The sequence below is a fragment of the Taklimakanibacter deserti genome (assembly GCA_003574785.1).
This window is the reverse complement of the sequence record QORU01000008.1, coordinates 114,269-226,177: the sequence shown is the minus strand read 5'-3', so window position 1 is coordinate 226,177 and position 111,909 is coordinate 114,269. Positions and strand designations below refer to the sequence as shown.

Below are 111,909 nucleotides of genomic sequence, written 5' to 3'. Positions count from 1 at the left end.
CAGACGAAGAGCGGCATCTTGTGCAGCGTCATGCCGGGGGCGCGCATGTTGAAGATCGTGGTGATGAAGTTGATGGCGCCCAGGATCGAGGAAGCACCGGCAATATGCAGCGCGAGGATGGCGAAATCCATGGCCGGTCCCGGCTGGCCGGTCGTCGATAGCGGCGGATAGATCGTCCAGCCGCCGCCCACGCCATGGGCACCCGCCGGACCCTCGACGAACATCGAGATGAGGAGCAGCGCCAGAGCCGGCGGCAGCAGCCAGAAGGAGACGTTGTTCATGCGTGGGAAGGCCATGTCGGGCGCCCCGATCATCAAGGGCACGAACCAGTTGCCATAGCCGCCGATCATCGCCGGCATGACCATGAAGAAGATCATGAGCAGGCCATGCGCGGTCACGAACACGTTGAACATGTGCTTGCCGGCGTCAAGCATGGCGCCGGCTTCGCCGCCATAGACCATGGCCGCGAGGCCGTGGAAGATCTGGATCCCAGGCTCCTGAAGCTCCCAGCGCATCATGATCGAGAGTATGCCGCCGATCACGCCGGAGAAGATCGCGAACCACAGATACATCGTGCCGATGTCCTTGTGGTTGGTCGAATAGACGTAGCGGCGCCATCCGGTCGGATGGCCGTGATCATCATGGGCGGTTGCGGCATATGCCATGTTCGTAAAACCTCTATAAGCCTGTCCCCGTTGCCGGGCTTCTTTATTTCTGCGCGACCTGGCCTTCAGCCTTGAGCCGCGCCATCAGGAAGTTGCGCGCCTCGTCCGCGCCTGCCGTCTTGATCTTCTCGGCCCAGGCGTCGTAGTCGGCCTGCGAGACGACATGGACCTCGATCGGCATGAAAGCATGGTCCTTGCCGCAGAGCTCCGAGCACTGGCCGTAATAGACGCCTTCCCTTGTGGCCTGGAACCAGTCCTCGTTGAGGCGGCCGGGGATGGCGTCGATCTTCATGCCGAAGGCGGGAATGGTCCAGGCATGGATGATGCCTTCGGGATCGGAGGTCACATGCAGGCGCACGATCTTGTTGACCGGGACGACGACCGGCACGTCGGTCGAGAGCAGCCAGGTGTCGCCAGCCTCGAGCTTGTCCTTGGGCTTGAGATAGGCGGTGAAGGAGACCTTGGCCGAGCCGTCCTCATTGGTGCCGAGATCGGGATATTCGTAGGTCCAGTTCCAGGACGGATTGCCGATGACCTTGATGGTCATGTCGCCCTGGGGCACGTCGCGCTGGAGATAGAGAAGCCTGAAGGAGGGAATGGCGATGACGACCAGGATGATGATCGGGATCACCGTCCACAGGACCTCGACCAGCGTGTTGTGGGTGGTCTTGGACGGCACCGGATTGGCTTTGGCGTTGAACCGCACCATCACATAGATGAGGAGGCCCAGCACGAAGAGCGTGATGACGGTGATGATGGGCAGAAGCAGATAGTTGTGGAACTTGTGGATAAATTCGGCGACCGGCGTGACACCCGGCTGCAGACCCATTTGCCAGGGAACGGCATGCCCGTCGACCTCGGCCAGCGCCGAACCGGCGCCCGCTACCCAAGCCAGTGCGGAGCCCGCCCAAAGTTTCGCAAATCTCATTCCCGCCTCTTTCCTATGTCTTATTGCTTCGCCCAACACCAAGCGAAGACCTGCCTTTCAGCGATCCGGAACCAATTGTGAACCACATTCGCCAAGCCGCCGCAACCAAGCCGGGCGCGGCAAAACGTCATTGCGCTCAAGGCCTTTACCGCAACCGGAATTCCGCCTCATTTTTTGCGAACAAACGCGCGCCGGCGGTACTTTCATGATTGTCTAAGAGCCTGGAGAGCGCTAAGAGCCGCCCCGCGAATCGAGACATACGAGGATAGCCCCGTGCCAATCTTTTCCAAACAATCGCTGCGTTGGGCCGCTTTGACGGTGGCCACCCTCCTGGCCGTCACCCCGGCACTGGCCCAGGATGCCCAGGCGCCGCAGAAGAACAATTTCGGCCCGCGCAATCCGCAGGCCCAGAACAAGCAGGGTCAGCAAGGCCAGCCCGGCCCCCGCACGCAGCAGGGACCGGCGCCTGAGGTCATCGCCACCCATGGCGACTGGAAGATCCAGTGCGAGTCGGCACCCGGCAAGGCCAATGCGGAAGGACAGGCGCAGATCGAGAAGCAATGCGCCATGGTGCAGTCGGCGCGCAGCGACAAGAACGCCAAGCTCGGCCTCACCACCGTCTTCGTGCGCGGCAAGCAGAATGGCAAGGACGTCACGATGATGCGCATCCTTGCCCCGATCGGCGTCTATCTGCCTACAGGTGTCGCGCTCGAAGTCGACGGTGGCGCGGTCGGCCGCATCCCCTTCATGCGCTGCCTGCCGCAGATCTGCGTGGCCTTCGGCGAGGCCGGCAACCAGACGCTCGACAAGTTCAGGAAAGGCACGGCCGCGAATTTCATCATCTATGAGGCGCCGGGCCTCGGCATGCCGATCAAGATCTCGCTCAACGGCTTTGCCGCCGCCTTTACGGCCCTCGGCAAGCTCTGAACGAACTCCCCATATGATCTCGCTCCTCGAAAAAGCTCAAGTCTCGCGGAGCGAAGCCGCGCATATCCTCGATTCGGCACTTCAGGGCGCCGATGACGGCGAGCTCTTCGTCGAGCAACGCCTCACCGAGCAGGCGGTGTTCGACGACGGCCGGCTCAAATCGGCGAGCTTCGATGAGGCGCAAGGCTTCGGCCTGCGCGTGGTCAGCGGCGAGACGCAGGGCTATTCGCATTCGACAGAGGTCTCGGCCGCCGCCATGAAGCGGGCGAGCGACATCTGCCGCACCATCATTTCGGGCTCCTCCTCCGGCATCTGGGCGGCACCGTCGCGCACCAACCGCCAGCTCTATGTGGCGCAGAACCCTTCCGACCATTTCGCCTTCGCCGACAAGGTGGCGTTGTTGCAGCGGGTCGACGATTTCGCCCGCAAGCTCGACCCGCGCATCCAGCAAGTGACGATCTCGCTTTCCGGCGACTGGCAGGAGATCGAGATCCTGCGCGCCGGGGCTGAGGCCTATCGCGACAGCCGGCCCCTGGTGCGCTTCTCGGTGACGGTGATGGCATCGGACGGAAGTGAGCGCGCCAGCGGCACCTACGGTTTCGGCGGGCGCGGCCTCTATGGCGATTATCTCAGCGAGCAGAAATGGCAGGACGCCGTCAGGGAGGCGGTGCGCCAGTCGCTGGTCGGTCTCGAAGCAAGGCCGGCACCCGCGGGCGAGATGGATGTGGTGCTCGGCCCCGGCTGGCCCGGCATCCTGCTCCATGAGGCCATCGGCCATGGCCTGGAAGGCGATTTCAACCGCAAGAGGACCAGCGCCTTTTCCGGCTTGATGGGCGAGCGGATCGCCGCACCCGGCATCACCGTCGTCGATGACGGGACGGTGCTCGGCGCGCGCGGGTCGCTGGCGATCGATGATGAAGGAACGCCCTCCTCCTCGACGACGCTGATCGAGGACGGCATCCTCGTCGGCTACATGCAGGACCGGCTCAATGCGAGGCTCATGGGCATGAAGCCTACCGGCAATGGCCGCCGTCAGTCTTTCGCCCATTCCCCCATGCCGCGCATGACGAACACCTACATGCTCAACGGCGACAAGCATCCGGATGAGATCCTGGCCTCGGTGAAACGCGGCCTCTACGCCAAGTCCTTCGGCGGCGGCCAGGTCGACATCACCTCGGGCAAATTCGTGTTCTCCTGCACCGAGGCCTATCTCATCGAGAACGGCCGCCCCACCATGCCGGTCAAGGGTGCGACGATCATCGGCAATGGTGCGGATGCGCTGAAGCGCATCTCCATGGTCGGCAACGATATGGCGCTCGATCCCGGCATCGGCACCTGCGGCAAGCAGGGCCAGGGTGTGCCGGTCTGCGTCGGCCAGCCGAGCCTCAGGCTCGACCAGATCACCGTCGGCGGCACGGCCGCCTGAACTAAACGCTCTTCCTCAGCTTCATACTAAGTTCGACCAGCCGGTCGACCTCCTGCTCGGTGTTGTAATAATGCGGGGAAGCACGGACGATGGCGGACAGACGGCGGTTCTCGGCGTCGATCCGCGTGCTGGCCGGATCGGAGGCGCCAATAGTGATCCCCGCCTCGGCGGCCTTCCTCACCACCTCGCGGGCGTCGATGCCATCGATGGTGAAGCTCACAATGGCAGAGGGGCTGCGCCCGAGATCGAGCACACTTAAGCCATCGATGGCCTCGAGCCCGGCCCGCAAACGGGCCGAGAGCCCTTGGCAGCGCTTTTCGATCTCGCCGAGGCCCAGGGCCAGCGCATAATCGATCGCCGCGCCGAGGCCGAGGCGCGCGGCGTAGTTGTTCTCCCAATTCTCGAAGCGGCGCGCATCGGGGCGAAGCTCATAGCGGTCGCGGGCGACCCATGGTGCCGCATAGTGGTCGATCATCGGCGGCTCGAGCCTCCCGAGCAGGCTCTTGCGCACATAGAGGAAGCCGGTGCCGCGCGGACCGCGCAGGAATTTGCGTCCCGTCCCCGAGAGCATGTCGCAACCGAGCGCTTCGACATCGGCCGGCATCTGGCCGAGCGCCTGGCAGGCATCGAGCAGGTAGAGAATGCCATGCGCCCTGGCGATGCGTCCGATGGCGGCGGCGGGATTGGTGAGGCCGCCATTGGTCGGGACCCAGGTCATCGCGATGAGCTTGACACGGGCGTCGATCATGCGCTCGAGCGCTTCCAGGTCGAGTTCGCCCGTCGCATCGCTCGGCACGACGTCGATCACCACGCCTTTGCGTTTCGCCATTTGCAGGAAAGCCACGTAATTGGCGGCATATTCGGCTTCGGCGGTCAGGATGCGGTCGCCTTGCGCGAAGTCGAGCGAATAGAAGGCCATTTGCCAGGCGACGGTCGCATTCTCGACCAGCGCTATCTCTTCAGGCGCCGCATTGAGGAGGCGCGCTACGGAATCATAGACGGCCTCGCAGCGTGCGCTTTCGCGCCCTGCGGCGGCATAGCCGCCGATTTCCGCCTCGAGGTCGATGTGATCCTTGATCGCCGCGACCACCGGGCGCGGCATCAGCGCCGCCCCGGCATTGTGCAGATAAGCGCGCCGCGCCACGGCGGGTGTATCAGCCCTGATCTTCTTCAGATCCATGATTTGCTTTCTTCCCGGGATTGGAGGCGTTCGAACTAGCGAGCGGCCAATGACTTGTCAAAATGACGGCGTAGGAGCATTCACGGCAGGACCAGAATCAGCTTGGACGGCCGCCAGCATGGCCATTGAAATCGCCATATTCGACCTCGACGACGTCCTCTGCCGCTATGACCTCGGCAAGAGGCTCAGAGTCCTGTCGCGGATTTCCGGCAAGATGCCGCGCGACATCCGCGCCGCGCTGTGGGATTCGGGTTTCGAGGATGCCGCAGACGCCGGACAGTACCCGACGGCCGAGGAATATCTCGCCGAATTCAGCCGGCGTCTCGGCCACCCGATCGACCGCGCGCAATGGATCGAAGCCCGGCGCGCCGCGATCGCCCCCTGGCCCGGCATGCTCGGCCTCATCCGCGAAGTGGCCGCGCATGGACGCGTGGCGCTGTTCACCAACAACGGACCGCTCATGAAAGAAGGACTTGGTGAGGTCTTCCCCGACGCGGCGGCGATATTCGGCGAGGCCTGCTACTTCTCCTACGAGTTCCGGACCAAGAAGCCCGACCCTGAAAGCTACCGGCGACTCATCGCCCGTCTCGGCCTCGAGCCCGCCCAGGCCTGGTTCACCGACGACAAGAAGTCCAATGTCGACGGCGCCCGTATCGCCGGGCTCGAGACTCACCATTTCGTATCGGAAGCGCAACTGCGCCGGGAAATCCTCGAACGGCAACTGATCCCCTCATGAATTCAGCACCAACGCGCGAAGCCCGCTTCGTTGAGGGCTCGACCATGCGTCATGTCGTGGTCATGACCTTCACCGGCGCGATCGGCCTCATGTCGATGTTCCTCGTCGATCTGGCCGACCTCTTCTATCTGAGCCTTCTCGGCAAGACCGAGATCACCGCGGCGATCGGCTATGCCGGCACCATCGTCTTCACCAATCTCTCTTTATGCATCGGCACCGGCATCGCGACCTCGGTCCTCGTCGCCCGCAACCTGGGCGCCAGAAGACCGGAGCGGGCGCGCGAATTCGCCACCAGCTGCTTCATGTATTCGTGCATCCTGTCGGCTATCTATTCGCTCATCATCGCCCTGACCTCGGATTGGCTGTTGCGGCTTCTCGGCGCCCAGGGCGAGGCGCTTCACCTCGCCAAGCAGTTCATCTGGATCGCCTCGCCCGGCTTCGTGCTGCTTGCCGGCGCCGTCGCCTGCTCCTTCGCCTTGCGGGGCTTGGGCGATGCGAGGCGGGCCATGTATGTGACGCTGATCGTCGCCATCATCATCGCCATACTCGATCCCATCTTCATCTTCGGCCTGGGCTGGGGCATCCAGGGCGCCGCCCTGGCGGGCGTGCTTGCCGATCTCGGCTCGCTCGCCATCGGCTTCCACGGCGTCCAGCGCGTGCACGGATTCTTCGCGCCCCCGAGCTGGGCCAGGCTCAGGGCCGACATGCGCGAGATCACCGAGATCGCCGCCCCCGCCATGCTCACTCAGCTCGCCATGCCCTTCGCCAACGCTTATGCGACCCGCGCCGTCGCCCAGTTCGGCAATGAGGTCGTCGCCGCAGCCGCCATCGTCGGGCGCATCGTGCCGGTCGCCTTCGGCATCATCTTCTCGCTGTCGGGCTCGGTCGGCCCGATCATCGGCCAGAATTTCGGCGCCGGCGCCTATGGCCGGGTACGCCGCACGCTGACCGACGGCCTCATCTTCGCCACCCTCTACACACTCATGACGTCGCTTCTCTTGTTCCTTTTTCGCCACGAGATCGCGGCGCTGTTCAGCGCCACCGGCCGCACGACCGATCTCGTCCTGTTCTTCTGCAGCTTCATCGCCGGGAGCTGGGCCTTCGCCGGCGCGCAATTCGTCTCCTCGGCCGCCTTCAACAATCTCGGCCACCCCAATATCTCGACGCTGTTCAACTGGGGCAAGGCCACGCTCGGCACCATCCCCTTCGCCATCTATGGCGCCCATATTGCGGGGCCGGAAGGCGTCATGGCGGGCATGGCGCTGGGCTCGGTCATCTTCGGTGTTGCCTCCGTTGCCTGGGCCTATAGGATCGTGGCCAAAGTCGAACAGCAGGCGGCCTGAGATGGCGGTGATGGACATTCTGCGCAGCGCCCAGAACGGCGAGTTCTTCGCCAATGCCGGGCGCTCGGCGGGCGTCGATGCGGCGACCGCCGAGCGCAGCCTGAGCGTGCTGGCGCCCGCCATCGTGCTGCAGTTGCGCAAGCGCGCCGGGGAGCCGCAAGCCTTCGAAGGCCTTCTCGACCTCATCGAGGACGGTAACGGCGATGCCTTCCTCGACGATGAAAGCCTGATGGACGACCCCGAGCTCGTGAGCGACGGCACGGCGGTGCTCGCAGATATCTATGGATCGGCCGCGGCGGCGCAAAAGGCGCTCGCCATCCGGCCCGACGACACCCCGACGCAGCGGCTCGCCGCCATCGGGGCGAGCGCCGTCCTCGCCGCCCTGGCGCGCAGCTACAACCAGCCTCTCGGCCTCGTCGGGGCGCAACAGGCCGCGGGCGGGGGAGAAGAGCAAGGCGGCATTATTTCGACCATCGTGGAGGCTGTCATAAAGGGTGCGGTGCAAGGTGCTACACGCCAGATCATGCCGAATCGGCGGCGCCGGCGCAGCACTTCCAGCTATTTCGGCACCGGCCGCAAGCGAACGAAAAGACGGCGGAGCACGACACCGTCGCTCGAGCAGATCTTCGGCGAGCTGCTCGGCGTTAGTTGAACAAGGGCGTTAACTGTAAGTGGAGGCACAAGATGGATTACGCGGAACTCGGCCGGCAATTCGGCCTCAATGAAGCACAGACGCGCGCCGCTTTCGAGCAGCTCGCACCCGTCGTCGCCGCCGGCATCCGGCGCAACAACCAGACCGACAACGGGCTCGAGGGCCTGCTCAAGGCGCTCCAGGGCGGCAATCACGGCCGCTATGCCGATGATCCTCGATCGCTCGAGTACGACCAGGTCGCCGATGACGGCAATGCCATATTGGGCCATGTCTTCGGATCGAAGGATGTGAGCCGCGGCGTCGCCAACCAGGCGGCCGACCTTTCGGGGGTAGGCTCGGCGGTTCTGAAGAAGATGCTGCCGGTCATCGCCGCCATCATCATGGGCCAGCTCGCCAAGAAGATGGGCGGCGGCGGAGCGGCGCGCGCCCCGCAAGGCGGGTCGGCCGGCGGTCCGGGCGGTGGCGGCCTCGGCGACATATTGGGCGACATCCTCGGCGGCGGCAAACAGACCGCGCCGCAAAGCGGTCCAGCGGGCGCGCCAACCCCTGGCGGCGGCTCGGGCGGTGGCGGCCTTGGCGACATATTGGGCGACATCCTCGGCGGCGGCAAACAAACTGCTCCCCAAGGCGGCGCGCCGACCCCTGGCGGGGGCTCGGGCGGTGGCGGCCTCGGCGACATATTGGGTGACATACTGGGCGGCGGCCGGCAGGGCCAAGGTGGCCCAGCACCCAGAGGCGGCGGCCAGGGCGGCCTCGAGGACATATTGGGCGACATTCTTGGCGGCGGCCGCGGCTCCGGCGGACAAGCCGGCGGCGGTGCCACCAACGCGCCCCGGCCCCAGCCGGGCTCGGTCAGCCTCGAGGACCTGCTGCGCGAGATGATGGGCGGCGGCCAGGGCGGCGGTGTCAATCGCGATGTCGCCGATCGCAGCCGCCAGCGCATCGACGACGTGCTGGGGGGCGGCACCAGGAGCGGCAACGCGGCCGATGATCTGCTCAATTCGGTCGAGCGGATGACCCGGCGGCGTTGAAGGTCGGAACGTACGATCCGAGAATCAGCGATCTCAGCGCCGGATGCTCCGATAACTGCGCGTCCGGATGGCTTTGATCGCTGCTTCGCGGATTTGTTGGACGAAAGTCCTCGTGAAGGAGCCAAGCGGCTTTGGATCTGCGACACTGACTGAGTTCTGCAGATCTTCTTCTTCGTTCCATTCATCGACAATGATCCAGGAAGGACTGCGCAGCCCTGCTCGGCGCGCTTCCGTTTCCGGAAGGAGCAAAGCCTGTGTACTTGCATGCGGCTCGTGACTCGTGATCGGGAAGAGCAGGACCGCCTCTTTTCCGCTACGACGCAAGACGATTATCTGCACACAGACGGGTCGGTCCTTTCGACCCGACTCTTCGCCGCGGTCGTGTTCTCTGGCCCACAGATAAGAATAGCGGATAACGAGGCCGGTTTTCGCCTCAATCATCTGCGGGATCTTTGACGGGAGCGCTTAGGCCAGCTATGTAATCGTCAGCTTCGTCTTCGGCGAGTTCGTCGACATGGACAACGCGTTGTTTCGGACGCTGCCGTGTTAGCCGGTCATAATCTTCGGCCGTCAGAATCACGAATTTCCGTTTGCCACGGCTCGTGATGTCAACCGGGCCCCGAAATGCAGCCTCCGTCACCTCACCCGATTTGTTGCCAAGGTCCGTTAAAGTGTATTTGCGCATCTAAATTGCCAACCACCTGTTTTAGCTAATTTAGGGGCTTTCGGGAGATAGTCAATAAACTGTGGGGCGCCAACGAAAACAGGCGGCCTTGCGACAGGGGAGGATTCGCAAGGCCGCCTGCCTTGGGCATGATCGGGAAAATGGGGCGGCGGCTACCGTCCGATCACGCGGGAAGCAAATTCAGGTCAATAAGCGCCAGTGCGCTTCAGCGGCGCATGGCGCTGGCGGAGTGTGAGCTTCTCTTCCAGGGCCTCGGTCGCGTCCGTGGTCAAGGGCAGGTGCGACGCCCATTCCACATCGGCCCGGCTGACACCGATATCGGCCAGCATGAAATCGTCAAATCCGGCAAGCTGGGCCACTTCCCGGCGGGCCTTCCAATTGTGGAGAAGCCTGGAAAACAGCGACCGGTTGCCAATTCTGTCGTCGAAAATCGCGCGGCTCAGGACATAGTCTCTCATGACACGATCCTCCATGCCGCAAGAAGACCATTCTCCTTGCGGTGCCCGCCACCCGAAAGCGGATCGAGCTGTCTCTTTGGATGATCAAAATATGCGCCCTCACCATTGATAAATCCAACGAATATGTCTTATATTATCCATCAACAGTCTTGATGGAAGAGCGGCCATGATCCCCAATCTCGATGTCGATCTCTTGAAAACATTCCTGGCGATTGCCGATACCGGCAATTTCACCCGCGCCGCGGACGAGGTGAACAAGACCCAGTCGGCTGTCTCCATGCAGATGAAGCGGCTCGAGGAGCTGGTCGGCCGGCCGCTCTTCGTGCGCGACGGGCGCCAGAGCCGCTTTACTTCGGACGGCGACCGGCTCATCGAATATGCCCGCCGCATCGTGAAGCTCAATGACGAGGCGGTCTCGGCCTTCACCAAGCCCGAGCTCACCGGCACCTTGCGCTTCGGCACGCCCGACGACTATGCCGACCGCTTCCTCCCCGAATTCCTCGCCCGCTTCTCGCGCACCCATCCCCTGGTGACGGTCAATGTCGACTGCGCGCTGAGCCAGCAGTTGGTCGAGCGCGCGCGCCATGGCGAGCTCGACCTCGCCATCGTCACCGCCTGCTCCGAGGTCATCGTCGATGAGATCGTGCGCACCGAGCAGCTCGTCTGGGTCACCTCGATGCGCCACAGCGTGCATCTGCTCGACACGGTGCCGATCGCTATTTCCCACACCGGCTGCGAATGGCGCACGCTTACGATCAATGCGCTCGAGCGCGAAGGCCGCAAATACCGCATCGCCTATTCCTCGCCCAATTCCAACGCGGTGAATGCCGCGGTGCTGGCCGGACTCGCGGTCGGCTCGGTGCCCGAAATCTGCGTGCGTCCCGGCATGCGCATTCTCACCGAGAAGGACGGCTTCCCGAAACTGGGATCGTTCCGGCTCGGCATCGTGCACCGTCCGGGCCGGCGCAGCTCGGCCGCCGAAGCCTTGAGCCGGCATATTTCGGAGAGCATCTCCAACATTCCGCGTCCGCTGATGGCCGCCGAATAAGGCATGGTCTCCCTCGCAAAGTTGCATGACGCTTAGCGCCGGCTTGCGTCCATAATCATGCGTCCTCAATTGCGCGAGATCCTCACATCATGGCCATCACCACGGCGCTGACCCGCCTCCTCGGCATCACCCATCCGATCATCCTCGCCCCTATGGGCGGCGTCGCCGGCGGCAAGCTGGCGGCGGCGGTGAGCCAGGCCGGCGGCTTCGGCATGATCGGCGGCGGCTATGGCGATCCGAAAGCCGGCTATGGCGGCAAGGCCTGGATGGACGACCAGTTCCGCGCCTCAGGCAACGCCCGGATCGGGGTCGGCTACATCACCTGGTCGCTCGAACGCTTCCCCGAGCTTTTCGACCAGGCGCTGGAGCATGCGCCAAAAGTCTTCGGCCTCGCCTTCGGCGATGAGACACGCTTCGCGCCGCGGATCAAGGCGGCGGGCGTCACGCTTCTCTGCCAGGTGCAGGATCTCGACGGCGCCAAGCGCGCCCTCGATGCCGGCGCCGACATCATCGTGGCGCAAGGCACCGAAGCGGGCGGCCATGGCAAATCGGGACGCACGACCCTGACGCTGACACCGGCCATCGTCGACATTGCCGGCAAGGTACCGGTGGTCGCGGCGGGCGGCTTGTCGGACGGCCGCGGCCTCGCGGCGGCGCTGATGCTCGGCGCATCCGGCATTCTCGTCGGCACGCGTTTCTGGGCGACGCCCGAGGCGCTCGGCAGCGACAAGGCGAAACAGCTCCTCACCACCGCGCGTAGCGACGACACGCTGCGCACCCGCGTCTTCGACATCGTGCGCGAGCTCGATTGGCCGGAAGGCTATTCAGGCCGCGCCATCGTCAATGACTTCAGCCGCCAATGGCATGGGCGCGAGTTGGAGCTCGAGCAGAATCTCACCCGCGAAACGGAAGCCTATTGGGCGGCGGCCAAGGCCGGCGACACCAGTAAGACCGTCGTCTTCGCCGGCGAAGGTCTCGACCTCATCCATGACATCAAGCCCGCGGGCGACATCGTGCGCTCGATTGCCGGGGATGCCGAAGCACTGCTTAAAACGCGAGCGGGAGCAGAGATCGGGTAACTATTCGATGAATGTAGCCTTCACCCGCTTCGAGACCAGGAAGTAAGGAATCCAAATCGCCGCGGCGACAATGCTCCGGACAAGCTCCTTGACCATCTCCTGTTGATCCGCAAGCGTCTCTCCGAATTCCTCGAAGGCGAAGACCAGGCTCGTCTCGAAGGCCGTCGCCACGAGGACCAGCACGTAGAAACAGATCATCAGCACCTTGAAGATACGCCGCTTCAGGTAAAGCATGACGAGTGCTGAGCCCGCCAGAGCGAGGATGGCCAGGCCTCCGGCCGTCGAGATGAGCGCCGGGAGCAGCATCCAGCGATAGGTCGGATTGAGGGCGATGTCGATGAAGCTGCCCTTGTTCTGCAGTACGGGCCAAAGATTGATGCCGGTGAATATGATACTGCCAACCAAGTGAATGATCGGCAGGATGAGCCAGCCGCCGATACCCCTCGGACCCTCGGTCGGCCTCGCTTCCGGCGTTTGTTCCGTTCCCTCATCCCGTGCAGCCGCTGTTTCCATGCTGCCCCCGCAAGCCTCAGTAGGCGAAATCGCGGAACACCGGCCTGACGTCGTGGTTCCAGCGCGTGTCATAGAGCTGCAGCAACTCATCGGCGCGGGTGCGACCCGATGCGGCGATGCCGTCGAGCTCATCGAGGAAACGCGTCTCGGTCTTGCCCTTGCAGCCGACGATGCGGCGCTCGCCGAGGCCCTTGCGCGACAAATCCAGCATGTCCTTCGCCACATCCTGCACCAGGCGGCCCTTCACCTTTGCCTGCAGCGCCTCGCGCGGTACCGCCTCACGCAATTTCTGCCGGTCCTCGGCCGACCAGTCCTTGACCAGCTCCCAGGCGCCATCGAGAGAAGCCTGATGATAGAGAATGCCGACCCACAAAGCCGGAAGGGCGCAGAGCGTGCGCCACGGACCGGTATCGGCGCCGCGCATCTCCAGGAACTTCTTGAGCCGCACTTCGGGGAAGATCGTCGTCAGATGATCCGACCAGTCATGCAGCGTCGGCCGCTCGCCCGGCAGTTGCAGCAGCTTGCCTTCGAGAAAAGCGCGGAAGCTCTCGCCCGCAACATTGTGATAATGACCGTCGCGGTAGACGAAATACATCGGCACATCGAGCGCATAGTCGACATAGCGCTCATAGCCCATGCCCTGTTCGAAGGCGAAAGGCAGCATGCCGGAGCGGTCGGGATCGGTGTCGAGCCAGACGGCGGAGCGGAAGCTCTTATAGCCGTTGGGCTTTCCCTCCGTGAACGGAGAATTGGCGAAGAGCGCCGTCGCCACCGGCTGCAGCGCCAGCGACACCTTGAGCTTCTTCACCATGTCGGCTTCGGAGGAGAAGTCGAGATTGACCTGCACCGTCGAGGTGCGGAACATCATGTCGCGGCCATGCTTGCCCTTCTTGTCCATATAGGGCGCCATGATGTTGTAGCGGCCCTTGGGCATGACCGGCGTTTCGGCGCGGGTCCACAAAGGCGAGGCGCCGAGCCCGAGGAATCCGATCCCCAGACTGTCGCCGATCTCGCGCACCTGGGCCAGATGATTGTGAACCTCATCGCAGGTCTCATGCACCGTCGCCAGCGGCGCCCCCGACAATTCGAACTGGCCGCCGGGCTCGAGCGAGATCGAGCCCATGCCATGGGGATCGGTGAGGCCGATGATGTTCGAGCCCTCATAGAGGCCGGTCCAGCCGAAGCGGCCCTTGAGGCCATCGAGAAGCGCCTTGATCGAGCGCGGGCCGTCATAGGGCACCGGCGCCAAACTATCGGTCAGGAACGGGAATTTCTCGTGCTCGGTGCCGATCCGCCATTGGCTCTCGGGCTTCTCGCCCGCGGCGATATAGTCGATCAATTGGCGCTTGCTGGTGATGGGCGCGCGCGCCTCAGGCGTGTCGGGTGTGGGTACGCTCAAGATCAAATACCTTTGTTGCCAGAAGGCGATTTAGGCGGGGGCCTCGCTTACGGCAAGTCAAAGATTGTGATGGAAGCTCATGGCTGCCAGTCGCCCAGCGTGGCCTGGACGAGGGCCAATGCCGCCGTGCCGGCCGTATCCGCCCGCATGATCCGGGGGCCCAAGGAGATCGCTGTCACGAAGGGGAGCCGCCTGAGCGCCGCCCGCTCCTCGGGCGTGAAGCCGCCCTCGGGACCGACCAGCAGGGCGGCCGGCAGCCGCAGTCCTTTCAGGACGGCGAGCGTGTCCTGGCCTTCCGCCCCCTCATCGCAATGGATCAAGGCCCGCCCCTCCTCCCAACCCGTCAGAAGACGGTCGAGCTTCAAGGGTTCCGCCACCTCCGGCACGAAGACGAGATTGCATTGCTCGGCGGCCTCGACCGCATTGGCGCGCATGCGCTCGAGATTGACGCGCCCGACAATGGTGCGCTGCGTGATGACGGGGCGCAGGCGGCGGGCGCCCAGCTCGGTCGCCTTCTGCACCAGATAATCGAGGCGGGCATGCTTCAAGGGCGCGAAGACGAAATCGATGTCGGGCGGCGGCGCGACCTCGGCGAGCTTCTTCTCGATGCGCAAGGTCACCGTCTTGCGTGTTGCCTGGGTCAAGAAGCCGAGCCACTCGCCATCCCCCTCGTTGAAGAGGCGCAAGGGATCGCCCGGCTTGAGCCGCATGACGTCGCGGACATAATGCGCCTGGTCCTGCTCCAGCGCATGCTCGGCGCGCTCGGCAAGCTTTCGGGCGACATAGAGGCGGGGCGTATCGCGCATTTCTTCCTCGTAACCTTCTCCCTGGGGCGCGCGCAATGGCCCCATTTGCCAGTCCTGCCATGTCGGGCTAACAGACGCCCCATGATCGATCATGTCGCCGATGCCCCTGCCGACAATTGGGTCGACCGGTTCATGCCGGAGGCCCTGCGGCCCTATGCAAGGCTCATGCGGCTCGACCGGCCGATCGGCTGGTGGCTCCTGCTCCTGCCCTGCTGGTGGGGCCTGACGCTGGCGCAGATCGCGGGCCAAGGGGGCGTACCCAATCTCTGGTATGGGCTGCTCTTCCTTTTGGGCGCCATCATCATGCGGGGCGCCGGCTGCACCCTCAACGACATTGCCGACCGGGATTTCGACGCCAAGGTGGCGCGCACCCGCTCGCGGCCCATTCCCTCGGGCCAGGTGAGCGTCAGAGGGGCCTTCATCTTCCTCGCTCTGCAATGCCTCATGGGCCTTCTCATCCTGCTCCAGTTCAACTGGACGACGGTCGTCATCGGCGCGGCATCGCTCGTCATCGTCGCCATCTATCCCTTCATGAAGCGCTTCACCTATTGGCCGCAGGTCTTTCTGGGACTTGCCTTCAATTGGGGCGCGCTCGTCAGCTGGAGCGCCATCCATGACGGCCTCGCCTCAACGGCCGTCCTTCTCTATCTCGGCGGCATCTCCTGGACGCTCGCCTATGACACGATCTACGCCCATCAGGACAAGGAAGACGACGTGCTGATCGGGGTCAAATCGACGGCGCTCAAATTCGGCGCGGCCTCGGCGTGGTGGATCGGCGGCTTCTTCGTCCTCGCCCTCCTCCTCATCGAGGCGAGCCTCTGGCTTGCGCAGGCGCGGCTTCTCGCCCATATGGGGGTGGCCGCGGCCGCCCTCCATGCGGCGTGGCAGATTTCACGCCTCGACATCAACGACCCGCAACGCTGCCTCAAGCTGTTCCGGTCCAATCGCGAATTCGGACTCCTGATCCTCCTTGGCCTTCTCCTCGACACACTGACACGCTGATCCCATGACCAAAGACCTCCTCAAACTTGCCGAGACCGCCCTTTCGCGCGCCAAGCACTTCGGCGCCACCGCCGCCGATGCGCTGGTCATCGACGGACATAGTCTCGAGATCGGCGTGCGCGAGGGTTCGATCGAAAATCTCGAGCAATCGGAAGCCTGCGAGATCGGCCTCAGGGTCCTCGTCGGCCAGTCTTCCGCCGCCATCGCGACATCCAAGATCGATGCGGCCGGCATCGAGCGCATCGCCGAGCAGGCGGTCGCCATGGCGAAAGCGGCACCGGCCGATCCCTATGCCGGCATCGCCGCGGCAAACGAGATCGCCAAGGATTGGGCGCCTCTCGACATCGCGGGCGATGCATTGCCCGACGCCACCCGCTTGCGCGACATGGCGCTCACCGCCGAGGCCTCGGCGCTCAAGGTCAAAGGGGTGAGCAAGTCGGGAGGGGCCGGCGCCTCCTCCTCGGACCGCACCATCCTCCTTGCCGCCTCCAACGGCTTTGCCGGCAGCTACCGCCGCACCGGCGTCTCGCTCAGCGCCACGGCGATTGCCGGCGAAGGCACCCTCATGGAGCGCGATTACGATTACTCCTCCGTCATCCACCTGGAAGATCTGCGCAAGGCGGAGGATATCGGGCACGAGGCGGGCTTGCGCGCGGCGCGCCGCCTCGGCGCGCGCAAGGTCAAGTCGCAGGCCGTTCCCGTCATCTATGACAACCGGATTGCCGCGAGCCTCGTCGGCCATTTCCTTTCCGCCATCATGGGATCGGCGATCGCGCGCGGCACCAGCTTCCTGCGCGACAGGCTCGGGTCCCAGCTCTTCGCCAAGGGTATCGAGATCCTCGACGATCCGCGCCGGCCGCGCGGCCTCGCCTCGCGCCCCTTCGATGCGGAGGGCATCGCCACCAGGCCGCTGTCGCTCATCGAGGATGGCGTGCTCAAGAGCTGGATCCTCGATCTGGGCTCGGCCCGCCAGCTCGGCCTCAAGACGACCGGACATGCGGCGCGCGGTCTCGCCGGTCCGCCCGGCCCCTCGTCCTCCAATGTCCATCTGAAGCCGGGTGAAGCCTCGCTTGCCGACATGATGAAGGCGATCGGCGAAGGCTTCTATGTCACCGAGCTCATCGGCCATGGCCCCAATATCGTGACCGGCGATTACAGCCGCGGGGCATCGGGATACTGGATCGAGAATGGCGAGATCGCCTATCCGGTGAGCGAGGTGACGCTGGCCGGCAAGCTCGCCGACATATTCGCGAAGCTCGTGCCGGCGAATGATCTCACTTTCCGCACCGCAATCAATGCGCCCTCCTGCCTGATCGAAGGAATGACCCTTGGCGGACGCTGAGCTTCTCGAGGCGGCCGTGCGTGAAGCGGGCGCTCTCGCCCGCTCGCTGTTTCAACAGTCGGTGAAGGGCTGGACGAAGAGCGACGGCTCGCCCGTGACCGAGGCCGATCTCGCGGTGGACAAGGTACTCAAGGCCCGCCTCCATGAAGCGCGGCCCGATTATGGCTGGCTGTCGGAGGAGACGCCCGACAGCGAAGCGCGTCTCGCCCACCGGCATGTCTGGATCGTCGATCCGATCGACGGCACGCGTGCCTTCACCCATGGAGGCGATGAATGGTGCGTGGTGGCCGCCCTCCTCACCGACGGCCGGCCCGTGCTCGCCGCCATCTACAGGCCGATGACCGATGACCTCTATCAAGCCCGGCGCGGCCATGGCGCGAGCCTCAATGGCAAGCTGCTTCGCCTGACGAATGGCCGCGGACTTGCCGGCGCCCGCATCCTCGGCAATGCCTCGGCCCTCAAGCAGCTTCAGTCCAAGGCGCCGGTCGAGGCCGTAGCCTCCGGCAGCACGCCGCTCGCCATGCGGCTCGCCCGCGTCGCCCAAGGCGAGCTCGATGCGGCGCTGTCGACGGCGCCTAAGCACGACTGGGACCTTGCGGCCGGCGACCTTCTGGTGCACGAAGCGGGCGGCACCGTCACCGGACTGAACGGCAAGATGTTTACCTATAACCGCCGCGAGACGCGGCAGGCGGATTACGTGGCATCGTCGCATGCGCTGCATGCGGCGCTTCTGGAGCAACTCGCAACCTCATGAGCAAGGCACCCAAGAGACAACCGGAGCAGCTCCTCCATCTGGTCTTCGGCGGCGAACTCACCGACCTCGACGGTGTCACCTTCAAGGATGTCGCCAAGCTCGACATCGTCGGCATCTACCCGAATTTCGCGTTGGCTGAGAAGGCCTGGCTCGCCAAAGCGCGCGAGACGATCGACAATGCCCAGATGCGCTATTTCATCGTGCACCTGCACCGTCTGCTCGATCCTTCGACCGATGTGACGAAAAAGAAACGCTGACCTGCAAGAGCGCTTCATGGCCAAGCAATTCGCCCGCATCGAGGACAATCACAAGAGCTTCATCGCGCGGCAGCGCATCTTCTTCACCGCATCGGCGGCGGAAGGCACCCGCGTCAATATCTCGCCGCGCCCGACCGAAGCCTTGCGCCTTGTCGACGACTTGACCGCCATCTATCTCGACAAGACCGGCAGCGGCAATGAGACGGCGGCGCATCTCCTCGTCGATGGCAGGCTCACCCTCATGTTCTGCGCCTTCGAAGGGCCGCCGGTCATTCTCAGACTCTATGGCAATGGCCGCATGATCCGCCGCGGCAGCGCTGAATATCTCGCTTTGCTCGATACGCATTACGGCGGCGAGGAGCCGCTGGGCGCCCGCCAGATCATCCGCCTTGATATCGACCTGGTGCAGACGTCCTGCGGCTATGGCGTGCCGCTCTTCGACTATCAGGGCGAGCGGTGCAATCTCGACCGCTGGGCAGAGGCCAAGGGCGAGGACGGGCTTCGCGCCTATTGGCGGGAGAAGAACCTCACCAGCATGGACGGGCTTCCGACCGGCCTCCTCGATGAGGAAGAACTGGTGTCGTGACCCGGCTCGACTTCAACCGCTCCGGCGAGATCGAGGTCTTCGTCCGGGTCGTTGACCTCGGCGGTTTTTCCGCCGCCGCCCGCGCCTTCAACATGACGCCCTCGGCGGTGAGCAAGCTCGTGGCGCGGCTCGAGAACCGCCTGGGTGCGAGGCTCATCAACCGTTCGACCCGCAAGCTCCAGCTCACCGCCGAAGGGGCTGCCTTCTATGATCGCGGGCTTCGCATCCTGGAAGACATGGCGACGGCCGAGCGCGAAGCGGCGTCGGGTGCGGCACCGCAGGGCAGGCTCAAGGTCAACAGCAATGTTCCTTTCGGCTATCACTACCTCTTGCCGTTGCTGCCGGGCTTCCTCGCCGAATATCCGCAGGTCAAGGTCGATGTCGTCCTCACCGACCGGGTGGTCGACCTCTTCGAGGAGCAGGCCGATGTCGCCATCCGCACCGGCCCGTTGCGCGAATCGCGCCTCGTGGCGCGCAAGCTCGGCGAAAGCCGGCTGATCATCGTCGCCTCGCCCGATTATCTCAAGCAGCATGGCGAGCCCCAAACGCTCGCCGATCTCGAGCGCCACAACCTGCTCGGCTTCTGCTTCGCCCGCCATATCGAGGGCTGGCCTTTCATCGATGAGAACGGCGCCAGCCAGACCCTGGTGCTCGACGGCAATGCGCTGGTGAGCGACGGCGAGGCCTTGCGCCAGGTGGCGCTTGCCGGCCTCGGCCTCGCGCGGCTGTCGAGCTTCCATATTACGCCCGACATCGAGGCCGGACGCCTGGTGCCGGTGCTCGAGAAATACAATCCGCGCGACATCGAGACGATGCATGCGGTGTTCGTCGGACAGGGCGGACATCTGCCGGCGCGCGTGCGCGCCTTCCTCGACTATCTCACCCGGCATGTGAGGTTTCCTTGAAATTACCCTCGCCCCCAACGGGGGAGAGGGGATAAGCCCTACAGCGTTCCCGCCTTCTGTGCCTGGGCCAGCGGGAAAGCGGACAAGGGATCGTGCGTCTCGACCGCCGCCAGACGCTTTTCCGCCTCGGCGCAATCGAGGTTCATCTGCGCCACCAAATCATCGATCGTATCGAAACGCCGGTCGGGACGGATCATATCGATGAACTCGACCAGCATCGTCTTGCCGTAGAGATCGCCCTTGAAGCCCATGAGATAGACTTCGAGAAAGGTCTTCTCGCTGGCGAAAGTGGGCCTGCGCCCGAAATAGCCCGCCCCCCGCCAATGTGGCGCGCCGGGCTTGGCGGCATCGCGCACTCTCACCGCATAGATGCCCTGGAAGGGCTCCGATCCGTCGGGCAGCACGATATTGAGGGTCGGAAAGCCGATGGTGCGGCCACGCTGGTCGCCTTGCACGACCTCGCCCTCGACCGTCCACCAATAGCCCAGCTGTCGGGCGGCCTCGCTCACATGGCCGTGGCGCAGGGAATCGCGAATGGCGCTCGAGGAGAACGGCGCGAAGCCGTTGTCGTCGGTCACCTGGTCGATGACGGTGACGCCGAAGCCCAATTGCCGTCCGAGCTCACGCATCGTTTCGGGCGTGCCCTTGCGGCCGTGGCCGAAATGGAAGTCATAGCCGGTGACGACATGCGATACGCCGAGGCGTTCGCTGAGCTCCTGGCGCACGAAATCCTCAGGCGTCATCGCCGCCAGCCGCGCATCGAAGGCCAAAACGGCGGTGAAGCTGGCGCCGAGAGCGCCGACGAGGCGCGCCTTCAGCGGCAGCGGCGTCAGCCGGAAGGCGGGTTCGGCGGGCCGGAAGAACGTACGCGGATGCGGCTCGAAGGTGACGAGGCCCCAATGGGTGTTGCGGCGCTCTGCCTCGCTCCTGGCCTCGGCCAGCAATTGCTGGTGCCCACGGTGAATGCCGTCGAAATTGCCGATAGCGATAACCGCGCCGCGCAGCGCCGCGGGCAACGGCGCGCCGGCTTCAACAATAATCCTGTCCATGCAGCGTCGGTCTATCCGCGCGAGGGCACGAGGACAAGGGCCTCGCCTTCCAGGACCACCTTGTCGCCGACCGAAACGGAGCAGTCGAGAGCGGCACGGCGCTTGTCGCGATCGAGCGAGGTGATGCGGGCAAGCGCCTTCACCGTGTCGCCGATCTTCACCGGCGCCTTGAAGCGCAAGGTCTGGGAAAGATAGATGCAGCCATAGCCCGGCAGCTTGGTGCCGAGGACCGTCGAGATGAAGCTCGCGGTCAGCATGCCATGGGCGATGCGCGCCTTGAACGGCGACTTGGCGGCAAAATCGGCATCGAGATGCACCGGATTGTTGTCACCCGAAAGCTCGGCAAAGGTCTCGATATCGCTGCCGGTCACCACGCGCTCATGCGCGGCCTCCATGCCGACCACGAGATCCTCGATGCAATAGTGGGCGTTGGGCATCGCCACGCTCCTCAATGATTTTGCGTTTGCTAACTAATCATATTGCGGCGCACAAGGAAAGTTCTTCCAAAGTCGCAGGGCTGTCTTGTCACAGCCAGGACTAAGACCATGATTTTTATGTGAAATCAGGCCCAGTTCAGATCCGGGAGCGTGCGGATGATGCGGGCCCCAGGCACGATTTTACGGATCTCGGCCTCCAGTTCGGCCGGATCTGCGCCCTCCTCCGAGATGCCGCCCGCGGTGATCAGCACCACATCGAGACCATAATCGGCGGCCCCCTTGATGTCGGTCTCGGGCCCATCGCCAATGGCGAGAATGTGCGTGTCGGGCGTCGTCCCGCGCCTCTCTTCGACACGCGCTCGCGCCAGCTCGTAAATCGGCCGGTAGGGCTTGCCGGCCATGGTGACCTCGCCGCCCATGGACGCATAAAGCTCGGCCAGGGCGCCGGCGCAATAAATGAGCTTGTTGCCGCGCCGCACCACCTTGTCCGGATTGGCGCATATCATCGGCAGCCGCCGCCGGGCCATCCGCGCCAGGAGCTCGGCATAGTCCTGAGGCGTCTCGGTGTCGTCATGCACGAGCCCGACGCACAGGATCACTTCGGCCTCGTCGGGCGAGGACTTCACGATCTTGAGGTCATCGAGGACGCCGAGGTCGCGCTCGGGGCCCAGATAATAGATACGATGCCCGTCATAGGGCTTCATCAGCTCATGCGTAACGTCGCCCGAGGTGACGATCAGATCATAATGTTCGTTCGTCACGCCGAGATGGGCGAGATGTCCCGCCACTTTCGCGGCACTGCGCGGCGCATTGGTGAGCAGCACCACGAGGCCGCCATTGCCGCGATGGCGCCGCAAGGCCTCGACCGCCTTTGGAAAATGCGCAACGCCATTGTGGACGACACCCCAGATGTCGCATAGCCAGACCGGATAACGCGCCGACAGGTCCTGCATGGTGATCAGGCAGCCGAACGAATCTGCGTGACGGGGATGGCTTCGCCCTTGACCCGGCGCGGCGGCGCGAAGACCGGCCCGCTGCCGAGCGAGGCCCAGCGGGTCGCGACATAGATCTGCTCTTCATAGAAGAGGCCCTGGACGCCGATGGTGAAGCCGTATTCGCCGGCAAGACGGGCCGTCTCGGCCCAGGCCGGAACAGCGTGGCGGTCGGTCGGCAGCGCCGCGGCGCTGAAGGTGATGAAGCGGAAATGCAGATCACGCAAGGCGGCGAGATCGATGCCCATGCCATGGGCCCTGGCCAGCGCCATGCCGGCGCCGTTGCGGGCGAGCCGCGCCATGCCTTCGATGCCGCGCGGGCTCAAGGCCGCCATGGCGGTATGATCGATCTCGAAGACCAGGCTCATGGCGTTGCGGCCCGCCCGGCCGATCTGCCATTCGATCGCCGCGAGCGCCGCTTGCGAGGCGAGGGTCTCAGGCCCGATGGGCACGAAGATCGCCGTGCCCGGCCGCTTCGCGGTCAGCCTGCTGCCGACGGCCAGCGCCCGGCTCACCGCGTGACCGTCGAGATCGGGGCGCAACCCGTTGGTCGCGGCCTGCTTCGTCAGCTCCTCGAAAGTGACGCGCCGGCCGTTGCCTTCGAGCACCAGGGAGGCACGATAATGCGCGGTCACATCCTCACCCAGCGCCACGATCGGCTCGAGGAAAAATTCAAGCTGATGCTCGACGGCGACAGGCTTCTCCTCGGGCGCCGCAGTCGACCACAGGTCGGGCTCGCGGCGCGGCTCCGGAGGTCCTGATGCCTTGCCATATTCATCGGCAAGCTCTTTGATCGAGCGGCGCAATTCCTCGAATTCACGGCTGAAGTCGGCCGTCTCTGGCTTTGGCGGCGGCGGTGGTTGCGGCGGCGCGGCGCGCTCATCTTCGAGAATGTCGAGCCTGCCGGCGAGTTCCGACAGCTGCTCGGCGAGCTTGCGCGAACGCTTGTGCATTTCGCCGATGCCGGAGAATTTCCGGCGATAATAGAGGTCGCGATAAAGAGAGATCACCAGATGCGAACCGGCAAGGAGGAAGGCGGCAATGGCGAGTGCGATCTCCAGGCGCTGGCCCGAGGCTATCACGCCGGCACCGGCTGCGACACTGATCGCGACGGCCAGGATGGCCGCGACACCCAGGGGCAGCGTTGGCTGCTTCATATGCCCGTCTCGCGAATCACTCTGACCCGAGACTAACACAACCAAGCCAAAGTCGATTGACGGAAAAGCCAAGAACGCCGGACATTCCAACGGAATCGGAATGCCGGCGCTCTTTTTATTTCTAGTATCAGATGGCGGCGAGGACCTTGGGCAGCTTGTCCTCGAAGATCTCCGCGATCTGCTCTTCCTTGATGATCAAGGGCGGCGAGAGGGCGATCGTGTCGCCGGTGATGCGCAGCATGATGCCGTGATCATGGAAGCCCTTCTCCATCGCATCATAGGCGCGCTTGCCGGGTGAACCCGGAATCGGCTCGAGATCGATGCCCGCGACCAGGCCGATGGTGCGGATGTCGGTGACATGCGGCTTGCCCTTGAGCGACATGGCGGCGTCGGCCCACTTGTCCTCGAGCTTGAGCGCGCGCTCGAACAGGCCCTCTTCCTTGTAGGTCTCGAGGGTCGCTACGCCTGCCGCGGCGGCAATGGGATGGCCCGAATAGGTATAGCCATGGAACAGCTCGATCACATGGTCGGGGCCGTTCATGAAGGCATCATAGATATGCTGGCGCGCCATCACGCCGCCCATCGGGATCGCGCCCGAAGTGACGCCCTTGGCGAAAGTGAGCAGGTCGGGGATGACGCCGAAGCGCTCGGCGGCGAAGGGATAGCCCAAGCGGCCGAAGCCGGTGATCACTTCATCGAAAATGAGAAGGATGCCGTATTTGTCGCAGATCTGCCGCAGCTTCTTGAGATAGCCTTGCGGCGGCGCCAGGACACCGGTCGAGCCCGCCATCGGCTCGACGATGACCGCGGCGATGGTCGAGGCATCATGCAGCGCCACCAGCCTTTCGAGCTCATCGGCGAGATGGCCGCCCCATTTCGGCTCGCCACGGCTATATGCCTGCTCGGCGCGGTTATAGGTGTGCGACAGATGGTCGACACCGGCAAGCATGGTACCGAAGAACTTGCGGTTGGCGACCATGCCGCCGACGCTGATGCCGCCGAAATTCACGCCATGATAGCCGCGCTCGCGGCCGATCAGACGGGTGCGCGAGGCTTCGCCCTTGGCGCGGTGATAGGCAAGCGCGATCTTGAGCGCGGTGTCGGCCGCTTCCGATCCCGAATTGCAGAAGAAGGCATAGTTGAGATCGCCGGGCGCCAGATTGGCGAGGCGCGAGGACAGCTCGAACACCTTGGGGTGACCGAACTGGAAGGTCGGGGCGAAATCGAGCTCGGCCGCCTGCTTCTGGATCGCCGCGACGATCGGGTCGCGGCAGTGACCGGCATTGGAGCACCACAGGCCCGCCGTCGCATCGAGCACCGGACGGCCGGTCATGTCATAATAATGCATGTCCTTGGCGCGAGCGATGAGGCGCGGCTTCTTCTTGAACGCGCGGTTCGGCGTGAAACCCATCCAGAAGGGTTCGAGATTGTTCGGCGACGGATCCCACTGGGCGGCGCCCGCGTGCTTGTTCATGAGAGGCTCCTCGGTTACGGTGCGCGGAAACTAGCAGAAAGGCGGGGTTCGAGGAAATGCGCCAGGGCGCGGAATTGGCACATACCAGATGTGCACCCCTGACCGCCGCACTTCATCCCGGAGCACCGCAAAAATGACAGCATTTTCCAGGGTTATCGCCGGCGGGCTGGTCGGCCTCGGCGTGGCTTCGGGCGGCTTTCTCGCCGGCGAATCCCTCGTCAAAAGCCGGCTCGGCTTCCGGACCTCACCGTCAAGGGCCTGTCGGAGCGGGACGTCAAGGCCGATCTCGGCTTCTGGCCGATCCGGTTCGTGGCGACGGGTCCGACGCTCGAAGCGGCCCGCTCGGCGCTCGAAACCAGCGAAAACGCGGTGAAAAGCTTCCTCAAGGGCCGGGGCTTCGCCGATACGGACTATGGGGTGCAGAACATCCAGGTCGAGGACCGCATGGCGGGCTACAATGCGCAAGCGACGCCCGAGACCACCCGCTTCGTCCTGACCGAGGACATCCTGGTGAAGTCGAGCGATGTGCAGAAGCTCGCCGATTCGTCGCGCGCGGTGGGCGATCTCCTTAAATCGGGCGTCGTCTTCTCCTCCGATGCCTACAATGCGGGCCCCTCCTTCGTCTTCACCAAGATCGCCGACCTCAAGGGCGAGATGCTGACGGAAGCGACCAAGCGGGCGCGCGAGGCGGCGGAGAAGTTCGCGCAAGAATCGGGCGCCAAGGTCGGCGACATCCAGTCCGCCAATCAGGGCATCATCGAAGTGAAGGCCGCGGTCGACATCCCCAATGACCGGCCGGAAAAGCAGATCGACAAGAACGTGCGCGTCGTCACGACGATCACCTATTTCCTCGGCAACTGACGGACCGTCGGAAGCTTCATCGCGTTTGACTCATCAAGGTTTGGGCCGGGACATAATCGGTTGTCCCGGCCAATGCTCCGACTTCCATTCGACGGATCACTTCGTGCTCGCCGCTGCCTTCTCGATCAGGTCAGCCACCGCTTTCGGATTCGAGACATAAATGGCGTGGCTGCCGGGAACTTCGATCACTTGCGCATTTGCACGTTCCGCCATCTTGCGCTGCGCTGGCGGCGGGATCATGCGATCATCGGACGCCACGAGATAGAAGCTGGGCTTGCTCTTCCAAGCCGGCTCGCTGACGGCGCCTGCAAGCGCCTCAACTCCCCACGGCACCTGAGAGTCGGCCATCAAAGCGGCCGTTTCGCCATCGACGTCGGCGGCGAAGGACGCGGCGAACTTGCTCTTGTCGAGGAACAAGAAGCCGTCCACCGGCGGCAGGATCGGCGGAACCGGGGCGCCAGCCGGGGGATTGGCGATCAGGGTCGAGACCGACTCGCCTTTGTCCGGCGCAAATGCCGCGATGTAGACGAGGGATCTTACATTCTCGTCGGTACCCGCTTCACTCACGACGACCCCGCCATAGGAATGGCCCACAAGTACGACAGGCCCGCCCAGCTGGGCGATGGCGCGCCTGGTCACCGCGACATCGTCAGCGAGCGAGATGGTCGGGTTCTGTACGATCGCAACATTGTAGCCCTTGTTTTTGAGGATATCGTAGACGCCCTTCCAACCCGAGCCGTCAACGAAGCCGCCATGGACGAGGACGATGTTCTTGGTCATTTGGTAGTTCCTCTCTTTTTGCGATAATCATTATCGCGATATCTAATTTCTACTGCATGTCATGACGCCTGTCCAGAAGTTTTTATCGCAATAATGATTTTTGTGATAAGATACTCCGAGGAATGCAAAAAAGTACAGATATTCCCATGTCGGAAAACCCACCCACGCTCCCGCTTGATAGCCAAGTCTGCTTCTCGATCTATTCGGCGGCCATCGCGATCAATCGCGCCTATAAGCCCATGCTGGATGACCTGGGGGTCACTTATACGCAGTATCTGGCGCTGAGCGCGCTGTGGGAGCAGGATGGCTTGAGCGTATCGGGAATCGCAGAACGCCTTGGCCTCGAACCGAGCACGATCACCCCTGCCGTCCAGCGTTTGGAAAAGGCCGGATTTCTGTCACGGCGGCGAAGCAAGAACGATGAGCGCCTTGTCGAGGTTTTCCTGACCTCGAAGGGAAAGGAGCTTCATGCGAGGACAGGCTGCCTGACCGATACATTGCTCCGCCGCTCCGGTTTTACGATGCCCCAGATGATCGAGCTTAACCAGAAAGTGCAGCTGCTGCGGGATCGGCTGATACAGTCTGCTCAGCACTCAGCGGAAGCGGCAAATCGACAAAAAATCCCGGAAACATGAGCTTCCGGGATGAGTTTGTCTGGGGAAGAACGGCCTGACCTCCGGATCCGGCTTCGCTCAAACCGGGGAGGCCAGGCTGCAGGTCACGCGGTGGGGTAGACCGCGCAGGGGGAGGACGAGAAGCTCAGAAACTTACTTGTGGCGCAGGCCACGGGTCGCAGGCTTGGCCCCGAGCAATTCGGTCAGGGGATCGACGCCCAGTGGGGATCGCTGCACGCGGATCAGCTCGTCGCGCGTCAGGCCGATATCCATGAGGACATGATCGTCGAGTTGCTCGAGCTGGCGCAGCTGCCGGCGCTTGCGCCAATTCGCTACGATCCGGTTCAGGGCGGGAAACGTGAAGGTTCTATCGACGCTTGCAGCCTGGGTCAGGATATAATCGCGCATGGCACACCTCAATCGAACGGGTTTCGGACAGTCAAAAGGATACGACGGGGGTCGACCCGATTGTGTCAGCAGTGTCATTCCTGCTGACAATTGCAGTCACAAGGAATTGTATCCATTGTCTCAATCTGGTAACAATTAACTTGCCAATTGCAATGGTTGTTGTTATACAATGTCCCCATTGTCACCGTCAAATGGAATATTGTCACCATGACAAATTGGATCCCTACTCTCGCCTCCGACAAGCCCCGTTATGTCGCGATCGCCGATGCGATCGCCGCAGATCTGACACTCGGAAAGCTCAAGGCCGGGGATCGATTGCCACCGCAGCGCGAGCTCGCCTGGAAGCTCGGTGTCACCATTGGCACCGTCACCCGCGCCTATCAGGAAGCCTCGAAACGCGGACTGCTTTCCGGCGAAGTCGGCCGCGGCAGCTATCTGCGCGATCCGCGGCCCAATTACGCCGCCGCCCAAAGCATCTCGAGCGGTGTCGAGCCCGGACTCCTCGACATGCAGATGTCAGCACCGCCGCGCGTCGCGCAGTCAGCCGATTTCGAAGCCGCCTTGCGCGACATCGCCCGTGATCCGGGCTGGGCCGATCTCCTCGACTATCCGTCCGCCCAAGGCTTCGCGCCGCATCGCGAGGCGGGCGCCCAATGGCTTAAGAAGTGTGACATCGATGTCACCCCCGACCAGGTGGTGGTGAGCGCCGGCGCCCAGGCTTCGCTCATTTCCATCTTCTCGACGATCACGACGCCCGGCGAGCGGATCCTCATCGAACCCCTGACCTATCCGACCATGCAGCCGATCACGCGGCAATTCGGCCTGCAGATGCGCACTTTGCAGAACGACGCGGAAGGCATCACACCCGATTCGCTCGAGCATTTCGCCAAGCGCGGCGAAGCGCGCCTCGTCTATCTCGTGCCGACGCTGCAGAATCCGACGACGGTCACGCTTTCCGAAGAGCGCCGGCACGCCATCGCCGAGATCGCCCGGCGCTATGACCTCACCATCATCGAAGACGACGTCTTCCGGCTCCTCGCCGATGATCCGCCGGTCACCATCCAGTCGCTGGCGCCGGAGCGCACGTATTACATCACCAGCCTGTCGAAGACGACGGCGCCGGGCCTGCGCATGGCCTTCCTGGCGCCGCCGCCCGGCGCCACCGAGGCGCTCAACCGGCAGCAGATGATCATCGGCGGAAGGCCGAATGGACTTTCGGCCGAGCTCTCGCGCCGCTGGGTCGAGACCGGCGTCGCCGACCGCGCGCTCAATGCCATCCGCAAGGAGCTGGCTCTGCGCCGCCAGGCGGCGCTCGAGCATCTGAAAGGCGTGCCGGTCAGCTGCCAGCCGGGCTCGATGTTCGCCTGGATCACGCTGCCGCGCTACTGGCGGCCGAGCGATTTCGCCGCGGCCGCCCTTTCCGCCGGCATCAAGGTGACGCCGGGCACGGCCTTCGCCATGGACCCTTCGGTGCAGCAGAATGCCATCCGCGCCTGTTTCGGACCGGCGCCGTCGCAAGAGGCGGTGCGCGATGCGTTCGAGAAACTGCGGGTGCTGATCGACAAGTGCCCGGTCGAAGATTGCCACACCATGGCCTGAGGATCCCCCGTCGGGGAGAACAGCGAATATCAGGGATTAACAGGGATTATCAGGGAATTTTCGAAGAAAAATTGCCGGTCCCAGCAATATCAAAGATTTAGCTTTCCAAGAGCGCCCGGAGCAGGGAATTGCCCGCCTTTTCGATGGGCAACCGCGTCCGGTGACGGGCTCACTTTCTCCATTCTGATATTTCCCAACTCTCACGCTTGCGACCACGATGTCAAGACGCGCGACGTCAGGATGTCAACCGCAGCAGTCGTGCTCCTCTACCCGGCTTGGATTTCCCCTAGTTCAGTTCGGTCTTGGCGCGGGAGCAACTGATATCGATCGACGAAGCACCGGCGTTCTTGAGCAAATCAAGAATTTCCCAGAATGCTGCCGGCTCCGCGGTACCGAAATCGATGCTGAGCAGGCCGGGCTCGACGAGAAGCGAGTGCACAATGCGCAATATCTCGGCGCTCTCCTCGTATCGGCTGTCATCGAGATCAAATCAGCGTTCGAACCAGCGCTTCAACTGAGCGTGTGGCAACTCGCCCAGGTCGTGACGAAGAACTACGTCGTCCCATTGTAGGTTGCGAACCCGAAGCGATACAGAACCGTACTTGCCCTCTACCGGATCGAAAGAAAGTTCGTCATCGGGGGCAAGCTCGACCACACGCACCTGATCGTCGTTCATGACGAAGTCCGCACAACAGAGATCTTCAAAAAAGCCGGACGTGCCTCCGATCTCCATTTTCACCTCTGCTGCGCCTCGGTGGCACTTGCTTTGCTGGTTCTTTGCAAAGGCAATAAACTGTCGGACGTAGCTTTCGCGAGCCGTCGTCACAAGAAGCTCGATATCCCCCGGCGCCAAGGTCAATTCTGCAGCCTTCCCAGAACATCCATCAGCTCGGCGATCTTCTTGCGTTGCTCGTCCTTCTTGCCCGACACGATCGCATGCTCGACGCAATGGGCGACGTGATCCTTGAGCACCTCTTCCTCGACCCGCTTGAGCGCTGCGCGAATGGCCGAGATCTGGGTCATCACGTCGATGCAGTAGCGGTCGTCCTCGACCATGCGCGCGACACCGCGCACCTGACCTTCGATCCGTCCCAGCCGCTTCAAACAGGATTGCTTGGTTTCGGTTTTCATGCTTGCCATATACCCTATGGGGGTATATAGAGCAAGCCTGAATATACCCTAGTGGGGTATCTATACCGGAGCCCATCGTGACCAAGAAAGAAGACCACGGCGCCCACACCCATCACGGCCACGCTCATCATGAGCACGCGCAGCATGGGTCAGCGCATTCATGCTGTTCGGGCCACAAAGCGCCGGCAAGCGCGGCGGCCCATACGGTGAAGGACCCGGTCTGCGGGATGAACGTCAATCCGGAGACGGCCAAGCACAAGACGACCCATCACGGCGAAGCCTTCTATTTCTGCTCGGCCGGCTGCAAGACGAAATTCGAAGCTGACCCCGAACGTTATCTGGCGCCACAAAAGGCCGAGGCCCCGGCCGATCCCGCCGCCATCTATACCTGCCCGATGCATCCGGAGATCCGCCAGGTCGGCCCCGGCTCCTGCCCGATCTGCGGCATGGCGCTCGAGCCCGAGATCGCCACCGCCGACAGCGGGCCTAATCCCGAGCTCGCCGACATGAAGCGGCGCTTCTGGATCGGCCTCGTCCTCACCGTTCCGGTCGTCATCCTTGAAATGGGCACGCATTTCTTCCCGGCGCTCATGCATGCCGTCCCGCAGAACCTGTCCAACTGGCTGCAGCTCGCCTTCGCGACACCGGTCGTCCTGTGGGCGGGCCTGCCCTTCTTCGAGCGCGGCTGGCGCTCGCTCGTCACGCGGCAGCTCAATATGTTCACTCTCATCGCCATGGGCACCGGCGTCGCCTGGACCTATAGCGTGATCGCCGCGGCGTTCCCTGCCGTGTTCCCCGAATCTTTGCGCAACCATGACGGCAGCATGCCGGTCTATTTCGAGGCCGCCGCCGTCATCACCGTGCTCGTCCTCTTGGGACAAGTGCTCGAGCTCAAGGCGCGCGACCAAACCTCGGGCGCGATCAAGGCGCTACTCGGCTTGGCACCCAAGACGGCGCGCCGCCTGAGTTCCGATGGCAGCGAAGAGGAAGTGGCGCTCGATCTCGTCCAGGCGGGCGACACCCTGCGCGTGCGGCCGGGTGAGAAGGTGCCGGTCGATGGCGAGGTCATCGACGGACGCTCATCGGTCGATGAATCGATGATCACCGGCGAGTCCATGCCGGTCACAAAGGCGGTCGGCGCCCAGGTGACGGGCGGCACGCTCAACCAGAGCGGCGCTCTCACCATAAGGGCCGTCAAGGTCGGGCGCGAGACGATGCTGGCGCGCATCGTGCAGATGGTGGCGGAGGCGCAGCGCTCGCGCGCACCCATCCAACGGCTCGCCGACCAGGTCTCCGGATGGTTCGTGCCGCTCGTCATCGCCATTGCAGTGATCGCTTTCGCGGCCTGGATGCTGATGGGCCCGGAGCCGCGTTTCTCCTTTGCCCTGCTCGCCGCCGTTTCGGTCCTCATCATCGCCTGCCCCTGCGCGCTCGGCCTCGCGACACCCATGTCGATCATGGTCGGCGTCGGCAAGGGTGCCGAGAACGGCATATTGATCAAGAATGCCGAGGCGCTGGAACGGCTGGAGAAGGCGCAAGTGCTCATCTTCGACAAGACCGGAACGCTCACCGAAGGCAAGCCCAAAGTCACGCGCATCGTGGCGGCGGCGGGCATGAATGAGAGCGAGCTTTTGCGGCTCGCGGCCGGTGTCGAGCGCGCTTCCGAACATCCGCTGGGAGCTGCCATCGTCGCCGCGGCGGAAGAGAAGAAGCTCACGCTGCCGAAGGTTTCGGATTTCGACTCGCCCACCGGCAAGGGCGCCAAGGGCACGGTCGACGGCAAGAAGGTCGTGCTCGGCAATGCCAACTTCCTCACCTCGGAAGGGATCGATGCGGCATCTCTCGCGAATCAAGCCGACGCTCTGCGCCAAGAAGGCGCCACGGTCATCTTCGCGGGCATCGATCGCAAGGCCGCAGGCCTCATCGCCATTGCCGATCCGGTCAAGGCGACGACACCGGAGGCGCTCAAGACCTTGCGGGAGGCCGGCTTGCGCATCGTCATGCTGACCGGCGACAATCGCACCACGGCGCAAGCGGTGGCGCAGAAGCTCGGCATCAGCGAGATCGAGGCCGACATCCTGCCCGACCAAAAGGCAAAGGTCGTCAAGCGCCTGCAAAGCGAAGGCTTGGTCGTCGCCATGGCGGGCGACGGCGTCAATGATGCGCCCGCACTTGCCGCCGCCGATATCGGCATCGCCATGGGCAAGGGCACCGACGTCGCCATCGAAAGCGCCGGCGTCACCTTGCTCAAGGGCGATCTCATGGGCATCGCCCATGCGCGCCAGCTCAGCCAGGCGACGATGCGCAATATCCGCCAGAACCTGCTCTTCGCTTTCATCTACAATGCGGCGGGCGTCCCGGTCGCGGCGGGCGTGCTCTATCCGGCCTTGGGCCTATTGCTGTCACCGGTGATCGCGGCGGCCGCCATGGCGCTGTCGTCGGTGAGTGTGATCGGCAATGCGCTGCGGCTGCGGGTGATGAGGTTGTAAGTATCTATGCGGACTAGCCCTATCCTGATGGACGCTTCGAGGCCCGGCTGCGCCGGGCACCTCAGCGTGAGGGGTGGCTCTAAGCCGCCACGCCCGCCTTGGCGCGGGTCGGGGTGTGCTTCATGAAATCGAGCGTGTGCTCGAAGGATTTGACGCCCGCTTGCGAGCCGAGGCCGGTGGCGTTGAGCGCCGAGGTGGCCTGCGCGAAGCGCACCGTGGTTTCCGGATCGAAGCCTTGGCAGTAAGCGACGGCGAAGCCGGCATTGAAGGCATCGCCGCAGCCGCAGGTGCATTTGACCTCGATGTCGAAGGCCGGCACCTCGAAACGCATGCCCTTGGCGTCGTGGTAATAGGCGCCGTCGGCGCCGCGGGTGAACACGCAAGCGCCGACACCGTGATCGATGAAGTATTTCGCGTTGTCGGCAAGGCCGGTGAAGCCGGTGAGCGCACTCGCTTCCTCGATCGAGGGCATGAAGTAATCGACATGCGGCAGAACTTGCGCCACGGCCGGCAGATCGGCCTTGGAACTCGCGAAGACATCGAGCGTCGTCGTGGCGCCCTGCTGCTTGGCGGCGCGCATCAATTCGGCATTGCGGCCCTTGTCCATCCTCTCGGTGAGGCCTATGCCGCCAATATGCACGACGCGCGCATCGATCACCTGCTTGAGCAACGTATCGTCGACGAAGAAATCGCCGGTCGCGCCCTTCATATGAAGCGCCGGGCGCGTGCCGTCGGCGCGCGTCGTCACGATCGAGGACGAGGTCCGCGACCCTTCGATGCGCTGCATGGCGGAGGTATCGACGGAAAAGCTGTTCAGGCGCTGGAGCACCCAGTCGCCCATGAGATCGGGGCCGACGCCGCCGACCGCCAGGACCTTGAGCCCCATCTTGGCGGCAGCGATCGCGGCCGTGCCGGCGGCGCCCGAGACCGCGAGCGTCAGCTCGTCGATGAAATGCGTGCCGCCGCCTTCCGGCACCGAGGTGAATGGCCAGCCCAGGCAGTCGAACGTGTAGAAGCCGATCGATGAATAGTCGTATCTCATGCTGCTTCCCTGAGGTGTTTAGGCCAGCATAAGTGCCGGCTCCTCGATGAACAACCTGAATGCCGCCAGGAGTTCGGCTCCCAGCGCGCCATCGACGGCGCGGTGATCGCAAGACAGCGTGCAGGTCATTTCTGTCCTCAGCACGATCTCGCCCTTGACGGCGGCCGGCCGCTCGATGCCGGCGCCGGCGGCGAGGATCGTCGCCTGCGGCGGGTTGATGATGGCCGCGAACTCTTCGATGCCAAACATGCCGAGATTGGAGACGGCGGTCGTGCCGCCCTGATAGTCGGCAGGCTGGAGACGGCGGGCGCGCGCCTTGGCCGCCAGGTCCTTCATCTCGATCGATAGAAGCGAGAGCGATTTCTGCTCGGCCGAGCGGATCACCGGCGTGTAGAGACCGCCTTCCACCGCGACGGCAACGCCGACATCCGATGCGCGATGCTTGAGAATGCCCTGCTCCGTCCAGGTGACATTGGCATTGGGCACGCGCTGGAGCGCCAGCGCCAGGGCCTTGATGACGAAATCATTGATCGAGAGCTTCCACAAAGGCTGCTTGTCGGGCCCGACTGGTGCGCGCTCATTGAGCAGCTTTCGGTCTTCGAGAAGCCGGGTCAGATCGCAAGTGAGGGTGAGGTAGAAATGCGGCACCGTCTGCTTCGACTGGACGAGCCTGTCGGCAATGATGCGGCGCATGCCCGACAGAGGCTCGATGTCGTAGCTTCCGGGCTGATAGAGGCCTGCAACGTCGGGCGCCGGCGGTCGCTCGGGTGGCGCTGGCGTGGAATGGAAGTTCCGCACATCTTCGGCCTGGATGCGGCCTCTCGGGCCGCTGCCGGGGATCGCGGGCAGCTGGAGTCCGCGCTCGCGCGCGAGGCGACGCGCCAGAGGCGTGGCGCGCGGCAGACCGGTTCTCTCTTCGACTTGCGGCGCGAGCGGCGGCTGCGCTGTCGGAACCGGCTCCGCCTGTCGGACGGGTGGCGCGGCTGCAGGTTTAACGATAGCAGGCGCCGCAACGGCTTCGCCTTCGCCATAGATGAAAGCGACCGGCGTTCCGACCGGGATGTCGATCCCCTCCGTCGCAGTGATGTTATGGATCACGCCGTCGCCGGGCGATTCCACTTCCATCGCCGCCTTGTCAGTCTCGATCTCGAAGATCGGCGCGCCCTTGGCGACCTTCTCGCCTTCCTTGACATACCACTTGCTGATCTTGCCCGTGGCCATGTCCATATCGACACGCGGCAGGATGACCTCAAGCGGCATGGCCCACCACACATGCCGTCAAAGCCGCATCTCTCCCTCCCACGCGCCGCAAGGCGTGGGGGAGGGTGGCGCAGAGCGCCGGGTGGGGGTCGCTCCGCCGGGAGGTGCTCAACGATTGGATTGCATAGCTTGCAAATGTCTTGCTTGAGAAATCTCCCTTACGGAGAGACCCCACCCGTCGCGCTGACGCGCGACACCCTCCCCACGCTTCGCGTGGCGGAGGGAGAGTTCGCGAAAGGGGTGACGGGCGAAACTCACGCGTGATGTCTCGCATCCGATCAGACCCGGCCGGTCACGAGGTGGCGCACGGCGCTGACAATGCCGTCGGTCTGAGGCACGGCCGCCTTCTCGAGCACCGGATTATAGGGGATCGGCGCCTCGGCGCCGCCCAGACGCAGGATCGGCGCGTCGAGATAGTCGAAGGCCTCGCTCTCGGCGATCATGGCGCTGATCTCGGCGCCGATGCCCAGCGTCTTGACGCCTTCATAGATGCAAGCGAGCCGGCTCGTCTTCTTGACGCTGGCGATGATCGTCTCGGTGTCGAGCGGGCGCAAGGTGCGCAGGTCGATGACTTCCGCCTCGATGCCGTCTTGCGCCAGGGTTTCAGCCGCCTCCAGCGCGCGATGCACCATGATCGCGGTCGCGACCAGCGTGACATGGCGGCCTTCACGCCTGACCGCCGCCTTGCCGATCGGCACGCGATAGGCATCCTCCGGCACATCGCCCTTCATCTTGTAGAGAAGCTTGTGCTCGAACACCATCACCGGATCGGGATCATCGATCGCCGAGAGCAACAGGCCCTTGGCGTCATGCGGCGTCGAAGGCTGCACCACCTTTAGGCCCGGCACATGCGCGAACCAGGCATCGAGCGACTGGCTGTGCTGGGCGGCGGCACCCGTGCCGGACCCCGCCGGGAAGCGCATGACCAGAGGCACCGACACCTTGCCGCCCAGCATGAAGCGGATTTTTGCCGCCTGGTTGACGATCTGCTCCATCGCCAAGGTGGCGAAATCGGAAAACTGGAACTCGAAGACCGGCCGGCAGCCGGCAAGGGCTGCGCCGACGGCGACACCGGCAGCCCCCAGCTCGGCGATCGGCGTGTCCATCACCCGGTCCTCGCCAAAACGATGGACGAGATCGCCCGTCACCTGAAAGGCGCCGCCATAGACGCCGATATCCTCGCCCATGAGGAAGACGCGTTCATCGGCCTCCATCGCCTGGGCGAGCGCCTCGCGGACGGCTTCCGCATAGCTCAATTCGCGCAAAGCCATGATCAGCCCCCGACCGTATAGACGTCGCGGGTGAGCTCGGAAGGCGAAGGATCGGTGCCGCCCTTGGCGAATTCGATGGCCCGGGCGATCTCGGCTTCGGCGCCCGTGCGAATGGCCGTGACCTCATCCTTGCCCAGTATGCCGAAAGCTTCGAGATTGGTCTCGAAATGGCCGATCGGGTCGCGCGCCATCCACTCCTCGATCTCTTCCTTGGTGCGATAGCGGTTGCGGTCGCTCTTGGAATGGCCACGGATGCGATAGGTCTTGGTTTCGATAAGGCTCGGCCCCTCGCCGGCCCGGGCGCGTGCGGTCGCGCGCATGACGGCTTCCGAAACATCCTCGATGCAGTTGCCGTCGACGATCTCGCCCGGCATCTTATAGGCGGAAGCGCGGTCGGCGACATGCTCGACCGCCATGGAGCGCTCGGTCGACACCGACATGCCGTATTTGTTGTTCTCGCAAATGAACAGCACCGGCAATTTCCAGATCGCCGCCATGTTGAGCGCCTCATGGAAGGCGCCTTCGTTCGAGGCGCCGTCGCCGAAGAAGCACAGGGCCACATCGTCGCGCTTCTGCTTCCTGATGGCCAGCGCCGCGCCGACGGCGATCGGCAGCCCGCCGCCGACAATGCCATTGGCGCCGAGATTGCCGCTTTCGACATCGGCAATATGCATGGAGCCGCCGCGGCCGCGGCAATAGCCTTCTTCCTTGCCGAAGAACTCGGCGAACATCAGCTTCGGATCGGCGCCCTTGGCGATGCAATGGCCATGGCCGCGATGGGTCGAGGTGATGTAGTCCGACTTGCGCAGATCCATGCAGGCGCCGACCGCGCTCGCCTCCTGGCCGATCGAGAGATGCATCGTGCCGTGGATGAGGCCGCGCGTGTAAGCGTCCTCCGCACCTTCCTCGAAACGGCGGATCAGATACATGCGCCTGAGCGCCTCGCGCAGAGAAGCGGCATCGAAATGGCGATAGAAGTCGCGCAGGTTGGACGCGGGCGCGGTCTCTCTGACGGCCTTGTTCATGCCGCCCCTCGCACGAGCATGTCGTCCTGGCGGCGGCGCAGCGCCACGATGCGCGATCCCTGATCGACCTTCACATTGTCATGGGTGAGCAAATCGCCCTTGGCGATGGGCCTCGCCACCGTGCCTTGCTCGAGGAGGCCGCAAGGGACGGCCCCCGCCGCCTTGGCGCCGTCATAAGTCATGATCCAGGCGCGGTAGGCATATTCGCCGATGGCGTCGAGCCTGTCGCCAGGCTTCAGGTCCTTCTTGGCCACCGCGCAGACCTCGGCCGAGGGCCGGTCGAGCGGCTGCATGTCGGCGGTGCCATAGAGAACGGCCCTCGCGCAAGAGAGCGGCACTTCGAGGCTGGTCAGATGATAGGGGCGGTAGAAAGTGTAATAAGGCCCCGCGCCCAGCTTCAGGTCATGCATGCGCTCACGCACGCGCGGATGCGCCATCTCGGCAATGACGAAGACGCCAGGCGCCACGCCCTTGCCGATCGAATAATCGACCACGCCCTTGCGCGACAGCACGCCGCCGTCTTGCTTGGGCACCAGCACCTTCTCGAGCTCGGGCAAGGTCGCCTGCGGCCCGTGCATGCCGGGACAATCCGGCACGAGGCCTGTCGCATTGGCGATCGCCGCCATCTCGACCATGGTCTTCGAGCCGTCGACGAACTCGACCAGCATGCGCGGATTCATGTTGCGCCGTTTGGCCTCATCCAGATAGGCGTCGGGAGTCGCTTCGATATTGAGCGGGTTGTTCTTGCCCTTGCCGGCGGCGATGATCGGATAGCCGAGGCTCTGCACGAAATTGATGAGCTCCATGCAGGAGCTCGGCTCATCGCCGGCGCCCAGCGTATAGACGACGCCAAGGCGCTTCGCCTCGCGCTGCAAATAGGCGCCGATGGTGACGTCGGCCTCGACATTCATCATCACCAGATGCTTGCCATGCTCCATGGCGACGAGGCCGATCTCGGCCCCGACCGCGGGACGGCCGGTCGCGTCGATGACGACGTCGATCTCGTCATTGGTGCACAGAGTGAGCGCGTCTTCGGTGATGGCGGTGCGGCCCTGGCGCAGGGCTTCGTCGAACTGGGCCTTGCCGCCCGTGACCGCATAGCTTTCGGCGGGCCTGCCGGCGATGGCGAGGGCGCGCTCCGCGGCGGCGATATTGATCTCGGCAATGGCAGCAACGGTGATGCCCGCCATCTGGTCGCATTGGGTGACGATATCGGTCCCCATCTCGCCCGAGCCGATGAGGCCGATCCGGATCGGACGGCCTTCGGCCGCGAAATGGCGTGCCAGATCCGATGCCAGCGAGCCCGAAAAGCTGACGGACTTTTGACGGGCTGCGACGGCCATTCTGCCTCCCATGGGACTATCGTTTTGCTCTAACAAAATAGATACTTTTATGCTCTCGATTGTCAATATGTAATAGGATTTTGGCCGCCCTGTCTCAGGATTTGAAGGGTTTTCCGCCCTCGGAGTCCAATTTTGTTATCTCAACGAAATGGTACAATTGTCTCTCATATTTGAAAGTGTTGCATTCTCAGCTCGACGCTATAGTGTTTGCGGTCGAGACTTGAGAACAACAAAATGCGGATGGGAGACGCGGGGACAGATGCAAGGGCGCCATGGCTGAAATCAAACTGCGCGGCATATCGAAGTCCTGGGGGAGCTTCGTCGGCGTCGACGACATCGATCTCGATATCAGGGATAAGGAATTCATGGTCTTCCTCGGCCCCTCGGGCTGCGGCAAGACCACGACCATGCGGATGATCGCCGGCCTCGAGGACCCGACGGCAGGCGAGATCACCATCGACGGCGAGGTCGTCAACGAGGTCGACGCCCGCGACCGCGACGTCGCCATGGTGTTCCAGAGCTATGCGCTCTATCCGAACATGTCGATCTACGACAACATCCGCTTTCCCCTGAAGATGCGCGGCATCCCTTCGGCCGACCATGACCGGCTGGTGCGCCAGGCGGCGCAAATGGTGGAGCTCGGCGATTATCTCGACCGCAAGCCCAGGGCCCTGTCCGGCGGACAGCGCCAGCGCGCCGCACTCGCGCGCGCCATCGTGCGCCAGCCGCAAGTCTTCCTCATGGACGAGCCGCTCTCCAATCTCGACGCCAAATTGCGCCTCACCATGCGGGCCCAGCTCAAGCACATCCAGCGGGAGCTCGAGACCACGACCATCTATGTGACACATGACCAGATCGAGGCGATGACGCTCGCCGACCGCATCGCGGTCATGAACAAGGGCAAGATCCAGCAGCTCGGCACGCCGGACGAGGTCTATAACAACCCCAACCATCTCTTCGTCGCGGGCTTCATCGGCTCGCCGCCCATGAACCTCATCCCGGGCGCGCTCGAGAATGGCGATTTCGTCGGTCCCGACACGCGGGTCAAAGGCTGCGGGCAAGGGACGAGGGCCAATGTCGTCCTGGGTGTCAGGCCCGAAGACATGGAGATCGTCCCCGGCCAGGACGGCCATCTCAAATCCAAGCTCTATTCGCTGGAGCCGACCGGCGATGTGACCCTGGTCACGGCCTGGGCCGGCGAGCAGCTCGTCGTCGCCAAGGGTCCGCGCGTCTTCCGGCAAGAGGTCGACACGCCGATCGCCTTCCGCTTCGGCAAGGACCGGGTGTTCCTGTTTGACGGGGAGAGCGGGAGTCGGCTTTAAGTCGTTTCTCCCTCCCCGCTTGCGGGGAGGGCACGCCCGAAGGGCGGGGTGGGGTCTTTGCAGAGCGTCTTTTCTTAAGTAGCGTCCCTTGCGTAGCCGGGGTGCACATGGTCGACAGTATTGCTTTCGCTCGCTCCCTTCGTAAACGCATGACACCTGAAGAAGTGAAGCTTTGGGTGAGGCTCAGAACCTGGCGCAGCACAGGCTATCACTTTAGCCGACAAGCGCCGGTCGATGGTTACGTCCTTGATTTCGTGTGCAAGACACACAAGCTGATTGTGGAAGTCGATGGCGGCCAGCATGGTGAAGACCGCGGATTGGCGCATGATTTAAAGCGAGATGCGCATTTCCGTTCCAAAGGCTACCGGATTGCGCGCGTCTGGAACGCGGACGTCAACCGCGATCCCGACGCTGCTGCCGATACAATCTGGGCATTCCTGCACGGGGAGAATCCCTTCGCATAGTGCGGCGGCGCGACCCCCACCCGGCGCTTCGCGCCACCCTCCCCCACGCCTAGCGGCGCGTGGGAGGGAGATAGCCTCAATACATCGTCTGGATTTCGGCCAGTTCCTTGGCGAGGCCTTGGACGTCGCGATGGGCGACCAGGGTTGAGATCGTCGGGAGGCGGGGCGCGATCAGCGCGCCGACGACGGCGAAGAACTGATCTTCGTCGAGTTCCTCGGTAGGCTTGCCCTGCCCGGCGAAGAGCAAGGCCACGCAGGCAATGGCATAGACGGCGACATTCTGCTCGGCGCTTTTGGCGATGACCGATTGATCGCGCGGCTTGCCGGCCCGCGCAACGGGCGCCACATCGACAAGCGCCACGATGGCATGGGCGAGGAAGTCGGGTTCCGACCCGTTCAGGCCGGCGCCGATCTCGGCCAGCAAGGTGCGGCGCGCCGCATCGACGCGATGCTCGAGGACGAGGAAAGGCGGCGTGCGGTAGCGGCGCAGGATGTGGATGGCGGCGCGGTAGAAATAGGCATTGAACAGCGGATTGACGAGGAAGCTGTCGGCCCGGATGGCCCGCGCCACCTCGCTCATGATGCCATGGGTGAAGGGTGACGGCAGCTTGCGCCATTCAGGCGCAAAAAGCGCGATCGACAGATTGACCGACCAGGTGGTGAGCCGGTCGGCGATGCGGGCGAGCTTCGACACCAGAGCGGCGAGGAGAAAGCCGCCCGGGCGGATATCGGGGGGCACCGGCACCGACCCGCCGGGGGTTTGCCCTAAGGGCTCGAGCGGGCGGCCCCAATATTCGGCGCCCGACAGCATGCGCAGGAAGAATTGCGCCGTGCGCACGCTGTCGCGGGCGCCGGCGGCGGCGCAGACGGCATGCGAGGCGAGGGTATCCTGGTGTCGCGAAGCAGTGGTCATGGGCCTATTTCAGCCTTTCACCGCCCCCATCGTCAAGCCACGCGAAAGATGCTTCTGGATGGCAACGACCAGGAGCAGGACCGGCACAAAGGCGATGAAGGCAACCATGGCAATGGCATTATAGATGACGCCGTCCGAGCCGCCGGTAAAATTCGCGAGAGCCACCGACAGCGTATAGGCGTTCTGCGTGGACGCTATGAGAAGCGTGAACAAAAATTCATTGATGGCGAAGATGACGGCAATGACGCCCGCGGTAATGATGCCGGGCAGGCACATGGGCACGATGATCGACAGCAATATGCGCATGTCGGAGGCGCCGTCTGTCCTTGCGGCATCCTCGATCTCAGGAGGTATGTCGAGCATATAGGAGCGCACGATCCAGGTGACGAGCGACAGGTTCATCGCCGCATAGATGAGCATCAGCGCCCAGATCGAATCCAACAGTCCCATGGTCTTGAACAGGAAGAAGATCGGGATGGCGACGATGGCCGGCGCCATCATGCGGGTCGAGAGGATGTAGAAGCCGATATCCTCGCGGAAACGGTATTTGTAGCGGGCCAGCGAATAGGCGGCGGGTATGGCGAGCAGGAGATCGATGACGACGCTGCCGAAAATGGCGAGCAGCGAATTGCGCAAATAGGCGCCCATCGGCCAGGCCGTCCAGATCATGTTCCAAGCATCGAGGCTCAAGGTCGGTATATAGAGCGGGCGCGGCAGGACGATCTCGGTGCGCGGCCTCAAGCCGATGGTCAGGAACCAGATGATCGGCATGATGCAGAAGAGCGCCCAGGCGATGAGAAGGGCATAGCGCAAGGTGAGCGACGCGGCTTGGCTCTTGCGGCGGGGGGCCCTGGCTTTTTGCTGCCGGATCATGCGCTAGTCCCTCCCCGAGCGGAAGAACCGCTTCACGAAGCTCTGGGCGATGATCACGGTGAGCGCCAGCAGCAGCACGGACGCCGCCGAGGCATAGCCGAAATCGAAGCGCTTGAAGCCGGTGCGGTAGATGAAATAGCTCATCGTCTCGGTGGCACCGCCCGGTGTGCCGCCGGTGATGATGAAGATCGAGGTGAACATGGTCACGATGTCGATCCCACGCAACACTAGTGCGACCGCTATGATGGGCCGGAGCATCGGCAGCGAGACATTCCAGAAGATCTGCGACCAGCGGGCGCCGTCGAGCCGTGCCGCTTCCTCGATCTCGGCATCCTGGCCCTGCAGGGCGGCGACGAAGATGATGAACAGGAACGGCGTCCATTGCCAGACATCGGTGATGATGAGCGAGAGCCGCGCCAGCCAGATGTTCCCTAAGAAATCGAGCGGCCGGTCGATCATGCCGATGCGCATCAGGAGGTCGCTCACCACGCGGCCGTCATTGAAAGCGAGCTTCCAGATGAAGGACACGGCGGACGGCATGAACAGCATCGGCAGGAGGAAGAGAATGCGCCAGCTCTTGATCCAGGGATCGCGGTAAGCGAGGGCGGCAAGCGTCAGCGCGATCACGAATTCGAGGAGGAGTGCTCCCGAGCCCATGATGAAGGTGTTCCACAGGCTCGCCCAGAATTCATGGTCGCTGAGCAGCTTGGTGTAATTGTCGAGCCCGATGAAGGTCCAGCTGTTGAAGCGGACACGGAACAGGCTCTGATAGATGGCATAGAGGCCGGGATAGAAGGTGATGCCTAAGAGATAAATCACCGCCGGCGCAACCAGGAGGTAAGGAAAGGCCTTGCGCTGGAAGGGACTGCGTCGGCGTAAAGGAGAGCGGGCGGCACTTGCCGCCCGTCCCATATTTGTTGCAATAGCTTCGGCCATTCAGACTTCTATCACACCGGCGGCGTCTTGCCCTTGCCGACCCAGGTCGCATCCGCCACGGCGGCGAATTCGATGGGCGGCGTTCCGGAATAGAAGCCGTTCTTGTCCATGATCTCGCGCCAGGCCTTCGCACCGGCATCGAGCGCTTCCTTCGGTGTCGCCTGGCCGACCACCGCCTTGTTGATCTCGTTGCCGAGCGCCTGCTCCATCTCGAACATGCCGGGCAGACGCGGCGCGCACCAGGCATAATCGAGCTCGGTCGCCCAGACTTCGGCAGGCTGCGAGACCTTGCGCAGATTGGGATTGGTCAAGACCGAGCGGTAGCCCGGCGCCACGCCATTGGCGTTGGCCTCGTTCATCGCCATGATCGAGGCGGTGGTGAGGAAGGCGAGCATCAGGAAGGCGCCTTCCGGATTCTTCGACGAGGCGGTGACGACCGAGGTCGAGCCCGCGATATTGGGCGGCGCGAAACGGCCACCCTCGACGCGCGGCTCATAGATGGTGATGACGTCATCGACGATCTTGCTCTGGTCGGGACGCGTCGCCTGGGTGCCCGAATCCTGCCAGGAGATGTTGGTGGCGAGTTGGCCGCCGAGCCAGGCGGCGCGGTTCTCGCCCCAGCCCCAGCCGGCGACACCTTCCGGCGCGTTCTTCTTGAGCGCCAGGATGGTCTCGATCGCTTTCACGCCGGCATCGGAATTGAACACCGGCTCCCATTTGTCGTTGAAGAGATCGACGCCGTACTGGGCGGCGAGATGCTCCCAGGTATAGGTCGACCAGAAGCCGCGCGCCGCCATGAAGCCGACGCCCGCCACACCCTTGTCGGTCTTGTTGAGCTCGGCCGAGAGGCGGATCAGGTCGTCATAGGTCTTGATCGTGCTCTTGGGATCGACATCGCCGCCCGTCACTTCCTTGAAGTATTTCGAGCGGACATGGATCTGCTGGATGTCGCAGTCGAAGGGAATGCCATAAAGCCCCTTGCCGCCCCACATGCCGTAATTGAGGCGGTAGGTATCGTAGAAGTCGTCGATCGGCAGCTTCCACTTGGCGACATAGTCGTCGAGCTTGGCGAGGAAGCCCGGGGCCGCGAAGTCGCCAAGCCAGGGCGAGAAGAACTGCAAGGCATCGAAGCTGGCATTGCCGGAGATGAATTCGGCGACCACCTTGTCATAGAGGGAGTCGTCCGGGATCGGCACCAGCTCGACCGTGATCCCCGACAATTGCTGGAAGGGCTTCAGGCCGTCGGCGGCGGATTCGGCATCGGCGGCACCGATGGCGAATTTCACCGTGGTGCCGGCGAATTCCTTGCGCACCTGCTCCCAATCGACGGTGCGGATCCAATCCTTGGCGGGATCCCACAATTGCTCGTCATCGGCGAGCTTGTAGAGATCGCGATAGTCCTTCTTCACATAATTGCCGACATTGATCTTGGCGAGGACGCTCGCGGGATCCGGAAGCTCGGCGGCGAGGCTCCGGCGCACATTGAACAGGCTGACGCCGCCTGTGCCCACGAGACCCGCGGCGCCGAAAGCGGTCGCCGACTTCAGCAAGGACCGGCGCGACAGGCGCCCGGCAGATTTGTGCAACATCACTTCTTCTCCTCCCTAATCGGCCAGGTCAGGCCGGATATCATGCCGGCCCGTCTCACGAGCCTGGCGCTGAAACATGGTGAAGTCTGGATGAAAGCGGGCGATGGCAGAAAGCGGCAGATCGCACATTCTCCTCCCATTCCCATGCATGACCGGTGATCCGGTGATTTTTGTTCCGTTAGGTTGAACGTACTAAACAACAATTCACAATGCAAATGTTTCGTATTTCGAGAAAGAAGGAAATCATGCTGCTTTGCAGCAATTATCCGGGCACTCCGGGACATGGCTCCGTCGTTTCGGCCGATTACAAATCGTTAAATTGGACAGGTCATAGCTACAATCGTATACTTGAGAAACATTTTGTATCTTCCTGCCGCAGAACATAGGGGCGAGACGACTGCATCATGTTAAGCTATTCCCCTGACCGGTGAACCGCCGGAATCAACGCCAATAGGGCCGGAATGCTCGAAAAGACACCCCCTCGCAGAAGCCGATCGACGCCTGCCGATGTGAGCCCCGGCCGCGTCGCGCGCAACCGGATGCGCATCGCCTGGATGTATTATGTCGAAGGCCTGACGCAGAACGAGATCGCCGACAAGCTCGGCATCGGGCGCGTCACCGTGGTGCGCAACATCAATGAAGCGATCCGCCAGCGGGAAGTGAAGATCTGGATCGAAGGCGACGTCGCCGAATGCCTGGAGCTCGAAGGCCAGCTGAAAGAAGCCTTCGGCTTCAAGGAAGCGGTGGTGGTCCCCGAGCCCTCCAATCCGGCGCTGACCACCAAGGCCATCGGCGTCGCGGCCGGCATGTATATCACCGACAACCTCACCGACGACATGTCGATCGGCGTCGGCTGGGGCGCCACTCTCTATGAATCGCTGCAGACGCTGGCGCCGCGCCAGCTCGAGAATGTGCAAGTGATCTCGCTGCTGGGCGGGATCGTCCAGGCGCGCCGCTACAACCCGTCGGAATTCGCCTGGCAGGTCGCCCGCATGGTCGGCGCCGACTGCTATCTGCTCACCGCACCCGCGGTCGTCGATTCGCCCGAGACGCGCGAGACCCTGATCGAGAAATGCGGCCTCAAGGACGTGCTGCGCCGGGCCGAGCGGCTCGACATGGCGGTTCTGAGCTGCGGCACCATGGCGCCCGATTCCACCGCCTTCCGCTTCGATCTCCTTTCCGACGAGGACCGCACCGCGCTGATCCGGCTCGGCGCCGTCGGCGACATATTGTTCAATTTCTATGACCGCTCGGGCCATCTGGTCGATCACCCGATCAACAAAAGGGTGATGTCGATCCCGATCGAGCAGCTGCGCGACGTGCCGAAACGGATGATCGCGTCGGGCGGGAATGAGAAGGTCGACACGCTCTTGGGCGCCGTCAAGCTCATCGACTGCAATGTGCTGATCACCAATGAGGCGACGGCGCGCGAGATGCTGATCAGAAGGACGTGAAGGCGCCATGCTGACCCCGCTCAAGACGGAAGTCCTGAAGGTCGACGACCTCTCCCACGAGGCGCGGCGCTTCCGCACCATCGTCTGGTCGTTCCAGCGCAATCTCGAGCTGCTGTTCAAGGACACGGGGCTTTCGGCCACGGTCGATCATGCCGCGTTGGCGGAAGCCTTCGCGCGCTGGCGCCAGAAGTTCGACGAATCGAAGCATCTCGCCGATGTGAACCGGCATGATTATGTGATCTATGCGGCGGGCCTCATGCTGCGCGAGCTCATCGTCGCCGCCCCCCTCAAGGCAACCAAGGATGCGGAATTGCCGGCGCTCCCCGGGAACATCGATCACGCTTTGGCCCGCTGGCCCGAAGGCTATGCCTATACGAGCTTCTGCCTGTCGGTCGCGGCGGCCGTGCTCAAGGAAATGGGCGATGAGGAGCCGGCGCCGGCGCGAGTGACCGACGATCCGGGCTTTTGGAACTCGTTCCGCGAGAACACGCTGGAGAATCCCGAAACCGCCGTCGGCTTCTTCGACCTGGTCTGCGGCGAGGAGCCCAACTGGACGGCACCCGGCGTGCTGTGGCTGCGCAAGGCCTTCGCCCAGCACGGCAAGCTCGTCGAAAAAAAGCCGGCCGGTTAACGATCCGTATACCGAATCAGTTAGGCTGTTCCTCCAACCTGCGGAGGAGAGTCATGAAGCGGGTCCTTATTTTCGGCGGTGCCTTGCTGACGCTGCTCGCCGCCTTTGTGCTGGCGCTCCCGTTCATCATCCCGCATGACTTCATCGCCGGCCAGCTCCGCGAAGCCGTCAAGGCCGAGACCGGCCGCACCCTCACCATCGGCGAGGCGCCGAAGCTCGTCTTCTGGCCCGATTTCGCCGTCACGCTGAAAGATGTCCGGCTGTCCAATCCGCCTGGCTTTTTCGAGGGCCAGGTGGCGCAAATGGACGAATTGCGTATCCGCGTCGAGGTCCGCTCCCTCTTCAACCGCGTCCTCGACATCAAGGAACTGCATCTCATCCGCCCGCAGCTCTCGCTCGTCATCGACGGCGAGGGTCGGCCGAATTGGATCATGTCGAGCGATGGCAACCGGCAAGAAGGCCAAGGCGGTCCCGGCCTCGAGACCGGCTCGATCGCCCCCATCACCATCGAGAACGGCGATGTGCGCTTCCTCGATGAGCGCTCGGGCAAGGCCTTCATGGCGGAGAATGTCGACATGACGGTCACCCTGGGCTCGCTCACCGGGCCCGTCGCGGTCAAGGGATCACTGACGACGCTCGGCGACGAGATCGCGCTCGCCTTCAGCGCCAAGACGCCGGGAGACCTCGCGACGACGGGCTCACCGGTCAGCCTCACGGTCAAGAGCAAAAGGCTCGCTTTCGCCTTTTCGGGACAGGCGCTCATGCGCGACGGCCTTGCGCTCGACGGCACGATCAAGGCCGAGACGGGCTCGGTGCGCGATCTCGCGCGCTGGGCGAAGATCGCGGTTCCCGACGGCCCAGGCTTCGGTCCCGCCAAGGTCAATGGCCAACTGGCCTTCACACCCAAGGCTCTCAAGCTCAGCAAAGCCCGCGTGAGCCTCGACGGCCTGGCGGCGCAAGGCGATCTCGGCCTCGCTCTGGCCGAGCGTCCGTCGGTCACCGCCACCCTTCGCTTCGATGTGATCGATGTGAACCGCTATCTGCCGCCGCGCGACGACGCTCCGCCGCCTGAGGCCGGCTGGAGCAACGCGCTCATCTCCTTCGCGGGCCTCGGCGCGGTCGACGGCAAGCTCAGGCTCACCGCTAACCAACTCGTCTATCGCGACCTCAAGACCGGCAAGATCGCCATCGACGCCGCCGTGAAGAACGGCCGGCTCGATGCTTCGCTCAGCCAGATCTCGCTCTATGGCGGCACCGCGCAAGGCCGCCTCATCCTCGACAGCGCGGCCAAGGTGCCGGCGCTGCAGATGACCCTCGACGCCAAGGGTTTTGACGGCTTGCGCCTGCTCAGGGACTATGCCGGGCTCGAGCGCTTCGAGGGCACGGCAGGTGCTGCGCTGAAGCTGTCGGCCAAGGGCCGCTCGCAGCTCGAGCTCGTCTCATCGCTCACTGGCACGGGCACCTTCAGCTTCGCCAATGGCGCGATACGCGGCATCGATATCGAAGCGATGGTGAAGGGCGTGGCCGCCAATATCCTGACCGGCTGGCGCCAAGGACCCGATGCCAGGACGCCCTTCGACGGCTTGAGCGCGAGCTTCACGGTCAATAACGGCATCGCGGCGACGACCAATCTCAATTTCACGAGCCCGGTGATGTCGGTGAAGGGCGGCGGAACCGTCGACCTGCCGCGCCAAGCGCTCAATCTGAAGGTCAGCCCGCAACTCACCCTCGCCGAGGCGCAAGGCCTCGATCTCGCCGGTCTCGCCGTTCCCATCATCGTCAAAGGGCCATGGGCGGCGCCCCAGATCTATCCCGACATCGCCGGCATCCTGCAGAATCCGCAAGCCGCCTATGACACGCTGCGCAAGCTCGTCGGCGAAGGAACGACGGCGAGCCTCAAGGAGAAAAGCGAGGCGATCCAGCAGCAGGTCAAGGACAAGGTCTCCGACCAGATCGGCAAGGCGCTGGGCGATGACGCGGCTGGCCAGGAGGCGGGCAAGATCATCGACGATCAGGGCAAGAAGCTGCTGAAGGACCTGTTCGGCAACAGCGAATAGCCAGACTTTTCCATAGAGGCCCTGTAATCGGCGATGGGCAGCGATCTCATTCCATGCCAACGTCTCCATATTCGGCGCGTGATTGGACGGAAAACCGGTGCCCACTTTTCCTGATCACGCGCCAGTCGAGAGATTCTGACGGATGAGATCCCACGCGCTATCTCCGGGTACGAATCTGCTGACAGTTCCGGCGGTCGCCGTCGACACCGAGACGACGGGGCTCGATCCGCGCAATGCGCGCATCATCGAGCTCGCGGCTGTCAGGATCCACCGCGGCCATATCGTCAAGGACGAGACTTTCTCGTGCCTGGTCAATCCGGGAATCGCCGTGCCGGAGGACTCCCGGCGCATTCACGGGATAGGCACGGAAGATCTCGTCGATGCCCCAGGCTTCGATGAGGCCGGACGGCGCCTGTCGGCGTTCATCGGTCAAAGGCTCATCATCGGCTATGCGCTCGGCTTCGATCTGGCGCTGCTGGAGCGTGAATTCAGCCGCGCCGGGCTTCCCTGGCCGGCACCGCGCGGGCTCGATTTGCGCCAGCTGGTTCGTCTCGCCATGCCCGAATCCGCCGAACATTCCCTTGAGGGGCTTGCAGCCAAGCTCGGCATCGCCGTCACCAATCGCCACCGGGCCCTGCCCGACGCCAAGCTCGCCGCCCGCATCTACCTTCGCCTCGTGCCCCTCTTGCGCAAGCGCCACATCCGCCTCCTGGGCGAGGCCGAGGTGGCCTGCCGCAAGCTCGCACCGCGCGTCGCCGAGGAAGCGGCAGCGGGCTGGCACGCCCTGGCGCCGCCACCGCCATCCGACCCCGCGCTCCTGCGTATCGACAGCTATCCCTACCGGCACATAGCGGCCGATATCATGGCGAGCCCACCCCTCACCGTCACGCCTTCGCAGAGCCTGCGGGAGGTTCTGGCCGCGCTCACCGAAAGCCAGATCAGCTCGGTTTTCGTGCGGCCTGACGTGCCCGGGGCGAGCTGGGGCATCATCACGGAGCGCGATCTCCTGCGGGCGGTCGCGGCCGATCCTCAGGGCGCCTTCGGCCGGCCTGCCGCCGATATCGCGAGCTTCCCACTCAAGACCGTGCAAGTGAGCGACTTTGTCTATCGCGCCATCTCGCGCATGAACCGGTGGCAATTCCGTCATCTGGGCGTCGCCGACGAGGATGGCAATATCGTCGGCGCCTTGTCGGCGCGCGACCTTCTGCGCCAGCGGGCCCAGGACGCGGTGGCACTTGGCGATGCGATCGAAGAGGCGCGAACCGCGCGCGCTTTGGGCGAGGCGTGGTCCAGGCTCACCCTCGTCGCTGAAGCCCTGGTGCGCGAGGAAGTCGATGTCCGCGACATCGCCGCCGTCATATCGGGCGAGTTGCGCGATCTCACCCGCCGCGCCGCGAAAATCGCCGAAGATGAGTTCCGCGCTGCCGGACGGGGCCGGCCGCCCTGCCCCTATTGCTACCTGGTCCTTGGCTCGGGCGGGCGCGGGGAAAGTCTGCTGGCGCTCGATCAGGACAATGCGATCGTCTTTGCCGAGGGCGAGCCCGATGGTGAGGAAGACCGCTGGTTTGCCGCCCTCGCCGAGCGTGTCTCGACCATTCTCGATGCCGCCGGCGTTCCGTTCTGCGCCGGCGGCGTCATGGCCAGCAAGGACGCATGGCGCATGTCGCTCGAGCGCTGGCGCCGCCGGGTCGGCTCGTGGATGGGGCGGCTCGATCCCGAGGACTTGCTCAAGGCCGACATCTTCTTCGATGCAGCGCCGGTCCATGGCGATTTGGCGCTCGGACGCACGCTCCTCGAGGAAAGCCGCCATGCTGCTGGAAAAGCACCGGAACTCATCAAGTTCCTGGCGCTCAGGGCAAGCTCATTCCAATCGCCTTTGGGCTGGTTCGGACGGTTGCGCAGCCATGAGGGCCGCGTCGACCTCAAGCTTGGCGGGCTCATGCCGCTTTTTTCCACCGCGCGGGTCCTGGCGCTTCAGAATGGCTTGAGCGAACGCTCCACCCCCGCCCGTCTCGAGGCGGCACGTGATCGCGGCGCGCTTGAGCCTGAGCTTGCCGCGAGACTCGTCGATGCGCACCGCATTCTGCTCGAGGCGATCCTGGCCCAGCAATTGCGCGATATCCGGCGCGGCGTGCCGTTGTCGAACCGCGTCGCGCCCGGCGAGCTTCAGGGCGAGGAGCGGGATCGCTTGCGCTGGGCGCTGCGGCAAGTGCCGGATGTGGCAAATGCGCTGGGCGATCCCCTGGCGTGAGGCTGGTCGTCTGGCACTCTACTCGAACCTGCTGGTCAGGAGCGGCAGCAGCAAAGCGGCGAGCAGCAGGCACACGGTGACCAGCGCGGTCGAGCGGGCGTACCAGAAATAGGCCTCGCGCAAAGCCGAACCTATGATCTGCTGGGCAATATGCGCCGATGGCCGTTCGGAAGCTTCGAGCATCAGCCATGTCTCGGTGGTCTTATAGGGACGCGTCGGCGCCGAAGTTGCGCGCATCACCAGAATGGCCGTCATGAGCATGGTCAGGAGGCCGCCCGCCCGGGCCGCGAGATTCGGGTCATAGCTCAAACCTACGACGAAGCAGAAGATGGCTAGCGCGCCAAAGGCGCAGGCGCGGCCGACCGAGAGATATGCTGCACGCTCAACGGCATCCATGCCGAAACCTAGCATCTGCGCCTCAGCGACGAAGTTACATTAGCGTGAAAGCTCTCCGGCGATTCAGGCGCCCAGCGCCCGCAGCAGGCCCGGGATGGCGGGCAAAGTCAGCACAAGCACGCCGGCGAGCCAGATATAGCCCGACATGGCCGTGCGCTGGCGCCCGGCGAAACGTTCATAGAGTGCTGCCGGCACGCCGCCGATCATCAGGGTCAAAGTGGCGACGATGAGCGAGCTCAACAGGAACAGGAACGGCAGGATGGCGGGCAGGAAGGAGGGATACCAGATCGGGTGAAGGGCAAAGACGGCGATGAGAGCCGGCGAAAATATGCCGTTCAGGATGGCGAGCCCGACAATGATCGCGAGATGGTGCTGGGTCATGTCAGCCGCCGGAAGGGCCCGAGACATCGGGCAGCAGGCCCAGGCTGCCAAGCAAGGCGATCAACGCCAGACGCAACAGCATGATCCAGAAGACGGAGAAGATGATGACGACGACGGTCGGGAGAGCCGCCGGCGTCAGCAAGCGTACCGCCCCGACGACAGGCTCGGTGATGCGCACGAATGCCCGCCAGATGTAGTTCTGCCAGCCTGCCGGCACGAAGAAGGAGAGCAGCAGCCGGCCGATCAGCGTGTACATCACCGCGGCGAGCACGAAATTCGGCAGGTGGAAATACCAGTATTGAATGACGGGATTCATCCTGCGGCGCAGTCAACCACGGCGGGATAAAAAAGGAAACGGGGCCTGAAAGCCCCGTTTCCGATGATTTACGCAGTTCAGTGGACTTCACGCACCAGATTGCCGCCTTCCATGAGCTCCTTGCCCTTGGGCCGGCGGATCTCGTCGATGAAATCCTGCATCTGCTTCGAAGGCGCTGCGGTCAAGAGGCTCACCACGATCATGGCGATGAAGCCGGCAGGCAGGCCGAACAGGGCGGACGAGATGTTGCGGACGCCGAACCAGTTGGCGATCGTCTGGGCATGCGTGTCGAGCGCTTTCCAGGCCGCCGCCTTGGCTTCGGGTGCTGCACCTTCAAAGGCCGCCTTGAGCTCGTTGTACTTGGTCACGGCGGCCTCCGAGGCGCCCGACAATCCGCTCCACAACTCGTAGAAGCCCGCCGCATAATAGCGGGTGCCGACGAGATAATAGAGACAGACGCCGAAGCCCACGACGATGCCGGCAATGGCGCCCCAGCGGTTGGCGCGCTTCCACCACACGCCGAGGACGAGAGCCGGGAACAGCCCCGCCGCGGCGAGAGAGAAGGCCCAGGAGACCATCGCCAGGATGTCGGCCGGTTTGGTGCTCGCTGTCCAGGCCGCCAGCACCGCCACGCCGAAGAGCAGGACCCGCGCCACGATGAGCCGGCGCGCCGTCGGCGCATGCGTGTCGACCATCTTGTAGTAGATGTCGTGCGACAACGCATTGGCGATGGCGAGCAGGAGGCCGTCGGCCGTCGACAGCGCCGCAGCGAGACCGCCTGCCGCCACGAGGCCGGCGATGACATAGGGCATGCCCGCGATCTCGGGTGTCGAGAGCACGATCACGTCATTGTCGATCGTCAAGCCCGAATGGCCGAGGAGGTTCGTGGTGTTGCCGGCAGCCGTCGCCGCGGCATGGATGGCCGGAGTGAAGATCTCCTGCGCCGTCACCGCCGCATTGGCCCTGACCGCATCGAACACCACCGCCTTGACCGGATCGGCAAGCGCCGACCAGGACGCGAGCTCGGCCGTCAAGCCCTTGGACTGGAGCGACGCCGCGACGCCCGCCATGTCGGCAGCGCCCGCCGCGACGGCGGCCTTCACCGCGCCGATGCTGCTCGCCAGGCCCTGCAGCGTGACGCCATAGATCTTCACCAGACCGAGATTGGAATAGGTGCTGATCCATTGGGGAAGCTGATCGAGGCTCTGGCCGATGACATTGGTGTAGACCTCGAGCTTCGCGAAAGCCGCATAGGACGGCGCCGTGAAGTAGAGGAGGAAGATGAAGAGCAGCGACCAGGCCACCGATTTGCGCGCCTCACGCACTGATGGGGTGGTGAAATAACGCATCAATATGTGCGGCAGCGACGCCGTGCCCACCATCAGGCAGAGGATGAGCGCGAAGTAGTTGAGCGGGTTGTAGTTGAGAAAGGGCTCGATATACGGCTTCAGCGTGCTGCCGACATTGAGTCCCTGGGCGACGATCTCCTGCTCGCGCGCGGTGATATCCTGCAAGGCCTGGCCGTAGGTGAGCTGCGGAATCGGAATGCCGTAGTTCTTGGCCGACAGGATGACGACCGGGGTCAGATAGGCGATGATCAGCACGATATACTGGGCCACCTGGGTCCAGGTCACCGCGCGCATGCCGCCCAGCATCGAGCAGAGAAGGATGCCGGCCAATCCGGCATAGACGGCGATCTGGAAGTCGAGCCCCAGGAAGCGCGAGGCGATGATGCCGGTGCCATAGACCTGCGCCACCACATAGGTGAAGGAGCAAGCCACCAGCACGATGACCCCGAGAAAACGCACAAGATTGCCGTTGTAGCGCGCGGCAAGGAAATCCGGGACCGTGTAGGCGCCGAATTTGCGCAGGAACGGCGCCAGGAGAACCGACACGAGCACAAAACCGCCGGTCCAGCCGAGCACGAAGGCAAGGCCATCATAACCCAAGGCAAAGAGTGTGCCGGCCATGCCGACGAAGGAAGCCGCCGACATCCAGTCGGCGCCGGTCGCCATGCCGTTGTAGAAGGCGGGCACCTTCCGGCCGGCGACATAATATTCGGATACTTGGGCGGTGCGCGACAGCACACCGATGATGGCGTAGACTAGAATGGTGAAACCGACGAACAGATAGCCGAGCACCCGGTCGGGCACGCCCAACTGTTCGAGGATCGCCAGCGCGACCACGAAAACGAGGAAGCCGCCGGCATAGATTCCATAGACCCTGCCGAGATTGGCAAGGAAGTCGCCGCCGGTGATTTTTGAGCCAACTGCCATGTCATCCCCCTCAATCTTCTTCGGCGACGCCGAATTCGCGATCGATCGCATCCTGTCTCCTGGCGAACCAGAAGAGCAGCACGACGAAGGCGATGAGCGAGCCCTGCGCGGCCATGTAGAAGCCGAGCGGGAAGCCCAGTATGACGATGTCGTTCAGCCAAGTGACGAAGAAATGGATCACGAAGGAAAAAAAGGCCCAGATCGCCAGCGCGATCCACATGAGCCTCGATGTCGCTCCCCAGTGACCCTCGGTATCCGGACCAGCCATTGGCGGTTCCTCCCATTTCCGTGGTCGTTGTGCTCGCATTCCCCTTTTGCGAGTCATGGTAGAACTAACACCAATGACGCTGCGGCCTAATTCAACTTTGGACTCATGAGCGCTATTCGACTTTGGACTCATGCGCATGAGGATGACCGGCTTGTGCGAAGGGGCGAGGCGGTGTCATCATGGCGCATGAGCCTGTGGTCCACCGTCAAGAATCTGTTCGCGCCGCAGCCGATCGCAACGCGCGACGAACTCAAGGAATTCCTGATGAGCCGGGCGGCGTTCCTGACTCAGAAATCGATCATGGAATATGTCCAGGCGCGCTCCAACATGATGTTTTCGACACTGCTTTCGGAGCCGGCCTTCCTCGCCGCCTATGAAGAGGCGCGCTGGGGATCCTATCCCGCCGCTTTCTCCATGGTGAGCGAAATGGCGGAGGGACTGATTCGCCCTTCCGCGGCAGGCCCCACCCTCGAGCTTCACGCGGCGCTCGTCGCAATCGGGCGTGACGTCTTTTCGGGCTTCCCGCTGCCCCCCGGCCAGGACCCGCAGTTCTGGCATCAGGCGGCGGAAGCTCTCGATCACGATCTGGGCGTCGCCGGGCTCGGCCCGCCCAAGGAGGTGCATGAAATTCCACTCGCCCGGGCACGCGAGATCTTCGAGCGGCTGCCTCTCGACGAAAGACTGCGTCAGCACGATTTCACCATGTTTCGCAATACTTTACGATTCCATATGGCTGAGATCGGCACGGAATTCGCCGAACGGGGGGACATGAAAGCACTGGCTCGGGCGCTCAGCCATTAAGGCTGGACAGGCTCAAAACCGTCGCCTATAACCCGGCCCGCTTCGTTCAAACGCCTCGTTCCGGGGCGCGGCGCCCAGGTAGCTCAGTTGGTAGAGCAGCGGACTGAAAATCCGCGTGTCGGTGGTTCAATTCCGCCCCTGGGCACCACTTCATTCAAATAATACGTGCTCGCGCCGGCTCGACAAGAGTCAATGCGAGTGACTGCGCGCGACGAACGAGCCCCAGACCCATCCGGGTGAAAGTTGGCACCAGTCATCCTCGCGGCACCCAATCAGGGGGAATCTCTGCCCTTTTCTCAGAATGCCGATCACATTGCCAACTCCGCCTGGGATATCATAGAGATCCACGTCCGAAATTATTGCCGTTGTCCGTTGAGGCGAATCGTTGCTTTCAGCCGCGCCGGCGGAATGTCCGGCAAATCCTTGCAAAGGTCTCGGGACATTCTGTTCAAGAACGCCGGCTTGGCCCGCGTTGAAGTTTCCGGGTGGATCATACTCGCAGGCCCACAGCGTGCCTTCAATTCCATCATCGCCGCCGAGTTTGCATCTGTTCTGCGCACAACCCAGTCTCGTTGTGTTTCGCCAAATGACTTGAGTGAAGTGGCCCGTCACTTTTTTCGGGTTGTTTGCCGGGTTGCACGCGTCCCCAAAAATCGTGCCCCCACCATCTTCTCCAGCCAGCAACGGTGAGGGATCGTCAAAATTGTAAACGTTCACTTCGCAATACCATTGCCGCGCAGCCTCTTGCCCGCCGCGGCTTGGATAGCCAAAGGAAAGATTTTCTCCATAGTTATAGCCTGGATCCGTACCGCATCCATACTGGCTGCTTTGATGACAGAAGAACTCATCGCCGTTGCTGTTTGTCATGGTATGGCAACCTGCGACCCAATTCTTTGCATTGCTTGCAAGATCAGCCGACCAGTTCAAAGCTGGCACGCCGTGTTTCGCTCTCACGGCATTATGCTCGTTGCAGATAGCCAACTCTTCTCCCGCAAGACCCGTGCACCCGCCGGTGGTCGCATCTGGGGGCGGCGCCCCTGCGGACGGCAAAGGTCCGCAAATGAGGCCCAAAGCGTTCACGTGCAGTCCAAATCGCCCCTGAATGCCCGTAGCGGCCTCTCCCGCAGGGCAAATCTGATAGACGGTAGGGAAGAACGGCGCATTTCCAATTTCGATGTTGTGCGTTGCGGTGCCGGTCGTCAATCCGCAGTAGAACGCAATCAAGCGAACCTGCCGGTTTGCCTCGGTGTGCAGAAGCCCCATACCATGGACAATCTCATTGCTTGCGCACGTCTTCGTCAAGGGACTCCCGCCCTCTCCCCCGCGCTTCGGCCCGGGGGGCGGCGGTCCGTATCCAATTGATCCGTCCGGATTTACGGGCGGGCTGCAGAGGATGGCTATCTGGTCCACCCAAGCTCCTGTGCGCGCGCTCGCTCCAGTGAGATAGTGGCCCGTCGGGCAGACATCGCGGAAACCCGCGTCGCCGGACGCGCCAACTGGCGCAAACTCCAGTGCTGCTGCAGGCGGGAAATGTCCGAACGATGAAATTACCAAAGCCGCCAATGCACTGACCTGGCTTTTGCCCAAGAAATGCGCCCGCATGATCATGTCCTTCCCGATAGCCGAATTGGTTCATCGGCGAACTGACGCGGGACTGCCCGCGACACTCGCCGCCATTCACGGGTAGGGAGGCTGGCGGATGCGAGCTTACGTATCGCTTACGTCTGAGAACGGCGCTTTGCCCGGCGGCGGTGCGAGAGTATTTTGAGCTTACCGGAGGCCATCTCGATAAGGTTGTGATCGTCGTCCTATGGGGGTTGCGTCAGAAATGGATTGGAAGACCATGTCGCCCGAGGCGCGCAATCTCGCCTACAACAACGTCGCGCATGTCGGCCCCGATTTCGCCCGACTGAAGAATGAAAGCTGGAGCGCAGCTTCGGCGTTGCTCCGCGCGCAGCATCCGAGACACCTTGATCTGGCCTATGCTCCGGCTGAGCGAACGAAGTGGGATCTCTATCCCGGCGCCGACCCCAAGGCGCCATGTTTCATTCATATCCACGGCGGCTATTGGCAGCGCGGCAGCAAGGAGATATTCGCCTGCCTCGCCGAGGGGGTCTTGGCGAAGGGCTGGTCGGCGGCCATGCCGGGCTACACGCTTGCCCCCGAGGCGAGCCTGACGCAGATCACCAATGAGTTGCGCATGGCGTTCGAATGGCTGGATGCACATGCCGCCGATCACGGCATCGAGGGACCGGCCATCGTCACCGGGTGGTCGGCCGGCGGGCATCTTACGGCATTGATGCTGGAGCATCGAAGAGTGGCCGCCGGCTTGTCGATCTCAGGCGTTTTCGACCTGGCTCACTTGCGCGATTCCCCTCATGTCAATGACAAGGTCCGGCTTACGGAGGTCGAAATCGAAACCCTCTCTCCCTTGCGCCGGCCGGGTGTCGACAAGCCGCTCTCCATCGCCTATGGCACAGGCGAATTGCCGGCAATGATCGCCAGCAGCCGGGACTATCATGCCTACCGGGCGCGCATGCATCTGGCTGGCGACCTGACCCCGATCGCCGACGCCAATCACTTCACGATTCTGGACGGCCTCAGGCGCCCCGACAGCACTCTGACACGCGCGGTCCTGCGCATGGCTGAATAAGAGATCACTTGGCCTGCTGCAGCGGTGACACCGCATAGATCGCGTCCAGTATCTTCACCATCGTCGGCGGTCGAGATGACGCCGCCGGCGGCAAAATAGGCCAACGGGTTTTGCCACGTGTCGTCATTGGGCTTGAGCGTTCCCGCTCTGGCTGCGGCCCGGAGATCCTCCGGATAGCGCGCATCGGCCGGCGCGCCGTGCGCGTAGGGATCGGGGATGGCATTCGATGTGCCGGGCGGCAGCGCCGTATTCTTCATGCCGAGCGGCCCGAACAGACGGTCCCGGAAGACGGCCAGGAGCGGCTTTCCGTCGATCAGCGCCAGGTCCTTCTTGGCATCATTCATCAGCGGTTCATCGGCCTGCGCGTAAACTACCTGCTTGCGTTGCTACATCCTGGGCGGGCCGAACCAGTTGATGGATCTGCCTATGCAGCACAACTCAAACCCGATTATTGCCGTTGCCCTCGTACTGACTTCGTACCTGATGCTCGCCGACGGGCCGCGGCCTGTCTTTGCCGCGGATGAAGTGAAAAAGCCCACCGCTATGCCAAGAATTGTGGGCTGCTCGGACAGCCAGAGGTCGCGGCTGGAAGATGTCTACAAGCGGGCACACGCCTTTGTCTGGCGGACACAAAGGTTTGCCGATGCCCTCAATTCAATAACCCGAACCGAGCGTGAAAGATTGTGGCGGCGCGAGCGCGTCGACAACAACGACAGCGTTTCGCCACATACCTGGTTCGGCTCGTTCGACGGCGAGCGCAGCAACATCATGCGCGAGGGGCTGAAAAAAGCCGAACAACGCTTTCGCGGGGTGGGCAAGGTCAAGATCCGCGAGTTGCGATGTGGCCAACCCATTGCCGCGTCAGCCAACGAACACACCGATGTATGTCCTGCCGTCGGCACGGGGGGCGGGTGGCCAAGCGCCTTCCACGCACCCCCCCGGAATCATCGTGACGTGTCCGTCGTTCTGGAATGCGATGGACAACCCGTTTGAACACCCGGAGGTGCGCAAGGATTATGCGGCCATGACGTTGGTGCACGAGGTGTTCCACTGGCTGAGCATTGACGACTGTCCAAGCCGCCGCATCACCTGCGTCAAGTATGTCACCGACTATCACGGTGATGGTGCGGGTGGCATTCCGGACCAATTCTGGAAGGGGGCCGACCTCGCACGCGAACTTGCCCGCCGCAGCCCGCGCCACGCGACTCGCAACAACGACAACTATGCCAACTTCATTCGCAATGTAGGTACCAGCAAGCCCTATGTGCACGGAGTCTGGAAATTCAAATCGGGTGGATCAGAGGGCGACTACAGTCATGTTCACATGCTGCCCTGGGAGAGTTTCGTGGCGCACTGGGAAGTTCGTGCGCGAGATTACGAGCTGATCGACATTTCAACCTACGTTCATTTCGGCACAAGACTCTATAGTGGACTCTGGCACAGCAATCCCGGCCGCAACGGCGCGCTGTTCTACCTCACCTCTTTTCAGGATTTTGAGAGCAAGTGGCGCGAACTCCAGCCGAGCCAGGAACTGGTTGACATCGAGGTGTTCAAGGATGGTGACCACCTGTCCTATATCGGAGTATGGCGGATTCGGGACGCCGGCGACCGCAATGTCGGCGCGTTTTTCAGCGGACTCAAATGGGACGAGTTCGTCGCACGATGGATGGAGGTGCCGAAGTGGCAGTATCTCGCCGATATCGAGGCCTATCACGACATCGACGGCCAGTTGCGCTTCGCCGGGGTTTGGCGGGCCCGACCCGATACGTCCGACACGGCGCCAAACTCGCTCTTTCGATTTAACGGCCTGCAAGCATTCGCCGACTTCGCTGGACAAAATGCCTCGGGCAATACCCTGATCGATGTCGAGCGATTCTACGACAACGGTCAGGAGGTCTATGTCGGCGCCTGGCGCGGCGGCGGCAACTCCGCGGCGCTGTGGTTCGACCGCGATGCGGACGCGATGTCCGACCACATGCGACAAGAGGACAATACGCAAATCATGACCCGCCTCAATTTCGACCTCGACCTGCCTATGCGGATCAAATGATCCCGGCCCGCTTTGCTCCGCTGAAGCGAAGTCTCGGCTTCGCGAAGGCGAGAGCGGCCCTCGAAGGGTGGCAAGCGGCAAGACCGTGGTCCCTGGATCATGCTTCGAGGCTCCCCCGGCTCAAGCCGGGGTCGCACCTCAGCATGAGGGTGTTTCGGCGGGCCGACTCTTTTTCAAGTCATCACGCTCTGAGCTGCGGCCATGAGTTTCCTGATCATTGCTTGCTCCCTCGCCTGACAGATCGGCAGAGACTACCGCAAACACTCGGCTCTGTCTGTGACCGGAATATCGGCGAGGTTCTCAGCGGAATGAGGCGCGAACCTCATCGACGGTCTGCTTGGAACTCTGGAGGTGAGGATAGTGCCCGATGCCGGCAAGAAGCGAGAGCTCGGCGCCGATCCTGTCGGCGAACTCGATTCCCATATCTTTCTTAATGTAGAGATCCTGTTCGCCCCAAACCACCTTCACGCGGGTCTCGAGCTTCGCCAGTTGCGATTCCAAATGGTCCTGGTCGCGCGTAAAGTGCGCGTAATAGTGGGAGAAAGCGTCCGCCGTCGTCATTGCGCCCTGGTTCCAGCCGCGGGACATGTCGGCCTTGAATTCCGCGGAAATCTCGAAGCGGGCTTCCTTGGGCAAGCCCCTCGTGAAAGCATTTGCCAGGATATCGTCGCGCCGCTGGTTGAACTGGGCGCGGGCCGCTTCCATCGAAGGTCCCGCCTTCAGGCTCTGCAGGGTCTCGTGCATGTAGCCGGGCCTGTCGAATGGGGCGAAATCGCCGACGATGATCGTTCTTGCGATGTCGGGTTTCTCGAGCGCCAGGAGAAGCGCCGGCAGGGCCCCGATATCCGTTGCATAGATCGTGAGCTTGGACGTGTCGATGCCGGCTTTCGCTATGTATTCACCGAGAATATACGCATAGTCTTTGGGCGCGTAGGAGAACCTGTCCGCGGGCGGCCGCGAGGAAAGTCCGTATCCCGGCCAATCGAAAGCGTGGACTTCATAAGTATCGCCGAGGGCGAGTGCCAAATCCTTCCAGGCGTACAGGGTCTCCGGAAATCCATGCAGGAAGAGAACGGTCCCCTTCGGTCTGGCGCTCTGCACCACCATTCTTCTGAGCGTGATGTCCTTGTCGATCTCGAAGAAGCCGATATCGGCTTTCCGAGGAGCATCCTCAGCGTATCCCGATGCGATGGAAGCAGAGAGCATTGCCAGGCCTGCGAATAGGCTGCGCGCTTGGATATTCATGTTCAGCTCCTGTGGTTCACTTGCCCGGTACCAAAAGCGGCTCGTCTTTTTCGGCGATGCCTCTTCACATGAGTCTCCGTTGCGTTGGAACTACTTTGCCGGCCGAAGCGATCGGAAGGCGGTTCGGAGCTCGGCAGCCAGGAGCGCCGGCTGCTCCCAGGCAGCGAAATGTCCGCCCTTCTCGACCTCGTTGAAATAGACGAGGTTCGAGTAGGCCTGTCGGGCCCAGCTCTCCGGCGCCCGATAGACCTCATCCGGAAACACCGAGATCGCGACCGGAAGAGCGATCTCGGAGGTCTTCTGCGCGGCCGAAATTACAACACTTTGACCGGCGGTCTCCCAATAGAGGCGCGCCGCCGAGGTCGCCGTATTGGTCAGCCAGTAGAGCGTGACGTTGTCCAGCACGTCGTCTCTGCCGAGCCGGCGCTCGGGCTCGCCATTGTTGTAATCGAATATCCAGGCCGCGAGCCCGGCCGGGGAATCGGCCAGGGCGTAGCCGATCGTCTGCGGCCTTGTGCCCATGATCGCGCCATAGGCCCGGTATTTCTTGTAGAAGGTGGCGAGCGCGTCGAACGCGGCGCGCTCCTTGTCGGAAAGCTCGGACGGAGCGGGCCTGCCGCCGGCAAGCAGCCCCGCGATATCGGGCGGCACCGTCGCCGGCAGATTGATGTGGATGCCGAGCAATCCGGCCACCGCCTGGCGCGCCATGGCGCTGGATACGGGCGAGCCCCAGTCGCCGCCCTGGGCGACATAGCTTGTGTAGCCGAGGCGCCGCATCAGTTCGGCCCAGGTGCCGGCGATGCGATCGGGGTTCCAGCCCGTCTCCTTCGGCTTGCCGGAGAAGCCGAAGCCCGGCATCGAGGGGATCACCAGATGGAAGGCGTCCGCAGCGCTTGCGCCATGCGCGGTCGGATCGGTGAGAGGGCCGATGATCTTGAGCTGCTCGATCACCGATCCCGGCCATCCATGCGTCACGATGAGCGGCAGGGCATTTTCATGCCGCGAACGGATGTGAATGAAATGGATGTCGACGCCGTCGATCTCGGTCATGAACATGGGCAGCGCATTGAGGCGCCGCTCCACCTTCCGCCAATCATAGTCCGTGCCCCAATAGCGAACGATGTCCTCAAGCGTTGCAAGCTGATTGCCCTGCGAGCGGTCGCTGACCGTTTCCCGATCCGGCCAGCGCGTGGCGGCGATGCGCCGGCGCAGATCGACGAGCTGGGCTTCCGGAATATCGATGCGGAAAGGGCGAATGGCTTCGCCGGCGGGCACCGCCGCCAATTGTGACGGCAGAAGCGGTCCGGCGCCCGCTGCCAGGCCGGCTCCCACGAGACCGAGGAACCGGCGGCGATCCAGCTTGATGATTTCGCCCTTCATGACTCTCTCCCTTGTTTCCAGCCAGCGCCAGGCGCCGAGCTATTGGCCTTGATGCAGGTTGTAGCGAGGGGCGGCGATGGCGCTCGAAACCTTGGCCATCATCGCACGGCGCTGTGCCTCGTAGCGATCCCACTCCGCCTGGTTCGGCAGCGACGGGATGGTGATGGTCTCGCCGAGGTCGAGACCCGCAAGGGCGGCATCGACCAGATCGTCGGCCGACATTACGATCTCCGTCGGAAGCTGGTGAACCGGCTTGCCGGCGACGTCCCAGAACTCGGTGGCCGTGGCGCCCGGCAGGACGGCCTGCACACGCACACCCTTGTCGGCGATCTCGTGGACGAGCGACTGGGTGAGCGCGAGGACAAAGGCTTTCGTGCCGCCATAGACGCCGTTCAGAAGCTCCGGCGCGACCGCGACGGCCGAGGAAATATTGATGATCGTGCCGTTGCCGCGGGCGAGGAATGCCGGCACCACCGCATAGGTCAAGCGCGTCAGCGCCGTGACATTCAGACGGATCATGTCCTCCATCCTGTCGACGTCGGAGGCGACCAGCGGATCGGCGGCGCCGATGCCGGCATTGTTCACCAGTACGGAAATGCCGGCGTTGCTGCGCAGCATGTCCTCGACGCGCCCGAGGTCCGCTGGTGATGTGAGATCGGCTTTGAGGATCTCCACTTTCCGGCCGGTGTCGATGGCGATCCGGCGCGCCAGCGACGCGAGCCGTTCCCCGTTGCGGGCGACAAGGATGAGGTCATGGCCGCGCTTCGCCAGCCTGTCGGCGTAGATTGCGCCGATGCCGGTGGATGCGCCGGTGATGAGGGCGGTGCCTTTGGGCTGGGTCTTCGTCATGTGGGTCTCCTGCGGTTGGTTGTTTCCGTTGCTGAAGCCTGAATAAACCCTTCCATGAATTCTGGATATCCAGCAAAATCGAGACATATCCTTCCAGAAAATGGAAGAGACTCGTATCCTACGCCTTTGTCGTGCCATGGAAGACGCGGATCGTTACGATGACGCCCGCGGTCAGAACGGCGAGACCTCCCATTTCAACGATTGTCGGTAAGCGGCCGTGCACGGCCAGGCCGAATATCGTCCCGAATATGGTTTCCGACACGAGCAGTTGAGCGGAAAGCGCCACCGGAAGTCTTTGCGAAGCAAACGTCCATGCCAGGGCGCCACCAATCGATGCAAAGATCGCCAGTGCAGTGCCCCAAAAATAGAGGGGCGCCGCATTCTCCCAGCCCAGTCCGAGCTGCGGAATATTGAAGACACCCAATGCAAGGCCGATGGGACCAAAGGCCAGCATTTCCAATCCGCCGCCGGCCAGTATCAGGGCGGTCCAGATATGGGCATCGATGCCAGGCCGTGCGGCGAGCGCGCGTTGATTGGCGAGGCCGAACCAAGTCCAAAGCCCGACAGCGGCAATCGCCAACAGGATGCCGATTGCGGGCGATCGAGCCGTCGCCATGCTCGTCACATCGAATATGCTGGCATTGACGAAAGCGAGACCGACCATCGTCAGCAAAACTGAAAATGACAGGGCGCGCCAGGAAACTACTTTCCGGCTCAGATTGCCGGCGATCGCCAGGACGACGGGAACCAAACCGAGAAACGCGGGCGCTATCACGGGCCCTGCAAAAATTGCGGCGCCGGCGACCGTCAGGAAATAGGCGAGATATCCAATGAACCCAAGAAGGAAAGCCGTCAGCCAATCGCTCTTGGTCAGAGCGCGTGTTGCATCCCTCTTGAACAAGAGAAACAGCATCCCGAGCGCCGCTGGAATCACGAAGCGGAACAACGCGAAGTCAAAGATTGAGTAATCACCAATGACAAATGGAACGACGAAGTTGAGGGACCAGGCAAGAGCTCCAAAAAGAGCTGCGAGAACGCCAATCAGGTAAGAATTGTTTGCGAACCGGCCGGCATGGATTGCGCCGATGCCGGCCGATGTGCCGGTGATGACGGCGGTGCCCGTGGACTGGATCTTCGTCATGTCGATCTCCTGTGGCCGGTTGTTTTTCCTTGCTGGATCTCTCGATACCCCCTTCCAAAATCCCTGTGTATCTGGTAAAATCGAGATGTATCCTTCCATAAAATGGAATGAATTATGGATCGGTTCGAGGCCATGTCGATCGTCCTGGCGGTTGCCGAGGCGGGCAGCCTCTCGGCCGCGGCGCGTCGGCAGAAAACGCCCCTGGCAACAGTCAGCCGGAAGGTGTCCGAGCTCGAAGCGCATCTCGAGACCAAGCTGTTCAACCGCTCGAGCCGCGCGCTCGTGCCGACGGACGCGGGGCGCTCCTATATCGCCGCCGCGAAGCGGATTCTCGCCGACATCGCCGAAGCCGAGCGCGCCGCCTCCGGCGAGTACTCGACGCCGCGGGGAGACCTGATCATATCCGCCCCCGTCGCTCTCGGCCGTTTCTACCTGCAACCGGTCCTGACGGAGTTCCTGGCGGCATTTCCGGAAGTCGATGTTCAGCTCAACTTGCAGGATCGGACGGTCAATCTTCTGGAAGAGCACGTCGATGTCGGGCTTCGCCTCGGGACTCTTGCCGACAGCAGCCTGATCGCGGTGAGGATCGGGGAAACCGTCCGTGTGGTCTGCGCCAGCCCCGCCTATTTGAGATCTCGCGGGACGCCCGGATCGCCGGATGATCTCACCGCGCATGATTTGATCAGCTATCCACCGCTTCAGTCGCCGACCCTGTGGAGATTCAAACGAGGCCAGAGCGACTATGCCGTGCCGGTGCGATCGCGGCTCGTCGTGAGCAGTATTGAATCAGCCTGCGACGCAGCACGCGCAGGCATCGGGATCACCGAGGCATTTTCCTACCATGTCGCCGAGCCGATCAAATCCGGAGAGCTCACGCCGCTGCTGCAGGACTTCCAGCCGCCACCGCTTCCGGTCAGCTTTGTGTACTCGCCCAATCGGTTCCTGCCCGCCAAATTGCGCGCGTTCCTGGATTTCATGATGCCGCGTCTGAGGGCACGCCTCATGCCCTGATTCTCTACGTCGTCGCCTGTGCAGTGCGAGTGCGCGGCACGGAGCGGCCGGCGTCGAGCGAGTAAGCCACCAGCATGGGGATGGTGAAGCCGGTCAGGATGATCACCGTGTCGCGGAAGACGCCGCCGCCCCATTCGTAACGCAGGATGGCGCCCGCCGTGGCGAAGAGCGAGCCCGTGCAGAAGACGGGGAGCGAATGGCGCCCCATGACGGTGAGCGGGTTCGATGCCGGAATGCGGCGCAACCATTCGCCGAAGGGCGAGATCATCACCACATAGGAAAGCGCCAATATGTGAAGGATGCGCGGCAAAGCGAGATAGGTCTTGTCGAAATTCCACAGATGCTGCGGGATCAGGGTTTGGGCGGGCTTCCACGCCGAATAGCCGAGCTTGATCCAGGCGCAGGAGAAGACGAGATAGGCGACACTCAGCCAGAAGAGCCGCGGGTCGAAGGCGGGCAAGCGCCCATCGCGCCACCACTGGCCGGCGATGAAGCCCATGACGAAGAGCAGCTGCCACGCAAAGGGATTGAAGAACCAGCCGCCCGGTATCGGATAATTCGGGATGTTGAGGCCATACCAGCCGGCGGCGAGCCAGAGTGCCAGCGACACGGCGAAGAGAAGCTTGAGGCTCACCCGCGCCAGCCACATCATGACCGGCAGCACACCCAGGAAGAACATATACATGGGCAGGATGTTGAAATAGCCGAGCTGATGGCCGAGCAGCACCATGCCGACAAGGCCCGAGGCCGTATCCTTGAAGAGCGGCGTCAGGCCCATATTGTAGATCATGTCGTGGACATAGCCCGGCCGCGCGAAGAAGATGGCCGCGGTGCAGAACAGCGCCAGCGCCATCACCGTCATCAGGATATGGCTCATATAGAGCACCAGCGCGCGCTTCAGCGCGCCCAAGGACGCGTCCCATGTTTCGCCGCGCGAGAAGCGGGTGAAATAGGCGTTGGCCGAAGCGAAGCCCGCGAGCAGGACGAAGATTTCAGCAGCATCCGAGAAGCCGAAATTAGACGTGGTGAAGCTGGCGTAGAGATTGCCCGGAACATGATTGATGAAGATCATGGCGAGCGCCAGGCCGCGCAGGAAGTCGACGCGATGATCGCGCCTCGATATGCGTTCGCTCGGTTTTGACGTCATGACTCTTCCGTTTCGCTTGCGGGTTTTAGAGGGCCCGAACGGAATCATCAAGCGATACGGGCGAGCAAAAGTTCCGTCGCGTCGCCAGCCGGTTAGTCTTTACATCGATCGATCATGGCGCGCGCGGCCTCGTTCGAGGAAGCCATGCCCAGCAGCTTGGGCTCTTCACCGCGAAGATCGATGGCGAAGAGGCGCGAGAAGGACTTGCTCGCATCGGCGCTCTGATAGGATGTGCGGAATATCAGCCCGACCGGACTGGTATTCTCCAGCCTCCACTCGACTCTGTCGCCTTTGCCGACATTGGGGAAATGGCCAGGGGGATTCTCATAGGCTATCGCCTGCTCCAGCGAATGCATCTTTCCCTTGAGCTCGAGCGCATACCATGAGCGGGCATCGTCGGTGACGAGGAACAGCTTCAATCCCGGCGGCGCCTGGCATTCGAAGGCGAACTCGCCTTGGCCCGAGACGATCCTTCGTCCCGCATCGAGAACCGCGACCGGCTTGCATGCCGCTTCGCCGACCGATGTGTAGAGGCTATCCGCGCATCGCGCCGCCAGCGCCGCGCCGCCGACAAGCATCGCATGGGCGGCAAGCAGAGCGCTGCCGGCCAACTTGACCGACTTATGGCGTGAGCGCCACCAGGCGATTCCAGGTAGCCTTTCCGACGATGCCATCTGGGGAAAGACCCTCCCTCCCTTGGAATGCGATCACCGCGCGATGGGTCGCCTGTCCGAATATGCCATCCGGCCCAAGCTGCGCGCCCAGCTTGTTGAGCCGCTTCTGCAGTTCCACAATGTTCTCTCCGCGATCGCCGATCATCATCTTGACCGTCGAAGCCGGCGTGTGGCCAGGCAGGAGCAACCCGTCGTCATGCCACCTCTTTAGCAGCTGCTGGCTGATTTCGAAATGCATCCCGTCTTCGGTCGGGAATGTCGCGCCCCAAAACCACTTGTGACGGTTGAAAATCGGCGCAATCAGGGTAAGGCCGAACTGGACCTTGTTGTTGCCGCGGGCATCGAGCACGCCGCCGATCGTGAGATCGATAGCCGTGCCCCATGAATGATTGCTCACAGAGGACGCCGAGCCCCGCACCAGCCGGCAGCACAGCATTCCGGCGGTGCCCAATGCGGCATGCACATTCGGCTGCTCGGCCTTGATATCGTTCATCACTTTTTTCAACGACTCGACGGCGAGATCGAAGCCCGTGACCTTGAAGGGCCCGACACTGACGCCCGACACGATCCGGGCCTTCAGGCTCGCGTTGGTCATCGGCCGGCAGTCCTGCGCATAGTTCTGGCGCGGATTACCGAGCAGCGACAGCATAAAAGCATTGCGGGTTCCGCTCAGACCTTGATTGACGCCGCTTGGAACCGACACAAGATCCTTCAGCCCTGGCATGCGCATCTCCATCGAAATAGAGCCAGCCCCCTCAGGCTTACCCTAGGCGACGTCGGACACGCAATATGTGACATTACTCACAGCAAACCGCTTTTTCCTTGGGTTAATGTCGCCCCAGACACAGGCGAGGAGACGGCCATGGCTTCGTCAGTACCGAAGAACATGTTCACGGCGGCGGAAATCAGCAAGCATCGCAACACGCTCGACACTTTTACCGACGCCGCGGCCGATTTCCTCGATTGGGTCTATGCCGACCACAAGGCGTTTTTCAAGAAATGGGGCGTTTCCAAGTACTATGGCGACCGCAAGCCCGAGCACCGCACTCACGAGCTGCGCGTCCGGCAGCTCAAGAAGTTCGGTAAGCCGACTTTCCTGGCGGATCAACAGGTTGCCACCGCCTGCATTCTCCTTGCCATGCAATCCATGGAGCGCGGCTTCAATGCCACCGGCATGGCGCCGACCTGGAAGAAGATCGACAATCAACTAAAAATCGACGAGAAGCTCTACGGCACCGATCTTCAGATCATGCTTCAGCAGCTCGGCTGGAAGATCTACTACTGGAATCCCGACCCTTCCAAGAATGCCGAGTGGGATGCGGAGGACCAGGCGTTGACCCCGCTGAAGCCGGGACGCAAATGGATGCCGGTCTGGGGCGGCCACGCGCTGCGCCATGCGAGCGTCAAGAATCAGGGTGTCTACTACGATGCCAAGGTCGACAATTCCACGGCCCTGGTGGGCTTCAAGAAGGTCCAGCCTCCGGCATTCAAGAACGTGCCAATATTCGTCGGCATCGCCCATGCGGGCTACCATGTCTTCCCGGGCCGGAGCGGTGACGTGATCGAAGCCCACTCGATGCGCCAGATGATCGCCGAGGACAATATCGAGGTGGCGCCGTTCAATCCGCTGGCGACGGGCGGCGCACCGCGGTGGACGAAGACCGAGAAATACCGCTCCGGCCTCATCGCCGTGCCGGAGGATTTCTGACAGAGAAAATTTTCGGCCGGTCAGCGCGGGATCCGGCGCTTTGACGTCAGTCCTTTCTTCGCCGGCGGCGCGCGGCGTGAGGTCTGATCCCCTATTTCGATCCAGGCCGGAGCGTGATCGCTCGTCTTTTCCCAACCGCGCACCGCGCGATCGACGCCGCCCGCCGTGAGGCGTCTTGCGAGGGCGCCACTCAACAGGAAATGGTCGATGCGCAGGCCGGCATCGCGGGCAAAGGCGTTCCTGAAATAATCCCAGAATGTGTAGATGCGCTCGGTCGGATGAAGCCGGCGCAGGGCATCCGTCCAGCCCAGCGCCACGAGACGATGGAAGGCGTCGCGCACTTCGGGACGGAAAAGCGCATCGTCCACCCAGCGCTCCGGCTTGTAGACGTCGATATCCGCCGGCATGACATTATAGTCGCCGACCAGGACAGCGGGCAGCTTCGCGGCCTGCAACTCCCCGGCATGGGCGATGAGACGCTCGAACCATTTGAGCTTGTAGTCGAATTTCGGTCCCGGCGCCGGATTGCCGTTCGGCATATAGAGGCAGCCGATCAGGATGCCGTCGATGGCGGCCTCGATATAGCGGCTATGACTGTCGTCAGGATCGCCGGGAAGACCGCGGCGGGTTTCCAAGGGTGCCGCCCCGCGGGCCAGGATCGCGACCCCGTTCCAGCTCTTCTGCCCCTGCCAGATGGCGCCATAGCCCGCCTTCTCGAGCGCTCCTTGCGGAAACTTGTCGTCGGATGCTTTCAATTCCTGCAGACAGACCACATCCGGCTGGGCTTGCGCAAGCCAGCGGAGCAAGACCTGAAGCCGGCCATTGATGCCGTTCACGTTGAAAGTCGCGATTTTCATGCGATCGCCCTCACCCCTGCCCTTCTGCACCGCTCCGAAGCGACATCTTAGCTCAGATTGTGCAAACCGCTTCTGCTCTTCCCATATCTAGGCGAATATTGGCCAAGCGCTGGGAGACGGGCATGACCACTATTCGCCAAGAGAATGCCTTTTGGAGCGATCTCCTCACCAAGATTGCCGAACGCGGCCGGCAGTGGCTCGGCAGGCCGACCGCATCCGATGCGTCATCGCCGGCACGGATGGGCGAGCTCGCCGCCAGCCTCATCTCGACCAAGGGCGAAGCCTCGGGCGTCGCTTTGGCGCAGAGCCTGGTCGAGCAGTGGAAGATCATGGACATGCAAGCCCGCCATGCCTGGTTCGAAATGCTGGCGGAGCGTTTCGGGCCCGACAAGGAGGCGCTTGCCGCAGCCGTCACGGCCTGGCAGGCGGAGCCGACGCCGGAAGCAGCACAGAAACTGCACGAGGCCGCCGAGCCCTTGCGCCAGGAGCTCTTGCGCCGCATCAATCTGGCGCCCGGCGGCACGGCCGCCCTCGTCGACATGCGCGAAACGCTGCTCGGCCTCGTGAAGTCCAACCCCTCGCTCGCCGCGGTCGATGCCGATTTCGTCCATCTCCTCGCCTCGTGGTTCAACCGCGGCTTCCTGCTCCTGCGCCCGATCGACTGGACGTCGCCCGCCGACATCCTCGAAAAGATCATCCATTACGAGGCGGTGCACGAGATCAAGGATTGGGACGACCTGCGCCGGAGGCTCAAGCCCCAAGACCGGCGCTGCTTCGCCTTCTTTCATCCGCAGATGCCGCATGAGCCTTTGATCTTTGTCGAGATCGCTCTCACCTCCGGCATTCCCGGCGATATCGGGCAGCTCTTGAGCGAGGATCGCGCCGCGATCGATCTCAGTTCCGCCGATACGGCCGTTTTCTATTCCATCTCGAACACGCAAGTCGGCTTGAAGGGCGTTTCCTTCGGCAATTTCCTCATCAAGCAGGTGGTGGAGGAATTGCTGCGCGACATGCCTAGGCTCAAGACCTTCGTCACGCTCTCGCCGCTGCCGGGCTTCGCCTCCTGGCTCAAGACCGAGCGGCAGGATGGTGCCACAGCACTCGCCTCCTTGCCGAATCTCGACCGGCTCGCGGCACTCGACGAGAAGGACTGGCACGAGCATCCGGAAACGAGAGCCGAGATCGCGCCCCTCCTCCAGCAGGCCGCGGCCATCTATCTGGTGCAGGCGAAGGCCGCGAACGGAAGGCCTCTCGATCCTGTGGCCAGATTCCATCTCGGCAATGGCGCCAGGCTCGAGCGCATCCATGCTTCGGCGGATCTTTCGCCCCGGGGACTGCGCCAGTCGCATGGCGTCATGGTCAACTATCTCTACGACCTCCCGGCCATCGAAAAGAACCATGAAATCTACGCCGACAGCGGGGACGTCGTGCACTCTTCCGCGGTCAGGAAAATTCTGGCAAGCGACACATCCGCGGCGATAGCCCGCAATGTCCAGAATCTCCTCGGCTCCGAAAAGCCGGGAAAGAAGAGAGCCAACCGCCGATGAACTGGTCCTATGCCGACGATCCGCAGCTGCGCAACCTGCCGGCGCTGGTGCGTCACAAGATGAAGTCCCCCGACAAGATCTTCATCAGGAACGGCGACGGGCGCAACTTCACTTTCCTCGAGATCTGGGCGCTGGCCGGCCAGATGTCGAGCGCGCTCGCCGCGAGCGGTGTGCGGACCGGCGACCGCGTGGCCGTCCAGGTCGAGAAAAGCCCCGAGGCCATCACGCTCTTCCTGGCCTGCGCCAGGCTCGGCGCCATCTATCTGCCGCTCAACACCGCCTATACGCTCGCGGAAGTCGATTACTTCGCCGGCGATGCCGAACCCTCCGCCATGATCGTCATGCCGGAGCGGTTGGAGGCGATGGCAGATCTCGGCAAGCGCCATAAGGTCGGCACCATGCTCTCCCTCGGCATCACGGGCGACGGCACGTTCATGGACAAGTCACGGGCGCAACCCAAGGACTTAACGGATGCCAAGGTCGGTTGGGACGATCTCGCCGCCATTCTCTATACATCAGGCACGACTGGGCGCTCCAAGGGCGCCATGCTCACCCACGGCAATCTCACCAGCAACGCGCTCACCCTCATCGACACCTGGCGCTTCAGCGCAAGCGACGTCCTCATCCATGCCTTGCCGGTCTATCACACTCACGGGCTCTTCACCGCCACGAACACGCTGCTGCTCTCCGGCGGCACGATGCTGTTCCGGCAGAAATTCGACGCCGCCGACGTGATGCGGCTCATGCCCGAGGCCACGACGATGATGGGCGTTCCGACCTTCTACACAAGGCTTCTGCAGCATAAGGGGCTGACCCGCGAAGCAACCGCCCATATGCGCCTCTTCATCTCGGGCTCGGCCCCGCTTCTCGCCGACACGCATCGCGAATTCCGCGAGCGCACCGGTCACGCCATACTCGAGCGTTTCGGCATGACCGAGACCAATATGAACACGTCGAACCCTTACGAGGGCGAGCGCATCGCCGGCACGGTCGGACGGCCGCTCGCCGGCGTCGAGGTGCGCATCAGCGATCCCGAAAGTGGCGAGCCGCTGTCGACCGGCGAGATCGGCATGATCGAGGTGCGCGGTCCCAATGTCTTCAAGGGTTATTGGCGCATGCCGGAAAAGACGGCGTCCGAATTCCGTCGCGACGGCTTCTTTATCACCGGCGATCTCGGCCGCATCGACGAAGAAGGCTATGTGTCGATCGTCGGCCGCGGCAAGGACCTCATCATCACCGGCGGCTTCAACGTCTATCCGAAGGAAGTCGAAAGCGAGATCGACAGCATCGCAGGCGTCGTCGAATCGGCCGTCATCGGCCTGCCGCATCCCGATTTCGGCGAAGGCGTCACGGCCGTCGTGGTGCGCTCGGGCAAGGACGTGCTCGAAAAGGACATCGTCAAGACGCTCGAAAGCCGGCTCGCCAAGTTCAAGCTGCCCAAGCAAGTGATCTTCATCGACGATCTGCCGCGCAACGCCATGGGCAAGGTGCAGAAGAATATCCTGCGCCAGACCTATGCGGATCTCTATCGCTAGAACGTCACCATACTGTTGGCGAAAGCGTCAGCCATAGCGCCGGGCTTCTGTCGTAATTTTAATTACCTCTTTGTAAATACCGCCGGCGCGCTGTTTCGACTACTCTTTCCGATGGGCGGGAGACGGAGATTGATCCGAGAATGTCGATCGCTCCCCAACCACGTCGCGCGCCGCGCCAGGCAAGAGCCTTCGCTGCACCCGACCTGCCCAATCTGATCATCGCAAAATTCTCACCCGTTTACGGCCGCGGAGCAACCGCGGTCGATCATCGTATCGCGTGACATGGAAGAAGCTCGGGACGGCCGAACCCAGCACCGAAAGGCAGTGTGCATGACACGGGTTTTCTTTGGTGGTCCCGACAAGCCGGCCGGCTTCTTGCGCGATCTGCTGGCGCGGCACGTGGACGACGTGCCTCGCGGCGGCGAAATCGTGTGGTCGACATACTATTTCCGCGATCTCGCCTTGGCCGAGGCTCTCATTCGCGCCCGGCACAGAGGTGTGCGCGTCAGGCTCTGCCTCGAAGCGTCCCCCAAGGTGCGCTCCGCCAATGACATGGTCCGCCAAAGACTCGCTTCCCAAGACGGGCTGGGGGAAGGCCTGCGTCCCATACACCATCTGCTTCCGGCACATCTGCATGAGAAGATCTATGTCTTCAGCCATCCGACGCCCTTCGCTTTCGTCGGCTCGTTCAATCCATCGGGAAACATGCCGGAAGACCCGATCGTCATCCGCGAGATCGGCGATCAGGATCGCGGGCATAATTACCTGGCCGCGCTCGACGAGCCGCCGGTCGTCGAGAGCCTGAAGCAGCATGTCCTCTCGCTCTACACCGGCAAGTGGCACATGCTGGAGCACTATACCGGCTCCGCCAAGGAAGACTTGACGGGCGGACAGTTGAGCATTTTCTACTTTCCCCGATCGGACGCGTCCGTCGTCTCGCGGCTGATGAGCGAGCGGCCCTATGAGCGGGTGCGCATCGCCGTGTCGCATTTCCGTGACGGGCATCTGGCGCGCGTCCTTGCCCGCCTGGCGCGAGACGGAACCACCGTCGAGGTGATCGCGCACGATACGCTGCGGCGCGTGCCGCATCGGATCGAAGAGCGCATCACGGCGCAAGGCGCAGGATTCCTTCGCTATGCTCATCCGCTCGGCTTCCCGATGCACAGCAAATTCATCCTGCTCGCGGCGCAGGGCTTTCAGCGCGTGCTCCTCGGCAGCATGAACCTCACGCTGACATCGCGTTTGCTCAATCACGAAATCCTTGTCGTCGCCGACAATGAGCCGGCGGTCTTCGATTTGTTCAATGCCCGCTGGGAGCACATGCTGACGGAGGCCCGGAGCTTCGGCAACGGGCCCGGAGGGCAAGATGGTCGCCCTTCCTAGCCGGCAATCCGCGTGGCGACGGAGCGGTTGGCTGCCCACTCCGTTCAATCGCTGCATCCTCGTCTCGGTGCCGGACCGCTTGGACTATGCCAGGCTCGAACCGCTGCTCGCGTCCATGCGCCGGGAAAGGCTGTCCTTCCTGTTCATTCCCGGCAACAGCGCCGCGCGGCGCGATCTGATCGAGCAGTTCGGCGAGGCGGCCATCGTCGATCCGCCGTGGAACAATCGCCTGAGCAGCCTGATCTTTCTCCTGACCTCGCGCGTCAGGCTCGTCATCGGCATCGATGGCCTCAACCCTCTGCCGCACAGCCTGGTGAAGGAAGCTTACAAGCTCGGCATCGGCATCGCCGTCACCGCGGCAAGCCTGCAGGAAATCGGCGCCGACACATTGAATTTCGTCGATCTTTGGCTGCCGCATGCGGTAGCGGTTGCGCAAGCCCTGCGGGCAAGAGGCATATCGCGCGACAAGATCATCGAGGCTTTGCCTATTCCGGTCCCGCATCCGCTCGCGATCGAGCGCCTCAATTTTCTCATGGGGCGACGGCCGCCCGCCCGCAGCCTGCTCCAGACGCTGATCGCGGAGCGGCTCGACAGCCCGATCGGCCGCACCGCGCTCGGCATGCGGGCCAGACGCGTCGAGACATTGGCGGAGCTCAATGAGCGGCTGGGCCATCCACAAACCATCCTCTGTCTCGGCAATGGCCCGTCATGCGAGGACCCCGCCCTCGCCCGACATGAGTTCGACTGTCTTTTCCGCGTCAATCATCGCTGGCTCGAGCGCGGCCGCCATTGCCGTCCGCAGATGGTGTTCACGGGGCAGAAGCGAACACTGTTCACCGTCCGCAGCAAGCCGATCTTCGCCTTCCAGACCCGGCTCGCGGAGGCGCATCTCGTCACCCATCAGATCTTCAATCCGCTCTGCCGCCCCATGCGCTTCGTGACCCTCGAGCGCCTTGGCGTCCTGGGCGAGCTCGATTGCGACGGTGTCCGTCCGACGAACGGGGCGACCATGCTCGCGACCGCCGTCGCGCTCAATCCGGCCCGCCTCATCATCGCCGGCATCGACCTTTTCGCTGATCCCGCCGGCGCCTATCCGGGCGACGACAAGACCGAGAACGACTATGTCGTCGCCCATGAACGGTCGATCGAAATCGCCTTCATCCTGAAGACCCTCCAGAGCTATGGCGGAGAGCTGATCATCCTGGGCGGGCCATTGGCGACGAAGTGGGCCGCGATGCGGCGCGAGCCGTCGGCGAACTGACTTGGGGGGACGATCCATGGCCCACACCCGCAAGTCCCTGCTTACGCGCCTCGAAACGCTGGTGCAGTTTGCGCTCAATGGTTTTCCGGCGCGCTACTGCCGCAGCAGTACTCTTCAAGATCCGGATTCTCCTGCAGCCTTCATCGCCCAATGTTCCCACAAGGAGTTTCTGAATGGACTGGCGGCCATGCCGGCGGTGCAGCGGGCGATCGTCGTCTTTGTCTGGCCGCCGGCCATGGTCGTGCTCGCCGGCGCTCTCACGCTCGCCAACGGCATCCGCATCGAGCGCCGTTTCAACCGCAGCATCGCCAGGCAATTCGCCGAGCAGATGCGCCTCGCATTCGTCCACGGCGTGTCTCCTGCCCTCTACTATTACTATGAGCTGCATGAACCGGAGAACCGCCTGCGGGTGCACGAATATGTCATGCGGGCACAGCTCAAGCGCGGCGGCAACATTTATAAGCGGCTTTACCTGGAGTGTCCGCAGCGCCGTCAGCGCGCGAGCCTATTGAACAACAAGATCGCCTTCGCGCAATTCTGCCGCGATCGCGATTTGCCGACACCGCGCATCTTCGGCATCGTCGAGAACGGCATCTTCCGACGGGCTGATGCCGAGGACGAGAGCTTGCCGCGGACGAACCTCTTCATCAAGCCGGCGAACGAGAATGGCGGCGACGGCGCCGAGCGCTGGACCTATGGCGACGGCACCTACCGGGGGAAAGATCGCCGCCAGCTCAGCGAGCCGGAGCTCGCCCGTCATCTGGCCCGCGCGTCGCGCTGGGCACCGCTCCTGATCCAGGAGTGCCTGGTTAATCATCCGGAACTGCGCGACCTCACCGCCGGCGCCTTGAGCACTCTCAGGATATACACCTTCCTGAACGAGGCCGGCGAGGTGGAGCATATCTTCTCGATGCTGCGCATGTCGCGGGATTCGAGGCGCATCGTCGACAATGTCTGCCGCGGCGGACTGGCGGCGAAGGTCGATCCGGCTACCGGCACGATCGGCCCCGCCACGGATGGCGGTACGTTGGCGCGCACCGGGTGGCTCGACCGCCATCCCTTCACCGGCGCGCCGCTCTCGGGACGGCCTATCCCGTTCTGGCATGAAGCCTTGGCGCTCGCGATCTCCGCTCACCGTGAAATCGAAGCTCCGTTCATGGTCGGCTGGGACATCGCCATCACCGCGGCCGGACCTGTCATCATCGAAGGCAACAAAGCTCCCGATGTCGATATCGAGCAGCGCCTGAGCGGGCCCTGGGGCAACCAGCGCTTCGGCGAGCTCCTCGCCTATCACCTCAAGAACGCGATGCGCGACATCTCCGTCAGCCTGCCCTGACGCTCAATCGGCCAGCAGCCGGATCAGCCGGTTGGCGCTTTGCAGCCGCGACGAGAGCGCGCGGGCGATCTGGTAGTGGAAGGTCGCGGCCAAGGCCGGCACTTCGCGCTCGATCTCATCCAGCGCGGCGCGGCTCAGCATCCAGGCCTTGATCGGGCTCCTGGCGATGGCCGAGGCCGAACGCCTCTCGCCGCGATAGAACGCCATTTCGCCGAGGATCGTGCCATTGCCGAAAGCCATCAGCTTGACCGGCGGACCGTGGGCGGCCTCCAGGACCACGACTCCCTCGCCTGCCTCGATGAAATAAATGTCGTCGGCGCGCGTGCCCTGTTCGATCAGATAGCTGTCAGGCGCAAATTCGACCTCGGTGAAGTAAGGCCGCATGGCCTTCGCCAGGGTTTCGTCGCCAAGAAAGCTCGCCAGCGATCGGTCGGCGGCGGCAGGTGATGGCAAAGACGGCCCATGCGCATCCAACAGGTGCCGCTCCGCCCATTCGACGGCAGCTTCGAGATCGGGCTCGACTTGGAAGGGCCGTGTCCCGACGTCGAGCCCGCCCTTGAGCAGGCGCGCGGACGTCTCCTCGTTGAGGCCGGCGAAGACCACGACGAAATCGTGGCTGCGCGCCAGCCGCCTCAGCCGGTTGAAGCTCATGATCGCCGAGGAATCGATGCCGGATACGCGGCGAAAATCCAGAATGATGAAGCGCACCGGCACCCCAGTGCCTGCGGCGACACTGTTGGCGATGCGCTGGATGATGCGGTCGCTGGTGCCGAAGAAGACGAAGCCGGAGAGCTTCATGATCACGATCGAGGCGCCGTGATGCTCCATCAAGGCGCGATATTCGTCCGACAGCATGCGGGTCTGATAATCGCGCGCGGTGGCGACGAAGCGCACGCCCTCGACGCGGCTGTACTCGAAGACAAAAAGCAAAAGTGCCGCGAGCAGACCCGTCATGATGCCGGCGGCAAAGCCGGCGGCGACGCCCACCGCAAGGATGATCAGGATGATCGCATGCTCGCTGCGCCGCAAGGTGCGGATCGGGAGGATCACCCAATCGATCAGGCGCGAGACGCCGACCCACATCAGGAGCGCCCCGAAGAGCGGCGCCGGCGCCAGCCCCAGGAGCTGCGGCGCAAAGAGCATCGCGGCGAGCGATACGGCGCCCGTCACAAGGCCCACGGCGCGTTCCGGCGCGCCGAGCCTGACGGCAAGCAGCGTGTTCGAGATGCTGGGAAAACCCGGGACGCCGCCGACGAGGCTCGCCAGCATGTTGCCGATGCCGATGGAGCGGAGCTCGCGGTTGAGATCGACATCGCCTTTGAGCTCGAGCTCGATGCCGCTCACATTCATCATGGCGGCAGCGGCCGTCACCACCACGACGAAGGGCGCGAACAGCAAGCCGGCCCCGACGGCGCGCCAATCCACGGCGGCAAGATCGGCCAAGCCGACCGGCGGCCAGACGACGGCCTGCGTCGGCACGGCCAGGATCCAGCCGAGCTGCTGGAGCTCGGCCTGCGGAGGGCCGAGCGACAGGACCACGATATTGAACAGAACGATGACGATGAGGATGCTGAGCGGCAGCAGCATATTGGACGCGGCACGGGCATAGAGCAGCCGGATGAGCACCACGAAGGCGACGGCGAGACCGACCTTCGCCGCCGCCACAGGCTCGGCCAGCACCGACAATTGCCGGAAGTCCAGGTGATGTCCGAGAGCCGTCTCGAGGCCGCCGATCAGCAAATACCAGCCCGTGATCGCCAGGAACCCGCCGAAGACGGGGAAGGGCACGAAGCGGATGACCCGTCCGAGCCCGCCCTTGCCGAGGAGGAACATCGCAAGGCCGCCGAGCCCCGTGGTGAGGGCAATAGTGACGAGGATGGTGGCGAGGAACGCGGGCCCTTCGCGCACGGATGAAAAGGCAGCCGAGGCCGCGCCGATCACGGTGCCCAGCGCAACGACGGAGATCTCCTGCGGTGAGCTGACCTGTCCGGGAATGCCGCTGATGAAGGTCGTGGCGGCGGACAGCACCGCGGCCGCAAACAGGACGATGCCGACGATGATGGCGATCGAGCTCGCGAGATCGCCGCGGGCCAGCAATGTGGCATTGCCGATCGCCAGCACCACGACCAGGAGGCCGCAGACGAAGCCCGCCGCCGCAATGGCTGCGGCGCGCCTTGCAAGGGAAGGCGAATCCTTTTGCGAAACCGACATAAGCACGAGCCCCCGGCAATTTCCCTCGGACCCACACATGGGTCCGAAGGCGGCTGCCAAGGAACCCGTCCCTCCCCGCGCCTCGGCAGCTCTCGCGGACACTCTACCCTTGGGTCGACAAGGAGGAAATGGATCATTGCTGCGCCAGAGGCCTTGGTCACGGGTGGCCAAAAACCTTCACAAGTTGTAAAAGTTCCCAGACTAAGCTGCTCGTCTTGACCATCACCTTAGGTAAGCAACCCCCTGTCCGTTGAGAGTGAGTAACCGCCATGGCACCCGCAGGCCGTCCCTATTGGAAAGGCTTCATCCGCCTGTCGCTGGTCCAGGTCGGCGTTCAGATCTACAGCGCCGTCGAACCCTCGAGCACCGGCCTCAACCAGATCCACAAGCCTTCCGGCAAAAGGGTCAGCTACACCAAGACCGTGCCCGGCGTCGGCCCGGTGGAGGAGGCCGACATCGTCAAGGGCTATCAAGTCAGCGAAGATGTCTATGTCGTGCTCGAGCCGGATGAGCTCGATGCGGTGCGGCTCGACAGCAAGAAGACGCTCGACCTCCAGGAATTCGTGTCGGTCGAGGACATCGATCCGCGCTATTTCGAGGCGCCCTATTATCTCATTCCCGAAGACGAGTTCCAGACCGAGGGCTATCGCGTCATCCAGGCAGCGCTTGCCTCGAAACGCAAGCTCGGCATCGGCCAGATCACCATGTCGGGCCGGGAATATCTGGCGGCGGTGGGCGCGCTCGATGAGGGCCTTGCACTCTACATATTGCGCTATGCCAATGAGATCCGGGCGGCGGACAAATATTTCGCCGACATCCCGGAAGCCAAGGTCGATCCCGAAATGGTCGATCTCGCCACCAAGCTGATCGCCGACAATACCTCCAAGTTCAATCCCGGCCAGTTCCACAACACCTATGCGGTCAGATTGAACGAGCTCGTCCAGCAGAAGGCCAAAGGCAAGAAGCTCGTCGTCAAGGCCGAGGAAGACCGGCCGAAGGGCTCGAATGTCGTCGACCTCATGGATGCGCTGCGCAAGAGCGTGAAGGGCGACAAGTCGAGCGACAAGCCGGCGCCCGCCAAGAAGGGCGGCGGCGGGCGGAAGAAATAGCGCGCCGCCCAACTTTGCGACGCTGCGCCAATTTGACAAAAGGCCAATTCCCCGCTTTGAGAAGCTGGACAGCCCAAACAATGTCCAGCGAGGTTCATGATGGCCGATGATTTCCGCACCTTGAGCGAGCTCTTCGGGTGCGGTTCTGGTGATGCCCCCGCCATTTCAGCTCCCGGTCGTCCGGCCTTGACCTATGAGGGGTTGCGACGGCTCGCGGCCACAACGACGAAGACCTTGAACGCATTGGGCATCGGCCGCAACGACCGGCTCGCCATCGTGCTGCCCAACGGTCCCGAAATGGCGACGGCGTTCCTCGCGATCGGTGCCGCCGCCACGACGGCGCCGCTCAACCCTGCCTACAAGGTCGAGGAGCTCGATTTCTATCTCAAGGATCTCGCTGCCAAGGCGCTGATCGTCGATGCCGAAGGCCATGCGGCGGCCGAGCAGGCGGCCAGGCAGCTCGGCATTCCGGTGCTGCGCCTCGTCACCGACAAGGCGACGGCCGCCGGCGATTTCCGCCTCGAGGGCCAGAGTCTCGGCAAGGCGAAGCTCGAAGGACCGGCGGAGCCCGACGACATCGCGCTCATCCTTCATACGTCCGGCACGACATCACGTCCGAAGATCGTGCCCTTGAGCCAGGTCAATGTCACGGCCTCGGCGCGGCATATACGTGCATCGCTGGCGCTGACCAACGCCGATCGCTGCCTCAATGTCATGCCGCTCTTCCATATCCACGGCCTCATCGCCGCCGTGCTCTCCTCGCTTTCGGCCGGCGCCTCGATCTTCTGCACGCCGGGCTTCAATGCCCTCAATTTCTTCAGCCTGCTCGATGAGGCGGAACCCTCCTGGTACACGGCCGTGCCGACCATGCATCAGGCCATTCTCTCGCGTGCTTCGCGCAATGCCGACAGCATCGCAAAGGCCAAGCTGCGCTTCGTCCGCTCCTCCTCCTCATCGCTGCCGCCGCAGGTGATGGCCGAGCTCGAAAGCGTCTTCGGCTGTCCGGTGATCGAAGCCTATGGCATGACGGAAGCGGCGCATCAGATGGCCTCGAATCCGTTGCCGCCCTTGAAGCGCATCGCCGGCAGCGTCGGCCTCGCGGCGGGACCCGACGTCGCCATCATGGACAATGCGGGCAAGCTGCTTGAGGCCGGCGAGACCGGCGAGATCGTCATCCGCGGCCCCAATGTCACCAAAGGCTACGAGAACAACCCGAAGGCCAATGCGGAAGCCTTCGCCCATGGCTGGTTCCATACCGGCGATCAGGGCACAATGGATGGTGAGGGCTATGTGCGCATCACCGGCAGGCTCAAGGAGATCATCAATCGCGGCGGCGAAAAGGTGTCGCCGCGCGAAGTGGACGAGGTCCTGATGGATCATCCGGCGGTGCAGCAGGTCGTGACCTTCGCCATGCCGCATGACAAGCTCGGCGAAGAGGTCGCCGCGGCCGTCGTGCTGCGGGAAGGCCAAACGGCGAGCGAGCGCGAGATCAGAGACTTCGCGGCGAGCCGGCTCGCGGGATTCAAGGTGCCGCGCAAGCTCGTCTTCCTCGACGAGATCCCGAAGGGCGCCACTGGAAAATTGCAGCGCATCGGCCTCGCGGCAAAGCTGGGGCTCGGCTGATGCGCATTTGCGTCTTTGGCGCCGGCGCCATTGGCGGGCTCGTCGGCGCGAGGCTCGCCCGGCAAGGCGACGCGGAGGTAAGCCTGATCGCGCGAGGGCCCCATCTCGCCGCCATGCGCGAGAACGGCCTGACGCTCAAGGACGAAAGCGGCGAGACCAGGGTGAAGGTGCAGGCCACCGACAAGCCCCAGGAGCTCGGCCCTCAGGATTACGTGTTCCTGGCGCTGAAAGCGCATTCGCTGCCCGGCATCCTCGACAGCCTCAAGCCATTGCTCGGACCCGACACGGCGGTGGTCACCGCGCAGAACGGTGTCCCCTGGTGGTATTTCTACAAGCATGGCGGCGTCCATGAAGGCTTGCGGGTCGAGGCCGTCGATCCGCAAGGGCGATTGTGGGACGGAATCGGACCCGAGCGGGTGATCGGTTGCGTCGTGCACCCCGCCGCCGAGATCGAAGCGCCCGGCATCATCCGTCATATCGAGGGCGACCGCCTGCCGCTGGGCGAGCCTTCGGGCGAGAAGACAGAGCGCACCGCGAGTTTGGCCAAGGCGCTCATCGCCGCCGGATTCAAGGCGCCCATTCGCCCGCAGATCCGCAATGAGATCTGGGTGAAGCTGTGGGGCAATCTCTCGCTCAACCCGGTGTCGGCACTGACCGGCGGAACGCTCGAGCAGATCTGCCGCGATCCCGGAACCCGCGCCATCATCCGCGCCATGATGGTCGAGGCCGAGGCGATCGGCAAAAAGCTCGGCGCCAGCTTCGGTGTCGATGTCGATCGCCGCATCGCCGGCGCCGAGGCGGTGGGCGCGCACAAGACCTCCATGCTGCAGGATCTTGAGCTCGGCCGGCCGATGGAGGTCGATGCGCTGGTGACGGCGGTGCAGGAGCTTGGCCGTCTCACCCAGACGCCGACACCGACGATCGATATCGTGCAGTCGCTCATCAAGCAGCGCGCCGAACTCGCCGGCTGCCTCTAAGTAATCACCACACAAAAATTTGTTCCCGCGACTCTCGCGAATTTGGGTCGAATTTGCGTGCAATCTGGAACATTCCCTTTGCCGCCTCGTTAGTGTTCCGCCGTTCGTGAACATTGTCTGGAGGAGTTTGGGAATGGATCGAAGAGTGCTTGTAAAGAGTCTGTTTGGCATCGCCGGCGCGGGCGCACTTGCCGTTATGCTGCCGCCCCAGGCCGAGGCATTGGTAGGTCTGCGACCGAATGATCCCGCGCCAGATTCGAATGTCCTTCCCGATCTCGAAGAGCTGAAAGCAGGCCCGGAAGGCAGCGAGGCGTCGGAGGAAGGCGTACAGCTTGCGCAATATTACTATCGGCGCCGTCGCAGACGTCGCCGCCGCCATCGGCGGTATCGCTGGCGCAATTACTGCCGGCGTTATTGGAACGGCTGGCGTTACCGCAGCCGTTGCCGCCGCAGGCGAGTTGGGTTCTGGATCTGGCTCTGATGATGTAGGCGAGGAGCGAACCACTTCGGGGTTCGCTCCTCTTGCACTATTTCACGGGCTCACCAGCCCGAGCAGCACCTGATAGGCATCCTCGATATCGGCACGCACCGCATCGGCGACCTGCTTCTCGTTGCGCGCCTTCAACCCGTCGACCATTACCTGGTGATGGGTGTTCGAGACTTCATAGTTGCCCGAGCCGCGCAGCAGGTTGAAATACGGGCTGATCTGCAGCCAGAGATCCTCGATGATGGTGATGAGCCTCTCGGAGCGCGCGGCGCGATAGATGGCAAAATGGAAAGCGTGGTTGGCCCGGAGGAACGAGCGGACATCGCCCTTGGCATTGGCCAGCCCGAGCTTGCGATAGACGTCCTCGATGCCGAGCAATTCCGCATCGGTGATGTTGCGCGTCGCCCAGGTCGCGGCCAACCCCTCGATCTCGCGGCGGACATTGCGCAGGTCGTTGAGGCTCGCGCGGTTGAGCCGCGGAATGCCGATCGAGCGGCCCGACACCACCGTCAGGGCCTTGGCGGCGGTCAGGCGCTTGAGCGCCTCGCGCACCGGCATGTGGCTGACCTCGCAGGCATCGGCCAGCGACTGGATGGTGACGAGCTGGCCCGGCGCGATCTCGCCGTCGAGAATGAGATCGCAGACCCGGCGATAGACCCGGTCCTGCAAGGTCTCGCGATTGAGAGGGACAACTTTCAGACTGGTCTTGGTGTGGGGAGCGCCTGCCATTTCCCTTGTCCGCCATCAGGCCTGTCGACCTGACATTTCATGAAGATTCGTCTCGAGAGCAAGCATGGCTTGCGCCCGTCTTTCGCGAAAATTTCTACAACCAAAAATAAATCATTGATCTTTGATCAAAACAAGGAAATTATCCTGCCCTCATCCCCGGAAAGATCAAGAGAAACTGGGGAAGACGGCCGTTCAAACTCAAGGGAGGTTACCAAATGAGGATTTCTGCCCGGCTCAAGAAACTTGCTCTATCGACGGTGATGGCCGCTGGCCTCATCACCGCCGCCGGCACCGCCGATGCCGCCGAGAAGCACAAGATCTTTCTCAGCATGAGCTTCATCGGCAATGACTGGCAGGCGGAAGCGGCCAATATGGTCAAGGCGATGGCCGCCCATAAGAGCATGGCCGACAAGGTCGACCTGCAAGTGCAAGTGGCCGGGCCCAATGCGCAGCGCCAGATCCAGCAGATCAATGCCATGGTGCAAGCGGGCGCCGAGGCGATCGTGATCTTCCCGATCTCGCCCACCGCGCTCAATCAGGTGGTCAAGAACGCCTGCGACAAGGGTGTGAAAGTCTTCGCCTATGACGCCGAGATCACCGAGCCCTGCGCCTACAATATCTCGATCGACCAGGAGGAAGCGGGCCGCGTCACCGCCGAATGGCTGGTCAAGAAGCTCGACGGCAAGGGCGACATCGTGCTCATCACCGGCGTGCCCGGCACCTCGGTCGACAATCTGCGCACCAAGGCTGCCAAGGAAGTCTTCGCCAAGAACCCTGGGATCAAGATCGTCGGCGAGTCGGTCGGCATGTGGAGCCAGGCCGTCGCACGAACCGAACTGTCGAAGATCACGGCGACGCGCAACTGGGACCAGATCAGCGGCCTGTGGATGCAGGTCGGATGCTTCACCGCGAATTCCATGCAGCTCGAGGCGGGCAAGAAGCCTGAGCAATTGCTGCCCTGTGCCGGTGAAGGATCGAATGGCGGCCGCGTCCAAATGCTCCCCATCGGCACCGAAGTGGAAGGCGCTGCCTCACCCTATGCGCCGCTCGGCGCGCCGCGCATTTCCTATGCATCGCCGCCCTATTCCGGCGGCCTGGCTTTGAAGCTCGCGGTCCAGGCGCTGGAAGGCAAGGAGGTGCCGAAGAAGGTCACGCTGCCTTTGCCGCTCGTCACCAATGAGACGATCAAATTGTGCAAGGAAGGCACCTGGCAGGAAATGAAGGACGGCTGCAATGCCTTCCTGCCTTCGCTCGTCTCCAATCCGGGCTGGTTCGCCTCGATCTTCTCCGAGGAAACCCCGGAAATCGGCCTCAACGCCGCCCTCGTCGGCCAGCCGGAAAACTGAGACACTGTCTTTTGAGGGGCGGTCGGGACCGCCCCTCTCGGGACATTTTGCCTTTTAGTCGTCGATCATGACCCAGCCCATGAGCAGCGCGAAACCTGCAATCGCCATGAATGGCGTGCGCAAGGCCTTCGGACCGACGGTCGCGGTCGATGACGTGTCCTTCACTATCGAATCCGGCAGCGTGCATGCGCTTCTCGGCGAGAATGGTGCCGGCAAATCGACCGTCGTCAAACTGCTCTCCGGCCTCGTCCAGCCGGATTCGGGCAGCATCGAAATCGCAGGAAACACAGTCAGCCTCGCATCGCCGAGGGCGTCGCACCGCCACGGCATCCAGACGGCCTTCCAGGAAATGACCCTGGTGCCGGACCTCTCCGTGCTCGACAATATGATGCTGCCCTATGCACCGATCGGCATCACCGGAACCATCAAGCGCCGGGCGGCGCGCGCCCAGATCAACAAGCATTTGCAGCGCATCGGATTCAGCATCGATCTCGACGCGCTGGTCGGCGAGCTCGACCTGGCGCTGCAGCAGAAGATCGAGATCGCGCGGGCGACCTATCGCGATCCCAACATCCTTCTGCTCGACGAGCCGACATCGACCTTGTCGGGCGGCGATGTCGACTGGCTCGGCCAATTGATCGCTGAGCTCAAGCAGGCCGGCAAGACCATCGTCTTCATCTCGCACCGCTTGCGCGAAGTGCGCGCCTTTTGCGACAGCCTCACCATCCTGCGCAACGGCCAGCACATCATGACGGGTGCGGCGAGCGACATCTCCGACAAGGACGTGATCGAGAAAATCGTCGGCCGGTCGATCGCCCAGACCTTCCCCGAGCGCCCGACGGATCCCTCCGTCTTCGGCCAGCCTGTGCTGTCCGCCCGCCAATTGAAAGCCGGCGACCGGCTCGAAGAAGCGAGCTTCGACCTGCGCAAGGGCGAGATCCTCGGTATTGCCGGGCTTCAGGGCATGGGTCAGCTCGACCTGTTCCATGCCTGCTTCGGCATGGCGGACATCACCCGGGGCGGCATCGAAGTCGACGGCCGCCCGGTCGCCATCACCTCGCCGGTCGATGCCATGCGGCCCAATATCGCCATCGGCTTCATGCCCGAGGACCGCAAGACCGAAGGCCTGTTCCTCAAGCTCGACGGCAAGGCCAATGCTTCGCTTCCCGTCATCGATCGTTTCGCGCGCAAGGGCCTCATCGATGCCGACGCAGAAAGAGCCGCCGTCGCCCAGGCTTTCGGCACGGTCGACGTGCATGAGCGCGCGCTATGGACCAGGGCCGGCGCCTTCTCGGGCGGCAACCAGCAGAAGATCGCGATCGCCAAATGGCTGGTGGCGCAAAGCCGCATCCTGCTGCTGTTCGATCCGACGCGCGGCATCGATGTCGGCACCAAGCATGAGCTCTATGTCATGATGCGCGATTTCACCAATCAGGGCGGCGCCATTCTGTTCCATTCGACCGAGATCCCCGAGCTCGTCCATCTCTGCGATCGGGTTCTGGTGCTTTATGCCGGCAGGATCGTCGCCGAGATCGACGGCAAAGGCTTAAGCGAGGGCGCCATCATGCGCCCGGCGCTCGGCCATGAGGACGCCAAGAGCCATGAGGCCGCGGCATGAGCATGGCGGTCGCAGCGACCTCTCCCTCCCGCCGCTTCATCTCGACCCATCGCGGCGTCGCCATCGCGGCCGCCGTGTTCCTGGTCCTGATCGCTATCGTCGATTTCATCAGCGCCGGTCCCCTCACCTATTTCGACATCTCGTTCCTGGCGAGCGGCGGGGCGGCTTCGGCGCTCGCCGCCATCGGCCAGACGATCGTCATCCTCTCCGGCGGCTTCGATCTGTCGGCCGGCGCCGTCATCTCGCTCGTCAATGCGGTCATGGCGCGGTCGATGGATCCCATGGATATGGAAGCGAGTGTGCTGCTGTGGACGCTGGTCGGCGTCGGCATCGGCATGGCGACGGGCGCCGTCAACGGCTTCTTCATCGCCGTTCTCCGCCTTCAGCCCATCGTGGTGACGCTCTCGACCATGTTCATCATCCAGGGCGTCACGCTTCTGGTGATGGACAAACCCGGCGGCTTCGTTTCGCCCTCGCTCGGCACCTTCTATCTGGGCGATGCCATCGTCGGATGGCTGCCCATGCCCATCGCCGTGGTGGGCGCGGTGCTGCTCGCCTGGGGCTGGCTCAAGAACACCAGGCTCGGCACGGCGATCTATGCGGTCGGCAGCGATCCCGATGCGGCGGCCGCGGTTGGCGTCTCGACCGTGCTCACCCGCTTCCTCGTCTATGTGATCGCCGGCGGATGCTATGGCCTGGCCGGCGTCTTCATCAGCGCCCAGACCGGCAGCGGCGATCCGCTGGTCGGCAATCCGCTTCTGCTTTCGATGTTCGCCGCGGTCGTCGTCGGCGGCACAAGGCTCGGCGGCGGCAAAGGCGGGCCGCTCGGCAGCGCCATCGGCGCCTATGTGCTGATGATCGTGGTCAATATCCTGCTGGTACTCAATGTATCGGCCTATTATTCGACCATCGCCGAAGCCTTGATCCTTATCCTCGCGGTGCTGGCGGGATCGATCTCGCCGACATCGACCTTGGCGCAGCAGCTTCGCACCTTGCGCACGCGGCTGCAGGCACGCCAGGCCGGACGGCTCGCCTCGCAACTGCCGGCAAGGGACCAGAGGCTCGCCATCGCCAAGCCGAGCAAGGCATCCGTCTCGGTGGCGCAGCCCTCCTTTCTCACCCGCAATGCCGAGATCCTGCGCTACGCCCTTCCGGCCTATGTCTGCTTCGCCATCGTCGTCCTGGTCACCCAGTTCTGGCTCGGCGGCGCCATCCTCAATCCGGGCTATTGGAACTCGCTGATCGTCCTCTCCTCGTTCCTCGCGATCATGGCGCTCGGGCAAGGCACCGTCATCCTGACCGGCGGGCTCGATCTCTCGGTGCCCTGGACCATTGGCCTCTGCGGCATCCTGCTCGCCGGCATGGTCAAGGGCTCGGATGCGGCTCTTCTCTATGCGCTCCCGACCGTGCTGCTGCTCGCTTGCCTGATCGGTCTCGTCAACGGCCTCGGCATCGTGTTCCTCGGCCTCTCGCCGATCGTCATGACGCTCGCCACCAACGGCCTGCTCCAGGGCGCGGCCCTCCTCTATTCCAACGGCACGCCCGACGGCTTCTCCTCGCCGATGCTGCGCTGGTTCATGACCGGCAAGATCTGGATTTTTACGCCCGTCGTCCTCTTCATGGTCGCCTTCGTCATCGGCGCCGTGGCACTGCTTGGCAGGACGCCATTCGGCCGGCGCGTCTATGGCATCGGCAACGGGGTCAGGGCGGCTGAGCTTTCCGGCATCGCCGTCGGGCGCACGCTGGTGCTCGTCTATATGCTGTCGTCGCTCTGCGCCGGCTTGGTCGGCGTGCTGCTCACCGGCTTTTCCGGCCAGGCGAGCCTCGGCATGGGCGATGACTATCTCCTGCCCTCGATCGCCGTCGTGGTCGTGGGCGGCGCCCTCATCACCGGCGGGCGCGGCCATTATCTCGGCATGCTGGGCGGCGTCCTGCTTCTGACCGGCTTGCAGACCTTCCTTGCCGGCACGACACTGCCCTATGCGACGCGCGCGATTCTCTTCGGACTCGTGGTGCTGGGAGCGGTGATCGCGCTGCGCGACAGAAAAACTTAAGGAGACTTTCATGAGCAACAAGGCCCCCGACTCGGCCGCCCAATTCCTTGCCGGGATAGAAGGCCAGCGCGTGCTGATCACCGCCGGCGCTTCCGGCATCGGCTTCGCCATCGCCAGCACGCTCGCCGCCTTGGGGGCGCGGATCGTGATCTGCGACATATCGGATGAGGCGATCGCCGAAGCGAAACGGGCTTTGCCGAAGCTCGTCGCCTGCAAGGCCGATGTCGCCGATGAGGCCGATGTCGACGCGATGTTCAAGCTCGCGGCCCGCGAATTGGGCGGGCTCGATGCGCTGATCAACAATGCCGGCATTGCCGGGCCGACCGGCGCCGTCGATGAGATCACGCCCGCCGACTGGCGGCGCTGCATCGATGTCTGCCTCACCGGCCAGTTCCTTTGCGCGCGCCTCGCCGTGCCGATGCTGAAGGCGGCGGGCGGCGGCTCGATCGTCAATATGTCCTCGGCCGCCGGACGGCATGGCTATGCGTTCCGCTCACCCTATTCCTCGGCAAAATTCGCCGTCGTCGGCTTCACCCAGAGCCTTGCCAAGGAGCTCGGACCATCGCTGATCCGGGTCAATGCCATTCTTCCCGGCATCGTCGAGGGTCCGCGCATCGACAGAGTGATCGCCGCGCGCGCCAAGCAGATCGGCATCAGCCATCAGGAGATGGAAAGGCGCTATCTCGAGCGCGTGTCGCTCAGGCGGATGGTGAGCCCCTACGACGTCGCCAGCATGGTGGCGTTCCTTCTGTCCGATGCCGGCATCAATGTTTCCGGACAATCCCTCGGAGTCGATGGCAATGTCGAAACTCTCTGAAAAACCAGCAACCGCGATCATCGGCTCGGGCTTCATCGGCCGGGCCTGGGCGATCAGCTTCGCCCGCGCGGGGTCGAGCGTCCGGCTGTGGGACCAGCAGGATGGCGCGCCGGAGAAGGCGCTCGACTATATTTCGGGCGTCCTCGACGATCTCGCCCGCAACGATCTCCTGAATGGCCAAACGCCGGACATGGTGCTCGCCCGTATCAAGCCGGCCAAGACACTCGAAGAGGCCGTGGCCGAGGCAAGCCATGTCCAGGAGAACACGCCCGAAGTGCTCGACACCAAGATCAAGGTGTTCCAGAGGCTCGATGCCGCGGCACCGCCCGAAGCGGTGCTGGCGAGCTCGACCTCGGCCCTCTTGCCGTCGCGCTTCACCGAAGGCCTCAAAGGCCGGCATCGCTGCGTCGTCGTCCATCCGATCAATCCGCCCTATCTGATCCCGGCCGCCGAAGTGGTGCCGGCCCCCTGGACATCGGCCGAGACGATGGAGCGCACCAGGCAATTCCTCATCTCAGCGGGCCATGCGCCGCTGGTGATGAAGAAGGAGCTCGACGGCTTCATCATGAATCGCATGCAGGGCGCCCTTCTCGAAGAGGCCTTCCGCCTCGTCGCCGACGGCTATGCCAGCGTCGAGGATGTCGATATCGGCATCCGCGACGGTCTCGCCCTGCGCTGGTCCTTCATGGGTCCCTTCGAGACCATCGACCTCAACGCGCCGGGCGGCGTGCGCGACTATGCCGAGCGCTATCAGGGCATCTACGAGAACCTGTTCCCGCAAATGCAGCGCCGGGTCGACTGGGCGGGCGCGGTCATGGACACGATCGAGCCGGAGCGGCGCAAGCATGTGCCGGCCGACCGGCTTCAGGAGCGCCAGATGTGGCGCGACAAGAGATTGATGGCATTGGCCGCGCACAAGAAGCGCGCCGCAAAGGAGATCGGAAATTGACTGCGACTGACACACATAAGGGCAAAGTCATCATCACTTGCGCGGTGACCGGCGCCATCCATACGCCGACCATGTCGCCCTATCTGCCGATCACGCCGGACGAGATCGCCAGCGAGGCGATCGCGGCGGCGGAAGCGGGTGCTGCCATCCTCCACCTCCATGCGCGCGACCCCGAGACCGGCAAGCCCGATCAGACGCCGGAAGCCTTCCAGCGCTTCCTGCCGCGCATCAAGCAGGCGACCAAGGCGGCGATCAACATCACCACCGGCGGCAGCCCCTATATGAAGGTCGAGGAGAGGGTGAAGCCTGCGGCCCAGTTCAAGCCCGAGGTCGCCTCCCTCAATATGGGCTCGATCAATTTCGGCCTCTATCACCTCGTCGCCAAATACAAGAGCTTCAAATTCGACTGGGAGAAGCCGCATCTCGAAGCGACGCGCGATCTCGTCTTCCGCAACAGCTTCAAGGACATCGAATATATCCTCGAGACCTGCTACGGCAACGGCACGCGCTTCGAGTTCGAATGCTACGACATCGCGCATCTCTATAACCTCGCCCACTTCGCCGATCGCGGCCTCGTCAAGCCGCCGCTCTTCGTGCAGTCGGTCTTCGGGCTCCTGGGCGGCATCGGCAGCCATCCGGAAGACGTCGCCCATATGAAGCGCACCGCCGACCGTCTGTTCGGCGCGAGCTATCGCTGGTCGGTGCTGGGCGCCGGCGCCGCGCAATTGCGCATCGCCGCACAAGCAGCCGCCCTTGGCGGCAATATCCGCGTCGGCCTCGAGGACAGTCTGTGGGCCGGCAAGGGCAAGCTCGCCACTTCCAATGCCGAGCAGGTGGCGCTGGCGCGCAAGATCATCGAGGGCCTCGGCATGCAGGTCGCGACCCCGGACGAAGCCCGCGAGATCCTGGCACTCAAGGGCGGCGACAAGGTTTCCTTCTAGGAGGACGTAGCATGCTGCGCATCGAGATTTTCAGCGAGGACCGCAACGCGCTCGGCGAAGGCCCCTTGTGGGACGTGGCGGAGCAGCGGCTCTACTGGATCGATTCCTACAAGCCTGCCGTCTATTCCGCTGATGTGAAAGGCGGCGACCGCAAGGAATGGCTCCTGCCCGAGCCCATAGGCTCACTCGCCTTGCGCGAGACAGGCGGCGCCATCGTCTCCTTGCGCAGCGGCTTCCATGCCCTCGATTTCAGGAACGGCAAGGTCACGCTGATCGCGGAGACGCAGCCGGGCGAGCTTACCCCCCGCATGAATGATGGCAAGGTCGACCGCCAAGGCCGATTCATCGCCGGCTCGATGGATTTCGAGGAACGGAACGGCGTCGGCAAATTGTTCCGGCTCGATCCCGACCTCAGCGTCCATGAGCTCGACCGCGATATCATCTGCTCCAACGGTCCCTGCTTCAGCCTCGACGGGAGGACGCTCTATTTCGCCGATACCGGCAAGAGGGTGATCTATGCCTATGACTACGACACTGAAACGGGTGGGGTGCGCTCGCGCCGCGTCTTCACCAGCTTCGAGAATTTGCGCGGCCTGCCCGACGGCGCGACGGTCGATTCTGAAGGCTATGTGTGGAGCACGGAGGTCTATTCGGGCCGGCTCATCCGCTTCGACCCGAACGGCGTCGTTGACCGCATCGTCGGCCTGCCGGTGCAGTCGACAACCAGCCTGATCTTCGGCGGGCCCGATCTCGACATCGCCTTCGTCACCTCGATGGCGCGGCCGTTCAACCACCAATACCACCGCGAGCGCGAGGCGGGATGCGTCTTCGCCGTCCACGGCCTCGGCGTGCGCGGTTTGCCCGAACCCCGATTCAAAGGATAATGGGAGGATCTCATGAAGATCGAAGTGCTGGTCGATGTGAAGACAACGCTGGGCGAAGGCCCCTTATGGGATGTCGAGCAGCAACGCCTCTACTGGATAGACGCAGCAGGCATGCGGGTCTTCCGGGCAACCGCACAGGGCACCGAGATCCGCGCCTGGGACGTGCCCTCGCGCGTCGGCTCGATCGCCATCCGCAAGGACGGCAAGGGCGCGATCTGCTCCCTGGCGAAAGGCTTCCATGCGCTCGATTTCACGACGGGGGATTGTCCTCTCATCGCCGAGATCGAGCCGGACACGCCCACCAACTGGATCAATGACGGCAAGGTGGACCGCAAGGGGAGGTTTTTTGCCGGCACGATGGACAGCCAGGAATCGGGACCCAGCGGCGCGCTCTATCGTCTCGATCCCGATCTCACAGTGACGAAAGTCGAAACGGGCATCATCGTGTCGAACGGGCCGTGCTGGAGCCCCGACGGCAACATCTTCTATTTCGCCGATTCCTGGTCGGGCGAGATCTGGGCCTATAACTATGACCAGAAGACGGGCGCGGTCTCAAACCGGCGCACTTTCGCCAAGCTCGACACCTCGACGGGCGGCGCCGCCGACGGCTCGACCGTCGATGCGGAAGGCTGCCTGTGGAACGCCCAGGTCTATGACGGCAAGGTCATCCGCTACACACCGCAGGGCGTGGTCGACCGGGTCATCGACATGCCGGTGAAGAAGGTGACCAGCGTGATGTTCGGCGGACCGAAGCTCGATGTCCTCTATGTGACGTCGATGGCGAAGCCGCCGCTGCCGCGCTTCCCGGGCGACGGCGTCCTGCGCGGCAGCCTCTTCGCCATCACCGGTCTCGGCATCAAGGGCGTTCCGGAGGCAAGGTTCGCCGGCTAAGCGGCGGTTGGCGGCATCACCTGGACCAGCTCGATGGTGAAGCCGTCGGGATCGCGCAGATAGAGCGCCAGCACTTCACCGGCCACGCCGCCCTTGAAGGTGACGGGCTCCGACACGATGGTGACGCCGGCGCGGCTCAAGCGCTCATAATCCTCGCGAATGGACGTGGTCTCGAGCGCCAGATGCGCCGAGCCCGTATCGCAGGTGCGGATGGCGAGACGCAGGCCGCGCGGATGGCGATATTCGATGAGCTCCAGATGATGGCCCGATATGCCGACGGGCGCGCCGGGCAGGCGCAGGAACGCGATGCGCAGATCGGCCTTGGGGAAGCCGACAACCATCTCGATCTCGACGCCCTGGCGCTCGCGCGTGCCGACAAGCTCGAACCCCAGGTGATCGCGATAGAAGGCCACGGAACGGTCGAGATTGTCGACCGTCCAGGACGTATGGAACACACTCTTCAGCATAAGCTTTCCTCAGATTACCAGATAGCCGCCATCGACCGGCAGCGTGACGCCATTGATGAAGCTCGCGGCCGGCGAGACGAGAAACACGACCGGTCCACCGATCTCCTCCGGCCGGCCGAAACGCTTGATCGGGCAGTGCCAATCGAGCCATTGGACATATTCAGGGTCGCCTGGGCCTCCCATCGCCGTCTCGATATAGCCGGGGGCAATGGCATTGACGCGAATGCCATAAGGTGCCAGCTCACGGCACATTTTCTGGGTGAGCGAGCGCACACCACCCTTGGAAGCAACATAGCCCGCATCGGCAAAGCCGCTGGTGAAGGCGACGACGGAAGAGATGTTGACGATCGAGCCCTTGGTCTCCTTCAGCGCGGCCAAGAAAGCGCGGGAGACATTGAAGACCCCGGTGAGATTGACAGCGATCGTATCGTCCCAGACTTTGGGCGCCGCCTGGTCGGCAAGCGGCACGTTCACGCCGATGCCGGCATTGTTCACCAGGATCGAGATCGGCCCCACCTCGCGGGTGATTCGCTCGGCAAGGGCCTCGACGCCGGCCCGATCGGTCACATCGAGCCTTTCGCCGATACAGTCGAGACCCTTCTCGCCAAGGGCCGAGGCGGCAGCGGCGGCCCGCTCCGCATGGATGTCGGCGATGACGATCCTGGCCCCTTCCTTGGCCAATGCCTCGGCAATGGCGAAGCCGATCCCTTGCGCCGCACCCGTCACCAGCGCCAGTTGTCCTTTCAGTATCATCTTCCGCGTCCTTCCCGCCGTCGTCAGTCTTTGCCGCCGACCGTGATCAAATAGACCGCCGAGACGAGCGTCAACAGCATCGATCTCCGTCGGACCCACCGAAACACCACCAGCTCGAGCTCATCGAATATGTGTCGCCGCAAGGCACGACGCTCGACACCAAGACCTGCAATGTCGGGTCGGCCCATCTCGCGCTCGCGACGGACAGCATCCAGGAGACATATGAGCGGCTTTCGCGTCTCGGCGTCTATTTCGTCTCAGCCCCGGTGCGCATGGAGACGGGACCTTCCGCCAACACCTATGCCTGCTATTTGCGCGATCCCGACGGCTTCACCATCGAGCTGGTCCAGCCGCCCTCTCAGACATAGCCCAATATGATGTTCTGAAGCCGGCTCGTCTCCGGGCTGGCACGCCGCGGCCGCGGCAGATCGATCGGCAGGTCGAGCGCCACATGTCCGTCCTTCAGCACGATGACGCGATCCGCCAGCGCAATGGCCTCGCTCACATCATGGGTGATGAGGACCGTGGTGAAGAGATGCTCCGACCAGATGCGCGCCAGCAGATCATGCATCTCGGCACGGGTCAGCGCGTCGAGCGCGCCAAAAGGCTCATCCAGCAGCAGGACGCCCGGCCGGCTCACCAATGCGCGCGCCAGCGCCACACGCTGCTTCTGCCCGCCGGACAGGACGGAGGGCCAGTCGCGAGCGCGATCGGCCAAGCCCACATCATGCAACGCCTGCCGCGCCGTCTCGCGCCAGCCTGGCTCGCGCGCAATGCCGACATTGCCCTCGACCGTCTGCCACATCAGCAGGCGTGGATCCTGGAACAGCAACCGCACCCGGTCCTGCAAGCCACGCACCGGCTCATCTTCGATCTTCAGCACGCCGTGCGATGAGGGATCGAGACCGGTGATCAGACGCAGCAAGGTGGTCTTGCCGCAGCCCGAGCGGCCGACGACGGCGACGAACTCAGAAGCCGCGATGGACAAGGAAATGGATTTCAGAACCGCGCGCTCGCCAAAACTCTTCGAGACGGCGTCGAGCTCGATCGGCAGGCCCAAACCGCCCGATATTACTTTCCGCCGAGGCGGCTCGATCCCGACCGGCTTGAGCTGAAGATTGGAGGCAAGCTTCATGCGCTTAGGCCCGCATTGGCCTGATAGCTCGGATGCCAGGCGAGCGCCCGGCGCTCGAGCGCACGTGTCGCCGTATCGGCAAGCTTGCCGAGCAGCGCATAGACGATAATGCCGAGAAGCACGACGTCGGTCTGCATGAACTCGCGCGCGTTCATCGTCATATAGCCGATTCCGGAAGAGGCCGAGATCGTCTCGGCGACGATGAGGGTCAGCCACATGATGCCGAGCGCATAGCGCAAGCCGACCAATATCGAGGGCAACGCGCCCGGCAGGATGATGCGCCACAGCAAGGAAGCGGGCTTGAGCCCATAGACGCGCCCCATCTCGATCAGGCCGCGATCGACGGTCTTCACGCCGTGATAGGTGTTGAGATAGATCGGGAACAGGACGCCGATCGCGACCAGGAAGATCTTCGCCGCCTCCTCGATGCCGAACCACAGAATGACGAGCGGGATGATCGCCAGATGCGGCACGTTGCGCAGCATCTGCATGCTCGAATCGAAGAGCTTCTCCGCCGGCGGCCACAGGCCGTTCACCATGCCGAAGAGAAAGCCGATCGAGCCGCCGATCAGAAGCCCCTTCACGGCGCGCTCGGTCGAGATGAGCGTGTTGGCCCACAGCGAGCCGTCGCGCAGGCCGGCGATGAAGGCCAAGGCGACGGCGCTCGGCGCCGGCATGAGCCTCGTGCTCAACAGGCCGCTTCGCGCGGCCAATTCCCACAGCACGACCAGGAGCACCGGCAACAGCCAGGTGAGAGCCTTGTCGAGAGCTGTGGCCAGAGCTTTGTCCATCAACCGATCTTCGCCACCGCATCGGCGATGGAGATCGGCTTGGGGATGAGGCCCAGCTTGTGGAAAGCATCGGCGATCTCCTGCTGGCCCTTGACGACCTCGCCGCTCAGCGTCGTGATGCCGAAGGTCTGCCGCGCCAGGGCGATCTTCAGGATCGGCGCCGGGATGCCGACGCTCGCCGCCAATTGATCGGCGACGGCATCGGTATTGCCATTGGCCCATTGATCGAGCTCGGCGATCTGCGCCAGAAGGACGTCGATCGCCTTGCCATGGCCGGAAATGAAGTCGCTTGTGCCGAGATAGAATTGATGGTTGGCCACCAGGCCTTCGCCATTGGCGAGAGTCCGCGCCCCGGTTGCGGCTTCGGCCGCGGCCTGGAACGGATCCCAGATCACCCAGGCATCGACCGAGCCCTGCTCGAAGGCGGCGCGCGCATCGGCCGGGGGCAGGAACTTGGTCTCGATATCGGCATAGGAGACGCCGGCTTTTTCCAGCGCCTTGACCAGCAGGTAATGGACATTCGAGCCCTTGTTGAGCGCCACCTTCTTGCCTTTGAGGTCGGCCACGCTCCGGATGGCGCTGTCCTTGGGAACGAGGATGGCCTCGCCCTTGGGTGCCGGCGGCTCATGCGCCACATAGACGAGGGGGGCGCCCGCGGCCTGCGCGAAGATCGGCGGCGCCTCGCCGGTCGATCCGAAATCGATGGCGCCGACATTCAGCCCTTCGAGGAGCTGCGGGCCCGCCGGAAATTCCGTCCAGGTCACGCCATAGCCCAACGGTTCGAGGGTCTTTTCGAGCGTGCCCTTGCCCTTGAGCAGGATCAGCGTGCCATATTTCTGGAAGCCGATGCGGAGCGTCTTTTGATCGGCGAGCGCCGGTTGCGAGACCTGATAGGAGGCAAGGCCAAGCGCGCCTCCGGCTGCCGCCGACAACAGCCCACGCCGTGAAAACCTCAAGGTCATCTCATCGCTCCATCAATGCCCAATTTGCCGGAGAGGTTACCCAGCGCGACGGGCCGAAGCGGAATCAAATAACCTAAAGTATTCGGTTACATTTCCTGACTGGGTCTCAGCCTTCGCCCGGCAGCCAGAGATAGGGCGGGGCCGTCTGGTTGACCGCATAATCGCCGACGACCCGCTCTTTATATATAGCCGGATTGTGGGAGGAGATGGTGCGGGCATTGCGCCAGTGGCGATCGAGGCTCACCTGCACACTGGTCGCCGAGGCGGCCAGCGCGTTGAAGATGCCGGTGGTCGAGTCCAGGACCAGCTTGGAGACGACGATCTGGCCCTCGGCCGCCTCGAGCTCGGCTGCGAAATTGGCGGCCGTGACCGCCTCCTCATCACCTTCCTTCGCCGTGTCATAAGCGAACTGCAAAGCGCTGGCGACCTTGTGAGTGATGGCGCCCGCGGCATAGGCCGCGGCATGGGCCTGTCCCACCACTTGCAGGACCTGCGGATCCTGACGCGGCACGCGTGACGTCGCATGGGTGAAGGTGCGCGTTCGCTTGGCGACGTGCTCCGCCACCTCGTCTGCCGCGGCTCGCGCGATCCCGGTCAGGGTCGCGAGATGGACGGTCTGGTAGAAGGCGGCCTGATATTTGAACCGGTCATCGCCGGTGAGCACATTCTCGAAAGGAAGCTCGATCTCCTGATAGATCGACGTGCCGCTGCCGGTGAGCTTCTGGCCAAAACCATCCCAATCATCGCGCTGGGTGAGCCCTGCGGCCGAGGTCGGGACGACGGCGACCACGACCTTGTCCTCAGGCCCCGTGCCGACAAGCTCGATCCAGTCGGCGAAGAGCGAGCCGGTCGAATAATACTTCTCGCCATTGACCACCCAGCCCTCGCCCCGGCGCCTGATCGTCGTGGCGAATGTGCCGGCCTTGGCCTTGCCGCGCTCGGTGAAGCCGCCGCCGAAAATGTCGCCCACGGCCAGTTGCTTGAACCAGCGCGCCCGACGCTTCAAATCGCGGCTCGCCAGCACATCCTCGACCGCGCCGAAATGCGATCGCAAGATCTGGGTAAAATTGGAATCGGCCCGCGCCAGCTCGCTCAGGAGCTCGAAGAGCTCGGGCAAGGTCGCGCCATAGCCGCCTTCGGCCTCGGGCACGCGCAGCGCCCCGAAACGCAACTCCTTGAGCCAGCCGATCTCCTTGTAAGGCAGCAAACGTGCGATCTCGCGCGCGATCGTGCCTTCCTCTATGCGCGCGAAAACGGGGCGGAAGATTCCCGCCAACTCCTCATAGCGCGCGGTGGGGCCCCTGCCCCATGCATTGGTCGTCGTCATGAACTCACCTCGATGAAACAGTTCGGTCAATGCCGCGTCGGCCGGACGACCGCGCTCGCATTGCCGCCCAGATAGATGTCCTTGATGTCGTCGCGCGCGACGAGCTCGGCCGCCGGACCCGACGCCACGACACGGCCGGTCTCCAGCACATAGGCGTGATCGGCATAGCGCAGCGCCAGATTGGCATTCTGCTCGGCCAACAGGAAGCTCACACCGCTGTCGCGATTGAGCCCGCGCACGATCTCGAAAATCTCCTCGACGATGAGTGGCGCCAGCCCCATGGACGGCTCGTCCAGGAGGACGAGGGTCGGGCGTGTCATCAGCGCCCGGCCGATCGCCACCATCTGCTGCTCGCCGCCGGAGGTCAGGCCGGCACGCGATTGTCGGCGCGTCTTGAGGCGCGGGAACCAGGCATAGATGCGCTCGAGGCCGCTGGCGATCTCTGCTTTGGATAGCCCGCGCACATAAGCACCGGTGATCAGATTCTGCTCGACGGTGAGCTGCGGGAAGACGTGGCGGCCCTCCAGCACCTGCACCAGGCCATCGGAGACGAGCGCGGATGGATCGCGGTCTGAGATGTCCCGGCCCTGCCAGCGGATCGCGCCCTCGATCACCTTGCCGCGCTCCGAACGGATCAGGTTGGAGATCGCCTTGAGCGTCGTCGACTTGCCGGCGCCATTGGGCCCGAGTAGCGCCACGACGGCCCCCTTGTCGACGGCGAGCGACACGCCGCGCAGAGCGAGGATGACTCCGCCATAGACGGCTTCGACATTCTCGACGGCAAGAAAGGGTTCAGAGTTTGAGGCCATTGGTTTCTCTTGCGAGGGCCGGCTATCCCCGGACGACCGGCCCTCTCTCGCGTCAGTTGCTGACATCCGGGCGCGGCGTGATGCCCTTTTCCTTGGCATAGGCCGCGGCACGCTCATAGATCAACGGCAGCAGCAATTCGCGGTCCGAGCGGACCCAACCATTGCTGACGATGTTCCACTTCTCGCCGTCCCACTGCAGGATCTTGCCGGCGCCGCCGCCCTCATGGTCCTTGATCGACAGCTCGAGCGGCTGGACCAGGCCCAGGGCACCGATCTCCTTCAGCCGCGCATCGTCGAGCTTCAGATTCTCGAGACCCCATTGGGCTTCCTCGCCGGTCACCGGGCGATTGCCGAATTTCGACTGCGCCTTGCGGATCGCCTCGACCGAGACGATCGCCTCGATGACGCCGGAATTATAGTAGACCGAGCCGAAGCTCTTGGGATCCTTGAGGTCGCTCAAGCCCTTGTCGACAACGTGCTGCTTGAGGCGCTTCAAGATGTCGAAGTCGGCACCCGCCGGGAACGGCGTCACCGCCTTGTAGCCCTTGCCCACGGCGCCTGCGGGCCGCACATCCTCTTCCGAGCCCGACCAGATGCCGCCAATGATGTGATCGACCGGGAAGCCGGTCTTGGCCGCGGTCTTGATCGCGACCGGTGTCATGACGCCCCAGCCGCGCAGGAAGACGTAATCGGGCTTCAACTGGCGGATCTTCGCCCATTGCGCCGACTGCTCATTGCCGGGATGCGGCACGGGGATCTGGATGTTCTCGAAACCATAGGTCTTGGCGAGATAGTCCAGCGGGACCTGGGTCTCCTTGCCATAGGGGCTGTCGTGATAGACGGTCGCGATCTTGAGGCCTTTGAGCTTGTCCTTGCCGCCTTCGATCTCGGCGACGTGGTTGATCACCGAGGAGGCTTCCGACCAGAAGCTGAACAGCACCGGGAAGGAATAGGGGAAGACGCGGCCGTCGATCGATTCGGTGCGGCCGTAAGCGATGGTGATCTGGGGAATCTTGTCGGCCACCGTCTTTTCGGTCAGCGCCTTGGAGATGGGATCGCCATGCGGCAGGAAGATCGGCACCGGCGAACCGTCCTTGCCGGCCTTCACGCGCTCATAGCATTCGACACCCTTCTCGACTTCCCATTCGGTCTCGCATTCATCCCAGAACAGCTTGACGCCGTTGATGCCGCCTTCGACCTCGTTGATGTAGCGGAAATAATCGATCTCGCCGGCCCAGACCGGGATGCCGCTCGAGGCATAGGCGCCGACGCGGAAGGTGGCGAGCGGGAAATATTGCTGCTTGGCCTCTTCAGCGCTCGCAGCAAGCGGGATGGCAGTCAATGCAAGGGCCGCGAAAGCGAGCCGTCGCAAGGTCTTCGTCACAGTGTGGGGCATGCATGGTCTCCGTGGTTATGATTTGAACGGCCAGAGCGACAGGCGTCGGCGGAATTTGATGATGAGAGCGGCGAGCCCATTCGGCTCTTTGATCAGGAAATAGACGATGAGCGCGCCGAACAGGATCTTCTGCAGGTTCTCCGACTGGCCGGCATCGATGGCGCCTGAGAGGAAGGTGGCCGAGAGGTTGCTGATCAGGATCGGCACCAGGATGACGAAAGCCGAGCCGATGAAGGCGCCCCAGATCGAACCCATGCCGCCAATGATGATGATGAAGAGCACGGTGAAGGAGCGGTCGAGATCGAAGGAGCGGGCATCGACGGTGCCGAGATAGGCAAAGGCCCAGAGTGCTCCCGCAATGCCGATCACGAAGGAGGAGATGGCGAAGGAGGCGAGCTTGTTGAAGGCGATGGGAATGCCGGCGACGGCCGCCGCGGTGTCCATGTCACGGATCGCCATCCAGTTGCGCCCCACCTGGCTGGTGACGAGGTTCCAGGCGAGCCAGGTCAGGATGACGACGCTGGTCAGGGTCAGGAGATAGCGACCGAGCGGGGTCGAGAGATCGCTTCCCAGAAATTCGAGCTTCGGCGCCGAGATGGAGCCCGAGGTCGTGTAATTGGAGAACCAGCCATATTGGTTGAAGAGCCAGGGCAGGAAGAACTGGGCGGCGAGCGTCGAGGCGGTGAGGTAAAAACCCTTGATCCTGAGGCTCGGCAGGCCGAACACGACGCCGGCGAGACCAGCGAACAGGCCGCCGATGACGAAGCTCACCGGCAGCGGCAAATCGGGGGCGCGCAGTAGCACATTATAGGTGGCAAAGGCGCCGACCGACATGAAGGCGCCGGTGCCGAGCGAGGCCTGCCCGGCATAGCCCGTGAGCAGATTGAGGCCGAGGCCGGCCAGCGCCATGATCAGGAACGGGATCAATATGGCGTTGAACCAGTAGTCGTCGACGACGAAGCCCAGCGCATAGGCCGCAAGCACGAGGCCCAGAGCCGCGATCGGCCCTCCCTTCCACCGGCGCAGCACCTCCAACTTCTCGGCGGCGTCGGTCCGCCCCTCGGCGGCAAGCGCTATCATGATCATACCCTTTCGATGGCGCGTTCGCCGAACAGGCCGGACGGGCGGGCGAGCAGGAAGGCGAGCGCCACCACATAGGCGAACCAGGTCGAGACCGAGCCGCCGAGCAGATCGCCGAGATAGATCTCGGCGAGGCTCTCGCTGGCGCCGATCAGCAATCCGCCGACAATGGCGCCGGCGATCGAGGTGAAGCCGCCGATGATGAGAACGGGTAGCGCCTTCAGCACTACGAGGGTGAGCGAGAACTGCACGCCCTGGCGCGCGCCCCAGAGAAGGCCCGCCACGAGGGCGACGAGGCCGGCGACACCCCAGACGATGCGCCACAGGACCGGCAGGCGGATGCCGATCGACTGGGCCGCCAGCGGATCATCGGCGATGGCGCGCAAGGAAATGCCGATGCGTGTCAGGTTGAAGAACAGCGACAGAGAGACGACCAGCGCGCCCGCGGTCAGCGCCGCCAGGAGATCGAACTGGCTGACGAGGATGGGACCGGTCTCAATCGGCACGTCGTCGATGCCGAGATTGAGCTCATGAACGCTCGCCCCCATCAGGAGCTGGGCCAGGCCCTCGATCACGAAAGAGAGACCCAGCGTCGCCATGAACAGGGTCAGGTCGGACTGGTTGATGAGCGCGCGCAGCACGAAGCGCTCGATCGCGATCGCGCCCAGGACCATGATGACGAGGGTTGCGAGAAGGGCCGGCGCGAAGCCCCACTCCGCCTCGCGCAGCGTCACGAAAGTGAGCGCCGCGAAGAGGACCATGGACCCTTGCGCGAAGTTGAAGATGCCGGAGGCCTTGTAGATCAGGACGAAGCCGATGGCGACCAGCGAATACATGACACCCGCCAGGAGGCCGCCCACGAGTGTCTCAAGGAAGAAGCTCATCCCATTTCCTCAATGCACGGTGCCGAGATAGGCGGCGATGACATCGGGGTTGCCACGCACCTCGGCCGGCGTCCCGTCGCCGATCTTGCGGCCGTAATCGAGCACGATGACATGATCGGAGAGCCCCATGACCACGCCGATATCGTGCTCGATCAGCACGATCGTGGTGTGGAGCTCGCGGTTGACATCGAGGATGAAGCGGCTGATCTCGCGTTTCTCGTCGTGGTTCATGCCGGCCATCGGCTCATCGAGCAGAAGCAGGCGCGGGCGCGAAACCAGCGCGCGGGCAAGCTCGACGCGCTTCTGCAGGCCATAGGGCAACTGCCCGACGATCTCGTCGCGCAAGGCCGCGATCTCGAGGAATGCGATCGTGTCCTCGGCGAGATCGCGGAAACGCCGTGTCTCGCCGGCCGAACGGCCAAGGCGGAATGTGTGCTCGAGAAGGCTCGCCTCGGCCTTGCGGGTAAGGCCCGCCAGCACATTGTCGAGCACCGTCAGGCGCTTGAACAGCGCGTTGTTCTGGAAGGTGCGGCCGATGCCGAGCCGGGCGGCGCGGCGCGGTGATCCGCGCAAGGTCTCGCCGGCAAAGGCGATCTCGCCCGCCTCATTCCGATAGACGCCGTTGATGACATTGAGCAGCGAACTCTTGCCGGCGCCGTTCGGACCGATGAGCGCGCAGATCTCGCCGTCGGCGACATCGAAGGAAATGGCCGTCAGCGCCTTGATGCCCTTGAAGGACAACGAGACGTCGCGGATCGAGAGCAGATCTCCGCTCATCGGGCTGCAGCCGCCGCCACGAGCGGGCGTGGATAGGATTTCTCCGGCGGGGGAGCGACGATGCGCTCCGACGGGAAGCGCTGGCCGACGAGAAAGGTCGCTATGTCGAGTTGGTGGAACAGGGCCGGCGTCCTGCCCGCCCCATGTCCCAGATGGACATCGATATAAGCGAGGCGCCCGAGGCCCAGCCGGTTGCGCAGCCGGTACCGCGTCAGCGAAAACCATGGCGCGCGCCCACCGCGCAACGCACCATCCACGAGCCGCCCCGCAAGGGAATTGCGCTCCGGCAGGCGCTCGCGAATCGCGCGCTCATTGAATTCGAGACGAGCGGGCGAGGCGATCCAGCTCTCCGGCGCAAGCTCGAGCCGGTCGCGGGAGGCCGCGGCCAGGAGTTCGGGCAGGCCGACCGGTTCACCCGAGGCAACCCAGTGATCAAGCAGGATGTCGAGACCATCGAACCAGTCTGTCGACTCCTCGAACCACGTCACCGGCAAGGACCTGCCGCTCGCCGGCACCACCTTGCCGATCGACCATCGGGCCGGTTCGCCGAGTGTCCGGAGATTGGCGAGCGTCACGATGCCGTCGGCGGGCGGCCGGCTGTCGGGAGTCGTGTGATCGAAGACGATCGGGATGCGGCGCCGGTTATGCTCGCTCCAGCGGGCCACCGTGTCGCGGCCCTGGCCGATCACCAGATCGACGGAAGGGTCGTCGAGCACACGGTCGAGCTCCGCCGCCGATGCGCTCAGCGGGACGGAGAGGATCGCGCCTCCGGCGGCGCGAATGGCCGCCGCGACGAGAAAGAGCTGCGCGGTGATCTCGCCATCGACGGCGACCTGCCCGCCTGGAGAGAGACCGAGAGACTTGAGGCCCGCGGCCAGGCGGTCGATCTCATCGAGCACATGACCCCAGCGCCGGACGATCCAGACGCCGCGCTTCTTATGCAGAAGGGCCGGCGCGCCCGGATCGCGGCGCGCGGTGGCGATCAGCCGGTCGGCAAAAAGCTTGTCGTCGGTGTCTGTCAGTCGCCGGTTCATAGCGGGCCTCACGCGGTTTCGCGAATGCGGGAAACGGAGGCGGGCGCCTTCGCCTCGCGGCGTTTCACGGCTTCGATGTCGCGATATTGAGCGGCGGGGTGCGGCGCCTGCAGATAAGGCCCGTCACCGAAGAGCTTGTCGCGCAGCGTGCCTGGCCGATAGGCCTTGGGATAGGCGCCGCGGCGCTGCAGTTCGGGGACGACATAGCCGACGACATCCTCGAAGGTCTCGGGCGTCACCGCATAAGCGAGGTTGAAGCCGTCGACATCGGTGTCGGCGACCCATTCCTGCAAGGTGTCGGCGATACGCGACGGCGAGCCGACGAAGACGGGCCCGAGCCCGCCAATGCCGCCGAACTTCGCCAGCTCCTCGATCGACCAGGCTTTATCCTTGCCGGCAAAGTGCTCGACCATGGAGATGATGGCATTGGTCTCGACCTTCTTGACGAGGTCGGTCGGCGCATATTGGCCGAAGTCGATGCCGCTCCAGCCCGACATGAAGACCAGCGCGCCGTCATAGGAAGCATATTTCCTGTAGTCTTCGAATTTGGCTTGAGCCTTCGCATCGGTCTCGTCGGTGATGATGGTGGCGAGGTTGTAGATATAGAGTTTCCGCGGATCGCGGCCGGCCTTGGCGGCCCTTCCGCGAATATCGCTCACATAGGCCTTGAGGAGGGACTTCGTCGGCGCCGCGACGAAAATGCATTCGGCGTGATTGGCGGCGAATTCCTTGCCGGGACCCGAGGCGCCCGCCTGATAGAGGACCGGAGTCCTCTGCGGCGAAGGCTCGGTGAGCTGATAGCCGGGCACGTCGAAGAATTTTCCCTTATGGCCGATCTCATGGACCTTGTCGGGATGGGTAAAGATGCGCTTCTCGCCGTCGCGCACCACAGCGCCCTCTTCCCAGCTGCCCTCGAGGAGCTTGTAGAGCACTTCCACATATTCGGCTGCGACCTCATAGCGATTGTCGTGCCGCCGCAACCCACCCTCGCCGACATTCTTGGCCCCGCTTTCGAGATAGGAGGTGACGATGTTCCAGCCGACGCGACCCTTGGTGTGGTGATCGGCGGTCGCGATCCGGCGGGCGAAAGTATATGGGTGCTCGAAGGAGGTCGATGCGGTGATGCCGATGCCGAGATGCTCGGTCGCCAGCGCGATGGGAGCGGCAAGCTGCAAGGGGTCGTTGACCGGGATCTGCGCCGCCTGCTCGATCGCGTGGTAGTTCGATCCCTTGTACACGTCATAATAGCCGATCACATCGGCGATGAAGATGCCGTCGAACACGCCTTTCTCGAGCGTGCGGGCGAGATCCTGCCAGTAATCGAGGTCCTTGTACTTCCACGACTTGTCGCGCGGATGCGCCCACAGGCCGGGCGATTGATGGCCGACGCAATTCATGTCGAAGGCGTTGAAACGGATCTGGCGGGTCATGAACAAACTCCTCAAGAGAGCGCATTTGCTAACCTCGCCACGCCTTCACCAGCAATTGAGAATTGCTAAAGAGCTCGGCAAACAAAACTGCCGGGCTCCATCCGCTCCCTGCCAATTGAGAATTGCTAAAGCCCGGCACAAAGAAAACTCGGAGCGACGGCAAGCCCCATGAACTAAATTTCCCGCCTGTCACCATTCATCCATCGAGACGAGAGTCCAGCCTATGACCATTGCCGTGAGGTCGCCCTTGGATTTCACCGATCACGCCCAATCCTTGCGCGATGCGATGCGCCATGTCGCGGGGGGCGTCAGCGTCATCACCGCCGGCGTCGGCCAAGACCGCACCGGGCTTACCGTGACCTCGGCCATATCGCTGTCGCTCGATCCGCCGACCATGATCGTCTGCGTCAATCGCGGCGCCTCGTCCTGGCCGGTGATCCAGAAGCACCGGCATTTCTGCGTCAACATCCTGGGCCACGCCCATCGCGAGGTCGCCGAGCGCTTCGCCGGCCGCGACGGCATCAAAGGTCCCGAGCGCTATGCCGGCGCCTCCTGGACCACGCTCGCCACCCAGGCCTCGGTGCTCGACGGCGCCATCGCGGCAATCGATTGCGCGGTCGAGGAATTCATCGAGCGGCACAGCCATGCGATCGTCATCGGCGAGGTCAAGGCCGTGCGCGTGAACGGGGGCGAGCCCCTCGTCTATGGCCATGGCCGTTACGGCAGCTTCGCCAGCGCGTGATGTGATTTTTCAGGAGAGGCTAATATGACGAGCGAACCGCAGCCGAGCTTCGAGCTCAACCCCAGTGCCCATGTGATCAAGTCGGACGAGGAAGCGATCGCGCTGGCGCGGGCCCTGGCGGCGGAATTCGCCGCCGAGGCGGCCGAGCGCGACCGCACGCGGCGCCTGCCCGTCCAGGAGCTCGACCGCTTCTCGGGCAAGGGCCTGTGGGCCATCACGGTGCCCAGAGCCTATGGCGGCGCCGAAGTCTCTTTCGCGACACTGGCGGAAGTCATCAAGATCATCTCGGCCGCCGATCCCTCGATCGGCCAGATGCCGCAGAACCATCTGGCGGCGCTCGATGCCATTCGCGCCACCGCCTCCGAGGCCCAGAAGAAGTGGTGGTTCAGCCGCGTGCTCAAAGGCTACCGCCTCGGCAATGCCTTTTCCGAAGCCAAGAGCCGCCATGTCGGCGCCTTCGAGACGACGCTCACGCCGGATGGCGACGGTTTTGTCGTCAAGGGCGAGAAATTCTATGCGACCGGCGCGCTCTTCGCCCATTACATCCACATCGGCGCCGTCAGCCCCGAGGGCAAAGTCCATCTCGCCATCGTGCCGCGCGACGCGCCAGGCCTCACCATCATCGACAGCTGGTCGAGCTTCGGCCAGCGCACCACCGCCAGCGGCAATGTCAGGATCGACAATGTCCGCGTCGACCCGCTGGGCGTGATCCCGGCCTATCTCGGCGGCGAGAACCCTTCCTCCAACGGTTCCGTGTCGCAGATCATCCAGGCCGCGGTCGACGCCGGCATCGCGCGGGCCGCGATCGAGGAGACCATCCGCTTTGTGCGCAAGCACACCAGGCCGTGGATCGACTCAGGGCAAGAGCATGGCCATGAGGACGTGTTCAGCATCTCGCAGATCGGCGATCTCGAGATCAAGCTCCACGCCGCCGAGGCCGTGCTCACGCGCGCCGGCAAGGCGATCGACAGCATCATCCGGCACCCGACCGACGATACGGTCGCCGAAGTCTCGGTCAAGGTCGCCGAGGCCAAGGTGCTGACCACCGAGATCGCCATCCTCGCCACGAATAAGCTGCATGAGCTCGGCGGCACGCGCTCGACCCTGGCTGAGCATAATTTCGACCGTCATTGGCGCAATGCCCGCACCCATACGCTGCACGATCCGGTGCGCTGGAAATATTTCCATATCGGCAACTACGCCTTGAACGGCGTCAATCCACCCCGCCATGCCTGGAATTGAGGTTCACGACATGACCGTTCAGCTCGCCACCGCCGCCCGCGATCCAGCACTTGAATTCCGCATACCGGCGCCGCGTCAGCAGGCGGCGCGCATCATCCGCTCGGACGACGAGGCCATCTCCGTCGCGCATGAGGTCGCCGCTCATCTCGCCAAAGGCGCCGCCGAGCGCGACCGTGACAGGCGGCTGCCTTACGAGGAAATGGACCTCCTCTCCGATGCGGGCCTCCTTGCCATCACGGTGCCCAGGGAATTCGGCGGGGCCGAGGTCAAAGCGGGCACCCTCGCCGAGGTCATGGCCATCATCTCGGCCGCCGACGGCTCGATCGGCCAGATCCCGCAGAACCACTTCTTCATGCTGGAGGCCTTGCGGCTCGTCGGCACGCCGGAGCAGAAGCATTTCTTCTACAAGGGCGTGCTTGCGGGCGAGCGGCTGGGCAATGCCCTTTCCGAGCTCGGCACCAAGACGGCGCAGGACCATGCCACGAAGATCAGCAAGGATGGCGAGAGCTTCAGGCTGAACGGCCGAAAATTCTATTCGACCGGCGTGCTCTTTGCCCATTGGATCGCGGTCGTCGCCAATAATGACGAGGGCAAGAGCACGCTTTCCATCATTCCGCGCGACAGCGAAGGCATCACCATCGTCGATGACTGGTCGGGCTTCGGCCAGCGCACCACCGGCTCCGGCACCACGATCCTGGAGAACGTGCCGGTCCATCCCTTCTCCGTCCTGCCCTTCCACCAGCTTTTCGAGACGCCGAGCTCAATGGGACCGCATGCGCAGATCATGCATGCGGCTGTCGACCAGGGCATTGCGCGAGGCGCGCTCGAGGAGACGATCCGCTTCGTGCGGCAATATACGAGGCCGTGGAAGGAAAGCGGGGTCGAGCATGGCTATGAGGACCCGCATATCATCGCCGAAGTGGGCCAGGTGAAGATCGCGGTCGACGCCGCCGATGCGCTGCTGGCGCGCGCCGGCGACTTCGTCGACGAGACGGTCGACAACCCGACCGTCGACACCGTCGCTGCCGCATCCATCGCCGTCGCCGAGGCGAAGGTCGCGGCGACCGATGCCTCGCTTTTGGCCGGCAGCAAGCTCATCGAGCTCGGCGGATCGCGATCCACCCTCGCAGAATTCAACCTCGACCGCTATTGGCGCAATGCCCGCACCCATACGGTGCACGACCCGGTGCGCTGGAAATACCGCGTCATCGGCAATTACTGGCTGAACGGCGTCAACCCGCCGCGGCACGGAGCTGTTTGAGAGACCCATGACACAACAAATCGACCTTCCGCCACCTGCCCCGGCAACGGACGTGCTGTGGTTCCTGCCGACCCATGGCGACGGACGCTATCTCGGCAGCGAGATCGGCGCCCGCCATGTGTCGCTCACCTATCTGGGACAGATCGCGCGCGCCGCCGACGAGCTCGGCTATTATGGCGTCCTCTTGCCCACGGGCCGCTCCTGCGAGGATTCCTGGGTCATCGCCTCGGCCATGGTGCCCTTGACCCAGAGGCTGCGCTATCTCATGGCGGTGAGGCCCGGCCTCAGCGAGCCCGCTTTCGCGGCGCGCATGGCGGCGACCCTAGACCGGCTGTCGAACGGACGCCTTCTCATCAATGTGGTGACGGGCGGCGATCCGCTCGAGCTCAAGGGCGACGGCGTCTTCCTCGACCATGACGAGCGCTATGCCGTGACCGATGAGTTCCTTACCATCTGGCGCCGCCTTCTTACCGGCGAGGAAGTGACCTATGAGGGCAAGCACCTCAAGATCGAGAAGGGCAAGCTGCTCTATCCACCGGTGCAGAAGCCTTATCCGCCACTTTATTTCGGCGGCTCATCGGATGCCGGCAACAAGGTCGCGGCCGACCATGTCGATGTCTATCTGACCTGGGGTGAGCCGCCTCATCTCGTGGCGGAGAAGCTCGCCAAGGCCAAGGCGCTGGCCGCAACCACCGGGCGTAGCTTTTCCTACGGCATCCGGCTCCATGTCATCGTGCGCGAAACCTCAGCCGAGGCCTGGCGCGCCGCCGATGACCTCATCTCCAGGCTCGACGACGACACCATCGCCACGGCGCAGAAGGCTTTCGCCCGCTTCGATTCCGTCGGCCAGCAGCGCATGTCGCAGCTTCATGGCGGCAAGCGCGACAAGCTCGAAGTGAGTCCCAATCTCTGGGCCGGCGTCGGATTGGTCAGGGGTGGGGCCGGGACAGCACTGGTCGGCAATCCGGACGAGGTCGCGGCTCGCATGAAGGAATATATGGCGCTCGGCATCGACCGTTTCATCCTGTCGGGCTATCCGCATCTCGAGGAATGCTACCGCTTCGCCGAGCTGGTCTTCCCCAAGCTGCCGCTCAAGGCGACGACCGGCAATGATCTGGGCCCTGCCCGCAATGCCGGACCCTTCGGCGAGGTGATCGCCAATGTCGTGGCGCCGTCCGAGCGCAAGGCGGTAGCGGCCGGCTGATCCATTCATGCCGAAGCAGATCCGCTTCAACGCCTTCGAGATGAATTGCGTGGCGCATCAATCGCCGGGCCTCTGGCAGCATCCGCGCGACCGCTCGAAGGACTATGCGACGCTCGATTACTGGACCGATCTCGCCCGGCTGCTGGAGCGCGGAAAATTCGACGGCCTGTTCCTCGCCGATGTGCTGGGCGTCTATGACGTCTTCGGTGGCACGCCCGAGGCAGCGCTCAAGCATGCGACGCAAGTGCCGGTCAATGACCCGTTGCTGCTGGTACCGGCCATGGCGCAGGCCACGGAGCATCTGGGCTTCGGCGTGACGGTCACGCTCTCTTATGAGCCGCCCTTCCCTTTCGCGCGGCGCATGACGACGCTCGATCATCTGACCCGTGGCCGCATCGGCTGGAATGTCGTCACCGGCTATCTCGACAGCGCCGCCAAGGCCACGGGCCGCGACAAGCAGAATGCCCATGACGATCGCTACCGGATCGCGGAAGACTATATGGCCGTCGTCTATAAGTTATGGGAAGGGAGCTGGGCCGACGATGCCGTCATCCGCGACCGCAAGTTGGGCGTGTTCACCAGGCCCGAGCGCGTGCGCAAGGTCACCCATCAAGGTCCGC

The 111,909-nt window shown here is 63.4% G+C and carries 111 protein-coding genes and 1 tRNA gene (2 of these 112 only partly in view); 54 read left to right on the top strand and 58 right to left on the bottom strand.

The window, feature by feature from the left end; genetic code table 11:
• A protein-coding gene (gene ctaD, locus DS839_RS18395; RefSeq protein ID WP_119271909.1) for a cytochrome c oxidase subunit I crosses the window boundary here: on the bottom strand, positions 1-665 show its 5' end (the start). 985 nt of this gene lie to the left of the window's left edge; 665 of the gene's 1,650 nt are visible here — the first part of the coding sequence; it begins with the start codon at positions 663-665; its stop codon lies off the left edge, out of view.
• 43 nt (positions 666-708) lie between these two features.
• Positions 709-1,593, bottom strand: coding sequence for a cytochrome c oxidase subunit II (coxB, locus tag DS839_RS18390; protein WP_119271908.1), 885 nt, complete (start codon positions 1,591-1,593; stop codon positions 709-711).
• A gap of 273 nt (positions 1,594-1,866) precedes the next feature.
• Between coxB and DS839_RS18385 the strand changes: the two genes are divergently transcribed.
• Positions 1,867-2,520, top strand: coding sequence for an invasion associated locus B family protein (locus tag DS839_RS18385; RefSeq protein WP_162918645.1), 654 nt, complete (start codon positions 1,867-1,869; stop codon positions 2,518-2,520).
• Positions 2,521-2,533: 13 nt separating this feature from the next.
• On the top strand, positions 2,534-3,946 hold the full coding sequence (tldD, locus tag DS839_RS18380; RefSeq protein ID WP_119271906.1) for a metalloprotease TldD: 1,413 nt from the start codon (positions 2,534-2,536) through the stop codon (positions 3,944-3,946).
• Position 3,947: 1 nt separating this feature from the next.
• On the opposite strand, the gene DS839_RS18375 is transcribed toward tldD, so the two are convergent.
• Entirely contained in the window at positions 3,948-5,126 is a 1,179-nt protein-coding gene (locus DS839_RS18375; protein WP_438816529.1) for an aminotransferase class V-fold PLP-dependent enzyme, read from the bottom strand.
• 118 nt (positions 5,127-5,244) lie between these two features.
• On the opposite strand from DS839_RS18375, the gene DS839_RS18370 reads away from it, so the two are divergent.
• Genes DS839_RS18370 through DS839_RS18355 form a run of 4 tightly spaced genes read left to right on the top strand, consistent with a single transcriptional unit; the run spans position 5,245 to position 8,888 of the window.
• Complete coding sequence (locus DS839_RS18370) at positions 5,245-5,862, top strand: HAD family hydrolase (RefSeq protein WP_162918644.1); 618 nt, start codon at positions 5,245-5,247, stop codon at positions 5,860-5,862.
• On the top strand, positions 5,859-7,205 hold the full coding sequence (locus tag DS839_RS18365; RefSeq protein WP_119271903.1) for an MATE family efflux transporter: 1,347 nt from the start codon (positions 5,859-5,861) through the stop codon (positions 7,203-7,205). The genes DS839_RS18370 and DS839_RS18365 overlap by 4 nt, the downstream gene beginning before the upstream one ends.
• A 1-nt stretch (position 7,206) precedes the next feature.
• A complete protein-coding gene (locus DS839_RS18360; RefSeq protein ID WP_119271902.1) occupies positions 7,207-7,857 on the top strand; it encodes a DUF937 domain-containing protein in 651 nt (216 codons plus the stop codon).
• A 32-nt stretch (positions 7,858-7,889) separates the two neighbouring features.
• Positions 7,890-8,888 (top strand): DUF937 domain-containing protein, encoded by a 999-nt coding sequence (locus DS839_RS18355; RefSeq protein WP_119271901.1) that lies wholly within the window; start codon positions 7,890-7,892, stop codon positions 8,886-8,888.
• A 33-nt stretch (positions 8,889-8,921) separates the two neighbouring features.
• Here the strand turns inward: DS839_RS18355 and DS839_RS18350 are convergent, their stop codons facing one another.
• The 3 genes from DS839_RS18350 to DS839_RS18340 all read right to left on the bottom strand — a co-directional run bounded on the left by DS839_RS18350 (position 8,922) and on the right by DS839_RS18340 (position 10,031).
• Positions 8,922-9,329 (bottom strand): hypothetical protein, encoded by a 408-nt coding sequence (locus tag DS839_RS18350; protein WP_119271900.1) that lies wholly within the window; start codon positions 9,327-9,329, stop codon positions 8,922-8,924.
• Positions 9,322-9,573 carry a type II toxin-antitoxin system prevent-host-death family antitoxin gene (locus tag DS839_RS18345; protein ID WP_119271899.1) on the bottom strand — a complete coding sequence of 84 codons (252 nt, stop codon included), beginning with the start codon at positions 9,571-9,573 and terminating at the stop codon, positions 9,322-9,324. Before DS839_RS18345 ends, DS839_RS18350 begins: the two co-directional genes overlap by 8 nt.
• A 185-nt stretch (positions 9,574-9,758) precedes the next feature.
• A complete protein-coding gene (locus DS839_RS18340) occupies positions 9,759-10,031 on the bottom strand; it encodes a DUF1127 domain-containing protein (RefSeq protein ID WP_162918643.1) in 273 nt (90 codons plus the stop codon).
• 166 nt (positions 10,032-10,197) lie between these two features.
• Between DS839_RS18340 and DS839_RS18335 the strand changes: the two genes are divergently transcribed.
• Both DS839_RS18335 and DS839_RS18330 read left to right on the top strand, forming a co-directional pair.
• Positions 10,198-11,079: a LysR substrate-binding domain-containing protein gene (locus DS839_RS18335; RefSeq protein WP_119271897.1), complete on the top strand. Its 882-nt coding sequence runs from the start codon at positions 10,198-10,200 to the stop codon at positions 11,077-11,079.
• A gap of 89 nt (positions 11,080-11,168) precedes the next feature.
• Positions 11,169-12,158: an NAD(P)H-dependent flavin oxidoreductase gene (locus DS839_RS18330; RefSeq protein WP_119271896.1), complete on the top strand. Its 990-nt coding sequence runs from the start codon at positions 11,169-11,171 to the stop codon at positions 12,156-12,158.
• On the opposite strand, the gene DS839_RS18325 is transcribed toward DS839_RS18330, so the two are convergent.
• The 3 genes from DS839_RS18325 to DS839_RS18315 form a co-directional block, all read right to left on the bottom strand.
• Positions 12,159-12,671 (bottom strand): DUF2569 domain-containing protein, encoded by a 513-nt coding sequence (locus tag DS839_RS18325; RefSeq protein WP_162918642.1) that lies wholly within the window; start codon positions 12,669-12,671, stop codon positions 12,159-12,161. It abuts the gene before it with no gap.
• A 16-nt stretch (positions 12,672-12,687) separates the two neighbouring features.
• On the bottom strand, positions 12,688-14,070 hold the full coding sequence (locus DS839_RS18320) for a glutamate--cysteine ligase (RefSeq protein WP_119272076.1): 1,383 nt from the start codon (positions 14,068-14,070) through the stop codon (positions 12,688-12,690).
• Positions 14,071-14,147: 77 nt separating this feature from the next.
• Positions 14,148-14,876 (bottom strand): 16S rRNA (uracil(1498)-N(3))-methyltransferase, encoded by a 729-nt coding sequence (locus DS839_RS18315; RefSeq protein ID WP_119271894.1) that lies wholly within the window; start codon positions 14,874-14,876, stop codon positions 14,148-14,150.
• A gap of 81 nt (positions 14,877-14,957) precedes the next feature.
• Between DS839_RS18315 and ubiA the strand changes: the two genes are divergently transcribed.
• The 6 genes from ubiA to DS839_RS18285 are packed head-to-tail and all read left to right on the top strand — an operon-like array spanning position 14,958 to position 19,722.
• The gene (gene ubiA / locus DS839_RS18310) at positions 14,958-15,878 is read left to right on the top strand and encodes a 4-hydroxybenzoate octaprenyltransferase (protein WP_119271893.1); all 921 of its coding nucleotides are present in this window, start codon (positions 14,958-14,960) and stop codon (positions 15,876-15,878) included.
• 4 nt (positions 15,879-15,882) lie between these two features.
• Positions 15,883-17,220, top strand: coding sequence for a TldD/PmbA family protein (locus tag DS839_RS18305; protein ID WP_119271892.1), 1,338 nt, complete (start codon positions 15,883-15,885; stop codon positions 17,218-17,220).
• Positions 17,207-17,974, top strand: coding sequence for a 3'(2'),5'-bisphosphate nucleotidase CysQ (locus tag DS839_RS18300; RefSeq protein ID WP_119271891.1), 768 nt, complete (start codon positions 17,207-17,209; stop codon positions 17,972-17,974). Before DS839_RS18305 ends, DS839_RS18300 begins: the two co-directional genes overlap by 14 nt.
• Entirely contained in the window at positions 17,971-18,231 is a 261-nt protein-coding gene (locus DS839_RS18295; protein WP_119271890.1) for a DUF4170 domain-containing protein, read from the top strand. Before DS839_RS18300 ends, DS839_RS18295 begins: the two co-directional genes overlap by 4 nt.
• A gap of 16 nt (positions 18,232-18,247) precedes the next feature.
• Positions 18,248-18,817: a pyridoxamine 5'-phosphate oxidase family protein gene (locus DS839_RS18290; protein WP_119271889.1), complete on the top strand. Its 570-nt coding sequence runs from the start codon at positions 18,248-18,250 to the stop codon at positions 18,815-18,817.
• Positions 18,814-19,722 carry a LysR family transcriptional regulator gene (locus tag DS839_RS18285; protein WP_119271888.1) on the top strand — a complete coding sequence of 303 codons (909 nt, stop codon included), beginning with the start codon at positions 18,814-18,816 and terminating at the stop codon, positions 19,720-19,722. The genes DS839_RS18290 and DS839_RS18285 overlap by 4 nt, the downstream gene beginning before the upstream one ends.
• 38 nt (positions 19,723-19,760) lie before the next feature.
• Here DS839_RS18285 and DS839_RS18280 read toward each other — a convergent pair whose 3' ends face one another.
• The 5 genes from DS839_RS18280 to aptA form a co-directional block, all read right to left on the bottom strand.
• On the bottom strand, positions 19,761-20,771 hold the full coding sequence (locus tag DS839_RS18280; RefSeq protein WP_119271887.1) for a bifunctional riboflavin kinase/FAD synthetase: 1,011 nt from the start codon (positions 20,769-20,771) through the stop codon (positions 19,761-19,763).
• A gap of 11 nt (positions 20,772-20,782) precedes the next feature.
• A complete protein-coding gene (locus DS839_RS18275) occupies positions 20,783-21,208 on the bottom strand; it encodes a MaoC family dehydratase (RefSeq protein ID WP_119271886.1) in 426 nt (141 codons plus the stop codon).
• Between the two features lie 125 nt (positions 21,209-21,333).
• Positions 21,334-22,161, bottom strand: a complete 828-nt coding sequence (locus tag DS839_RS18270) for a TIGR01459 family HAD-type hydrolase (RefSeq protein ID WP_119271885.1) — start codon at positions 22,159-22,161, stop codon at positions 21,334-21,336.
• 5 nt (positions 22,162-22,166) lie between these two features.
• On the bottom strand, positions 22,167-23,357 hold the full coding sequence (locus DS839_RS18265) for an EAL domain-containing protein (protein WP_119271884.1): 1,191 nt from the start codon (positions 23,355-23,357) through the stop codon (positions 22,167-22,169).
• Between the two features lie 127 nt (positions 23,358-23,484).
• On the bottom strand, positions 23,485-24,831 hold the full coding sequence (aptA, locus tag DS839_RS18260) for an omega-aminotransferase AptA (RefSeq protein ID WP_119271883.1): 1,347 nt from the start codon (positions 24,829-24,831) through the stop codon (positions 23,485-23,487).
• A 114-nt stretch (positions 24,832-24,945) separates the two neighbouring features.
• Here aptA and DS839_RS18255 point away from each other — a divergent pair, with 114 nt between their 5' ends.
• Positions 24,946-25,692 carry an SIMPL domain-containing protein gene (locus DS839_RS18255; RefSeq protein ID WP_119271882.1) on the top strand — a complete coding sequence of 249 codons (747 nt, stop codon included), beginning with the start codon at positions 24,946-24,948 and terminating at the stop codon, positions 25,690-25,692.
• 96 nt (positions 25,693-25,788) lie between these two features.
• On the opposite strand, the gene DS839_RS18250 is transcribed toward DS839_RS18255, so the two are convergent.
• Positions 25,789-26,472 carry an alpha/beta fold hydrolase gene (locus DS839_RS18250; protein WP_119271881.1) on the bottom strand — a complete coding sequence of 228 codons (684 nt, stop codon included), beginning with the start codon at positions 26,470-26,472 and terminating at the stop codon, positions 25,789-25,791.
• A gap of 122 nt (positions 26,473-26,594) precedes the next feature.
• Here DS839_RS18250 and DS839_RS18245 point away from each other — a divergent pair, with 122 nt between their 5' ends.
• A complete protein-coding gene (locus DS839_RS18245) occupies positions 26,595-27,107 on the top strand; it encodes a MarR family winged helix-turn-helix transcriptional regulator (RefSeq protein WP_368911716.1) in 513 nt (170 codons plus the stop codon).
• Positions 27,108-27,239: 132 nt separating this feature from the next.
• Here the strand turns inward: DS839_RS18245 and DS839_RS18240 are convergent, their stop codons facing one another.
• Positions 27,240-27,494, bottom strand: a complete 255-nt coding sequence (locus DS839_RS18240) for a DUF1127 domain-containing protein (protein WP_162918641.1) — start codon at positions 27,492-27,494, stop codon at positions 27,240-27,242.
• Positions 27,495-27,701: 207 nt separating this feature from the next.
• On the opposite strand from DS839_RS18240, the gene DS839_RS18235 reads away from it, so the two are divergent.
• The gene (locus DS839_RS18235; RefSeq protein WP_162918640.1) at positions 27,702-29,093 is read left to right on the top strand and encodes an aminotransferase-like domain-containing protein; all 1,392 of its coding nucleotides are present in this window, start codon (positions 27,702-27,704) and stop codon (positions 29,091-29,093) included.
• A 286-nt stretch (positions 29,094-29,379) separates the two neighbouring features.
• On the opposite strand, the gene DS839_RS36565 is transcribed toward DS839_RS18235, so the two are convergent.
• From DS839_RS36565 to DS839_RS18225, 3 genes are read right to left on the bottom strand one after another with little or no spacing between them, the layout of a single operon-like run.
• The gene (locus DS839_RS36565) at positions 29,380-29,541 is read right to left on the bottom strand and encodes a hypothetical protein (RefSeq protein ID WP_162918639.1); all 162 of its coding nucleotides are present in this window, start codon (positions 29,539-29,541) and stop codon (positions 29,380-29,382) included.
• Positions 29,542-29,583: 42 nt separating this feature from the next.
• On the bottom strand, positions 29,584-29,952 hold the full coding sequence (locus tag DS839_RS18230) for a hypothetical protein (RefSeq protein ID WP_119271877.1): 369 nt from the start codon (positions 29,950-29,952) through the stop codon (positions 29,584-29,586).
• Positions 29,949-30,224, bottom strand: coding sequence for a metal-sensitive transcriptional regulator (locus DS839_RS18225; protein ID WP_119271876.1), 276 nt, complete (start codon positions 30,222-30,224; stop codon positions 29,949-29,951). Before DS839_RS18225 ends, DS839_RS18230 begins: the two co-directional genes overlap by 4 nt.
• A gap of 77 nt (positions 30,225-30,301) precedes the next feature.
• On the opposite strand from DS839_RS18225, the gene DS839_RS18220 reads away from it, so the two are divergent.
• Entirely contained in the window at positions 30,302-32,713 is a 2,412-nt protein-coding gene (locus tag DS839_RS18220) for a heavy metal translocating P-type ATPase (RefSeq protein WP_368911715.1), read from the top strand.
• A 79-nt stretch (positions 32,714-32,792) separates the two neighbouring features.
• Here the strand turns inward: DS839_RS18220 and DS839_RS18215 are convergent, their stop codons facing one another.
• The 5 genes from DS839_RS18215 to DS839_RS18195 form a co-directional block, all read right to left on the bottom strand.
• Positions 32,793-33,755: a carbohydrate kinase family protein gene (locus DS839_RS18215; protein ID WP_119271874.1), complete on the bottom strand. Its 963-nt coding sequence runs from the start codon at positions 33,753-33,755 to the stop codon at positions 32,793-32,795.
• 18 nt (positions 33,756-33,773) lie between these two features.
• On the bottom strand, positions 33,774-35,015 hold the full coding sequence (locus DS839_RS18210; protein ID WP_119271873.1) for a dihydrolipoamide acetyltransferase family protein: 1,242 nt from the start codon (positions 35,013-35,015) through the stop codon (positions 33,774-33,776).
• Between the two features lie 278 nt (positions 35,016-35,293).
• Positions 35,294-36,286 (bottom strand): alpha-ketoacid dehydrogenase subunit beta, encoded by a 993-nt coding sequence (locus tag DS839_RS18205; protein ID WP_119271872.1) that lies wholly within the window; start codon positions 36,284-36,286, stop codon positions 35,294-35,296.
• Positions 36,287-36,288: 2 nt separating this feature from the next.
• Positions 36,289-37,311 carry a thiamine pyrophosphate-dependent dehydrogenase E1 component subunit alpha gene (locus tag DS839_RS18200; RefSeq protein WP_119271871.1) on the bottom strand — a complete coding sequence of 341 codons (1,023 nt, stop codon included), beginning with the start codon at positions 37,309-37,311 and terminating at the stop codon, positions 36,289-36,291.
• Positions 37,308-38,654 carry an NAD(P)H-dependent oxidoreductase gene (locus tag DS839_RS18195; RefSeq protein ID WP_119271870.1) on the bottom strand — a complete coding sequence of 449 codons (1,347 nt, stop codon included), beginning with the start codon at positions 38,652-38,654 and terminating at the stop codon, positions 37,308-37,310. The genes DS839_RS18200 and DS839_RS18195 overlap by 4 nt, the downstream gene beginning before the upstream one ends.
• 272 nt (positions 38,655-38,926) lie before the next feature.
• On the opposite strand from DS839_RS18195, the gene DS839_RS18190 reads away from it, so the two are divergent.
• Positions 38,927-39,976, top strand: coding sequence for an ABC transporter ATP-binding protein (locus DS839_RS18190; RefSeq protein WP_119271869.1), 1,050 nt, complete (start codon positions 38,927-38,929; stop codon positions 39,974-39,976).
• Positions 39,977-40,083: 107 nt separating this feature from the next.
• On the top strand, positions 40,084-40,440 hold the full coding sequence (locus DS839_RS18185; protein ID WP_119271868.1) for an endonuclease domain-containing protein: 357 nt from the start codon (positions 40,084-40,086) through the stop codon (positions 40,438-40,440).
• 76 nt (positions 40,441-40,516) lie between these two features.
• Here the strand turns inward: DS839_RS18185 and DS839_RS18180 are convergent, their stop codons facing one another.
• Genes DS839_RS18180 through DS839_RS18165 form a run of 4 tightly spaced genes read right to left on the bottom strand, consistent with a single transcriptional unit; the run spans position 40,517 to position 44,751 of the window.
• The gene (locus DS839_RS18180) at positions 40,517-41,353 is read right to left on the bottom strand and encodes a hypothetical protein (RefSeq protein WP_119271867.1); all 837 of its coding nucleotides are present in this window, start codon (positions 41,351-41,353) and stop codon (positions 40,517-40,519) included.
• Between the two features lie 9 nt (positions 41,354-41,362).
• Complete coding sequence (locus tag DS839_RS18175; protein WP_119271866.1) at positions 41,363-42,226, bottom strand: carbohydrate ABC transporter permease; 864 nt, start codon at positions 42,224-42,226, stop codon at positions 41,363-41,365.
• A gap of 3 nt (positions 42,227-42,229) precedes the next feature.
• The gene (locus DS839_RS18170) at positions 42,230-43,162 is read right to left on the bottom strand and encodes a carbohydrate ABC transporter permease (RefSeq protein ID WP_119271865.1); all 933 of its coding nucleotides are present in this window, start codon (positions 43,160-43,162) and stop codon (positions 42,230-42,232) included.
• A gap of 11 nt (positions 43,163-43,173) precedes the next feature.
• Positions 43,174-44,751, bottom strand: coding sequence for an ABC transporter substrate-binding protein (locus DS839_RS18165; RefSeq protein ID WP_119271864.1), 1,578 nt, complete (start codon positions 44,749-44,751; stop codon positions 43,174-43,176).
• 461 nt (positions 44,752-45,212) lie between these two features.
• Here DS839_RS18165 and DS839_RS18160 point away from each other — a divergent pair, with 461 nt between their 5' ends.
• The 4 genes from DS839_RS18160 to DS839_RS18145 all read left to right on the top strand — a co-directional run bounded on the left by DS839_RS18160 (position 45,213) and on the right by DS839_RS18145 (position 51,144).
• Positions 45,213-46,205, top strand: a complete 993-nt coding sequence (locus DS839_RS18160; RefSeq protein ID WP_119271863.1) for a sugar-binding transcriptional regulator — start codon at positions 45,213-45,215, stop codon at positions 46,203-46,205.
• Between the two features lie 7 nt (positions 46,206-46,212).
• Positions 46,213-46,836 (top strand): hypothetical protein, encoded by a 624-nt coding sequence (locus tag DS839_RS18155; RefSeq protein ID WP_119271862.1) that lies wholly within the window; start codon positions 46,213-46,215, stop codon positions 46,834-46,836.
• 53 nt (positions 46,837-46,889) lie between these two features.
• Positions 46,890-48,893 carry an AsmA family protein gene (locus DS839_RS18150; RefSeq protein ID WP_119271861.1) on the top strand — a complete coding sequence of 668 codons (2,004 nt, stop codon included), beginning with the start codon at positions 46,890-46,892 and terminating at the stop codon, positions 48,891-48,893.
• A gap of 142 nt (positions 48,894-49,035) precedes the next feature.
• A complete protein-coding gene (locus DS839_RS18145; protein ID WP_119271860.1) occupies positions 49,036-51,144 on the top strand; it encodes a DUF294 nucleotidyltransferase-like domain-containing protein in 2,109 nt (702 codons plus the stop codon).
• An 18-nt stretch (positions 51,145-51,162) separates the two neighbouring features.
• On the opposite strand, the gene DS839_RS18140 is transcribed toward DS839_RS18145, so the two are convergent.
• From DS839_RS18140 to DS839_RS18120, 5 genes are all read right to left on the bottom strand, one after another.
• A complete protein-coding gene (locus tag DS839_RS18140; RefSeq protein WP_119271859.1) occupies positions 51,163-51,555 on the bottom strand; it encodes a DUF3613 domain-containing protein in 393 nt (130 codons plus the stop codon).
• 48 nt (positions 51,556-51,603) lie between these two features.
• Positions 51,604-51,921, bottom strand: coding sequence for a hypothetical protein (locus tag DS839_RS18135; RefSeq protein ID WP_119271858.1), 318 nt, complete (start codon positions 51,919-51,921; stop codon positions 51,604-51,606).
• 1 nt (position 51,922) lies between these two features.
• Positions 51,923-52,237, bottom strand: a complete 315-nt coding sequence (locus DS839_RS18130; protein ID WP_119271857.1) for a YggT family protein — start codon at positions 52,235-52,237, stop codon at positions 51,923-51,925.
• A gap of 77 nt (positions 52,238-52,314) precedes the next feature.
• Complete coding sequence (locus DS839_RS18125; RefSeq protein ID WP_162918638.1) at positions 52,315-54,513, bottom strand: sodium:solute symporter family protein; 2,199 nt, start codon at positions 54,511-54,513, stop codon at positions 52,315-52,317.
• Positions 54,514-54,523: 10 nt separating this feature from the next.
• Complete coding sequence (locus DS839_RS18120; protein ID WP_119271855.1) at positions 54,524-54,781, bottom strand: DUF4212 domain-containing protein; 258 nt, start codon at positions 54,779-54,781, stop codon at positions 54,524-54,526.
• Positions 54,782-54,952: 171 nt separating this feature from the next.
• Between DS839_RS18120 and DS839_RS18115 the strand changes: the two genes are divergently transcribed.
• Positions 54,953-55,582: a hypothetical protein gene (locus tag DS839_RS18115; protein ID WP_162918637.1), complete on the top strand. Its 630-nt coding sequence runs from the start codon at positions 54,953-54,955 to the stop codon at positions 55,580-55,582.
• Between the two features lie 72 nt (positions 55,583-55,654).
• Positions 55,655-55,730 (top strand) — tRNA-Phe (locus DS839_RS18110).
• A 41-nt stretch (positions 55,731-55,771) separates the two neighbouring features.
• Here the strand turns inward: DS839_RS18110 and DS839_RS18105 are convergent.
• Entirely contained in the window at positions 55,772-57,184 is a 1,413-nt protein-coding gene (locus DS839_RS18105) for a CAP domain-containing protein (RefSeq protein WP_162918636.1), read from the bottom strand.
• A gap of 226 nt (positions 57,185-57,410) precedes the next feature.
• Here DS839_RS18105 and DS839_RS18100 point away from each other — a divergent pair, with 226 nt between their 5' ends.
• On the top strand, positions 57,411-58,235 hold the full coding sequence (locus tag DS839_RS18100; protein WP_368911714.1) for an alpha/beta hydrolase: 825 nt from the start codon (positions 57,411-57,413) through the stop codon (positions 58,233-58,235).
• Here DS839_RS18100 and DS839_RS18095 read toward each other — a convergent pair.
• On the bottom strand, positions 58,160-58,579 hold the full coding sequence (locus tag DS839_RS18095) for a serine hydrolase (RefSeq protein ID WP_119271851.1): 420 nt from the start codon (positions 58,577-58,579) through the stop codon (positions 58,160-58,162). The genes DS839_RS18100 and DS839_RS18095 overlap by 76 nt on opposite strands.
• Before the next feature lie 82 nt (positions 58,580-58,661).
• Between DS839_RS18095 and DS839_RS18090 the strand changes: the two genes are divergently transcribed.
• Positions 58,662-59,228 carry a M35 family metalloendopeptidase gene (locus DS839_RS18090; protein WP_162918635.1) on the top strand — a complete coding sequence of 189 codons (567 nt, stop codon included), beginning with the start codon at positions 58,662-58,664 and terminating at the stop codon, positions 59,226-59,228.
• A complete protein-coding gene (locus tag DS839_RS18085) occupies positions 59,212-60,285 on the top strand; it encodes a hypothetical protein (protein WP_162918634.1) in 1,074 nt (357 codons plus the stop codon). The genes DS839_RS18090 and DS839_RS18085 overlap by 17 nt, the downstream gene beginning before the upstream one ends.
• Before the next feature lie 300 nt (positions 60,286-60,585).
• On the opposite strand, the gene DS839_RS18080 is transcribed toward DS839_RS18085, so the two are convergent.
• The 4 genes from DS839_RS18080 to DS839_RS18065 all read right to left on the bottom strand — a co-directional run bounded on the left by DS839_RS18080 (position 60,586) and on the right by DS839_RS18065 (position 64,900).
• Positions 60,586-61,491: an alpha/beta fold hydrolase gene (locus tag DS839_RS18080; RefSeq protein WP_119272075.1), complete on the bottom strand. Its 906-nt coding sequence runs from the start codon at positions 61,489-61,491 to the stop codon at positions 60,586-60,588.
• A gap of 129 nt (positions 61,492-61,620) precedes the next feature.
• Entirely contained in the window at positions 61,621-62,910 is a 1,290-nt protein-coding gene (locus DS839_RS18075) for an epoxide hydrolase family protein (protein WP_119271848.1), read from the bottom strand.
• Between the two features lie 39 nt (positions 62,911-62,949).
• The gene (locus DS839_RS18070; RefSeq protein WP_119271847.1) at positions 62,950-63,759 is read right to left on the bottom strand and encodes an SDR family NAD(P)-dependent oxidoreductase; all 810 of its coding nucleotides are present in this window, start codon (positions 63,757-63,759) and stop codon (positions 62,950-62,952) included.
• Between the two features lie 118 nt (positions 63,760-63,877).
• A complete protein-coding gene (locus tag DS839_RS18065) occupies positions 63,878-64,900 on the bottom strand; it encodes a DMT family transporter (RefSeq protein WP_368911713.1) in 1,023 nt (340 codons plus the stop codon).
• A 114-nt stretch (positions 64,901-65,014) separates the two neighbouring features.
• Here DS839_RS18065 and DS839_RS18060 point away from each other — a divergent pair, with 114 nt between their 5' ends.
• Complete coding sequence (locus DS839_RS18060; RefSeq protein ID WP_119271846.1) at positions 65,015-65,911, top strand: LysR family transcriptional regulator; 897 nt, start codon at positions 65,015-65,017, stop codon at positions 65,909-65,911.
• Positions 65,912-65,915: 4 nt separating this feature from the next.
• On the opposite strand, the gene DS839_RS18055 is transcribed toward DS839_RS18060, so the two are convergent.
• From DS839_RS18055 to DS839_RS18045, 3 genes are all read right to left on the bottom strand, one after another.
• The gene (locus DS839_RS18055) at positions 65,916-67,058 is read right to left on the bottom strand and encodes an OpgC family protein (RefSeq protein WP_162918632.1); all 1,143 of its coding nucleotides are present in this window, start codon (positions 67,056-67,058) and stop codon (positions 65,916-65,918) included.
• Positions 67,059-67,150: 92 nt separating this feature from the next.
• A complete protein-coding gene (locus DS839_RS18050) occupies positions 67,151-67,669 on the bottom strand; it encodes a hypothetical protein (RefSeq protein WP_119271844.1) in 519 nt (172 codons plus the stop codon).
• 10 nt (positions 67,670-67,679) lie between these two features.
• A complete protein-coding gene (locus DS839_RS18045) occupies positions 67,680-68,456 on the bottom strand; it encodes a peptidoglycan-binding protein (protein WP_368911712.1) in 777 nt (258 codons plus the stop codon).
• Positions 68,457-68,594: 138 nt separating this feature from the next.
• Here DS839_RS18045 and DS839_RS18040 point away from each other — a divergent pair, with 138 nt between their 5' ends.
• Positions 68,595-69,440 (top strand): hypothetical protein, encoded by an 846-nt coding sequence (locus DS839_RS18040; RefSeq protein WP_162918631.1) that lies wholly within the window; start codon positions 68,595-68,597, stop codon positions 69,438-69,440.
• Between the two features lie 20 nt (positions 69,441-69,460).
• On the opposite strand, the gene xth is transcribed toward DS839_RS18040, so the two are convergent.
• Positions 69,461-70,297, bottom strand: coding sequence for an exodeoxyribonuclease III (xth, locus tag DS839_RS18035; protein ID WP_119271841.1), 837 nt, complete (start codon positions 70,295-70,297; stop codon positions 69,461-69,463).
• A 122-nt stretch (positions 70,298-70,419) separates the two neighbouring features.
• On the opposite strand from xth, the gene DS839_RS18030 reads away from it, so the two are divergent.
• The 5 genes from DS839_RS18030 (at position 70,420) to DS839_RS18010 (ending at position 77,359) form a co-directional block, all read left to right on the top strand.
• Positions 70,420-71,844: a malonyl-CoA decarboxylase gene (locus tag DS839_RS18030; RefSeq protein ID WP_119272073.1), complete on the top strand. Its 1,425-nt coding sequence runs from the start codon at positions 70,420-70,422 to the stop codon at positions 71,842-71,844.
• Positions 71,845-71,903: 59 nt separating this feature from the next.
• Positions 71,904-73,379 carry a malonate--CoA ligase gene (locus DS839_RS18025; RefSeq protein WP_438816535.1) on the top strand — a complete coding sequence of 492 codons (1,476 nt, stop codon included), beginning with the start codon at positions 71,904-71,906 and terminating at the stop codon, positions 73,377-73,379.
• Positions 73,380-73,709: 330 nt separating this feature from the next.
• On the top strand, positions 73,710-74,762 hold the full coding sequence (locus tag DS839_RS18020) for a phospholipase D-like domain-containing protein (RefSeq protein WP_162918630.1): 1,053 nt from the start codon (positions 73,710-73,712) through the stop codon (positions 74,760-74,762).
• On the top strand, positions 74,746-76,023 hold the full coding sequence (locus tag DS839_RS18015; protein ID WP_119271838.1) for a hypothetical protein: 1,278 nt from the start codon (positions 74,746-74,748) through the stop codon (positions 76,021-76,023). The genes DS839_RS18020 and DS839_RS18015 overlap by 17 nt, the downstream gene beginning before the upstream one ends.
• 16 nt (positions 76,024-76,039) lie before the next feature.
• Positions 76,040-77,359, top strand: coding sequence for a sugar-transfer associated ATP-grasp domain-containing protein (locus tag DS839_RS18010; RefSeq protein ID WP_119271837.1), 1,320 nt, complete (start codon positions 76,040-76,042; stop codon positions 77,357-77,359).
• 3 nt (positions 77,360-77,362) lie between these two features.
• On the opposite strand, the gene DS839_RS18005 is transcribed toward DS839_RS18010, so the two are convergent.
• The gene (locus DS839_RS18005; protein WP_162918629.1) at positions 77,363-79,570 is read right to left on the bottom strand and encodes a SulP family inorganic anion transporter; all 2,208 of its coding nucleotides are present in this window, start codon (positions 79,568-79,570) and stop codon (positions 77,363-77,365) included.
• Positions 79,571-79,839: 269 nt separating this feature from the next.
• On the opposite strand from DS839_RS18005, the gene ku reads away from it, so the two are divergent.
• The 4 genes from ku to DS839_RS36560 all read left to right on the top strand — a co-directional run bounded on the left by ku (position 79,840) and on the right by DS839_RS36560 (position 83,760).
• The gene (ku, locus tag DS839_RS18000; protein WP_119271835.1) at positions 79,840-80,679 is read left to right on the top strand and encodes a non-homologous end joining protein Ku; all 840 of its coding nucleotides are present in this window, start codon (positions 79,840-79,842) and stop codon (positions 80,677-80,679) included.
• Between the two features lie 99 nt (positions 80,680-80,778).
• The gene (locus DS839_RS17995) at positions 80,779-82,302 is read left to right on the top strand and encodes an acyl--CoA ligase (protein WP_119272072.1); all 1,524 of its coding nucleotides are present in this window, start codon (positions 80,779-80,781) and stop codon (positions 82,300-82,302) included.
• Complete coding sequence (locus DS839_RS17990; protein ID WP_119271834.1) at positions 82,302-83,279, top strand: 2-dehydropantoate 2-reductase; 978 nt, start codon at positions 82,302-82,304, stop codon at positions 83,277-83,279. The genes DS839_RS17995 and DS839_RS17990 overlap by 1 nt, the downstream gene beginning before the upstream one ends.
• A gap of 133 nt (positions 83,280-83,412) precedes the next feature.
• Positions 83,413-83,760, top strand: a complete 348-nt coding sequence (locus DS839_RS36560) for a protamine-2 (modular protein) (protein ID WP_162918628.1) — start codon at positions 83,413-83,415, stop codon at positions 83,758-83,760.
• A 51-nt stretch (positions 83,761-83,811) separates the two neighbouring features.
• Here DS839_RS36560 and DS839_RS17980 read toward each other — a convergent pair whose 3' ends face one another.
• A complete protein-coding gene (locus DS839_RS17980) occupies positions 83,812-84,495 on the bottom strand; it encodes a GntR family transcriptional regulator (RefSeq protein WP_119271832.1) in 684 nt (227 codons plus the stop codon).
• Between the two features lie 260 nt (positions 84,496-84,755).
• Between DS839_RS17980 and DS839_RS17975 the strand changes: the two genes are divergently transcribed.
• The 8 genes from DS839_RS17975 to DS839_RS17940 all read left to right on the top strand — a co-directional run bounded on the left by DS839_RS17975 (position 84,756) and on the right by DS839_RS17940 (position 93,995).
• Positions 84,756-85,841, top strand: a complete 1,086-nt coding sequence (locus DS839_RS17975; protein ID WP_438816534.1) for a sugar ABC transporter substrate-binding protein — start codon at positions 84,756-84,758, stop codon at positions 85,839-85,841.
• 67 nt (positions 85,842-85,908) lie between these two features.
• Entirely contained in the window at positions 85,909-87,459 is a 1,551-nt protein-coding gene (locus DS839_RS17970) for a sugar ABC transporter ATP-binding protein (RefSeq protein WP_119271830.1), read from the top strand.
• Positions 87,456-89,513, top strand: coding sequence for an ABC transporter permease (locus DS839_RS17965; RefSeq protein ID WP_119271829.1), 2,058 nt, complete (start codon positions 87,456-87,458; stop codon positions 89,511-89,513). Before DS839_RS17970 ends, DS839_RS17965 begins: the two co-directional genes overlap by 4 nt.
• Before the next feature lie 10 nt (positions 89,514-89,523).
• Positions 89,524-90,330: an SDR family oxidoreductase gene (locus tag DS839_RS17960; RefSeq protein WP_119271828.1), complete on the top strand. Its 807-nt coding sequence runs from the start codon at positions 89,524-89,526 to the stop codon at positions 90,328-90,330.
• Positions 90,314-91,279, top strand: a complete 966-nt coding sequence (locus tag DS839_RS17955; protein ID WP_119271827.1) for a 3-hydroxyacyl-CoA dehydrogenase — start codon at positions 90,314-90,316, stop codon at positions 91,277-91,279. Before DS839_RS17960 ends, DS839_RS17955 begins: the two co-directional genes overlap by 17 nt.
• Before the next feature lie 71 nt (positions 91,280-91,350).
• Positions 91,351-92,220, top strand: coding sequence for a 3,5-dioxohexanoate:acetyl-CoA acetone transferase (gene kce / locus DS839_RS17950; RefSeq protein WP_438816533.1), 870 nt, complete (start codon positions 91,351-91,353; stop codon positions 92,218-92,220).
• Positions 92,221-92,231: 11 nt separating this feature from the next.
• Positions 92,232-93,104, top strand: coding sequence for an SMP-30/gluconolactonase/LRE family protein (locus DS839_RS17945; RefSeq protein WP_119271825.1), 873 nt, complete (start codon positions 92,232-92,234; stop codon positions 93,102-93,104).
• A 12-nt stretch (positions 93,105-93,116) separates the two neighbouring features.
• On the top strand, positions 93,117-93,995 hold the full coding sequence (locus tag DS839_RS17940) for an SMP-30/gluconolactonase/LRE family protein (protein WP_119271824.1): 879 nt from the start codon (positions 93,117-93,119) through the stop codon (positions 93,993-93,995).
• Here the strand turns inward: DS839_RS17940 and DS839_RS17935 are convergent.
• Positions 93,992-94,462 carry a VOC family protein gene (locus DS839_RS17935; protein ID WP_119271823.1) on the bottom strand — a complete coding sequence of 157 codons (471 nt, stop codon included), beginning with the start codon at positions 94,460-94,462 and terminating at the stop codon, positions 93,992-93,994. The two genes, DS839_RS17940 and DS839_RS17935, sit on opposite strands and share 4 nt — an antisense overlap.
• A gap of 9 nt (positions 94,463-94,471) precedes the next feature.
• Entirely contained in the window at positions 94,472-95,215 is a 744-nt protein-coding gene (locus tag DS839_RS17930) for an SDR family NAD(P)-dependent oxidoreductase (RefSeq protein WP_119271822.1), read from the bottom strand.
• On the opposite strand from DS839_RS17930, the gene DS839_RS36965 reads away from it, so the two are divergent.
• On the top strand, positions 95,143-95,583 hold the full coding sequence (locus tag DS839_RS36965; RefSeq protein WP_119272071.1) for a VOC family protein: 441 nt from the start codon (positions 95,143-95,145) through the stop codon (positions 95,581-95,583). The genes DS839_RS17930 and DS839_RS36965 overlap by 73 nt on opposite strands.
• Here the strand turns inward: DS839_RS36965 and DS839_RS17920 are convergent.
• The 11 genes from DS839_RS17920 to DS839_RS17870 all read right to left on the bottom strand — a co-directional run bounded on the left by DS839_RS17920 (position 95,574) and on the right by DS839_RS17870 (position 106,840).
• Positions 95,574-96,350, bottom strand: a complete 777-nt coding sequence (locus tag DS839_RS17920; protein WP_119271821.1) for an ATP-binding cassette domain-containing protein — start codon at positions 96,348-96,350, stop codon at positions 95,574-95,576. The genes DS839_RS36965 and DS839_RS17920 overlap by 10 nt on opposite strands.
• Entirely contained in the window at positions 96,347-97,141 is a 795-nt protein-coding gene (locus DS839_RS17915) for an ABC transporter permease subunit (RefSeq protein ID WP_119271820.1), read from the bottom strand. The genes DS839_RS17920 and DS839_RS17915 overlap by 4 nt, the downstream gene beginning before the upstream one ends.
• On the bottom strand, positions 97,141-98,097 hold the full coding sequence (locus DS839_RS17910; protein ID WP_438816532.1) for a sulfonate ABC transporter substrate-binding protein: 957 nt from the start codon (positions 98,095-98,097) through the stop codon (positions 97,141-97,143). The genes DS839_RS17915 and DS839_RS17910 overlap by 1 nt, the downstream gene beginning before the upstream one ends.
• Before the next feature lie 112 nt (positions 98,098-98,209).
• On the bottom strand, positions 98,210-99,430 hold the full coding sequence (locus tag DS839_RS17905) for an acyl-CoA dehydrogenase family protein (protein ID WP_119271818.1): 1,221 nt from the start codon (positions 99,428-99,430) through the stop codon (positions 98,210-98,212).
• 26 nt (positions 99,431-99,456) lie between these two features.
• Positions 99,457-100,239, bottom strand: coding sequence for an ABC transporter ATP-binding protein (locus DS839_RS17900; RefSeq protein WP_119271817.1), 783 nt, complete (start codon positions 100,237-100,239; stop codon positions 99,457-99,459).
• A 52-nt stretch (positions 100,240-100,291) separates the two neighbouring features.
• Complete coding sequence (locus DS839_RS17895) at positions 100,292-101,635, bottom strand: ABC transporter substrate-binding protein (protein WP_119271816.1); 1,344 nt, start codon at positions 101,633-101,635, stop codon at positions 100,292-100,294.
• Between the two features lie 15 nt (positions 101,636-101,650).
• On the bottom strand, positions 101,651-102,715 hold the full coding sequence (locus DS839_RS17890; RefSeq protein WP_119272070.1) for a branched-chain amino acid ABC transporter permease: 1,065 nt from the start codon (positions 102,713-102,715) through the stop codon (positions 101,651-101,653).
• A gap of 2 nt (positions 102,716-102,717) precedes the next feature.
• The gene (locus tag DS839_RS17885; RefSeq protein ID WP_119271815.1) at positions 102,718-103,599 is read right to left on the bottom strand and encodes a branched-chain amino acid ABC transporter permease; all 882 of its coding nucleotides are present in this window, start codon (positions 103,597-103,599) and stop codon (positions 102,718-102,720) included.
• Positions 103,600-103,608: 9 nt separating this feature from the next.
• Positions 103,609-104,376, bottom strand: a complete 768-nt coding sequence (locus tag DS839_RS17880) for an ABC transporter ATP-binding protein (protein ID WP_119271814.1) — start codon at positions 104,374-104,376, stop codon at positions 103,609-103,611.
• Positions 104,373-105,410: an AMP-binding protein gene (locus DS839_RS17875; protein WP_119271813.1), complete on the bottom strand. Its 1,038-nt coding sequence runs from the start codon at positions 105,408-105,410 to the stop codon at positions 104,373-104,375. Before DS839_RS17875 ends, DS839_RS17880 begins: the two co-directional genes overlap by 4 nt.
• An 8-nt stretch (positions 105,411-105,418) precedes the next feature.
• A complete protein-coding gene (locus DS839_RS17870; protein WP_119271812.1) occupies positions 105,419-106,840 on the bottom strand; it encodes an LLM class flavin-dependent oxidoreductase in 1,422 nt (473 codons plus the stop codon).
• A 223-nt stretch (positions 106,841-107,063) separates the two neighbouring features.
• Between DS839_RS17870 and DS839_RS17865 the strand changes: the two genes are divergently transcribed.
• The 5 genes in view from DS839_RS17865 to DS839_RS17845 are tightly spaced (at most 24 nt apart) and all read left to right on the top strand, a layout consistent with a single transcriptional unit that may run on beyond the window.
• Positions 107,064-107,582 (top strand): flavin reductase family protein, encoded by a 519-nt coding sequence (locus DS839_RS17865; RefSeq protein ID WP_119271811.1) that lies wholly within the window; start codon positions 107,064-107,066, stop codon positions 107,580-107,582.
• A gap of 24 nt (positions 107,583-107,606) precedes the next feature.
• Entirely contained in the window at positions 107,607-108,824 is a 1,218-nt protein-coding gene (locus tag DS839_RS17860; RefSeq protein ID WP_119271810.1) for an SfnB family sulfur acquisition oxidoreductase, read from the top strand.
• A gap of 10 nt (positions 108,825-108,834) precedes the next feature.
• Complete coding sequence (locus tag DS839_RS17855) at positions 108,835-110,085, top strand: SfnB family sulfur acquisition oxidoreductase (protein ID WP_119271809.1); 1,251 nt, start codon at positions 108,835-108,837, stop codon at positions 110,083-110,085.
• Positions 110,086-110,092: 7 nt separating this feature from the next.
• Positions 110,093-111,289 carry an FMNH2-dependent alkanesulfonate monooxygenase gene (ssuD, locus tag DS839_RS17850; RefSeq protein WP_119271808.1) on the top strand — a complete coding sequence of 399 codons (1,197 nt, stop codon included), beginning with the start codon at positions 110,093-110,095 and terminating at the stop codon, positions 111,287-111,289.
• Positions 111,290-111,296: 7 nt separating this feature from the next.
• Positions 111,297-111,909 carry the 5' portion of an LLM class flavin-dependent oxidoreductase gene (locus DS839_RS17845; protein WP_119271807.1) on the top strand. Its footprint extends 755 nt past the window's final position, so 613 of the gene's 1,368 nt are visible here — the first part of the coding sequence; the start codon lies at positions 111,297-111,299; its stop codon lies off the right edge, out of view.

What these genes read in the sequence shown, in the direction of transcription:
- coxB (WP_119271908.1), bottom strand. Translation starts at nt 1,593, where the DNA reads ATGAGATTTGCGAAACTTTGGGCGGGCTCCGCACTGGCTTGGGTAGCG.
- tldD (WP_119271906.1), top strand. Translation starts at nt 2,534, where the DNA reads ATGATCTCGCTCCTCGAAAAAGCTCAAGTCTCGCGGAGCGAAGCCGCG.
- DS839_RS18375 (WP_438816529.1), bottom strand. Translation starts at nt 5,126, where the DNA reads ATGGATCTGAAGAAGATCAGGGCTGATACACCCGCCGTGGCGCGGCGC.
- DS839_RS18370 (WP_162918644.1), top strand. Translation starts at nt 5,245, where the DNA reads ATGGCCATTGAAATCGCCATATTCGACCTCGACGACGTCCTCTGCCGC.
- DS839_RS18365 (WP_119271903.1), top strand. Translation starts at nt 5,859, where the DNA reads ATGAATTCAGCACCAACGCGCGAAGCCCGCTTCGTTGAGGGCTCGACC.
- DS839_RS18360 (WP_119271902.1), top strand. Translation starts at nt 7,207, where the DNA reads ATGGCGGTGATGGACATTCTGCGCAGCGCCCAGAACGGCGAGTTCTTC.
- DS839_RS18355 (WP_119271901.1), top strand. Translation starts at nt 7,890, where the DNA reads ATGGATTACGCGGAACTCGGCCGGCAATTCGGCCTCAATGAAGCACAG.
- DS839_RS18350 (WP_119271900.1), bottom strand. Translation starts at nt 9,329, where the DNA reads ATGATTGAGGCGAAAACCGGCCTCGTTATCCGCTATTCTTATCTGTGG.
- DS839_RS18345 (WP_119271899.1), bottom strand. Translation starts at nt 9,573, where the DNA reads ATGCGCAAATACACTTTAACGGACCTTGGCAACAAATCGGGTGAGGTG.
- DS839_RS18340 (WP_162918643.1), bottom strand. Translation starts at nt 10,031, where the DNA reads ATGAGAGACTATGTCCTGAGCCGCGCGATTTTCGACGACAGAATTGGC.
- DS839_RS18335 (WP_119271897.1), top strand. Translation starts at nt 10,198, where the DNA reads ATGATCCCCAATCTCGATGTCGATCTCTTGAAAACATTCCTGGCGATT.
- DS839_RS18330 (WP_119271896.1), top strand. Translation starts at nt 11,169, where the DNA reads ATGGCCATCACCACGGCGCTGACCCGCCTCCTCGGCATCACCCATCCG.
- DS839_RS18325 (WP_162918642.1), bottom strand. Translation starts at nt 12,671, where the DNA reads ATGGAAACAGCGGCTGCACGGGATGAGGGAACGGAACAAACGCCGGAA.
- DS839_RS18315 (WP_119271894.1), bottom strand. Translation starts at nt 14,876, where the DNA reads ATGCGCGATACGCCCCGCCTCTATGTCGCCCGAAAGCTTGCCGAGCGC.
- ubiA (WP_119271893.1), top strand. Translation starts at nt 14,958, where the DNA reads ATGATCGATCATGTCGCCGATGCCCCTGCCGACAATTGGGTCGACCGG.
- DS839_RS18305 (WP_119271892.1), top strand. Translation starts at nt 15,883, where the DNA reads ATGACCAAAGACCTCCTCAAACTTGCCGAGACCGCCCTTTCGCGCGCC.
- DS839_RS18295 (WP_119271890.1), top strand. Translation starts at nt 17,971, where the DNA reads ATGAGCAAGGCACCCAAGAGACAACCGGAGCAGCTCCTCCATCTGGTC.
- DS839_RS18290 (WP_119271889.1), top strand. Translation starts at nt 18,248, where the DNA reads ATGGCCAAGCAATTCGCCCGCATCGAGGACAATCACAAGAGCTTCATC.
- DS839_RS18280 (WP_119271887.1), bottom strand. Translation starts at nt 20,771, where the DNA reads ATGGACAGGATTATTGTTGAAGCCGGCGCGCCGTTGCCCGCGGCGCTG.
- DS839_RS18275 (WP_119271886.1), bottom strand. Translation starts at nt 21,208, where the DNA reads ATGCCCAACGCCCACTATTGCATCGAGGATCTCGTGGTCGGCATGGAG.
- DS839_RS18270 (WP_119271885.1), bottom strand. Translation starts at nt 22,161, where the DNA reads ATGCAGGACCTGTCGGCGCGTTATCCGGTCTGGCTATGCGACATCTGG.
- DS839_RS18265 (WP_119271884.1), bottom strand. Translation starts at nt 23,357, where the DNA reads ATGAAGCAGCCAACGCTGCCCCTGGGTGTCGCGGCCATCCTGGCCGTC.
- aptA (WP_119271883.1), bottom strand. Translation starts at nt 24,831, where the DNA reads ATGAACAAGCACGCGGGCGCCGCCCAGTGGGATCCGTCGCCGAACAAT.
- DS839_RS18250 (WP_119271881.1), bottom strand. Translation starts at nt 26,472, where the DNA reads ATGACCAAGAACATCGTCCTCGTCCATGGCGGCTTCGTTGACGGCTCG.
- DS839_RS18245 (WP_368911716.1), top strand. Translation starts at nt 26,595, where the DNA reads ATGCAAAAAAGTACAGATATTCCCATGTCGGAAAACCCACCCACGCTC.
- DS839_RS18240 (WP_162918641.1), bottom strand. Translation starts at nt 27,494, where the DNA reads ATGCGCGATTATATCCTGACCCAGGCTGCAAGCGTCGATAGAACCTTC.
- DS839_RS18235 (WP_162918640.1), top strand. Translation starts at nt 27,702, where the DNA reads ATGACAAATTGGATCCCTACTCTCGCCTCCGACAAGCCCCGTTATGTC.
- DS839_RS18225 (WP_119271876.1), bottom strand. Translation starts at nt 30,224, where the DNA reads ATGAAAACCGAAACCAAGCAATCCTGTTTGAAGCGGCTGGGACGGATC.
- DS839_RS18215 (WP_119271874.1), bottom strand. Translation starts at nt 33,755, where the DNA reads ATGAGATACGACTATTCATCGATCGGCTTCTACACGTTCGACTGCCTG.
- DS839_RS18210 (WP_119271873.1), bottom strand. Translation starts at nt 35,015, where the DNA reads ATGCCGCTTGAGGTCATCCTGCCGCGTGTCGATATGGACATGGCCACG.
- DS839_RS18205 (WP_119271872.1), bottom strand. Translation starts at nt 36,286, where the DNA reads ATGGCTTTGCGCGAATTGAGCTATGCGGAAGCCGTCCGCGAGGCGCTC.
- DS839_RS18200 (WP_119271871.1), bottom strand. Translation starts at nt 37,311, where the DNA reads ATGAACAAGGCCGTCAGAGAGACCGCGCCCGCGTCCAACCTGCGCGAC.
- DS839_RS18195 (WP_119271870.1), bottom strand. Translation starts at nt 38,654, where the DNA reads ATGGCCGTCGCAGCCCGTCAAAAGTCCGTCAGCTTTTCGGGCTCGCTG.
- DS839_RS18190 (WP_119271869.1), top strand. Translation starts at nt 38,927, where the DNA reads ATGGCTGAAATCAAACTGCGCGGCATATCGAAGTCCTGGGGGAGCTTC.
- DS839_RS18185 (WP_119271868.1), top strand. Translation starts at nt 40,084, where the DNA reads ATGGTCGACAGTATTGCTTTCGCTCGCTCCCTTCGTAAACGCATGACA.
- DS839_RS18180 (WP_119271867.1), bottom strand. Translation starts at nt 41,353, where the DNA reads ATGACCACTGCTTCGCGACACCAGGATACCCTCGCCTCGCATGCCGTC.
- DS839_RS18175 (WP_119271866.1), bottom strand. Translation starts at nt 42,226, where the DNA reads ATGATCCGGCAGCAAAAAGCCAGGGCCCCCCGCCGCAAGAGCCAAGCC.
- DS839_RS18170 (WP_119271865.1), bottom strand. Translation starts at nt 43,162, where the DNA reads ATGGCCGAAGCTATTGCAACAAATATGGGACGGGCGGCAAGTGCCGCC.
- DS839_RS18165 (WP_119271864.1), bottom strand. Translation starts at nt 44,751, where the DNA reads ATGTTGCACAAATCTGCCGGGCGCCTGTCGCGCCGGTCCTTGCTGAAG.
- DS839_RS18160 (WP_119271863.1), top strand. Translation starts at nt 45,213, where the DNA reads ATGCTCGAAAAGACACCCCCTCGCAGAAGCCGATCGACGCCTGCCGAT.
- DS839_RS18155 (WP_119271862.1), top strand. Translation starts at nt 46,213, where the DNA reads ATGCTGACCCCGCTCAAGACGGAAGTCCTGAAGGTCGACGACCTCTCC.
- DS839_RS18150 (WP_119271861.1), top strand. Translation starts at nt 46,890, where the DNA reads ATGAAGCGGGTCCTTATTTTCGGCGGTGCCTTGCTGACGCTGCTCGCC.
- DS839_RS18145 (WP_119271860.1), top strand. Translation starts at nt 49,036, where the DNA reads ATGAGATCCCACGCGCTATCTCCGGGTACGAATCTGCTGACAGTTCCG.
- DS839_RS18140 (WP_119271859.1), bottom strand. Translation starts at nt 51,555, where the DNA reads ATGCTAGGTTTCGGCATGGATGCCGTTGAGCGTGCAGCATATCTCTCG.
- DS839_RS18135 (WP_119271858.1), bottom strand. Translation starts at nt 51,921, where the DNA reads ATGACCCAGCACCATCTCGCGATCATTGTCGGGCTCGCCATCCTGAAC.
- DS839_RS18130 (WP_119271857.1), bottom strand. Translation starts at nt 52,237, where the DNA reads ATGAATCCCGTCATTCAATACTGGTATTTCCACCTGCCGAATTTCGTG.
- DS839_RS18125 (WP_162918638.1), bottom strand. Translation starts at nt 54,513, where the DNA reads ATGGCAGTTGGCTCAAAAATCACCGGCGGCGACTTCCTTGCCAATCTC.
- DS839_RS18120 (WP_119271855.1), bottom strand. Translation starts at nt 54,781, where the DNA reads ATGGCTGGTCCGGATACCGAGGGTCACTGGGGAGCGACATCGAGGCTC.
- DS839_RS18105 (WP_162918636.1), bottom strand. Translation starts at nt 57,184, where the DNA reads ATGCGGGCGCATTTCTTGGGCAAAAGCCAGGTCAGTGCATTGGCGGCT.
- DS839_RS18100 (WP_368911714.1), top strand. Translation starts at nt 57,411, where the DNA reads ATGGATTGGAAGACCATGTCGCCCGAGGCGCGCAATCTCGCCTACAAC.
- DS839_RS18095 (WP_119271851.1), bottom strand. Translation starts at nt 58,579, where the DNA reads ATGAATGATGCCAAGAAGGACCTGGCGCTGATCGACGGAAAGCCGCTC.
- DS839_RS18090 (WP_162918635.1), top strand. Translation starts at nt 58,662, where the DNA reads ATGCAGCACAACTCAAACCCGATTATTGCCGTTGCCCTCGTACTGACT.
- DS839_RS18085 (WP_162918634.1), top strand. Translation starts at nt 59,212, where the DNA reads ATGGACAACCCGTTTGAACACCCGGAGGTGCGCAAGGATTATGCGGCC.
- DS839_RS18080 (WP_119272075.1), bottom strand. Translation starts at nt 61,491, where the DNA reads ATGCTCTCTGCTTCCATCGCATCGGGATACGCTGAGGATGCTCCTCGG.
- DS839_RS18075 (WP_119271848.1), bottom strand. Translation starts at nt 62,910, where the DNA reads ATGAAGGGCGAAATCATCAAGCTGGATCGCCGCCGGTTCCTCGGTCTC.
- DS839_RS18070 (WP_119271847.1), bottom strand. Translation starts at nt 63,759, where the DNA reads ATGACGAAGACCCAGCCCAAAGGCACCGCCCTCATCACCGGCGCATCC.
- DS839_RS18065 (WP_368911713.1), bottom strand. Translation starts at nt 64,900, where the DNA reads ATGACGAAGATCCAGTCCACGGGCACCGCCGTCATCACCGGCACATCG.
- DS839_RS18060 (WP_119271846.1), top strand. Translation starts at nt 65,015, where the DNA reads ATGGATCGGTTCGAGGCCATGTCGATCGTCCTGGCGGTTGCCGAGGCG.
- DS839_RS18055 (WP_162918632.1), bottom strand. Translation starts at nt 67,058, where the DNA reads ATGACGTCAAAACCGAGCGAACGCATATCGAGGCGCGATCATCGCGTC.
- DS839_RS18045 (WP_368911712.1), bottom strand. Translation starts at nt 68,456, where the DNA reads ATGCCAGGGCTGAAGGATCTTGTGTCGGTTCCAAGCGGCGTCAATCAA.
- DS839_RS18040 (WP_162918631.1), top strand. Translation starts at nt 68,595, where the DNA reads ATGGCTTCGTCAGTACCGAAGAACATGTTCACGGCGGCGGAAATCAGC.
- xth (WP_119271841.1), bottom strand. Translation starts at nt 70,297, where the DNA reads ATGAAAATCGCGACTTTCAACGTGAACGGCATCAATGGCCGGCTTCAG.
- DS839_RS18030 (WP_119272073.1), top strand. Translation starts at nt 70,420, where the DNA reads ATGACCACTATTCGCCAAGAGAATGCCTTTTGGAGCGATCTCCTCACC.
- DS839_RS18025 (WP_438816535.1), top strand. Translation starts at nt 71,904, where the DNA reads ATGAAGTCCCCCGACAAGATCTTCATCAGGAACGGCGACGGGCGCAAC.
- DS839_RS18020 (WP_162918630.1), top strand. Translation starts at nt 73,710, where the DNA reads ATGACACGGGTTTTCTTTGGTGGTCCCGACAAGCCGGCCGGCTTCTTG.
- DS839_RS18015 (WP_119271838.1), top strand. Translation starts at nt 74,746, where the DNA reads ATGGTCGCCCTTCCTAGCCGGCAATCCGCGTGGCGACGGAGCGGTTGG.
- DS839_RS18010 (WP_119271837.1), top strand. Translation starts at nt 76,040, where the DNA reads ATGGCCCACACCCGCAAGTCCCTGCTTACGCGCCTCGAAACGCTGGTG.
- DS839_RS18005 (WP_162918629.1), bottom strand. Translation starts at nt 79,570, where the DNA reads ATGTCGGTTTCGCAAAAGGATTCGCCTTCCCTTGCAAGGCGCGCCGCA.
- ku (WP_119271835.1), top strand. Translation starts at nt 79,840, where the DNA reads ATGGCACCCGCAGGCCGTCCCTATTGGAAAGGCTTCATCCGCCTGTCG.
- DS839_RS17995 (WP_119272072.1), top strand. Translation starts at nt 80,779, where the DNA reads ATGGCCGATGATTTCCGCACCTTGAGCGAGCTCTTCGGGTGCGGTTCT.
- DS839_RS17990 (WP_119271834.1), top strand. Translation starts at nt 82,302, where the DNA reads ATGCGCATTTGCGTCTTTGGCGCCGGCGCCATTGGCGGGCTCGTCGGC.
- DS839_RS36560 (WP_162918628.1), top strand. Translation starts at nt 83,413, where the DNA reads ATGGATCGAAGAGTGCTTGTAAAGAGTCTGTTTGGCATCGCCGGCGCG.
- DS839_RS17980 (WP_119271832.1), bottom strand. Translation starts at nt 84,495, where the DNA reads ATGGCAGGCGCTCCCCACACCAAGACCAGTCTGAAAGTTGTCCCTCTC.
- DS839_RS17975 (WP_438816534.1), top strand. Translation starts at nt 84,756, where the DNA reads ATGGCCGCTGGCCTCATCACCGCCGCCGGCACCGCCGATGCCGCCGAG.
- DS839_RS17970 (WP_119271830.1), top strand. Translation starts at nt 85,909, where the DNA reads ATGACCCAGCCCATGAGCAGCGCGAAACCTGCAATCGCCATGAATGGC.
- DS839_RS17965 (WP_119271829.1), top strand. Translation starts at nt 87,456, where the DNA reads ATGAGCATGGCGGTCGCAGCGACCTCTCCCTCCCGCCGCTTCATCTCG.
- DS839_RS17960 (WP_119271828.1), top strand. Translation starts at nt 89,524, where the DNA reads ATGAGCAACAAGGCCCCCGACTCGGCCGCCCAATTCCTTGCCGGGATA.
- DS839_RS17955 (WP_119271827.1), top strand. Translation starts at nt 90,314, where the DNA reads ATGTCGAAACTCTCTGAAAAACCAGCAACCGCGATCATCGGCTCGGGC.
- kce (WP_438816533.1), top strand. Translation starts at nt 91,351, where the DNA reads ATGTCGCCCTATCTGCCGATCACGCCGGACGAGATCGCCAGCGAGGCG.
- DS839_RS17945 (WP_119271825.1), top strand. Translation starts at nt 92,232, where the DNA reads ATGCTGCGCATCGAGATTTTCAGCGAGGACCGCAACGCGCTCGGCGAA.
- DS839_RS17940 (WP_119271824.1), top strand. Translation starts at nt 93,117, where the DNA reads ATGAAGATCGAAGTGCTGGTCGATGTGAAGACAACGCTGGGCGAAGGC.
- DS839_RS17935 (WP_119271823.1), bottom strand. Translation starts at nt 94,462, where the DNA reads ATGCTGAAGAGTGTGTTCCATACGTCCTGGACGGTCGACAATCTCGAC.
- DS839_RS36965 (WP_119272071.1), top strand. Translation starts at nt 95,143, where the DNA reads ATGCCTCGGCAATGGCGAAGCCGATCCCTTGCGCCGCACCCGTCACCA.
- DS839_RS17930 (WP_119271822.1), bottom strand. Translation starts at nt 95,215, where the DNA reads ATGATACTGAAAGGACAACTGGCGCTGGTGACGGGTGCGGCGCAAGGG.
- DS839_RS17920 (WP_119271821.1), bottom strand. Translation starts at nt 96,350, where the DNA reads ATGAAGCTTGCCTCCAATCTTCAGCTCAAGCCGGTCGGGATCGAGCCG.
- DS839_RS17915 (WP_119271820.1), bottom strand. Translation starts at nt 97,141, where the DNA reads ATGGACAAAGCTCTGGCCACAGCTCTCGACAAGGCTCTCACCTGGCTG.
- DS839_RS17905 (WP_119271818.1), bottom strand. Translation starts at nt 99,430, where the DNA reads ATGACGACGACCAATGCATGGGGCAGGGGCCCCACCGCGCGCTATGAG.
- DS839_RS17900 (WP_119271817.1), bottom strand. Translation starts at nt 100,239, where the DNA reads ATGGCCTCAAACTCTGAACCCTTTCTTGCCGTCGAGAATGTCGAAGCC.
- DS839_RS17895 (WP_119271816.1), bottom strand. Translation starts at nt 101,635, where the DNA reads ATGCCCCACACTGTGACGAAGACCTTGCGACGGCTCGCTTTCGCGGCC.
- DS839_RS17890 (WP_119272070.1), bottom strand. Translation starts at nt 102,715, where the DNA reads ATGATAGCGCTTGCCGCCGAGGGGCGGACCGACGCCGCCGAGAAGTTG.
- DS839_RS17885 (WP_119271815.1), bottom strand. Translation starts at nt 103,599, where the DNA reads ATGAGCTTCTTCCTTGAGACACTCGTGGGCGGCCTCCTGGCGGGTGTC.
- DS839_RS17880 (WP_119271814.1), bottom strand. Translation starts at nt 104,376, where the DNA reads ATGAGCGGAGATCTGCTCTCGATCCGCGACGTCTCGTTGTCCTTCAAG.
- DS839_RS17875 (WP_119271813.1), bottom strand. Translation starts at nt 105,410, where the DNA reads ATGAACCGGCGACTGACAGACACCGACGACAAGCTTTTTGCCGACCGG.
- DS839_RS17870 (WP_119271812.1), bottom strand. Translation starts at nt 106,840, where the DNA reads ATGACCCGCCAGATCCGTTTCAACGCCTTCGACATGAATTGCGTCGGC.
- DS839_RS17865 (WP_119271811.1), top strand. Translation starts at nt 107,064, where the DNA reads ATGACCATTGCCGTGAGGTCGCCCTTGGATTTCACCGATCACGCCCAA.
- DS839_RS17860 (WP_119271810.1), top strand. Translation starts at nt 107,607, where the DNA reads ATGACGAGCGAACCGCAGCCGAGCTTCGAGCTCAACCCCAGTGCCCAT.
- DS839_RS17855 (WP_119271809.1), top strand. Translation starts at nt 108,835, where the DNA reads ATGACCGTTCAGCTCGCCACCGCCGCCCGCGATCCAGCACTTGAATTC.
- ssuD (WP_119271808.1), top strand. Translation starts at nt 110,093, where the DNA reads ATGACACAACAAATCGACCTTCCGCCACCTGCCCCGGCAACGGACGTG.